This is a genomic window from Streptomyces sp. NBC_01306, assembly GCF_026340465.1.
In the GTDB taxonomy this organism is placed as follows: Bacteria; Actinomycetota; Actinomycetes; order Streptomycetales; family Streptomycetaceae; genus Streptomyces.
In genome coordinates, this window is record NZ_JAPEPC010000001.1 from 5,400,860 (window position 1) to 5,514,656 (window position 113,797).

Below are 113,797 nucleotides of genomic sequence, written 5' to 3' on the forward strand. Positions count from 1 at the left end.
GTGCCGATCAGGCTGGTGACGTTGTGCAGCTGGGAGTTGTCGTCGCGCACCGGGCCCGCGAGGGCCTTCACGCCCAGGGACAGCAGGAACGCCAGGACGAACACGACGCTTGAGTGCCCGAGCGAGAACCAGAAGCCCACCGACAGGGGGCGCTGCTTCTCGTTCATCAGCTTGCGGGTGGTGTTGTCGATCGCCGCGATGTGGTCCGCGTCGAAGGCGTGCCGCATACCCAGGGTGTACGCGGTGACACCGATCCCGATGCCGAACGACTTCGTACCGAGGCTGTAGTGCTCGGGGGCCACGATCGTCACCAGCGTGAGCCACCCGACGACGTGCAGCGCCACGATGAACGCGCCCATGCCACCCAGCCGGGTCCACTCCTGGCGCGTCATCGACATCTGCAGACGTCGGCGTCGCGTCGGAGTCGGGGGTGGAGAGGTGGTCGTGGTGCTCATGGTGCTGCCTTCCGGTTCGATAAGCCGTAGACAGCCAACTGCAAGCACCTCGCAATAGCAATCAAGGTGCAGTAAAGAAAGGCAGGTCAGGGTAGGTTTCGTCGCTCCGGCGCTGCTACCGCGGGGTGTCCCGGGTGCTGCTGACGGCGCCGTCGTCCCGGTACCGGAGCAGCAGCATCGCCGCGTCGTCCTGGAGCGGTCCCGCCGTGTGCTGTACCAGGTCCTTGCGCAGGCACTCCAGCGCACGCTCGGGATCATCGTCTCTCAGGAGCTGATGCCGCTTGCCGAGGGGGTAGAAGGTTCCGTCGCGGTCCCGGGCTTCGGTCACCCCGTCGGTGTAGAGGAGCAGCTGGTCGCCGGGGCCGAAAGCGACCCGGAACGGCTGTGGCCCTTCGGTCCCGTGGACGCCGAGGCCCAGCGGGAGCGCGTACTCCGCAGGTTCGGGGAAGTGCGCCGAGCCGTCCGCCCGTACGAGGAGGGGTGGCGGATGCCCGTAGTTGAGGAACAGCGCGCCCCGGTCCGGGCTGATCTCCGCGATCAGCGCCGTCACGAACTTCTCGCCCTGGAGCGCCCGGTCTACGGACCGTTCGACGCGGGCTCCGACCCCCGCCAGGTCCGGCTCGTCGTGCGCGGCCTCCCGGAAGGCGCCGAGGACCACGGCCGCGGTCTCGACGGCCTCCAGCCCCTTGCCCTGTACGTCCCCGACGATCACCCGCACCCCGTCCGGGGCGGCGACCACCTCGTACAGATCCCCGCCGATGTGCGCCTCCGCCACAGCCGATGTGTACGAGACCGCGGCGCGCAGATGGCCCGCTCGGTGCGGCACCGGGCGCAGCAGCACCCGCTGGGCGACCTCGGCGATGGAGCGCACGCTGGCCAGCTCCGCCTCGCGGCGCTGGCGCATGACCGCGGCCGCCACCCCGGCGATGGTCACGCCGAGCACCGACGACATCGCGGTGTATCCGCGCCTGGCGTGGAACGCCCCGTCGTGCCAGGCGAGCGCGTAGCAGAGCACGAGCGCCAGCACCCCGATGGCGGCCGTGCGCCGCCAGCCGCCGATCAGCCCGGCGAACGCCGGTCCGAGCGAGATCAGCGGCAGGAATCCGACGCTCGAACCCGCTGAGATGTCCACCCCCGCGACCACGGCCATCACCGCGAACGGCAGGACCGACAGCGACTGGACGGACAGCGAGGCGAACGCGGGACTCTTCTCCTCCGGCCTCTTCTCCTCTGGCACAGGGCTCTCCGGTGGTGTGGCGGGCGATTCGCGGGCGGTGGTGTCTGCTCCTCAGCCCTCCATGACTGTCAGACGGACATCTGTGCGGTTCCGTTGCACGTGAGAGCACGTGAGAGCACGCAGACGCGTTCCTGGACGCGTCCCAGGGCGCGTTTCCGGGTGCCACCTTAGATGTTTAGCCTATGCAAAGGTTTCTCTTGCGAAGCATCGGAGTCGCTGCGACGTTATGGAATCGAGGCTTGCTGTACGGACCGGCCGAACGCCGGGGCAACCTCGGGGTCTGGTCCCTTCCCGAACCCGCGTGTGAAACCGAACACCCCCATGGGGCAGTCTCTGTTGACGTGTACTCACTCCCGAATCAGAGCCAACAGAGCTCCCCCGAGGGCCACATGATCGTGTGTGGTGACGACGGTCTGGCCCACCGGCTCGCCGCCGAGCTGCGCGGTGTGTACCGGGAGACGGTGACCCTCGTCGTACCGCCGGCCGGAGCGGCGGGTGTCCCGGCGCACACCCAACTCACCCCGGTCGGCCGGGCCTCTGCGCTCTTCGGGCGGATGTCGCGCGTCGTCGCGGGCCCGCAGCCCGGCGACCGTGACGCGGTGGCCGACCGGCTGCTCGAAGCGCCGGATCTGGACGACGAGGTGCTGCTGCGCGCCGGGGTGGCAGAGGCGTCCGCGCTGGCGCTCGTCCACCAGGACGACGAGGCGAACATCCGGGGCGCGCTCGCCGCCCGGCGGCTCAACCCCCGGCTGCGGCTGGTGATCCGGCTCTACAACCGCAAGCTCGGCCAGCATCTGGAAGAACTGCTCGACCAGGCGGCAGCCGTCAGCGCGCCGGACATGGACCGGGACGAGGTCGACGCGTCCACGACCGTGCTGTCGGACGCCGACACCGCGGCCCCCGCCCTCGCAGCGACCGCCGTGGCCGGTACGAGCAAGGTCGTCCAGGCCGACGGACTGCTGCTGCGTGCCGTGGAGCGGCCGCCGGCCGTCCGGTACGGCCCGGCCACCGACCCCGGCCTGTGCACCCTCGCACTGCTCTCGTCGACCACCGGCGACCCGGGAGGAGCCGACGGTTCGGACAGCAGCGGCGACGCTGGACCCCAGCTCCTCCCCGACGAGGCGTCCGTCCGCGCGGCGTCCGGGCGCGGAACGGTCGTCCTGGAGGCGGTCTCCTATCAGGGCCCCGACCTCTCGCCGAGCAGGCTGGCCGGCCGCGGCGCGCCGCTCGCGCAGGTGTTCTCGCGCCGGCTGCGCTGGTCCCTCTTCGGGATCTTCGCCTCGGTGTTCGGCCTGGCCGTCGCCTCCTGGCTGACCACGAATATGTCGCCGATGCACGCCGCGTACCTGACGATTCTCGACATCTTCGCCATCGACGACCCCGCGATCGGCGAGCCCGCCAGCCGCCAGGTGCTCCAGATGCTGTCCGGGCTGACCGGACTGCTCCTGCTGCCGGTGCTGGTCGCGGCCGTACTGGAAGGGCTCGGGACGTTCCGCACCGCCGCCACGCTGCGCCGCCCGCCGCGCGGGCTCTCCGGGCACGTCGTCCTGCTCGGGCTCGGCAAGGTCGGCTCGCGGGTGCTGGCCCGGCTGCGGGAGCTGGACATCCCCGTCGTGTGCGTGGAGGCCGACCCGGAGGCGCGCGGGGTCGCGCTGGCGCGGCGGCTGCGGGTGCCGATCGTGATCGGCGATGTGACCACGGAGGGCGTGCTGGAGGCCGCCAAGATCGAACGGGCCCGCGCGCTGCTCGCGCTCACCAGCGCCGACATCACCAACCTGGAGGCGGCGCTCTACGCCCGCACGGTGAAGCCCGACCTCCGGGTGGCGATGCGGCTCTTCGACGACGCGTTCGCCTCCGCCGTCTTCCGTACGCTGCGTGCGGCCCACCCGCAAGCCGTCACCCGGAGCCGGAGCGTCTCCACGCTGGCCGCACCCGCCTTCGCCGCGGCGATGATGGGGCGCCAGATCCTCGGTGCCATGCCGGTCGAGCGCCGGGTGCTGCTGTTCGCCGCGGTGGATGTCGCGGGCCACCCCCTGCTGGAGGGCCGTACCCTCGGCGAGGTCTTCCGGGAGGGCGCCTGGCGGATCCTCGCGCTCGATCTCGCGGACCCGGACGAGCGCCGCGCCGATCTGTCCGCGCACCGCTCCTCGTACGGGGAGGACCGCAAGGCCGAGCTGGTCTGGAACCTGCCGCAGAGCTACGTCCTGCGCCCCGAGGACCGGGTCGTCGTCGCCGGGACCCGGCAGGGCCTGGGCGATCTGCTGGGCAGGAGGCAGCCCCGCGTGACGGCGGAGCCGTAGCCGGGCGGGGCCGGTCGGGTCAGGTCTCGTCGGGGCCGGTCGGGGCCGGTCGGGTCCGGTCGGGTCAGGTCTCGTCGGGGCCGGTCGGGTCCGGTCGGGTCAGGTCTCGTCGGGGCCGGTACGGCCCGGAGATCCGGGGGTCCCCGGCCTCAGCCCTCGCCCCCATCCCCGCCCCAGCGGCGTCCCCCAGCCCCCGCCCTCAGCTTCACCCGGATGGCCGCGCTCCGCTGGTTGCGCGTCGGGCGCTCGCGGAGGCTCGGAGCTGTCACCGGGAGGGCAGCGGCATCGGGTCCACCAGGGCCGGAAACACCTCACCGGACTGTGGCGGGCGCGTGAATCCGAGGGTTCCCGCAGCCGCCTCCGCGCTCCCGCGCGCCTGTGCGCGGCCGAGAGGAGTCCGAAGTGACCGACCAAGCCGACCGCTCCGATCAGGCAGACCGCCCCGACCGCCCCGACCGCCCTGATCCCGCAGACCGCCCCGATCACGCGGACCGCTCCGACCGCCCGGATCAGGGGGCCCACCCAGCTCCCGCCGGTCCCGGTGACCCGGCCGAGAACGCCGCACCCTCCGGATCCCCCGGACCCGCCACACCCCCCGCCCCCTCCGATCTCACGGAGCTGGCGACCGAGGCGTACATCTACGGGTATCCGCTGGTCTTCGACCTGTCGATGGTCCAGGCCGCCCTCCACGAGGGGTTCGGTTCGCTGCCGTCCGCATCCTTCAACGAGTTCGCGCACTCCTCGCGGCTCGCCACCCCCGACGCGCACTTCGTGTCCGTGAACAACGACACGGTGTACTCGATCGCGCAGCTCGACCTCTCCGGCGGTCCGCTGCTGCTGCACGTACCCGACACGCTCGGGGCGTACTACGTGCTGCAGTTCATCGACGCGTGGACCAACAACTTCGCCTACGTGGGCCGCCGTGCCACCGGCACGGGCGAGACCAAGTGGCTGATCGTGCCGCCCGGTTGGGCCGGTGAAACCCCCGAGGGGATGACCGGGGTGATCGACGCGCCGACCACGGTCGTCTCGATCGCCGGACGCTTCGCCTGCGAAGGCCCCGCCGACCTGCCGCGTGTGCACGGACTGCAGAAGCGGCTCACGCTCAAGGTCCTCGAAGAGTTCATGCACCACACCTGGCTGCCGGCGACCGACCCCGATGTGCCGGAACCGCTGCACTTCTTCGAGAAGCTGCGGGTCTGGATGGCGGCCTTCCCGCCGTCGGCCGACGACTGCGCCTACCAGGACCGCTTCCAGCCGCTCCAGCTGCTGGAGGAGGGGCCGTCCCCGTACATCCACCCCGCCCCCGAGCTCCTGCACGCGCTCACCGAAGGGCTGAAGCGCGGAGCGGCGCGGGTCGAGAGGGCGAGCCGAACAGGGGCGGACGGCGCCCGGGCCCCCGGTGCCTGGGAGATGAACCCGCACCTCTTCGACTACAACCTCGACTGGTTCGGGGTGGGGACCCACGATTCCCCGGAGTGGCGCATCGAGGACCGGACGTCGTCCTATCTGACCAGGGCGGTCGCCGCGCGGGTCGGTCTGTGGGGCAACCACGGCTACGAAGCGGTGTACGCGCACACCTCCGAGGACGCGGACGGCCACTGGCTCAACGGTTCCAGGAAGTACACCCTGCGCTTCGACAGCCCGCCGCCTGTGCAGTCGTTCTGGTCCGTGACCATGTACGACTCACCGGACTACTACCTGGTGGCCAACCCCGCGGACCGCTACTCCATCGGCGACCGCACGCCGGGTCTGGTGTACGACGACGACGGGTCGCTCACGCTGCGCATCCAGAAGGACCGGCCCACCGATCCGGCGGAGGCGGCCAACTGGCTCCCCGCGCCGGAAGGCGACTTCCGGCCGATGCTCCGCCTCTACACGCCGGAGCAGTCCGTCCTGGACGGCAGCTACGAGATCCCGCGCATCACCCCCGAACGGGAGCCGGAGACCGCCTGACACCCCGGCCCCGGCGCATCCGGCCGGTCCTGGCGTACTCCGGGTCAGGTTCGGTTCAGGTTCGCGCCACGCGAACGTGCGGCAACCGGATCGCCGGATCCGTGCCCGGGACAGCCGGTCCGCGTCAGACTGGAAGTATGTGCCGCAGTATCAAGACTCTCCGTCCGCCCGTCCTCCCCGGGGAAGCGACCGAGGAGGACATCAGGGCCGCAGCGCTTCAGTACGTACGGAAGGTCTCCGGCTTCCGGGCCCCCGCCGCGCACAACCGCGCGGTGTTCGACCGGGCCGTCGACGAGATCGCCCGCGCGACGCAGACACTGCTCGCCGACCTGGAGGTCCGAGGGAGCGGGTCAGGAACACCGAAGGGGGATGCGCAGCCCCAGAGGTGAGGCCGGCGGCGGGCCGGGGTTACGAGACCGGTGCGGCCACCGGCGCGGGACGCCGTATCAGCAGTGCGGCCACCGAGCCCGCGCCGAACAGTGCGAAGAGCGAGACCGCCGTGCCCAGCCAGCTCGTGCCCAGCCACTGGCCGCCGAAGTACCCGAGCCCCACGCTGTAACCCGCCCAGGCCACGCCGGCCAGGGCCGACCAGGGCAGGAACTCCTTCGCCCTGCGGTGCGCGGCGCCCGCGCCCAGCGAGACGATCGAGCGGCCCGCCGGTGCGAAGCGCGCTATCACGACAAGCAGACCGCCGCCCCGCGCCAGCGCCGTGCCGAGCCGTTCCTGCGCACGGGTCAGGCGCCGGGAGCGTGCGATGGCCCGGTCGAGGCGTTCGCCGCCGCGCCAGGCCAGCCGGTACGCGATCAGATCGCCCACGATCGAGGCCGCGGCGGCGCAGGCGGTGAGGACCAGCAAGTCCGGGACGTTGTGCGGGACTTCGCCGGCCACCGTGGTCGAACCGGCTGCGGCGCCGGTGGCTGCCGTGATCACCAGGACTCCGCTGGGGAGCAGCGGTACGAAGACGTCGAGGACGACGGAGAGCGCGACCACGGCATAGATCCATGGACTGTCGGTCAACGACCGCAGACTCTCCAGCACCGGACTCCCCGTTCGTGAAAGCGCCGCGGTGTCGCAGGGGAGCGGCAGGTGCGGCTGTACAGCCATACAGCGTACGCGGGGAGGTTCCGCGCCCATCCGCCGGGGCCGGTGATGTTCGAAAGGTCCCGTTCACCCGTACGGCTGCTCCTGTGCGGGGGTTTGGCCGCGCTGCGACCAGGCTGGGGCCGTACGGCTGCGAAGCAGCGGTGAACAGGCAAGTGAGCAAACGAGTGCAGGGAGCGGACGATGGTCGTGGCAGGTGTACTGGCCGGAGCGGCGGCGCTGGCGATGCTGACGGGCGGCGGGGCGGCTCCCGCGGGGAGCGCAGCGGCGGGGAGCGCTCCGGCGCGTCACGCGCCCGGGGGGAGCGCGCCCGCGGCCGAGACCAGAACGCCCGCGGGCGTGTACTGGCAGCGCGTTCACGCCCGGTTCGCGCCGCCCACCGCGTTCCTCCCGTCGTCCGCCGTGACGTACGACATGAAGCGGGTGCCCGCGGCCTCCCGTATCGAGGTCGAGCAGTACACGGACCCCTCGGGCACCCGAGTGACGGCGCGGCTGGCGGGGCTGAAGCCCGGGCACGCGTTCGGTATGCGGGTGCACACCAGGCCGTGCGGCAGCACCCCCGGCGCGGCGGGCCCGAGCTATCGGCGCGGCACGGGCAGCCGGACGCCGGGCGCCGACGACGAGGTACGGCTGGATTTCACGACGGACGCGCAGGGCGCGGCCACGGTGACCGCGCGGCGCGGCTGGAACTTCCGGCCCGGCGGCGCCGGATCGGTGGTCATCGACGGGGCGCGAGGCGGCGCGGCGGACCCCGTCGCGTGCTTCACGGTGCCGTTCGGGCCGTCGGCCGGCCCCGCCACGTAAGGCCCCGCCACCTGAGAGACGGGGCGGGGCGTGCGCGTCAGGCCGGCACCGGGGCGGCCGGCTCGGTGACGCGCCGACGGGTGATGAGCGCGGAGTCCAGCGCCAGCGCGCCGGGGCCGGTGAACACGAGCAGCAGGAAGGCCCAGCAGAACATCACGGAGGGCTCGCCGCCGTTCTGGATCGGCCACAGGGCGTGGGGCTGGTGCACATGGAAGTACGCGAAGGCCATCGCACCCGACGCGACGAACGCGGCCGGGCGCGTCAGCAGTCCGGCCAGCACCAGTACGCCGCCGACGAGTTCGATGACGGCGGCGTATCCGTCGGGCCAACTGCCCGCCGACACGGTGCCGCCGCCCGGCGCGCCGCCGAGCACACCGAAGAGAGAAGCCGCGCCGTGGCAGGCGAAGAGGAGGCCGACCACGGCGCGGAAGAGAGCCAGGGCGTACGGGCGGGCCAGATCGGCCTGCCGGCCGAGTGAGGACACTGCCGTGGATATCGCTGAAGGCATGACGGTCGAACTCCTTCGGTGGGGGACCGGAGCAGCCCTAGATTAGGTATGCCTGACTAGAACTTGCAAGTTCAACATTTCGTCAGGCGCTCCGGTCCCCACCCGGCCCCTGCCCGGTCCTGAACCCGTCCCGCTTCGTGCCCCGTGCCGTACGGAGCGACGAAGAGTCAGGGACGGGTTCAGGACCGGGCTCCTGCCGGAATCCGCTCAGCAGCCGCTCACCAGGCGTTCAACAGGCATTCAGTGGCTGCCCGGTGGGCGCTCAGCAGCCGTTCAGCACCCCTTGGAGTGCCGTCTTCTCCGCCGAGTCGACCGTGAGCTTGTAGTAGTGCTTCACCTCCACCCAGGCCCGGACATAGGTGCACTTGTAGGCGGCGCGCGGAGGCAGCCACTTGGCCGGGTCCTTGTCGCCCTTGGACTGGTTGACGTTGTCGGTCACCGCGATGAGCTGCGGCCGGGTCAGGTCGTTGGCGTACGCCTGCCGCTGTGCGGTGGTCCAGCTGCTGGCGCCCGAACGCCAGGCCTCGGCGAGCGGGACCATGTGGTCGATGTCCACGTCGGACGACGCGGTCCAGGTCGCGCCGTCGTACTCGGAGTACCAACTGCCGCTGGTGGCGGCGCAGGTGGAGCTCTGGACGACGTTCGTGCCGTCGCGCTTGAGCACGACCTCGCGGGTGTCGCAGGCGCCGGACTGGGTGATCCAGTGCGGGAACTTGTCCCGGCTGTAGCCGTCGGACGACCCTTCAGCCGCGACGGTGAGGGAGCTGAGGTAGGTCCGTGCGGTGGCCGCGCTCACCGGGGTGGGCAGGGCGGCCTGGGCGGAGGGGGCGGTGATGAGACCGGCGAGGGTGATACCGGCGGTCGCGGTGAGTACCGCTATTCGACGCGCGTAGATACTGGAGATACCTGAGACACCTGACATGCGAACTCCCGTGGGGTGGAGGGGCTTTGCCGATCCGGCTCGGCCATCGTGGTGGCGCCGGATTGCCGTGGGGTGGGCGCCGGGTAACAGCCTGGCGACATGAGCACGTCACATCAAGGGGGTTGCCGATGTTTGACGCTCCGGCAGATTTCCCGCACAGCCGTACGGTTGGCCCGCGCCGCCCTCGTCCGCGCCGTCCTCGGGGCCGCGCTCGGGGTACTTCCGCTGGTCGCGGCCTCGCCGGATGCTGATGTCCGGTCCGGCCTCGCCTGTGAAATCCGCGCGGCGAGGCGGCGTGCGGCGGTTCCGGTGCAGGTTGTCGCACTTTTGGCCGCCGTGTCAGCCGTTCGTGGCTTTTGTCCGGGATGTGTGACTGCTGAGGAAGCTGGGGCGGGGGAGCGTGGGGTGTGGTGTCGGGTGCGCCGCTGCGTCCGGTGCGCTGCTCGACATATTCGCGTGGGGTGTGGGGTGTGGTGCGAGTGGCCACGGTCGGCCAGGTGGCAGCTGGGCGGGCGGGCCGCCGGGCCGGTGCCGTATCGTGTACGGAGCAGAAGGGGAGTAGCTCTTCGCCGGAACGTCGACATACTGCCGAACCTCGGTTCGGCCGGCGCCCGGAGGCGGATCTTCTTGGAGACCCGCCAGCGAGACCTTCGGCAGCAGTGTCCTGTTGACGCTGCCGTGCCGAAGCGACCCCTTTTCTCTCCGAGTCAGGTCCTCCCGGTGCGGTCAGCCCGAACCGATTGAGGAAACAAACCGTGATCAGCTTTACGATCCTGGCGATCACTTTCGGCGTGGTCTTTCTCGCCGAACTCCCCGACAAGACCGCTCTCGCCGGTCTGATGCTGGGCACCCGCTACCGGGCCTCGTACGTCTTCGTGGGGGTCGCGGCGGCCTTTGCCGTCCATGTCGCACTCGCCATCGCCGCGGGCAGCGTGCTGACTCTGATTCCGCACCGGCTGCTGCAGGCGATCGTCGGCGCGCTCTTCCTCGCGGGCGCGGCGGTGCTGCTCTTCAAGAAGGACGAGGAGGAGGAAGAGGTGAAGGCCCCCGCCGACCAGTCCTTCTGGAAGGTGGCCGGGGCCGGTTTCATGCTGATTCTCGTCGCCGAGTTCGGTGACCTGACCCAGATCATGACGGCCAACCTGGCGGCCCGCTACGACAGCCCGGTCTCGGTGGGCATCGGCGCGGTGCTGGCGCTCTGGGCGGTGGGCGGTCTGGGGATCCTCGGCGGCCGCAAGCTGATGAAGCACGTACCGCTGAGGCTCATCACGAAGATCGCCGCCGCGCTGATGGTGGCGCTCGCGGGGTTCAGCCTGTACGAGGCCATCGCGGGCTGAGGCCCGGGCGGGCGGGGGCGGCCCGGGAGCGGGTGACGCCCCGCGGGCCTGGTTCCGGGGGCGAGGGTGCGTTTCCGGGCCGGGGGGCGCGGTTCCAGCCCGCGAGCCTGGTTCCGGCCTACCGGGCGGTTCCGGCCCACGGGGTCGTTCCCGCCTGCGAGGTCGCGCCGTCGGTCCAGGCCGTTCCGGCCCGCGGGGGTGCGACGTCAGTCCGTGACGTGGATCTCCCGCGGGGGCGCGAGGTCAGTCCGTGACGTGGACCAGTACGGTGCCGTCGTCCGCCCGCTCGACGCGGATCCGGGTCAGGTCGGGGACCTGTGCGGTGGGCCGGTGAGCGACGGCGCGCGGGCCCACGCCCACGACGCGCATACCTGCCGCCCTGCCCGCGGCGATCCCCGCCTCCGAGTCCTCGAAGACGAGGCACTCGTCGGGGGTGAACCCCAGCTCGGCGGCGCCCTTGAGGAAGCCCTCCGGGTCCGGCTTGCTGGCGCCGACGCTTTCCGCGGTGACCCGGACCTCCGGCATCGGCAGCCCGGCAGCCGTCATCCGGGCCTGGGCGAGCGCCGCGTCGGCCGAGGTGACCAGGGCGTGCGGCAGACCCGCCAGGGACGCCATGAAGGCCGGTGCGCCGGGGACCGGGACGACGCCTTCGGTGTCGGCGGTCTCCTGGGCGAGCATCGTACGGTTGTCTGCGTAGTTCTCCTCGACGGGGCGGTCCGGGAGCAGGATGGCCATCGTCGCGTACCCCTGGCGGCCGTGCACCACCTTGAGCGCCTCGTGCGGGTCCAGGCCATGGGCGACGGCCCAGCGGTGCCAGATGCGCTCGACGACGGCGTCGGAGTTCACCAGCGTCCCGTCCATGTCGAGGAGTACGCCCTTAAACACACCCAGGAGTCGTTCGTTACTCAAGGCATCCATCCTCTTCGTCGTGCTCTGCGGCTTTTCTGCTGCTGCTCTGCGGTCTGTCGTGATTCTTTGTTCCATCACGATACAAAAGATTTGGGTGCTCTTCATCCGCGTCTTCATCCGCGCCTTCAACTGTGTGGGCGCGAGGGCTCCGTCCGTGACCGGCTGCCGTCCGATGTCGCCTCGCCCACGTCCGTCCCGTTCACCTCTTGACATATATCAATTCAGAACTGAGGCTTCATGAAACTATCCATGCAAGCCTGTTGGCGGCCAGCGCTGCCACCGGGCGGGCCGCCCCGAGCAGCCGTGATCGAGGGGACAACCTGAACCCGATGGCAGACGCCGGCACCTCCTCACCGCCCACCGCTTCCGCGATGCCTCCTGCCCCGGCCACGTCGTACTCCTTCGACGACGCGCCTCTCAACCGCTTCCACCTCAAAGTCACCGCGCTGACTTTCGGTGCCAACTTCTCCGACGGGTACCAGCTCGGCGTCATCGGCATCGCCCTCACCCTCATGGCCCCGCAGATGGGTCTGGGCGCCGTCTGGCAGGGAATGCTCGGCGCCTCCGCCCTCATCGGCATCTTCGTCGGCAGCATCGGCCTCGGCTGGCTCGCCGACCGCATGGGCCGGCAGAAGCTCTACACGCTGAACTTCGCCCTCATCACGGTCGCATCGGTGGCCCAGATCTGGGCGAACAGCCCCGAGCTCCTCTTCGCGCTCCGTGTTCTGATCGGCGTGGGCATCGGTGCCGACTACGCCATCGGTCCCACCCTCGTCGCCGAGTTCTGTCCACGACGTCACCGCGGCTTCCTGCTCGCCTCGCTGACCGCGCTGTGGACCATCGGCTACATCTGCTCGTTCTTCCTCGGTCACTACATCACCGGGTTCGGTGGCGACAGCTGGCGCTGGCTGCTGGGTACCGGCGCCATTCCCGCCGCGGTCGTCCTCGTTCTCCGGATCGGCACCCCGGAGTCCCCGCGGTGGCTGGTGAGCAAGGGCCGCATCGAGGAGGCGCGTGCCGTCGTCGCGCGCTACATCGGCCCGAACGTCGACTTCGAATCGGTCCGCAACACCTCGCAGCCCGAGACCTCTTCGTCCGGCTCCTACCGGGACCTGTTCAGCCGCGAGCAGTGGCGTGCCACCACGTTCGGGATCCTGTACTACAACTGCCAGGTCATCCCGTACTTCGCCATCTACACCTTCCTGCCCGTGGTGCTCGCGAAGTTCGCGATCGACGAGAGCGTCACCGTGGACGGCCTGCTCAACGGCTTCCTGTTCCTCGGGAGCGTCATCGGCCTGTGGTGCGTGGCCCGCTTCTCGCGACGCGCCTTCGTCACCGGCTCGTTCATCGTCATGGCCCTCGCGCTCGGCCCGATGGGGCTGTGGCCGGGCGGGCCGAAGCTGCTGCTCTTCGTGCTCTTCCTGGTCTTCACCCTGGTGATGTCGGCGGCCTCCAACCTCGACCAGGTCTATCCGCCCGAGCTGTTCCCGACTCCCCTGCGGGGCTCCGGAGTCGGACTCCTCAACGGGCTCAGCCGGGTGGGCTCCGCCGCCGGTACCTTCCTGCTGCCGCTCTCCATCGACCACCTCGGCTTCGCCACCTCGATGACCATCCTCGCGAGCTTCCTCGTGCTCGGCGCGATCGTCTCGGCGGCCTGGGCGCCGGAGACCGCGGGCGCGGCACTCGACTGATCTGTTCCGGCCGGCGGCGCGGGAGCGGGGGACAAGGTGGCCCCGCCCGCCGGTCAGGGAGACGGGCGGAACCACTTTGTTTCGGTAGAGTACAAAACAAAGCGGGCTGTGCGCCAGCGGTTCCGGCCGTTCCAGCCATTCCGGCCGTCCCAGCCGGCTGTCTCAGCCGTCCTGTTCACTCCCCGGCACAGTCCCGGCCCCGTCACCCGCTCGGCGGCGGGCGGGCCTGTCGGGTACGGCGGCCCCTGCCCACGTCGTCCGGCGGACCGGCGGGGGATCCGGCAGCCGCACAGCCGCACTGCCGCACATACGGGGCCGTACGCGCAGCGGCCCGAAGCCCGCACGAGGCACCGTTGCCACCCCTGATGAACTCGCGGCCTGAACTCGCGGCGTCCATTCCGCAGCACCAGGATGGGAGGCATGGCTCAGGAAACCCCGGCACCCCCGGCGGCGCCGGTGGCGGCCGACGGGCAACCCCAGCGGTCCGTCCTCGTGGCGATCGGCGCCCTGCTGCTCGGAATGCTCCTCGCCGCCCTCGACCAGACGATCGTCTCCACCGCGCTCCCCACGATCGTGAGCGACCTCGGCGGTATGGAGCATCTGTCCTGGGTGGTCACGGCGTACATGCTGGCCTCGACCGCCGTCACGCCGCTCTGGGGCAAACTCGGCGACCAGTACGGCCGCAAGAAGCTCTTCCAGACGGCCATCGTCATCTTCCTCATCGGATCCGCCCTCTGCGGCGTCGCGCAGAACATGCCGCAGCTCATCGGCTTCCGCGCGCTCCAGGGCCTCGGCGGTGGTGGTCTGATGGTGCTGTCGATGGCGATCGTCGGCGACATCGTCCCGCCCCGCGAACGCGGCAAGTACCAGGGACTGTTCGGCGCCGTCTTCGGCGCGACGAGCGTCCTGGGCCCGCTGCTCGGCGGGCTCTTCACCGAACACCTCACCTGGCGCTGGGTGTTCTACATCAATCTCCCCATCGGCGTGATCGCGCTCGTCGTCATCGCCGCCGTGCTGCACATCCCGGTCCGCTCGACGAAGCACACCATCGACTACCTCGGCACGTTCCTCATCGCGTCCGTGGCCACCTGTCTGGTGCTCGTCGCCTCGCTCGGCGGCTCCACCTGGGCCTGGGCGTCGGCGCCCATCATCGGCCTCGCGGTGCTGGCCGTGGTGCTGCTCGTCGCGTTCATCCACGTCGAACGGGGCGCAGCCGAGCCCGTACTGCCCCTGAAGCTCTTCCGTATCAGGACCTTCGTGCTCTGCTCGGTCATCAGCTTCATCGTCGGTTTCTCGATGTTCGGCGCGATGACCTACCTGCCGACCTTCCTCCAGGTCGTCCAGGGCGTCTCACCGACCATGTCCGGCGTGCACATGCTGCCGATGGTCTTCGGCCTGCTCCTGTCCTCGACCGCATCCGGCCAGATCGTCAGCCGCACCGGCCGCTGGAAGGTCTTCCCGATCGCCGGGACGGGCATCACCGCGATCGGGCTCGCGCTGCTGCACCGGCTGACCGAACACAGCTCCACCTGGTCGATGAGCATCAGCTTCTTCGTCTTCGGCCTGGGCCTCGGCCTGGTCATGCAGGTCCTGGTCCTCGTGGTGCAGAACGCCGTGAGCTACCAGGACCTCGGCGTCGCCACCTCGGGCGCGACCTTCTTCCGCTCCATCGGCGCGTCCTTCGGTGTGGCCATCTTCGGCACCATCTTCACCACCCGGCTGCACGGAAAACTCAGCGACGCCCTCGCAGGCCGCCCGGTGCCACCCGGCGTGAGTGCGGGCAGCCTGCAGGCCGACCCGCGCGCCATCGCGGCGCTCCCGCCGCCGCTGCGCCCGCGGGTGCTGCACGCGTACGCCTCGTCCATCACCGACGTGTTCCTGTACGCGGTCCCGGTGGTGCTCCTCGCCTTCGTCGTCTCCTGGTTCCTCAAGGAGGACAAGCTGCGCGGCTCGGTCACCACCCCGGAAGTCACCGAGACGCTCGCCTCCAACCCGGTCCAGCGGTCGTCGTACGACGAGGTGATGCGGGCCCTCTCGGTGCTCGGCAGCCGGGAGGGGCGCCACGAGATCTACGAGACGATCACCGCGAAGGCCGGCTACGACCTGCTCCCCGCCACGAGCTGGCTGCTGCTGCGCATCAAACGCCACGGCCTGGTCGAACCGGCCCAGCTGGCCGAGATGGCCCCGGTCCCGCTGCGGGCCATCACCGAGGCGGCCCGGCAGGCCGAGGAGCGCGGCCTCGCCGTACGCGAAGGGGTGCAGCTCGCGCTGACCGAGCCGGGCGTGAACGTCGCGGCCCGCCTCTCCGAGGCCCGCGAGGAGTCCCTGGCCGAACTGCTCGGCGACTGGTGGGGCCCCGAACGGCCCACCGATCTGGTCGTCCTGGTCGAGGAGCTGAACGCGGAGCTGTGCGGCTCCGACGCCGAATGGCCGCGGGAGCACGAGCAACGGCCGGTGTGACGCTGCCGGTTCGGTGCGCCTACAGGTCCTTCCCGTACCAGATGTCCATGTACGGGCCGGTCGTGTACGCCGGTATCTCCTGGTAGCCCTGGCGTACGTAGAGGCCGCGCGCCTCGACGAGATCGAGGCGGGTGTTCAGCACCATCCTCGTCGCCCCCAGCCGTCGTGCCGCGTCCTCCAGCAGGGCGAGCAGGATCTTGCCGCCCCCGGTGCCGCGCTGTCCGGGGCGGGTGTACACCCGGGTGAGCTCGGCCGTCGCCGGGTCGAGCAACCGCACCCCGCCACAGGAAGCGGGCTTGCCCTCGTGCCGCCCGACAAGGAACTCCCCGGTGGGGAAAGCCAGTTGCTCGACCCCGTCGCCGGCCAGCCCGTCGTCGATCTCCTGCTCGGTGGCGGCCCGCTGCCAGTAACGGCTGGCCACCTCGTCGTAGTAGGAGCGGCGCAGCGCGTACGCGTCGGGGGTGTCGAAGGGCTCGGGGGCCACGATCCAGGTCACCGGAGCCATTGTGGCGGCAGTGCCGCTGTTTGGCACCCGGATTCCGGGACATTCGAACGGCGTACGAATGGCGCCCGCTGCCGGTGCGGCACCGGGTGAAGTGAAGGGAGAGGCTGCGTCATGACGTACGAACAGAGCAGGCAGGACCGGCAGGAGCGGTCGGAAGCGGCGCCGGGGCAGACCGGTACCAGTGGCCCGGATGTACGCGTCCCGGACGTACGCGGCGACGGCTTGGAAGCAGGCACGGCCGACGGGCACGAAGAGGAGCCGGTGCCGGACTCCGTCGCGGAAGCGGGCGCGGACCCCGCCGCGGACGTACGGGGGACCGGCTTCGAGACCGAGGCAGCGGGCCGCGCACACCACCGGCCGCGGTGAGGCGGGGGCGGCAGAACTGCGGCTCGCGCTCCGCACCCGCCGTGAGGTGGCGGAGCGCGGAGCCGAAGCTCTGATCAGCCGTTCTTCGGGGCGGCCTGCTGGACGACCTCGAAGGACCACAGGGACGAGCCGGAGGCGGCGGGCTTGGGCCGCTCGCCACCCTCCGCGCCGCCGGCGTGGGCGCCGCGCATGGAGGTCGCCATCCACTTCTCGAAGTCGGCCTCGCTGGCCCAGCGGGTGTAGACGAGGTACTGGTCGGTCCCCTCGATCGGGCGCAGCAGCTCGAACCACTCGAAGCCGTCGGAGTTCTCCACGGATCCCGCGCGGGAGGCGAACCGCTTCTCCAGCACCTCGCGCTGCTCGTCGGGCACGGTCAGGACGTTGATCTTCACGATGCTCATATCGCCCATCCTGCCGTACCCGCCGCTCACCGGTGCCGGGCGGGTCAGGCGACCACCCGTGCCAGGACGAAGCCGTCGTACCCCTTGCTGCCCACCGTCTGGAGCGCGGTCGCGCTGAGCTTCGGGTGGTCGGCGATCATCTCGATCATCGCCCGCGTGCCCCGGACCCGCGGATCCGTGTTGGCCGGATCGACGACCGCGCCGTCGCGCACCACGTTGTCCCCGATGATCACGCTGCCCGGCCGGGTCAGCTTCAGGACCCACTCCAGGTAGTGCGGGTTGTTCGGCTTGTCGGCGTCGATGAAGACCAGGTCGAAGGGGCCGGCGCCCTCGGCTGCCAGCACCGGCAGGGTGTCGAGGGCCGCTCCCGTCCTGACCTCGGCGACCGAACCGAGCCCGGCACCCGCCAGATTGGCGCGGGCCACATCGGCGGCCGCCGGGTCCGCCTCCAGGGAGACGAGACGGCCGTCGGACGGGAGCGCCCTGGCCAGCCAGATGGTGCTGTAGCCGCCGAGCGTGCCGATTTCGAGGATGGTGCGTGCGCCCTGGATACGGGCCAGCAGATGCAGCAGCTTGCCCTGGTTCGGGGCGACGTTCATCGGGATCAGGCCGGCGGCGTCGCTGGCGGCCAGAGTGGCCTCCAAGGCGTCGTCGGCCGGGACCAGATGGTCGGTGAAGTACCGGTCGACCTCGGTCCACCGGTCCTGATCCTGGTGCTGGATCTCGGGCATGGATTCCTCCCACGGGTCCGCCGAAAAATGAGTTCCCGGTAAGTTCCTTCTGGGAACTCACCCAGGAATCTACCCGTGGCCCGAGCGCGCGCCCCCGGCGGGTCAGGAGAGCGGCGGCGGTACGTGTACCGGCGGCGGAGGTACGACCGGGCGACGGTGGCGGGCCGTCACCAGCAGCAGCGCCGCCACCACGAGCACCAGCAGCACCCCGCCCACGGTCAGCAGCCAGACCGGGACCCCGCCCGCTGTCAGCAGCCTCTCCTCGTAGATCACCCGCTGGTAGGGCCGGTCGGACGAGGTACGGCGCAGCTCGTGGTCCCCGTCGATCCGGGACGGCACGGGGAAGCTCTGCTCCAGCGCGGTCAGATACCGTTCCCCGTCCGCGAAGCGGCCCAGCGCGCCGGTCGACGGGATCCGCCCGGCGTACGTCACCTCGGGCGGCAGTCCGCCGATGGTGCCCCGCGGCTCCATCCGGTGCGCGGCCAGTACGTACAGCCCGAGCGTCTGGGGGTTCCGCGCACGCCGCGACAGCCGCATCGGATAGACCAGCCGGTCGCTGGCGAAGCTCAGCCGGAGCGGGTCGAGCACGCCGGTGAGCGTGCCGCCCTTGCGGTCGGGGGCCAGCCGCACCGCGACGTACTCCCACTTCTGGTCGACGTACGGCTTGAGGTCCTCCGACATCCCGGCGGGCATCCGGAAGCCGTTCAGCCGGAGCCAGCTGTCCAGGGCCGCGGGGTCGGTGGCTGTCAGCCGCGCGACGTCGAAGGGCCCCAGCCGTTCGCGGCCGACCACACCGACAGCGGGAGCGCCCGCGGGGCGCGCGGCGGCGGACGCGCCGTCACCGGAGGACCCGGAGCCGAACGGCCAGTCGTTGCCGTGCGGCCAGAAGTGGTGACGGGTGCGGTGCACCGGCGCGGTGACCGAATCCAGCGCGTCGAAGAGCGCGTTGTCGCCGAGCGTGACCGTGGCCCGGTGCGGTACCGGCATGATCCAGGCGGCCTGCGCCGCGTTCCCCGCGACCGTCAGGCTCATCACGATCTGCTCGCTGTGCCCGTCCCAGCGCACCGCCGACGTCTCCCGGTCGACGTTCAGCCGGGACGCCGGGTCGTGCACCAGCGCACCGCACCCGCAGGCGTACGCCGGTGCCATCAGTGATCCCAACTGCACCGCCAGCAGCGCGAGCACGACAAGGAGCGTTCGGCTCCGCAGCGTCCTCGCGAGCCTCCTCGCACCCAACGGTCGCTGCGCCCGGCCCCCTCCCCGTATCTGCCGAGCCCGGGGCTCCCGTGCCTGTATGCCTCGCAGCCACATCCCCTGCACCAGCCGTACCCGCCGTACCCGCCGTACCTTCCGTACCCGCATCCCCCGTGGCCTCTCCCCGTCGCCGTGCCGTGCCGCGTCCGACACGAGCACAGACGGCGGGCGGAGGGGGTCGGTTCCGGACAACCCTGCCGGTGGTCCGGGGCCCTTCGCGAGGCCGCGGGCTGACGCCGTGCCACAGGGGTCCACGGGCCGAGCGACCTGCGGACCGGCGCGGGCAGTGCTTGAATGGCCCGGTTGGACAGGCCCAGGAGGTCGGTCACCGGCCGGCCGGGGCGGCGATCCCGGCGGTGGTGTCTCCGTACCCCCAACGGTCGTCCTCACCGTGACCCTTGGCCGGAACCGCAGGGGCCGGGTCAGGTGAACAGGGGGTTGCCTGCGTCCTTACTCCGGAGCAGTGCGAGTCTCTATCAGACACAGGTACCGGGCATTTCCGGTGATGAAAACGGGTGGAGGGCCGGCGCGGCGTGGCGAACGACGGGCACAGCGGGGCGCGGACTGCGGTGGGCGCAGGAGCGGGAATCGAGCGGGCACGGGCGGTGCTCTGGCTGGTCGTCGCCGCACTGGCGGTCCGGCAGGTGGCCGCCATACTGCGGTTGCCGCCCAGCAGACGCCTCACCGACCTGGAGACGTGGACGGGCGCCGACGGCGTGCTGCACATCGGCGGGCCGCTCTACGCGACCGGGAAGTTCACCGGGACCCCGTTCTCCGGTCTCGTACTGAAACCGCTGACCCGTTCCGCCGAGCAGAGCCTCGGTGTCGCCTGGACCTTCGGGTCGCTGCTGCTCGTCGTCGTCCTCGGCGTGGTCGTGGCGCGCGCGCTGCCGGGCGAGGTCTCCCGGCGCACGTCGCTGATCGCCGCCCCCGTCGCGATCAGCCTGCTGATGCTCTCGCTGCCGGTGCGCAACGCCTTCCACCTCGGCCAGACCAGTATCATCCCGGTGCTGCTCGTCCTGCTGGGGTGCTTCGCCGTACGGGACGAGCGCGGCTCCGGAGCGCTCATCGGGCTCGGGGCCGCGCTCCAGCCCACCGTGCTTCTCTTCGTGCCGCTGCTCTGGCTGACCGGCCGCAGGCGCGCCGCGCTCTCCGCCACCGCCGCCTTCGCCGTCTGCACGGCGCTCGCCTGGGCCCTGATGGCGCGTGACTCCTGGACGTACTGGATCCACCACGTGGCGGGAGCCGGCCTCGGCTCGCACCCGGACGGGCTCGCCAACCAGTCGATGCACGGCGCGCTGCTGCGCTTCGGTCTGCACGGGCCGCTGGAGATCGTGGTCTTCCTGGTCCTCGCAGTGGCGGTCTCGGTGCTCGCGCTGCGCCGCGCGGCGCGCTACGCGAAGGACGGACAGCTGCTGCTCGCCGTCGCGGTGACGGGCTGCGCCGCGGTCGCCGTCTCGCCGACCGCCTGGCAGCACCAGCTGCTGTGGGTGCTGCTCGCGGTCGTCGGCCGGGTCGGCCGGCGCGCCGCCGACCGGATGGTCTGGCCCGCCGTGGTCGTGCTGGTGAGCACCCTGCCGGGCACGATGCTGCTGCCCAACATGGCGGCGCTGTACCCGGTACGGGACAACGTGGTGCTGCTGACCGCGCTGGCCGCCGCCTGCGCCGTGCCGTTCATGGGCCGCACCGCGCCCGGCTGGGACGCGGCGGAGCCCACCGTCTACGCCACGCCCGTCCCGGCCCGCTGGAGCCGGGTCCCGCTGCTGCCGTTCTGGCGGCGGGTGCTGACCCGCCCCAATCTGCTGCTCGAACTCCTCGCGATCCGCGTCGGCTACTCGGTGTACTCGCACATCCGGGCCGCCGCGACCGGCGGCCGGTCCGCCGCCGAGGCGCACGGTCGTACGGTCGTCTCGATCGAGAAGGCCCTGCACATCAACATCGAGCACTGGGCCAACCACGCGGTGGTGAAGGTCCACTGGCTCGAATCGTTCTTCAACTTCTACTACGAGTCGTTCCACTTCGTGGTGCCGCTGGCGATCCTCGCCGTGCTGTACGTCCGCCGCCCCAGCGACTACCGCTGGGCCCGTACGTCGCTCTCGTTCGCGACCCTCCTCGGGCTGGTCGGGTTCTACTTCTTCCCGCTGGCCCCGCCCCGGCTGATGCCGGGCCTGGGCTTCATCGACTCGGTCCACGGGGTGCAGGACCTGGCGCACCCGGACTACGGCGCGATGACGGCGATGACCAACCAGTACGCGGCGATGCCCTCGCTGCACTTCGGCTGGGCGCTGTGGTGCGGGGTCACCGTCGCCGTCCTGGTCCCGAAGCGCTGGATGAAGGCGCTTGCGCTGCTGCACCCGCTCTTCACGGTCAGCGCGATCATCGCCACCGCCAACCACTGGGTGCTCGACGCGATCGGCGGGGCGACGGTGGTGGCGCTCGGCTTCGGGCTCACCTATCTGCTGGCCGGCCCGCGCACGCTGCTGGCCCCGACGGACGGGGCGGCGGAGGTGCCGAACGCAGCCTCTCCGTCACCGGACCTGTCGTCCGAGCCCCCGTCGTCCGAGCCCCCCTCGTCCGAGCCCGAGCCCCCGTCGTCCGAGCCCAAGCCGTCCGAGCCCGAGCCTCCGTTGTCCAAGCCGTCCGAGCCCGAGCCCCCCTCGTCCGAGCCGGAGCCCGAGGCGGCCGGCACCGGCTGACGGGCCGGGCCGGGTCAGATCCGCAGAGCGGGCGCCGGCCCGGCCGGTCAGCCGCGGTTCACCTGGAGCCCCTTGATCCCGTTCAGCCAGGCCGAGCGCAGCCGCCGCGGGTCACCGGTCAGCTTCAGGTCCGGCAGCACGTCCGCGATGGCGTTGAAGATCAGGTTGATCTCCAGTACGGCGAGGGACTTGCCCAGGCAGAAGTGCGGGCCGCCGCCGCCGAAGCCGAGGTGCGGATTGGGGTCGCGGGTGATGTCGAACTGCTCCGGGTTCTCGAAGACCTCGGGGTCGTTGTTGGCCGACGAGTAGAAGATGCCGACCCGGTCACCCGCCTTGATCTGCTGCCCGCCCAGCTCCAGGTCCTGGGTCGCGGTGCGCTGGAAGGACACCACCGGGGTGGCCCAGCGCACGATCTCCTCGGCCGTCGTATCGGGCCGTTCGGCCTTGTAGCGCTCCCACTGCTCGGGGTGCGTGAGGAAGGCGTGCATACCGTGACTGATCGCGTTGCGGGTGGTCTCGTTGCCCGCGACCGCGAGCAGGATGACGAAGAAACCGAACTCGTCCGACGACAGGTTCCCCTCGCCCTCCGCCGCGACGAGCGTGGACACGATGTCCTTGGCCGGGCACTCCTTGCGGTCCGCCGCGAGGTTCATCGCGTACGAGACGATCTCCATCGCCGCTTCGGCGCCGACCTCCTCCGTGATCGCGTACTCCGGATCGTCGTACGCCGCCATCTTGTTGGACCAGTCGAAGATCTTGGCCCGGTCCTGCTGCGGTACGCCGATGAGCTCCGCGATGGCCTGGAGCGGCAGCTCCACCGCGATGTTGGTCACGAAGTCGAAGGAGCCGTCGTCCGCCGCACCCGCCAGCGCGGTCTCGACGATCGAGCGGGCGCGCCGGCGCAGGGTGTCCTCCAGCGAGCGGATGGCGCGCGGGGTGAAGCCGCGCTGGACGATCTGGCGGACCCTGGTGTGTTCCGGCGGGTCCATGTTGAGCATGATCAGCCGCTGTACGTCGATCTGGTCGCGGCTAATGGACTCGTTGAACCGGATGACGGCGGTGTTGGTGTTGGACGAGAACAGCTCCGGGTGCGTGGAGACGTACTTGACGTCCGCGTGCCGGGTCACGGCCCAGTACCCCTCGTCGCCGAAGCCCGCGATCCCGGCCGGCTGGGTGCACCACCAGACCGGAGCGGTCTGCCGGAGCTGGGCGAACTCCGGGTGCGGGACCCGGGATTGGAGCAGATCAGGATCCGTGAAGTCGAACCCTTCGGGCAGATGGGGGCAGTGCATCGGCTCCTCCAACTCCAGGTCTGGCTGGCTGTGTCCGGCCGCTCAATCGTCTGACGACCCATCAGATGTGCTCCGAAAGATAGTAACGAGTTCTACAAGGAGCAAGGGTTCCGGACGGAGTTGTTGCGTGCGGAATGGGTGCCCGGCACCGCAAGACCCGTGCACAGGCCTTGCGTACCGGGGGTAGCACTCATAAGACTGCACAGAGAACTAGAACGCGTATCAGTTCTTCCGCGCGGGCGCCGGGACGCCTCAGCGGACGTGGAGGAGAGGACGAGCTCATGGCCGCGGAACCCGTCATCGTCGAAGCCGTACGTACCCCCATCGGCAGGCGCGGAGGCGCCCTCGCCAATCTCCATCCCGCCTATCTGCTGGGCGAGACCTACCGTGAACTCCTGGGCCGCACCGCCATCCACGCCGACTGCGTCGAGCAGATCGTCGGCGGTACGGTCACCCACGCGGGCGAGCAGTCCATGAACCCGGCGCGCAGCGCGTGGCTGGCCATGGGGCTGCCGTACGAGACCGCTGCGACCACCGTGGACTGTCAGTGCGGATCCTCGCAGCAGGCCAGCCACATGGTGGCCAACATGATCGCGGGCGGGGTCATGGACATCGGCATCAGCTGCGGTGTCGAGGCGATGTCCCGGGTGCCGCTGGGCAGCGGCTCCAAGCACGGTCCCGGCAAGCCCTTCCCCGACGAGTGGAACGTCGACCTGCCGAACCAGTTCGAGGCCGCCGAGCGGATCGCCCGCCACCGGGGGCTGACCCGCGAGAACGTCGACTCGCTGGGCCTCATCTCGCAGGAGCGGGCCGCCGCCGCCTGGGCCGAGGAGCGCTTCAAACGGGAGACCTTCGCCGTCCAGGTCCCCACCACCGAGGACGAACAGGCCGCGGGGCAGGGCATGTGGCGCCTCGTCGACCGCGACGAGGGGCTGCGTGACACCACGATGGAGGGGCTCGCCCGGCTCAAGCCGGTGATGCCGGTCGCCGTGCACACCGCGGGGAACTCCTCGCAGATATCCGACGGCGCCTGCGCGATCATGTGGGCGTCCAAGCGGATGGCGCGGGCGCTCAAGCTCAGGCCGCGGGCGCGGATCGTCGCCCAGGCGCTGGTGGGTTCGGACCCGCACTTCCATCTGGACGGGCCGGTCGACGCGACGCGTGCGGTGCTCGGCAAGGCGGGGATGTCGCTCAAGGACATCGACATCGTGGAGATCAACGAGGCGTTCGCGTCGGTGGTGCTGAGCTGGGCCCAGGTCTTCGAGCAGGACCTGGAGAAGGTCAACGTGAACGGTGGGGCGATCGCGCTGGGGCATCCGGTGGGGGCGACCGGCGCGCGGCTGATCACCACCGCACTGCACGAGCTGGAGCGCAGGGACAAGGAGTTCGCACTGATCACGATGTGCGCGGGCGGCGCGCTGGCCACCGGCACGATCATTCAGCGGCTGTAGCCGACCCGGTCCCGGGGCGGGCCGGACCGTTACGGTCCGGCTCTGCCCCGGAGACGGCCTGTCCGCCGGGTACAGTCGCCGCTTCGAACGCGGGCTCCGCGTCGAAGGCCGCGCGCCGGGTCGCCCGGCGCAGCGCCTTCAGGACGGTCGAGCCGACGATCAGGGTCAGGACGACGGTGACGGCCGCCCGTCCCAGGTCCCAGCCGAGCGAAGTGGCCGCGCAGTACGCGAAGAAGCGCGTCAGATTCGCCCCGACGGCGTCACCGGGATGGAAGGAGATCCCGGTGGAGAGACCGCCGATGTACGTCCAGCCCTGCAGGTTCATGACCGTGCCGTACGCGAACGCCGCCGCGCACCCGTATCCGGCGAGCATCAGCAACTCGGCCCGCCCGCGCAGCCGCCGGGCGCCCGGCAGCAGTCCGGCGCCCATCGTGAACCAGCCCATCGCCAGCATCTGGAAGGGCATCCACGGCCCGACCCCGCCGGTCAGCAGGGCGGAGGCGAACATGGTGACCGAGCCGAGCACGAAGCCGAATCCGGGCCCCAGCACCCGCCCGCTCAGCACCATCAGGAAGAACATCGGCTCAAGTCCCGCCGTGCCCGCGCCGAGCGGGCGCAGCGCGGCGCCGACCGCCGCCAGCACACCGAGCATCGCCACCGCCTTCGCGTCGAGACCGGCGTCGGCGATGGTCGCCACCACCACGGCCACCAGCAGCGGAAGCAGCGCGGCGAACAGCCACGGGGCGTCCTGCGAGTGCGCGAGCCCGGACGCGGAGTCGGCGAGCAGCGGCCAGCCGAAGGCGAACACCCCGATCACCGTGATCAGGACGAGCGCGGCGACCGAACGGGGCCCGAGCCCGATGGCCCTCACAGCGCCTCCCGCACCTGGGCCACCGTGAGCCAGTCCTGCGGCGCCAGGATCTTCGAGACCTGCGGCGCGAAGGACGGCGACGAGACCACCACCTCCGGCGTCGGCCCGTCCGCGACGATCTCGCCGTCGGCCAGGATGACGACCCGGTGGGCGAGTTCGGCGGCCAGTTCCACGTCATGAGTGGCGAGCACGATGGCGTGCCCGTCCCGGGCCAGCGCGCGCAGCACCCCGACCAGCCGGCCCTTCGCCGCGTAGTCCAGGCCGCGTGTCGGCTCGTCGAGCAGCAGCAGCGGGGGGCGCCCGGTCAGCACGATCGCCAGCGCCAGCGCGAGGCGCTGCCCTTCGGAGAGATCACGCGGATGGACGGAGTCGGGGAGGCCGGGGAGCAGCTCGGAGACGAGAGCGCGGCAGCTGCCGGGGTCGGCGCCCGCGTCCGCGTCGGCCGCCGCGCACTCGGCGGCGACCGTGTCCGCGTACAGCAGATCGCGCGGCTCCTGCGGTACGAGCCCGACCCGGCGGATCATCTCGCGCGGCGGGGTCCGGTGCGGGGTGCTGCCGCCGACCTGTACCGACCCGGACGACGGCTCGTGCATCCCGACGAGCGTGCCGAGCAGTGTGGACTTTCCGGCGCCGTTACGGCCCATCAGAGCGACTGTCTCGCCGGGGTGCACCGAGAGGGAGATCTGCCGCAGCGCCTCGATCCGCCCGCGCCGCAGACCGAGCCGGTCCGCGATGGCGACCGGTCCTGCGGGCGGCGGAGCGGGCGGGTCCGTGCGGACCCGGCCGTCCAGCCGCTCGCGCAGCGCCGCGGCGCGGCGCCTGGCGTCCCGTACGGACAGCGGCAGCGGATCCCAGCCCGCCAGCCTGCCCAGCGCCACGACCGGCGGGAACACCGGGGACACCGCCATCACATCGGCGGGCGCCCCCATGACCGGCGCCTCGCCGGGACCGGGCAGCAGGATCACCTGGTCCGCGTACTGCACCACCCGCTCCAGCCGGTGCTCGGCCATCAGCACGGTCGTGCCCAGGTCGTGCACCAGCCGCTGGAGGACGGCCAGCACCTCTTCGGCGGCTGCCGGGTCCAGTGCGGACGTCGGTTCGTCGAGCACCAGCACCTTGGGGTGCGGGGTGAGCACGGAGCCGATCGCGACCCGCTGCTGCTGACCGCCGGAGAGCGTCGCGATCGGCCGGTCGCGCAGCTCGGTGAGGCCCAGCAGGTCGAGGGTCTCCTCCACCCGCCTGCGCATCACGTCCGGGGCGACCCCCAGCGACTCCATGCCGTACGCGAGTTCGTCCTCGACGGTGTCCGTCACGAAGTGGGCGAGCGGGTCCTGGCCCACCGTGCCCACCAGGTCGGCGAGTTCGCGGGGTTTGTGGGTCCGGGTGTCCCGGCCGTCGACGGTGACCCGGCCGCGCAGCACCCCGCCCGTGAAGTGCGGCACCAGACCGGACACCGCACCGAGCAGTGTCGACTTGCCGACACCGGACGGGCCGACGAGCAGCACCAGCTCGCCTTCGGGCACAGTCAGGTCGACCCCCTGGACGGCGGGCTCCCGGGCATCGGCGTAGGTGACCGACACCTGCTCGAACCGGATCACTTACACCCTCCTCCTTCTCGGTACGGGGGCTGTGGGACGGGGGCCTGCGGTACGGGAATCCGCGGCGCCGGGTCCACCGGCGCGGGGCCCTTCGCCCCGGGCGCTTTCGTCATGGTCGCCTTCCGCACGGGCGCTTCCGGTACGGGTGCCACGAAGGCCGGGACCAGCCCGATCAGCACGGCAGCCGCGGGCCACAGCGGCAGCACCGGTGCGACCAGCGGGACCACACCGGGGTGCAGAGCCGTCGCGTCGCGTCCGCTCGCCCAGATCATCAGCGCCGCCACCGCGATCCCCGACCCCGCGACCAGCCAGGCGCGCGGGCCCCAGCGGTCCGGCCGGTAGCGCGTCCGCACGGAGCGGCGGCCGCCCAGCCTGAGCCCGGCCAGCGCGGCCAGCAGCCCCACGCCGAGCACCGGCAGACCGTACGAGGCGCCCTCGGCGGCGAGCAGGCCGTACGTCCCCGCGCAGACCCCGAGCAGCCCGCCGAGCGTCAGCACGGTCGTGGTGTGCCGGACCGCACGCGGCACCTGCGCCGTTCTGCCGTACCCGCGCGCGTCCATCGAGGCCGCCACGGCGACCGACCGCTCCAGCGCGCCTTCCAGCACCGGCAGTCCGATCTGCAGGACCGCCCTGACCCCACCGGTGGGACGGCCGCGCAGCCGCCGCGCGGTCCGCAGCCGCACCACGTCGGCGACCATGTTCGGTGCGAAGGTCATCGCGACGACGACCGCCACCCCGACCTCGTACAGGGCGCCCGGCAGTGACTTGAGGAGCCGGGCCGGGTTGGCGAGCGCGTTGGCCGCGCCCACACAGATCAGCAGGGTGGCCAGCTTGGCGCCGTCGTACAGCGCGAACACCAGCTGCTCCGCCGTCACCCGGCCGCCGATCCGGACCCCCTGCGCCCAGTGCGGCAGCGGGAGTTCCGGCAGCGTGAACAGTGTGTGCGAGCCGGGGACCGGGGAACCGAGCACGACCGAGAACATCAGCCGGATGCCGATGACGAACAGCCCGAGCCGCACGAACGTGCCGTACGAGCGGGCCCACGGCGCGTCCGTGCGCCGGGCCGCCACCACATAGCCCGCCACGCCCACCAGCAGGCCGAGCAGCAGCGGGTTGGTCGTGCGGGACGCGGCGGTGGCGAGCCCGAGGGCCCACAGCCACCAGGCCCCCGCGTGCAGGGCGTTGCTGCGGCCGACGGCAGGGGCGCGGAGTGACACCGTCATCCGCTGTTGCGCCTGCGGCGCGCCTGCCACACACCGGCCGCGCCGAGTACGACCACCGCGGCGACCCCGCCGACGAGCCCTGCGGACGGCCCGCCGCTGTCGTTCTGCGGGGCGCTGTCGGTCCGCCGCTCGTGGCCGCCGCCCTTCTGGGTCCCCGAGACCTGATCGCCGCAGCCGGTCCGGGGGAAGCCCGCGATCGAGCAGAGCAGCGCGTCGCTGTTGTAGCGCAGCGGCCGGGCGACGGCGGCGAGCGCCTCCGCGCTGGTCGCGTCCCCGCCGACCCGCGCGCACACGGTGCGCTCGGCCGGCGGCTTCTCGCCGTCCGGAGCGTCGGCCGCCGTACCGAAGTCGATGACCAGCGCGATCCGCTTGGAGCCGCCCTTCGCCGGGGTCTTCGCGCAGATGCCGTCGAAGGTGGGGGGACCGCCGTGCGCCGGGACGCGCGGCTTGCTCGCGTCCTGGGAGTCCGCGCTGACGGCGAACCGGAAACCCTGTACGTCCCCGTCGGCGGGCCGGGCCGTCGACGGGCCCTGGGTGGCGTACTGCCAGCCGCTGCCCGAGCGGTCCCAGAACGACCAGTACCGGTAGCCGGCGGCCTGCGCGGGAGCGGCGCCGAACGCGGTGAGTGCGGCGCCCACCGCGACGGCCAGGGCCATCAGCCGGACGGAACCGGTCCGCACGGGGTGCTCACGGGGTATCGGGCGGCGCATCAGCGCTGCCGCTTCCTGCCGCGCATGCTGAGCAGGAAGCCGATGCCGAGTCCGGCGACCAGGCCGATACCGATGATCCACCAGACGCTGAAGCCCGAGCTGTCGCTGTCCTTCTTCGAGTCGGCGGCCTGCACCGAACCGGCGGGGGCGGGGCCGGTCGCGTTGAGCTGCTTGACCAGGTCCGCGCCGCCGAAGTCGTGCGGGTCGATACCGTTCGCACGGGCCGCGAAGATCAGCTGGGCGTACGCGGCGGGGCCGCTCTGCCTGGCCCATCCCGCAGAGTGCTGCTCCAGCCATGCGAGGGGCTGCCTGGCCTGCGCGATGAGGCCGTCGGCGCCGAGCGCGGTCACCGCGTCGGCGGTGTTGCCGTAGTCGGGCTGGTCCTCGGCGCCCGGCATCGCGGACTTCAGATAGGCCTTCCCCGCGGTCGCCCCGGCGAGGTAGGTGGCGCCGTTGTGCGCGGCCTGGGCGGGAGTCGAGGCGTTCAGACAGCCGGTGCCGCCGACGTCCTTGCCGCCGGGGCCCGGTGCCAGACCGGCGCCCAGCGCGCCCAGTACGGCGGCGCCCGTCGCGTCGGCGTTCGCGTACAGCTTCCCGGACTTCTTGTCGGGCTGGTACGCGAATCCGCCGCCGCCCTCCTTGGCGTCGCACGGGATCGAGAGCGAGACCAGCACCTTCTTGGCACCGGCGGTCGGCTCCCCGGCCGCGGCGAGCGCGCCGATCACCACGGATGTGGAGTTCGCGTCGCTCGGGCCGCCCGGGTTGTAGCTCCAGCCGCCGTCCTTGCCCGCCACCGACTTCAGCCAGCCGGCGCCCTTCTTCACAGCGGCGTCGTGCCCGCCGAGCGCCTTGAGCGCCTGCACGGCGGCCGCGGTGGCGTTGGTGTCCAGGAGTTCCTTCTCGCCGCACGGCTTCGTCACGTCGGCGCGGAAGGAGGTGAAGGCGCCGTTGGCGCACTGCTGGCCGGTCAGCCAGTCGACGGCTTTCGCGGCGGGCCGGACCCCGGTGGCGTCCTGCGCGATCAGCGCGAGGGACTGCCGCCAGACTCCGTCGTACTTGGGGTCCGTCCTGCCGTACAGGCCGGAGGGGAGCACCGGGGACGGCGAGGGCGACGGCGAGGCGAAGGCCGTGGGCGCAGCGGCCGCGCAGAGCACGGCGGATACGGCGAGCGCGGTGGCGCTGCGGCGAAGGATCATGGCGGCGGGGCCTCTCCTGCGGGGGGCCGGGACACGGGCCCGCTCAGGCACCGGGGCTCCGGCTCCGTATACCTCGACGGTGCCGGCCACCGGGGGCTTCCGGTGGCACGAGCCGGTCACTTCCGTACAGGGCGGTCCGGCTCACCGCCAGGGCGGCGGTTCACGGACGGGGCCTCCCCCGGTCGAGCGGAGCCGAGAGCTTGGGGAAGGGGTCAGCGCCGGAGTTGCACCGGCTTCCCCCTGTGCGGGTGTGATGACGACCGTCTTACTGTACCGGCCGCCCCCGGGCGCCTTCGGGGGCGGCCAGGGGAAACGGACGGCGGCGCACCCGCTGAACCGGGTGCGCCGCCGTCCGTACTCGTCGTTCTCGTCCCTGAAGCCCGGAGGCTGTGGACGGTCCTACTTGATGTCGATCGGCCCGTTGTCGCCGTTGTCCTTGCCGGACTTCCCGCCGAGGTAGCGCTGGATCTCCGCGCCCCGGCCGCCCTGGTGGGCGTCGTCGTCCTGCGCGCCCAGGTTCTTCCGTACCGAGTCGAGGATCGTCAGGCCCTGGCCCACCAGACCGGCCGCGATCTCGCCGAGGCCGTCCGCGCCGTTGAGCACGTTGACATTGGCGCCCGCGAGGCCGGACGCGGCCTCCTTGACGATCTGCGGGAGCTGGTCGATCAGCATCCGGTCGAGCGCCACCCGGTCGTACGAAGCGGCAGCCGCGGCCTGGATCTTCATCCGTTCGGCCTCGGCCACGGCCAGCACCCTGATGCGCTCCGCGTCGGCCTCGGCGGGCTTCACGATCTCGGCGACCAGCTGCTGCTGGCGCAACTGGGCGGCGCGCTCGGCCAGTTCGGTCTGGGCCGCGAGCACCTCCTGCTGCGCGTGCGCCTGGGCGAGCGGGCCGGCCTGGGCGGCCTGCGCCTGCGCCCGGTCCACCTCCGCCGAGTACTGCGCCTGTACGACGGCGGTCTGCCGCTGGTACTCGGCCTGGTTACGGGTGGCTTCCTGCTGCGCCTCCACGGACTGCTGGGTCGCCTGCGCCTGGGCGATCTGCGCCTGCCGCTGGATGGCCGCCGTGTGCGGGGCGGACATGGCCGCGATATAGCCGGTCTCGCCGTCGTCGATCGACTGGATCTGGAGCGAGTCCACGATCAGACCGATCTTGGCCATCTCCGTCTTGGAGGTCTCCAGCACCTCCGTGGCGAGCTTCTGCCGCTCGGTGACGATCTCCTCGACGGTCATCGAGCCGATGATCGAGCGCAGATGGCCGGAGAAGATCCGGCCGGTCAGCACCGACATCTGGTCCTGGTCGGAGAGGAAGCGCTGGCCGGCGTTGACGATGCTCTCCGTGTCGTTGCCGACCTTGAACGCGATGACGGCCCGCACCGTCAGCACGATGCCCTGCCGGGTCACACAGGTCTCGGCGACCTCCGCCTCGCACATCGCCAGCGTCAGGAAGCGGGTCTTGCGGAAGACCGGAAGTACGAACTTGCCGTGGCCGGTCACGACCCTGAAGGGCGCACCGCCCAGACCACGCCTGCCTCCGGAGATGAGCATGGCCTCGTCCGGCGCTGGAACGCGATAACCCAACATCCTTGGTCTCCTTAGTCGGTGTCGCCGGGGTCGAGGGTCAGCGCATCCAGCGGATCCACGGGATCGGCCCACTCGATGACGTCGACCTGGCGAGTACCGCGGGATTCGATCACGAGCACTGTCGCCCCGTACGACAAGGGCTCCTGGGACCAGGCGAGAAAGGCTTCCCAGCCTCCTCTGACCTGGATCAGGACCTCACCGGGACCGGCGGATCCGCGCGTTGCCAGGATCAGCTTCCCCGTGCAGCCGATCACAGCCTCGTCCGGCGCCATCGGCGGCCGCCCCCCTCGTGATGTGCGGTACTGAATGCATGACCCTAACGCTACTCCGACCAGCGGACTATCCTCCGCTGGTCCCGAGTTCGGCCGCGGGCGGGGAGCGGGTGGCATGCGGGCGGCGGGCCTGATCCGGCGTGGTCGCGGCCGCCTCGCGCGGGTGCCGGGAGGGCCGGGGCGTTGTTTCCCGCTATACCGCCATATAGGTCACGGGGTCACTGCCGGTGAGAGCTTCCGCCTGCCCCAGTTTCACCAGCCGCCGCAGATGGGCCTCGGCCTCCGAGACCGCGATGTTGCGTGAACCGTGCGGAATCTGCTCCCAGGGGCGGTTCCACTCCATCCGCTCGGCGATCTGCCAGAGGGTCTGCGGCTGGGCCAGCAGGGTCAGCAGGTCCCGGAGCCGGTCCTCGTGGTGGGCCAGCAACTCCCGTACCCGGGAGGCGGCGTCGGTGAAGGCGTACTGGTGGGCGGGGAGCACCTCGGCGGGGGCCAGCCGGCCGATCCGCTCCAGGGAGTCGAGGTAGTCGCCAAGGGGGTCCCCCTGCTCGAAGGGGGCCGAGAGGGGGTGGGGATCGGCGGCCGTGGTGTCGTCCCGGTCCTCGTAGAGCCCGATGTGCGGGGTGATGCCGGGCAGCAGGTGGTCGCCGGAGAAGAGCCGCCCGTTGCCCGGCCGGTTCGCCGGGTGCTCCTCGTCCAGATGGAGGCAGACATGGCCGGGGGTGTGGCCGGGCGTCCAGATGGCGCGCAGTCGGCGGCCGGGCAGCGGCAGCAGGTCGCCGGGGACGATCTCACGGTCGGGTATGGCGGCCCGCAGCCCGGGGAGCGTCCGCATCCTGCCGGCGGCGCGGGCCCGGCGCAACGGTGCGAGGTGCTCGTCGGGCGCTCCGGCGGCGGCGAGTTTCCGGGTGAGGTACTCCAGCCAGACGGCCGGTTCGGCGCTGCGGGTGCGCTTGACGATCTCGGTGTCGGCGGCGTGCATGGCGAGCCAGGCCCCGGATGCCTCCCGCACCTGGCCGGAGAGGCCGTGGTGGTCGGGGTGGTGGTGAGTGATGAGGACGCCGTGGATGTCCGCGACGGAGAGGGACAGCGCTGCCAGGCCCCCGGTCAGCGCGTCCCAGGAGGTGGGGTCGTCCCAGCCGGTGTCGATCAGTACGGGGCCGCTGTCCGTCTCGATGACGTGGACCAGGGTGTGGCCCAGAGGGTTGTCCGGAATCGGGACCTCGATGGACCAGACGCCTCCGCCGTGCTCGGTCACCTGCGCCATGGCGTCCTCAACTCTCTTCCGGGGCACTGCCTTTGATCACGACTCACTATAACTAGAACCGGTTCCAATGACCCCGCAGGTTCTGCCGGGGCCGGTTCCGGTCGGTCACGGCGCTCTCCTGGGGGTTCCGGATGCGAAGTAGAACTGGTATCAGTTTCTGATACAGCGTCAGAAAGTGTCCCCCGGGAGGCAGTCAGTCATGACCGAGCTTGTGGAACACCGGCAGCTCTTCATCGGCGGGGAGTGGGCGGAACCACTCGGCACCGACGTCATCGAAGTCGTCTCGCCCCACACCGAGCAGGTCATCGGGCGCGTGCCGCACGCCTCCGAGGCCGATGTGGACCGCGCTGTCGCCGTGGCGCGGCAGGCGTTCGACGAGGGCCCCTGGCCCCGGATGTCACTGGACGAGCGGATCGAGGTGATCACCCGGATCAAGGACGCGTTCGCCGTGCGGTACGAGGAGATCGCCCGGGTCATCAGCGCCCAGAACGGCACCCCGTACACATCGAGCACCATGGTCCAGGCGCTCGCCGCGATGATGGTGTGGGACGCGGCGATCACGACCGCCCGCGCCTTCCCGTACGAGGAGAGCCGGGACGGTGTCCTCGGCAAACTGCTCGTACGGCGTGAGCCGGTCGGGGTGGTGGCCGCGGTGGTCCCGTGGAACGTCCCGCAGTTCACGGCGGCCGCCAAGCTCGCCCCGGCGCTGCTCGCCGGCTGCCCCGCGATCCTGAAGGTCTCGCCGGAGACCCCGCTGGACGCCTATGTGCTCGCCGACATCGTCAGCGAGGCGGGGCTGCCGAAGGGGGTGCTGTCGATCCTCCCGGCCGACCGCGAAGTGAGCGAGTACCTCGTCGGGCACCCCGGCGTCGACAAGGTGTCGTTCACCGGCTCCGTCGCCGCGGGCAAGCGCGTGATGGAGGTCGCGGCGCGCAATCTGACCCGGGTGACCCTGGAGCTCGGCGGCAAGTCGGCGGCGATCATCCTGCCCGACGCGGACCTGGAATCGACGGTCGCGGGGATCGTGCCGTTCGCCTGGATGATCAACGGGCAGGCGTGTGTCGCCCAGACCCGGATCCTGGTCCCGCGCAGCCGGTACGACGAGATCGCCGAGGCGTTCGCCGCCGCGGCGGGTGCGCTCAAGGTCGGCGATCCGCTGGACCCGGCGACCGAGGTCGGCCCGCTGGTGGCGCGCCGTCAGCAGCAGCGGTCACTGGACTACATCCGCATCGGCCAGGAGGAGGGCGCCAAGATCCTCACCGGCGGCGGCCGCCCGGCGGGCGCCCAGGCCGGCTGGTACGTCGAGCCGACCCTCTTCGGGGACGTCGACAACTCGATGCGGATCGCCCGCGAGGAGATCTTCGGCCCGGTGATCTGCCTGCTGCCCTACGGTGACGAGGAGGAGGCGGTGAAGATCGCCAACGACTCCGATTACGGGCTCAGCGGCAGTGTGTGGACGGCGGACGTCGAGCACGGCATCGACATCGCACGCCGGGTCAGGACGGGCACGTACAGCGTGAACACCTTCAGTCTGGACATGCTCGGGCCGTTCGGCGGCTACAAGAACTCCGGCGTGGGAAGGGAGTTCGGGCCCGAGGGGTACGGCGAGTACTTCGAGCACAAGATGATCCATCTCCCCGCCGGGTACGAACCGGCAGCGGGCGAGGCGGAGTAATGGGGGACCGCTGGCACGTGGAGGTCGACCGGTCCGTCTGCATCGGCTCCGGGATGTGTGTGAACCACGCACCGGACGGCTTCGCACTCGACTCCGCGCGCCAGTCCCACCCGCGCTCGCCGGAGACCGACGCGAGCGAGAAGGTACTGGCCGCTGCGGAGGGCTGCCCGGTCGAGGCGATCATGATCACGCTGCGGGAGAGCGGCGAGGCGGTCTTCCCGCCCGACGAGTAGTAACCGACGAGTAGTCACCCGATGAGCAGCCGTCCGACGAGTGGCTGCCCGACGAGCAGGGCGACGGCGCGACCGCGCGACCGCGCGGACACGGCTCAGGCCGTGTCCGGGCCGGTCAGGTCGATCAGCCGGCAGACCGTCTCGATGTCGATCTTCACCTGGGCGATCGACGCCCGCCCGGACAGCCAGGTGATCAGCGCGGAGTGCCAGGTGTGCTCGATGACCCGGACCGCTGAAAGCTGCTCGGGGGTGGGGTGTTCCAGGCCCATCGCGTCCAGGATGATCGCCGTCGTCAGACGGGAGACGGTGTCCACCTCGGGGCTGACGCTCCGGTCGGCGAAGGTCAGTGCCCGCACCATCGCGTCCGCCAGATGCGGCTCGCGCTGGAGCGCGCGGAAGGCACCCATGAGCGTCGACGCGACGCGCTCGGCGGGGGTGTCGCCCGCGGGAGGCCGCTTGCGGAGGGTGGTGTGCAGATGCTGGAGCTGGTCCTGCATGGTGGCGACCAGCAGATGGATCTTGGAGGGGAAGTACCGGTAGAGCGTGCCGAGCGCCACCGACGAGTCCTCGGCGACCTCGCGCATCTGCACCGCGTCGAAGCCGCCGCGGCCGGCCAGCTGGGCGCTCGCGTGCAGAATCCTGCGGCGGCGCGCCTCCTGGCGCTCGGTCAGCGGTGGCGACGCCGGCTTGGCTTCCACAGTCATCTGTCCCATCCGATCCCGCCGTGGCGCGAATCACCTGATCCGGCTGTTACGACGGAGCTACCTGCCGGTAGATTCGAAGCTCATTGAACGATCAAGTCTGGCTGAGTTCTTCCGGGGGCGCCCTCGGGCCCCAGGCTTGCGAGAACTTGTTCTAGATTAGCGTGAGCGACTACGCTCCGCCGGGACTGCTGCGAGAAGGGGGCCGAGTGTGACCGCTGAGGCCATAGAAGCGGGCCCCCTTGCCGGTGGATCCGCCGCCGGTGCCCGGGGCCCGTTGCGTATCGCGTTCCTCACGTACAAGGGCAATCCTTTCTGCGGAGGCCAGGGCGTCTACGTCCGGCACCTCTCACGGGAGCTGGCCCGGCTCGGCCACAGCGTCGAGGTGATCGGCGCCCAGCCCTTCCCGGTGCTGGACGAGGGCGTACCGCTCACCGAGCTGCCCAGCCTCGACCTCTACCGCAGCCCGGACCCCTTCCGTACCCCGGGACGCGACGAGTACCGCGACTGGATCGACGCCGTCGAGGTGGGCACCATGTGGACCGGCGGCTTCCCGGAGCCGCTGACGTTCTCGCTGCGCGCCCGGCGCCATCTCCTCGCCAGGCGCGGGGAGTTCGACGTCATCCACGACAACCAGACCCTCGGCTACGGGCTGCTCGGCGACCTCGGCGCGCCGCTGGTCACCACCGTCCACCACCCCATCACCGTCGACCGGCGGCTCGACCTGGCGGCAGCGGACGGCTGGCGCCGCCGCGCCTCCGTACGCCGCTGGTACGGCTTCACCCGGATGCAGAAGCGGGTCGCCCGCAGGCTCCCGTCCGTCCTCACCGTCTCCGGCTCCTCGCAGCAGGAGATCATCGAGGACCTCGGGGTGCGCGAGGACCGTATCCACGTCGTGCACATCGGCGCCGACACCGAACTCTGGGCGCCCGACCCGGCCGTGGCCGAGGTGCCCGGCCGGATCGTGACGACATCGAGCGCCGACGTACCGCTCAAGGGCCTGATCCATCTGGTCGAGGCGCTCGCCAAGCTCCGTACCGAGCACCCGGCCGCCCACCTCGTCGTCGTCGGCAGGCGCGCCGAGGACGGACCGGTCGCGCAGGCCATCGAGCGGTACGGACTCGACGGCGCGGTCCGGTTCGTCAAGGGCATCAGCGACGAGGAGCTGGTCGACCTGGTGCGCGGCGCGCAGATCGCCTGTGTGCCCTCGCTCTACGAAGGCTTCTCGCTGCCCGCGGCCGAGGCGATGGCCACCGGCACCCCGCTGGTCGCGACGACCGGCGGAGCCATCCCGGAGGTCACGGGCGCCGACGGCGAGACCTGCCTCGCGGTGCCCCCCGGCGACGCGGGCGCACTGGCGGGCGCCCTGTCCCGGCTGCTCGCCGACCCGGTCCTCCGCACCCGCCTCGGCGCGGCAGGGCGCGAACGCGTCCTGGCCCGCTTCACCTGGAAGCAGGCCGCCATCGGCACCGCGGAGCGCTACCGCGAAGCCATCGCTGCCCGCCGCCCTGGCGCTCCGTCCGTGCAGGCGTAGCCCGTACCCCTCCCATCCTCCTAGCGAAGAAGGCAGACCCCCGTGCTGACCGTGGACTTCTCCCGCTTCCCGCTTGCTCCGGGCGACCGTGTGCTCGACCTCGGCTGTGGCGCGGGCCGTCATGCCTTCGAGTGCTACCGGCGCGGTGCGCAGGTGGTGGCACTCGACCAGAACGGCGAGGAGATCCGCGAGGTCGCCAAGTGGTTCGCCGCCATGAAGGAGGAGGGTGAGGCCCCCGCGGGCGCCACCGCCACCGCCATGGAGGGCGACGCGCTCAACCTGCCGTTCCCCGACGCCTCCTTCGACGTCGTGATCATCTCCGAGGTCATGGAGCACATCCCGGACGACAAGGGCGTGCTCGCCGAGATGGTGCGGGTGCTGAAGCCCGGCGGCCGGATCGCGATCACCGTCCCCCGGTACGGACCCGAGAAGGTCTGCTGGGCGCTCTCCGACGCCTACCACGAGGTCGAGGGCGGCCACATCCGGATCTACAAGGCGGACGAACTCCTCGGCAAGATCCGCGAGGCGGGGCTGCGCCCGTACGGCAGCCACCACGCGCACGCGCTGCACGCCCCGTACTGGTGGCTCAAGTGCGCGTTCGGCGTCGACAACGACAAGGCGCTGCCGGTCCGCGCCTACCACCAGCTGCTGGTCTGGGACATCATGAAGAAGCCGCTGGCGACCCGGCTCGCCGAGCGCGCGCTGAACCCGGTCGTCGGCAAGAGCTTCGTGGCGTACGCGACCAAGCCGCACACGCCGCGGGTGGGCGCGTGACCTCACCGGGCCGTACGGAACATCTGGTCCTGCCCGGAGTCCTCACCGCCGAGCAGGCAGCCCGCACGGTCGCCGGGATCCTCGCCGTCCAGCGCGAGGACGGCGCGATCCCGTGGTTCCGCGGGCACCACCTCGACCCGTGGGACCACACCGAGGCGGCCATGGCGCTCGACGCCGCGGGCGAGCACGAGGCCGCGGAGCGCGCGTACGCCTGGCTCGCCCGGCACCAGAACGAGGACGGCTCCTGGTACGCCGCCTACCAGGACGGCGACGCGGCCCGGATCACCGACCGGGGCCGGGAGACCAACTTCTGCGCGTACGTCGCGGTCGGCGTCTGGCACCACTATCTGGCCACCGGCGACGACACGTTCGCCGACCGGATGTGGCCCGTCGTGCGGGCCGCGGTCGAGTTCGTGCTCCAACTCCAGCAGCCGGGCGGCGAGATCGGCTGGAAGAGGGAGCCGGCCGAGGAGGGCGGGGCGGTCGTCGAGGACGCGCTGCTGACCGGTTCCTCGTCCGTCTACCAGGCGCTGCGCTGTGCGCTCGCGCTCGCCGACGAGCGCGAGGAGCCGCAGCCCGACTGGGAGTTGGCGACCGGCGCGCTGGGGCACGCGATCCGCAGCCACCCCGAGCGGTTCCTGGACAAGAGCCGCTACTCGATGGACTGGTACTACCCGGTGCTCGGCGGCGCGATCGGCGGAGCTGCGGCGAAGCAGCGGATCGACGCGGAGTGGGACCGCTTCGTCGTACCGGACCTCGGGGTGCGCTGTGTGCTGCCCAACAACTGGGTGACCGGTGGCGAGAGCTGTGAACTCGCCCTGACGCTCTGGGTGATGGGGGAGTCGGACCGGGCGCTGGAAATCCTCCAGTCGATCCGGCACCTGCGGGCGGACGACGGGATGTACTGGACGGGGTACGTGTTCGACGACCGGGCACTGTGGCCGCCGGAACGCACCAGCTGGACGGCGGGATCGCTGCTGCTCGCGGTGGCCGCGCTCGGTGGGGACGAGGCGACCACCGCGGTCTTCGGCGCGGAGCGGCTGCCGGCCGGGCTCGAACCGGACTGCTGCCGCTGACGGTTGCGGCGCCGGCCGTGCGACCGGCGGCTCAGTGCCGGCGCACCCGGCCCGCGACGAGGTGGCCGATGAAGAGGTACACGACCGCCGCGAGGCCATAGCCTGCGACGACCCGGGCCCATGCCTCGTTGAAGGTGAACAGGTCGCGGGACCAGCCGGCCAGCCAGTCGGCCGCGTGGTGCACGAAGGTCACCAGGTCATTGGCCCGGTTCGCCTCCAGGAGATACATCAGAATCCACAGGCCCAGGATGAAGGCCATGACATCGGCGATCACCATGATGGCTTTCGCCGCCGGGCTGCTTCCGCTCGAATATCTGGACATGGTCGAACGTGTTGCCGCTTGTGCGTGCGTGAAACCCCCTGGCGCGTGAAACCCCCGGCGCGCCCCAGGTACCGCCAGGGCTCCTAGGGTGGGGCCATGACGCTACTGGGGCATGACCGCTACTGCGACGAACTGCTGCGGCAGACCGACCTGTTCGGGGCGGCGCTGGCCGGAGCCGACCTGACGGCGACGGTGTCGACCTGCCCGGAGTGGAGCCTGGGGGAGCTGACCCGTCATGTGGGCCGCGCGCAGCGCTGGGCCGAGACGATCGTACGGACGAAGGCCACCGAGGCGGTTCCGCCCGAACAGGTGCCGGACAGCGCCGGTCCGGGCGACGATGACCCCGATGCCCTGAGCGACTGGCTGGCCGCGGGCGCCGCGCGGCTCGCGGCGACGCTGCGGGCGGCGGGTCCGGACGCCGAGGTCTGGACGTGGGCGGCCGATCAGCGCACCGGGTTCTGGGCGCGCCGGATGGTCCACGAGACGGCGGTCCACCGGGCGGACGCGGCTCTGACGGCCGGTGTGCCGTTCGAGGTGGAGGCGGACGTGGCCGCGGACGCCATCGACGAGTGGCTGGACATCCTCGTCTTCGCCCAGGCGTCCGGCGACAAGAGCGTGGCCGACCTGCGGGGAGCGGGCCGGTCGATCCATCTGCATGCCACGGACGCAGCCGGTGCGGAGTGGCTGATCGAGTTCGGTGACGACGGGTTCACCTGGCGCCGGGCGCACGAGAAGGCGACGGTGGCGCTGCGGGGTCCGCTGACCGACGTGCTCCAGGTCTTCTACCGGCGGCTGCCCGCCGGGAGTGACCGGGTGGAGGTGCTGGGGGACCGGGAGCTGCTGGACTTCTGGCTGGAGCGGGCTTCGTTCTAGGGCCTTTCGTTATGGATCACCTCGCCAGTCCCGGCCGCCCCTGTCCGGCTGTCCCGTCCCCGGCGGGGCAGCCGGTGCGGGACAGCCGGTGCGGCTCAGGTGGTCAGCTCTGCCAGCACCCGTAGCGTCGTCGGGTCCGGAGCCGTCACCAGCAGGTCCGTCACCGGGCCCTTGCGCCACAACTCCAGTCGCTCGGCTATCCGTTGGCGTGGACCCACCAGCGAGATCTCGTCGGCGAACGCGTCCGGAACCGCAAGCACCGCCTCCTCCTTGCGGCCCGCGAGGAACAGCTCCTGGATCCGCTGGGCCTCCGCCTCGAACCCCATCCGCGCCATCAGGTCCGCGTGGAAGTTGCGGGCCGCGTGACCCATGCCGCCGATGTAGAAGCCGAGCATCGCCTTCACCGGGAGCAGGCCGTCGGCCACGCTGTCGCAGACGTGCGCACGGACCATCGGCGCGATCATGAAGTCCTCGGGGAGACCGGAGAGCGACGCCTCGTAGACGTCGACGCGGGTCGGCGACCAGTACAGGGGGAGCCAGCCGTCCGCGATACGGGTGGTCTGGGCGATGTTCTTCGGCCCCTCGGCCCCCAGCAGGATGGGCAGTTCGGCCCGCAGCGGATGGGTGATCGGCTTGAGCGGCTTGCCGATGCCGGTGCCGTCCGCACCCCGGTACGGGTGCGCGTGGAAGCGCCCGTCCAGCTCGACCGGGGCCTCCCGCCTGAGGACCTGGCGGATGACGTCGACGTACTCACGGGTCGCGGTGAGCGGACTGCTGGGGAACGGGCGTCCGTACCAGCCCTCCACCACCTGTGGGCCCGAAAGCCCGAGCCCCAGCATCATCCGGCCGCCGGAGAGGTGGTCCAGGGTGAGTGCGTGCATCGCGGTGGCGGTGGGGGTGCGGGCCGCCATCTGGACGATCGCGGTACCCAGCCGGATACGAGAGGTGTGCGCCGCGATCCAGGTCAGCGGGGTGAAGGCGTCGGAGCCCCAGGCCTCGGAGGTCCAGACGGAGGCGTAGCCCAGGCGCTCGGCCTCCTGGGCCAGTTCGAGATGACCGGGGGTCGGCCCGCGGCCCCAGTAGCCGAGGGCGAGTCCTAGACGCATCGTAAAGCCTCCCGGTCGTACGACAACTGACACATCGTCAGGTGACATCGTCAGGCGACTGTAAACGCAACGGCCCCCGCCCGGAAGGGGCGGGGGCCGTGCGGCATCGGGCCTGAACGTGACGTTGTCGGGCCTGAACGAGAGCTGCTAGTGCCACGGCAGGCAACGTTTGCCCCGTCGCGACGCCCGGCACACACTCTCGCCGCACCGGCCGAAAGCCCAAGTACGTCCAGTACAAGGGCTTCCGGCCGGCACGCCGAGAGCACGCACCGAACGCCGCTCCTTGACGGGCAAACCTTGCCTGCCGCGGCACTAGCCGCGCTGGATACCCGTGGTGTCCTGGAGCACGCCGCGCCGGCCGTCCTGCGTCTGCGCGATCAGACCCGGGCCGCGCTGCTCGACCGCGAGGTACCAGGTGCCCGGGGCCAGTTCGGCGATGGGGGCCGGAGAGCCGTCCTCCCCGTACAGCGGACGGGCCACCGGAACCGCGAACCAGAACGGCGCGAACTCCCCGGCAGGGGCGTCGGACGAAGGCTGCGGCTGGGCCGCCGTGGGCTGGTGGGTGTCCTGCGGCTGACCGGGGTGCCCGGCCTGGGCTCCGAACGCCGCGGGCTGCGGATGGCCCGGCTGCGGCTGGGCGCCGTAAGGCTGTTGGGCCTGCGCGCCCGGGTACCCGTAGCCCTGGCCCGGTGCACCGGCGGCCTGCACGCCGTACGGGGACGGCGTCACGGCGGCCGGCTTCGGGGCGCTCAGCAGCGGGCCCTTGAGCGCGGGGAGGAGCGGGCCGGCGACAGCCGCGCCCGCGAGCACCAGCGCCGCGATGAACCCGAGAATCAGTCCGGCCCCCCGGCTCGACGCGTCCACCAGGGTCCAGAACCCCGTCCACGCGGCGAAGATGGTGAACGCGACACCGAACTGGGCCATGTCGAGACCCACGACCTTGCGCGGCTGCGGCAGGGCGCGGGCCACGGTGATCAGGGCTGCCCCGATGACGCCGGCCAGGTAGATGCCCATCAGCGTGCCCAGTGAGTCCCACGCGCTGGGGTTGTTCAGGTTGGCGCAGTACGAACCGCTGCACTGGTTGCCGTAAGAGGTGAGATCGAGGAACGAGGCGATGAACAGCACCACCGCTGCTCCGATCACCACGCCGTCGCCTCGTGTGAGGGAGCGGATGTTCACGTAAGAATCCTTAGTAGGTCGGCTCGTCGGGGCGGCGTGGAGCTCGGGGGCGGCTCCCCATCGTAGGGGTGAATCTATCGTCTGCCCCGGCGGGTCGTGTGCCGGGTCTCGTCACTCCGCGTGGAGAAAGCTGCTGATGCCGTCCGCGATCCCCTGTGCGGCCTTCTGGCGCCAGCTTCCACTCGTGAGCAGAGCGGCATCTTTAGGATCACGCATATTGCCGCATTCGATGAACACTTTGGGCACAGTTGAGAGATTGAGCCCGCCGAGATCGCCCCGGGTGTCCAACCCCGTACCGCCGCCGATGTAGTTGGAAGGAGCGGTTCCGGTGTCCCGGACGAACTTTCCGGCGATCCGGGTCCCGAGGTCGTGCGACGGGGCCACGATGTCGGCCGTGTCGGCCGCACCCGCTTTCACCAGGGCGGGAAGGATCACGTGGAAGCCCCGGTGGCCGACCGACGAGCCGTCGGCGTGCACGGAGACGGCGGCGTCGGCTTTCGCTTTGTTGCCGAAGGCGGCCCGTTCGGTCACACAGGGACCGAAACTGTGGTCGTCGTTCTGGGTCAGTCTGACCTTCACGCCCTGCTTTTCGAGCAGGGCGCGCAGCCGGTGCGACACATCGAGAGTGAACTGGGCCTCGGCATAACCGTTATTGGTCGAAGTGCCGGTGGTGTCGCATTCTGTTGTGCCGTTGCCGATATTTACCCGGCGGTTGATTTCGGTCGGGTGACGGTAATTGTTCGGGTTGTGCCCCGGGTCGATCACGACGACTTTTCCCGCGAGCGACGCGTGACCGGCGGGTGCGCCGTTGCCGGGTTTGTCGTCGCCCTGCTTGTTGTCGCCGTCCGCCGCGTGCGAGGGCTTCGCCGGGGTGGTGCTCGGGGTGCTGTCCTGGGTCTCTGCCGTGGCCGGGCTCTTCGCCGACGTTCCGTCCGGACCGCCCACGGAATGCCAGATCAGCCAGCCGGCCAGACAGGCGGGCACCAGGGCGGCGACCGTGATCACCCCGGGTGATTTCCGGAGGCGGCGCGAGAGGGAGGGGCGGTTGTCGTCATCGTCGTCGTACAGCACGGCGCGAGCTTAGCCCGGCCTTCCCGTCGCCGCCCGGTCGCGGGCGCGGTGGTCCGGGTGCTCAGATTCCCGGTCCGGTGCGCCGCAGGACGCGGAGCGAGCCGGTCACGGAGATCTCGGTGAAGGCACCGGACGCGAGGGCCCTGAGGTAGACGCGGTACGGGGCCTGGCCGCCGTCCGCCGGGTCGGGGAAGACGTCGTGGACGAGCAGCAGCCCGCCCTCCGCGAGGTGCGGGGCCCAGCCCTCGTAGTCGCCGCTCGCGTGCTCGTCGGTGTGACCGCCGTCGATGAACACCAGGCCGAGCGGGCCGCCCCAGGCCTTGGCGACCTGCGGGGACCGGCCGACCATCGCGATCACATGGTCTTCGAGTCCGGCCTTGTGCAGGGTGCGGCGGAAGGTGGGGAGCGTGTCCATGAGGCCGACCTCGGGGTCCACGACGGAGGGGTCGTGGTACTCCCAGCCGGGCTGCTGCTCCTCGCTGCCGCGGTGGTGGTCGACGGTGATCGCGGGGACGCCGGCCGCGCGCGCGGCGTCGGCGATGAGGAGGGTGGAGCGGCCGCAGTAGGTGCCGACCTCCAGGAGCGGGAGGCCGAGCCCGGCGGCCAGCACGGCCGCCTCGTACAGTGCGAGCCCTTCGTCCGCGGGCATGAATCCCTTGGCGGCCTCGAACGCGGCCAGGGTCGCTGGCGTGGGGGCGGCCATGGGGATCCTCCTGTTACGGGGCGGGCTTGCCGGTGTGTTGTGGCCGGCCGGCCGGGCCATGCTAGTCCGGGGGATCCGGGGGCCTCGCGCGGGCCCCCGGACGCCGTTGCCGTACGTTCCGTGGGCCCGCCCCGGCCCCCGGCAACGGTTACCGGCCCGCGTTCGCCGGCACGGTCGATCCCAGCTTCAGGTCCACCGTCACCAGTTGGTCCACGCTCGTGTACGCGACATGGGTGGCCAGCGGCGGGAGGCCGGGCGCCGTGGCGGCGAGGATGTACGTACCGGCCGACCGGGCAGCGAGCGCGAAGGCTCCCGCGCCGTCCGCGACCACGATTCCCGACTGCCGGCCGCGGTGGTCGATCAGCGTGACCGTGGCACGCGGCACCGGAGTGCCCTCGGCGTCGAGCACCCGGCCCTGGAACCCCCGGAAGTCCTGGAGGTTCCGGTCCTCGGCGTCGAGGATGGCCGCCGCCTCCTCGGCGACGGTGGCCGAGCCGCCCTCATGTGCGGCGACGGGCCGCGACTGGGCGGCCGTGCGCTTGCGCGAGGGGAGGAACGCCGCGAACACCAGGCCGATCACGACCGCGGCCGTGGCGATCATGAACGAGGTGCGGAAGCCGCTCATGCTCGGTACGGACACCGGGCCCAGCGCGGTCGAGGAGTGCGCGAGCACCATGCCGATCACCGCACTCGACACCGAGGTGCCGATGGAACGCATCAGCGTGTTGAGGCCGTTGGCCGCGCCCGTCTCGGAGGGGTCGACCGCGCCGATGATCAGCGCGGGGAGCGAGGAGTAGGCGAGACCGATGCCCGCGCCCACGACGACCGAGATGATGATGGTCTGCCAGGGCGCGCTCATGAGGGCGAGCCCCGCCCCGTACCCGATCGCGATGATCAGCATCCCGATCATCAGCGAGACCTTGGGCCCGTACTTCGCGGCGATCCTGGCGTAGACCGGCGCGGTGAGCATCATCGTGAGGCCGAGGGGCGCCACGCACAGGCCCGCGACCACCATCGACTGGCCGAGGCCGTAACCGGTCGCCTTCGGCAGCTGGAGCAGCTGCGGCAGCACCAGCGAGATGGCGTAGAACGCGACACCGACCATGATCGACGCCAGGTTGGTGAGCAGCACCTCGCGGCGGGCCGTGGTCCGCAGGTCCACCAGCGGGGCCGCGACGCGCAGCTCCATCACGCCCCACAGCAGCAGGATGGCGAGGGCGCCGGCGAAGAGGCCGAGTGTGGTGCCCGACGTCCAGCCCCAGTCGGAGCCCTTGGTGATCGGCAGCAGCAGGCAGACCAGACCGGCCGAGAGGCCGAGCGCGCCAAGGATGTCGAAGCTGCCGCGGGCGCGGGTCGAGGACTCCGGTACGAAGATGAGGGTGAGCGCCATCGAGATGACGCCGAGCCCGGCGGCGCCGAAGAACAGGGCGTGCCAGTCGGCGTGCTGTGCCACCAGGGCGGCGGCCGGCAGGGCGAGCCCGCCGCCGACGCCGATGGAGGAGCTCATCAGCGCCATGGCCGAGCCGAGCTTCTCGCGGGGCAGCTCGTCACGCATGATGCCGATGCCGAGCGGGATGGCGCCCATGGCGAAGCCCTGGAGTGCACGGCCGACGATCATGATCAGCAAGTTGTCGGTGAACCCGCAGATCAGCGAGCCGACCACCATGACGGAGAGGCTGGCGAGCAGCATCCGCCGCTTGCCGTAGAGGTCACCGAGCCGTCCCATGATCGGGGTGGCTATCGCGCCCGCGAGCAGCGTGGCGGTCATGACCCAGGTGGCGTTCGACGGGGCGGTGCTCAGCAGTGTCGGCAGGTCCTTGATGACCGGGACGAGCAGCGTCTGCATGACGGCCACGACGATGCCTGCGAAGGCGAGTACGGGGACGATGCCGCCCCTGCCACGGGTGGTGCGCGGTTCCTCGGCGGTTGTCTCGGGCAGCGAGGGAGCGGCCTGTGTCATGCGTGAAGCCTCCAGGTAAGGCAGACCGGCAGGGGACCGGGCGTCCAAGTGGTTGCATCATGAAGCTTCCGGAGGGGTTCAGGTATTCCGGTAAACGCCATATAAGTGCCGCGTGATCTGTATCACCTGGTCCGGCCTCGGTAGCTGACCTTCCGTCAGAATGTAACGTGTTCTAGTCTCGCTGGGCATGGGCATCGGAATCACGCAGGAGCAGAAGGAGTTGGCCGACGCCGTGCGGGGGCTGCTGGCGCGGGAGGCACCACCCGCGAAGGCCCGCGAACTGCTCGACGCACCACCCGGCGGCGACGGTGACAATGACGGTGGCAGTACCAGTGGCAGAGGCGGGCCGCCGGCTCACTGGGCGGCCCTCGCCGCGCAGGGGCTGCTGGGCGCGCACCTCCCTGAGGAGTACGGGGGAGGGGGCGGCGGCCTCCTGGAGCAGGCCGTCATCCTGGAGGAGGCCGCCGCTGCGGCGCTCCCCGGCCCCTATCTCCCGACCGTGCTGGCCTCCGCCCTGCTGCACCGGGCGGGCCGCCCCGACCTGGCGGCGCCGCTCGCGGACGGGCGGTGGCCCGGCGCGGTGGCCCTGGGCGACGCGGGTGATCCGGTACTCGGCGGCGCGGAGGCGGGTCTGGTTCTGCTGCGGCACGAGGGGCGCTGGGCCGCTGTGGACGCCGCGGATCTTGAGGTGCGTGCCCAGCGGAGCGTGGATCCGACCAGGCCGACCGCCGAGGTGCGGCTGAGGGGGGAGGTGCCCGCCGACCGGCTGCTGACGCTCGACGACGGGCTCGTCACCGATCTGGCGGCCGTCCTGTTCGCCGCCGACGCCTGCGGCACGGCGGCCTGGGCGCTGCACACCGCCACCGAACACGCCAAGGTGCGCGAACAGTTCGGGCGGCCCATCGGCCAGTTCCAGGCCGTCAAGCACCTCTGCGCCGACATGCTCCTGCGGGTCGAGCAGGCCAGGGCGCTGACCTGGGACGCGGCGCGGGCCGCCGGAGCGGGCTGCGACTCCTCCGGGGCGAGTGCCGAGGTGAGCCCCGAGGGCGGTGCCGAAGCGAGTGCCGAGGCGCGCGGGCTCGTCGCCTCGCTCGCGGCCGCCACCGCACTGGACGCCGCCCACAGCTGCGCCAAGGACTGCATCCAGATCCTCGGCGGCACCGGCTTCACCTGGGAACACGACGCCCACCTCCATCTGCGCCGCGCCGTCGTCGCCCGGCAGCTGCTCGGCCCCGGCGACACCCACCGGGCGCGGGCCGTGCGGCTCGCCGCCGCGGGCGCACGCCGGGAACTGCGCCTGGAACTGCCCGCCGAGGCCGCGCCGCACCGGGAGCGGGCCCGCGAGGTGATCGGGGTGGCCCGCGGCCTGGACCCCGCCGAGGCCCGCCGCGTCCTCGCCCCCACCGGATACGCGGCGCCCCACCTGGCGGAGCCGTACGGCCTCGGCGCCGGCCCCGTCCAACAGCTCGCCGTACAACAGGAGTTGGCGGCAGCCGGGGTGCGGATCAGCGATCTGGGGATCGCCACCTGGGTGGTGCCCTCGCTCCTGGCGTACGGGACGGACGAGCAGCGCGCCCGCCATCTGGCCCCGACGCTCCGCGGCGACGTGCACTGGTGCCAGCTCTTCTCGGAGCCCGGGGCCGGGTCCGACCTGGCCTCGCTGCGCACCCGCGCGGACCGTGTCGACGGCGGCTGGCTGGTCAACGGCCAGAAGCTCTGGACCTCGGCCGCGCAGTGGGCCGACTACGGGATCCTGCTCGCCCGCACGAACCAGGAAGCCCCCCGGCACAAGGGGCTCACCTACTTCCTGGTGGACATGAAGCGGGCCGCCGGGATCGACATCAGGCCGCTCAAGGAGATCACCGGCGACTCCCTCTTCAACGAGGTGTACTTCGACGACGTGCTGCTGCCCGACGACGCGGTACTCGGCGCGGTCGACGACGGCTGGCGGGTGGCCCGCAACACCCTCGGCAATGAACGCGTCCACATGGCCGACCAGTTGACCTTCCCCACCGGGCTCGAAGCGCTGATCGCCCGGTCGGACGGGCTCGACGGCGCCCAGCGTGCCCGGATCGGCGCGCTCGCCGCCGAGGCGCACGCCCTCGCCTGCATCGGGCTGCGCACCGCCCTCCAGCAGGTGTCCGGGCTCGAACCGGGCGCCGGCGCCTCGGTGCGGAAGCTGGTGCAGACCCCGCACCAGCAGAAGGTCGCGGAGCTGGCCCTCGAACTGCTCGGCCCGGCCGGGGCGGTCCGTGAAGGGGCCGGTGAGCAGGCCGTCCACGGCTTCCTGATGTCGCGCTGCCTCACCATCGCGGGCGGGACCACTCAGGTGCAGCTCAATGTCGTCGCCGAGCGCCTGCTCGGCCTGCCGCGTGATCCGTGAGCCCCGGCTGACACTCATATCCCGGCACTCACCGGCCACGCGGCCTTCCACTGGCCGCCTTCCGCTGCCACTATCTAGTTATCTGACGGATCGTCAGATATGAAGCGTCCGGCGGTGTGTCCGGACGCGGACAGGGGCAGCGGGCCCGGGAGGCGGGACAGGACCATGAAGGCGTACATCGTCGGCGTCGGGATGACCAAGTTCGAGAAGCCGGAGAGCCGTGACTGGCAGTACTGGGACATGGCGAAGGAGGCAGGCACCCAGGCGCTCGCCGACGCCGGGGTCGGCTATGAGCAGGTGCAGCAACTGCCCGTCGGCTACTGCTTCCAGGCCTCCACGGCCGGGCAGCGTGCCGCGTACGAGCTGGGGCTCACCGGGATACCCGTCTACAACGTCAACAACAACTGCGCCACCGCGTCGACGGCGCTGATGATGGCGCGGCAGTTCGTCGAGGGCGGCATCGCGGACTGTGTGCTGGCGCTCGGCTTCGAGAAGATGCAGCGCGGCGCGCTCGGCGGCGGCGCGGACAGCGGGGACTTCAAGACGTCCCCGGTGGCCAGGCACTACGGGATCATGGCCGCAGGACACGGCTTCGAGATGTCGCCGCCCACCGCCCAGATCTTCGGCAACGCGGCGCGGGAGCACATGGAGCGGTACGGGACGACCGCCGCGCAGCTGGCCGCGGTCGGCGCCAAGAACCACCGGCACTCGGCGGACAACCCGCGCGCCCAGTTCCAGGACGTCTACACGGTGGACGAGATCCTGGCGGCGAAGACCATCCACCGGCCGCTCACGAAACTCCAGTGCTCGCCGACCTCGGACGGTTCCGCAGCGGCGGTCGTCGTCTCGGAACGGTTCGTTGTCGAACACGGCCTGCACGACAAGGCGGTGGAGATCGCGGGCCAGGCGATGACGACGGACACCGAGGAGAGCTTCGCATCGGGTTCGTGCATCGACGCGGTGGGCCGGCCGATGTCGCGCGAGGCGGCGCGGCAGGCGTACGAGCGGTCAGGGCTCGGCATCGAGGACGTGGACGTCGTCGAGCTGCACGACTGCTTCTCGGTCAATGAGCTGCTGACGTACGAGGCACTGGGCATGTGCGCCGACGGGGAGTCCGGCAAGCTCGTGGAGAGCGGGGCGACGACACATGGCGGCCGGTGGGTGGTGAACCCGTCGGGCGGGCTGATCTCCAAGGGCCACCCGCTGGGCGCGACGGGCCTGGCCCAGGCGGCCGAGCTGGTCTGGCAGCTGCGCGGTGAGGCAGAGGGCCGGCAGGTCCCGGGCGCCCGGGTCGGCCTCGCGCACAACATCGGTCTCGGCGGGGCCGCGGTGGTGACAGTGCTGCGGCGGGAGTGAGAGGGGAGCGAGACGGGGGCTAGATGGTGCTGCGGAGGGAGTGAGGCGGGAGTGGGACGGTGCTGCTGCGGGAGTGAGACGGGAGTGCGGCGGGCGTGCGGTGGCATCGAGACGGGAGTGAGGCGCCCCGGTCCGGCCTCCTGACCGGCACGGTCCGCCCTTCCGGTCCTGCGCACGGTCCGCCTTTCCGGCCCTGCCCGGTCCGGAAGGGCAGACCGGGGGGCAACAAGGGCCGTAGGACCTGCGGACCATGGCCACTGCGCCGATATGCGGATGCACCGTGCAACGAACGGATGCCACGATGGCACTCATGCTGCGCACATCTTCGAACGCCCGCACCACCGCGCGACGGTCCGCCCCGACCCGCACCTGGCTGGTGGTGCTCGCCGCGTGCGCCGGGCAGTTCCTCGTGGTTCTCGACGTCTCCGTCGTCAATGTCGCCCTGCCCTCGATGCGCACCAGCCTGGATCTCAGCGCCACCGGACTCCAGTGGGTGGTGAGCGCGTACGCCATCGCCTTCGCCGGGTTCATGCTGCTGGGCGGGCGGGCCGGGGACCTCTTCGGCCGCAAGCGGATGTTCCTCGTCGGCCTCGGGCTCTTCGCCCTCGCCTCGCTCGCCGGGGGACTGGCCCAGGAGGGCTGGCAACTGCTCGCCGCGCGCGCCGTGCAGGGGCTCGGCGCCGCCGTGCTGGCGCCCTCGACGCTCACCATCCTCACCTCGGCCGTCCCGGAGGGCGCGGCCCGTGCGAGGGCCATAGCTACCTGGACGGCCGTCGGCGCTGGCGGCGGCGCGGCGGGGGGCCTGGTCGGCGGAGTCCTGACCGACGCGCTGTCCTGGCGCTGGGTGCTCCTGATCAATGTGCCGGTCGGCGCGCTCGTCCTGCTGGGCGCGGCCCGCTGGATCTCCGAGAGCCGGGCCGACGGCGCGCGCCGGCTCGACCTGCCCGGCGCTGTGCTGGTCACCGCCGGTACGGCCACCCTCGCGTACGGCATCGTGCAGACCGAGGCCGAGGGGTGGACGGCCGCGGCGACGCTGGTACCGCTGTTCGCGGGCCTCGCGCTCATCGGCCTGTTCCTGACCGTCGAGGCGCGCACCCCGCTGCCCCTGATGCCACTGAAGCTGTTCCGGGTGCGCTCGGTCGCCGCCGCCAACGCCGCGATGTTCGTCTGCGGTGCCGGCAGCTTCGGTATGTGGTTCTTCATGACGCTGTACGCCCAGAATGTGCTGGGCTACACGCCGTTCATGGCCGGACTCGGCCTCGTACCCAGCTCGTTGAGCGTCATCGCCGGGTCCAAGTTCGCCCCGCGGCTGATGGCCCGCTTCGGTGCCAAGAACGTGGCGGTGGCCGGGATCCTGATCACCGTGGCCGGATTCGGCTGGCAGTCGACGATGACCGCGCACGGCGCGTACCTCACCTCGATCATGCTGCCCGGCATGCTGATGATGGCCGGCGCCGGTCTCTCCATGACACCGCTCGCCTCGCTCGCCACATCGGGGGCGGCGCCGGGCGACGCGGGCCTGGTCTCCGGTCTGGTCAACACCTCCCGCACGCTGGGCGGTTCGCTGGGCCTCGCGGTCCTCTCCACCGTCGCCGCCTCCCGTACCCGGGGCGGCACCGGGACGGAGGCGCTGACCGAGGGGTACGCGCTGGCGTTCCGGTGCGGCGGGCTCGTCCTGCTCGCCGGTGCGGTGCTGATGCTGGTGTGGATGCCCGGGGTGCGTACGCCGGTGATCGGCCGCCCGGTCTCAGCGTCGGAGCCGTCCGGCGACTGACCGCGACCCGCCTCCGGGGCTACGGCCGGCCCCACTGCGGGGAGCCCCACCCGCAGGGCTACAGCCAGCCCTGCTGGCGGGCCGACCGTACGGCCTCCATGCGGTTGCGGGTGCCGGTCTTGCCGATCGCGGACGAGAGGTAGTTGCGGACCGTCGACTCCGAGAGGTGCAGTTTCCCCGCGATGTCGGAGACGGTCGCGCCGTCCACCGACGCGTTCAGCACATCGCACTCGCGCGCGGTCAACGGGCTGGGCCCCGCGCTCAGCGCAGCCGCGGCCAGGGCGGGGTCGATGACCGTCTCACCGGCCAGCACCCGGCGGATCGCTGCGGCCAGGTCCTCCACCGGACCGTCCTTGACCAGGAAGCCCGTGGCGCCCGCCTCCATCGCGCGGCGCAGATAGCCGGGCCTGCCGAACGTGGTGAGGATCAGCACCCGGCACCCCGGGGCCTGCGTCCGCAGATCGGCGGCGGCGTCGAGCCCGCTGCGGCCGGGGAGTTCGATGTCGAGCAGCGCCACATCGGGGTTCGCGTCCAGGACCGCCGCGACGATCGCGTCGCCGGTGGCCACCTGGGCGACCACCTCGATGTCCTCCTCAAGGCCGAGGAGCAGAGCGAGCGCTCCCCGCATCATGCCCTGGTCTTCGGCGAGGAGGACTCGGATCATTCGCTGCTCTCCCAATCTGGTCACTGCCTGCTGGTCACTCCCGGGTACACACCGCCCCGGGCGCCGTGTCCGGTGCGGCGTTCTCCACCGGCAGTTCGGCCACCAGACGGAAGCCGGACCGGCCGGGGCCCGCGTCCAGTGAGCCGCCCGCCGCCGCGAGGCGTTCGGTCAGGCCCTTCAGCCCGCTGCCGGGTGGCGTCGAGCCTACGCCGCGCCCATTGTCACTGATCACCAGCCGCACACGCTCGGGTTTCTCGCCGTCCACGGCGATCTCGCACCGGGTGGCCCTGCTGTGCCGCACGGTGTTGGTGACGGCCTCCCTGACGACCCAGCCGAGCAGGGACGCGCTCTGCGGCTCCAGCGGCGGCCCCGACTGCCGTACGACGGGTTCGATTCCGGCGGCGGTCAGCATGGAGCGGGCACTGTCCAGTTCGCCGGCGAGGCTGGCGGACCGGTACCCGGTGACCGCCTCGCGGATCTCGGTGAGGGCCTGCCTGCCGACGGTCTCGATGTCGGAGATCTGGCCGAGCGCCGCGTCGATGTCGCGCGGTGCGAGCCGCCGGGCCGCCTCCGACTTCACCACGATCACCGACAGGGTGTGGCCCAGCAGATCGTGCAGGTCGCGCGAGAAGCGCAGCCGTTCCTTCTCGACGGCCGAACGGGCCAGTTCCTGACGGGTGGAGCGCAGTTCCATGACGGTCTCGGAAAGCGCCAGGATCGCGGCGGTCACCGCGCCCGAGATGAACGTGCCGTACCCCAGCGTCCAGGGGTCCCACGGGCTGTGCCCCTCGCTGCCCGAGATGTACCCGGCGGAGCCGGAGATCACCATCAGGGTGAAGCCGAGCCGCCGGTCGCGCAGCGTGGTGCCGACGGCCAGCGAGAGCAGCGGGAAGTACAGCAGCCAGCTGCCCCCGTAGCCGAGAGCCAGACCGTAGGTGATGGCCGCCAGCGCGCCGAGCAGCCAGAGCGTCGTACGGCTCTGGCGCTTCTCCTTGTGGAACGCCCGGAACGCCACGGATACGTAGAGGGAGTTGAAGGCCAGCAGCCCGACCCCGCCGATCCACGGGTTGGGGGTCTCGCCGCCGATCAGATTGGAGAAGCTGCCCAGGCCGAGCAGCAGCCACGGCAGCAGCGTGAAGGCGTTCGGCGGGCCCGGCCGCTTCCGCGCCCTGATGTCCTTCCGCCGCTGCACCCAGGTCCTGTGGTGCCGTCTCAGCAGGTCCAGCTTCGCGTGCATGTTCTCTCCCGTCACACGGTCTTCGCGGACCGACGGTACGAGATCACCGCGTACGTGCCGAACGCCAGCAGCCAGGCGGCGAGCACCGCCACCGTGGAGAGGGCGGGCGCACTGCCCTGGGTGGTGGACCAGCCCAGCTCGGCGAAGCGGTTGGTCGGGGTGTAGCGGGCGACGGACCGCAGCCAGCCGGGGAAGGCGTCGACCGGGAACCACAGACCGCCCACGATGGCGAGCCCCATCAGACAGGCCACGTTCACCACGCCCGTGGTCTGGGCGGTCAGCCGGTATCCGTTCCCGATCCCGAGCAGTGTGAACGGCAGCGCGCCGACCCACAGCAGCAGCGTGAGGACGGCCCACTGCCAGGCGTCGATCCGTACGCCGTTGACGAGCGCACCGGCCAGGAGCACCGCCACGATCCCCGGCAGCACGGTCACCGAACCGGAGACCGCCCGGCCCAGCACCACCTGCGTGGGCGGCAGCGGAGTCACCCGCAACTGGCGCAGCCAGCCGAGGGACTTGTCCGAAGCGACCCCGGTGCCGACTCCCAGGGCGGCGCCCAGCGCGCCGTATGCCGCCATACCGACCATCGAGGTGACCCGCCAGGCCGCCGAGTCCGGGTTGCTCGGGCCGATGTTGGTGAACAGCAGATACATCACCACCGGCATACCGATGCCGAAGATGACGAACCCGGGGTCGCGCAGCGTCCGCCGCACTTCGAGCTTCACGTATTCCAGCATCAGACCGCTGCCTTCTGTCCAGTGCGCGGGGAGGTCCCGGCAGATCCGGGGCCGGGAGGGGTCTCGTCAGGGGCGTCCTGCGCGGTGAGGGCCAGGAAGGCGTCCTCCAGCGTCGCAGGGGCGACCGCGAGGCCGCGGATCGCGCCCTGCTCCGCCAGGGCGACGACGGTGGCGTCCGAGTCGTCCGTACGCAGCGAGGCCCGGTCCCCGCGGATCTCCACGGCGGTGACACCGGGCAGCGTCTGGAGCCCCTCGGAGCCGGCCCCCGCGAGGTCGAAGGAGACCAGGCTGCCGCCTGCCGCCCGCTTGAGCAGCTCGGAGCTGCCGTCGGCGACGATGCGGCCCTGGTGGATGACCACGATGCGGTCGGCGTTGCTGTCGGCCTCCTCCAGATAGTGCGTGGAGAAGAGGACGGTGTTCCCGCGCTGTGCGTACGCCCGCATCGAGTCCCAGAACGCCCGCCTGGCCTCCACGTCGAGCGCGGCCGTCGGCTCGTCGAGCACGATCAGCTCCGGATTCCCGGCGAGCGCGACGGCGAACCTGACCCGCTGCATCTGGCCACCGGAGAGCTTGTCGACCCGGCGTGCCCCGTACTCGCCGAGCCCGGCCATGTCCAGCGCCTCGTCGACCGGGAGCGGGCGCGGATACGTACTGGCCACGAAGGCGACCAGCTCCCGCACCGTCACACGCGGGATGGGCTGACCCGCCTGGAGCATCGCGCCCACGAGCCCGGCCGCGACCGCCTGCTCGGGTGTCCGGCCGAAGACCCGCACCTGCCCGCTGTCGGGCTCGTCGAGGCCGAGCAGCAGACTGATCGTGGTGGACTTTCCGGCCCCGTTGCGCCCCAGCAGGGCGACGGTCTCCCCCCGGCGGATCTCCAGGTCGGCGCCGTCCACGGCCCGCACCGCCCCGAACGTCTTGACCGCTCCCGTGAAGCTCACCGCGGGTCCGGTGTCTGCTGTCTGCGTCATGCCCCACACGCTACGGAGCCGCGGCGTTCCGCGGACAGATGCGGTTGTACGCAGCTGCCCGGGACAAATGTCACGGCCGCGCGCAGTGGCCCGGCGGTGGTGGCCGGATGCCGAGGGCCGGCTGTACGGGCCCCGGCCGCAGTGGCCGGATGTCGCGGGCCGTTCGTCCGACCCGAATCTGACGTGGCGTCAGCAGTCTTCACAACTCATGAGGGGTGCGTTATACATGGGGCCATCGGCCTAGAACGCGTTCTACAAAGGGCGCCGGGGGCCGGTCCCGTACGACCTCGGTGCGCCTGACGGTGCGGACGGTCGCACCGAGGTCTTTCCACCGTCAAGGAGCGCTTGCCCCATGCCCATTGATGCCGCGCAGGCCATCGCCGCCGAGCCCCGCTCCGGCGAGATCGCCTGGGACCACAAGGACATCCAGCTCTACCACCTGGGAATCGGCGCCGGCCGGCCGGCCACCGACGTCGACGAGTTGCGCTACACCCTGGAGTCCAGGCTCCATGTCCTGCCCAGCTTCGCGACCGTCGCGGGCGCCGGCATGGCGCTGATGGGCGGGCTCGCCGCACCGGGCATCGATGTGAACCTGGCGTCCGTCCTGCACGGCGGGCAGACCATCACCCTGCACCGGCCCATCCCCGTCAAGGCGTCGGCGCGGTCCACCGCCCGGGTCCAGGCGGTGTACGACAAGGGGAAGGCCGCCGTCATCGTGCTGCGCTCCGAAGTCTCGGACGAGCAGGGCCCGTTGTGGACCAGCGACTCGCAGATCTTCGTACGCGGCGAGGGCGGCTTCGGCGGCGAGCGCGGCCCCTCCGCGCGGCTCGACGTCCCCGACCGCGCCCCCGACCGCACCGAGGACCGCCTGATCCGTGAGGACCAGGCGCTGCTCTACCGGCTCTCCGGCGACTGGAACCCACTGCACGCCGACCCGGAGTTCGCCAAGCTCGCCGGGTTCGACCGGCCCATCCTGCACGGGCTCTGCTCGTACGGAATGACGCTGAAGGCCGTGGTCGACACGGCCCTGGGCGGCGACGTGGCCCGCGTCGACTCGTACACCACCCGCTTCGCCGGTGTCGTCTTCCCCGGCGAGACGCTCAGGATCCGGATGTGGCAGTCGCCGGGTCAGGTCCAGGTGACGGTCTCGGCCGTCGAGCGGGACGAGGCGCCGGTACTCGCCGACACGGTCGTCACCCACCACTGAGGCCGCCCGGACATCCACTCCTGATCCATCAGAACCAGCCGTATGTGAGGAGCCGCACCATGCGCGCAGCCGTACTGCACGAGATTGGCCAGGACAAGCTCGAAGTCCTCGACGACATCGAGGCGGTGGGCTTCGGCCCCGGCAAGGTCAGGATCAGGGTCCGGGCCACCGGCCTCTGCCACTCGGACGTCTCGGCGATGAACGGGGTGCTGCCGCAGCCCGCGCCGTTCGTGCCCGGCCACGAGGGCGCCGGCGAGATCCTCGACGTCGGCGACGGGGTGACGGGCGTCAAACAGGGCGACCGGGTGGTGATCTGCTGGCTGCCCGCCTGCGGCGTCTGTCCGGCCTGCAAACGCGGCCAGACCGAGCTATGCCTCGCCGGCTTCATGAACGCGGGCACCCCCAACTTCAAGCGCCCCGGCGGCGATGTCTTCGGCTTCGCCGGGACCGGCACCTTCACCGAGGAGGTCGTCGTGGGCGCCGGCTGCGCGGTGCCGATCCCCGACGACGTGCCGTTCGAGATCGCGGCGCTCATCGGCTGCGGAGTGACCACCGGCCTCGGCGCCGCCATCAACACCGCCGATGTGGAGGCCGGTTCGTCGGTCGCGGTGATCGGCTGCGGAGGCGTCGGCATCTCCGCCATCCAGGGCGCACGGCTCAGGGGCGCGTCGCAGATCATCGCCGTAGACCCGGTGGCCTCCCGCCGGGAGGCCGCGCTGACCTTCGGTGCGACGGAGGCCGTCGCGCCGGACGCGCTGAACGACGCCAAGCAGCGCATCACGGCGGGGGAGGGCTTCGACTACGTCTTCGAGGTCGTCGGCAAGTCGGCCACCGCCCGCACGGCGTACGAGACGACCCGGCGCGGCGGCACCCTCTGCATCGTCGGCGCGGGCGCCATGGACGACTTCCTCCAGCTCAACATGTTCGAGCTGTTCTTCGACGAGAAGCGGATCCTGCCCTCCATGTACGGCGGCGGGGACGTGGTCCGTTCGTACGAGCGGGCCATCTCGCTCTGGCGGTCCGGCCGCATCGACCTCGAAGGGCTGATCACCCACCGGGTCAAACTCGCCGGGATCAACGACGCGCTGGACCAGATGCGCTCCGGCGAGGCGCTGCGCACCTGCATCGAGATCTGACCACCGCAGCACCGGCGCCCCTGGCGCCCTGAGTACGAGAGTGCCCGGTGCGCCCGGAGCCGGAGCGCCGGCACCCGCAGACCCGTAAGGAGAGCTCGTCCATGTCCTTGCCACTTGATGGCCTGTCCGCGATCGTCACCGGGGCCGGCCGCGGCCTCGGCCGTGCCGAAGCGCTCGAACTCGCCCGGCTCGGTGCGAGCGTCGTCGTCAACGACTTCGGCCAGCCGGGCCGCGACGGTTCCGGCGAGGCGTCCGCCGCACCCGCCGAAGAAGTCGCCGCCGAGATCCGCGCGTCCGGCGGACAGGCGGTCGCCCACCTCGGCGACGTCGCGGACCACGAACAGGCCCGTGCTCTCGTCCAACTGGCCGTCGACACCTACGGAAAGCTCGACATCCTGGTCAACAACGCGGGCATCCTGCGGGACCGGATGGTCTTCTCGATGACGGAGAACGAGTGGGACTCGGTGATCCGGGTCCACCTCAAGGGCCACTTCAACACCACCCACTTCGCTTCGGTGCACTGGCGCGAGCGGTCCAAGGCGGCGGGCGGCCCGGTCTACGGCCGGATCGTCAACACCTCGTCGGAGGCGTTCCTCGCAGGCTCGGCCGGCCAGCCGAACTACGCGGCGGCCAAGGGCGGCATCGTGGGGCTCACCACGTCGACGGCGCTGGCACTCGCCAAGTACGGCGTCACCGCCAATGTGATCTGCCCGCGCGCCAGGACCCGGATGACCGAGGACGTGTTCGCCGGGTTCGGCGAACCGGACGCTGGCGAACTGGACTCGCTGGCACCCGAACACGTCTCGCCGCTCGTCGGCTATCTCGCCTCCCCGGCGGCCGCGAAGGTCAACGGCCAGCTGCTCGTGGTGCACGGCGGAATGGTCGCCGTGGTGGAACGGCCCAGGGTGGCGGCGAAGTTCGACACCGCGAAGACGGTGTTCTCGTACGAGGAACTGGACGAGGTGATCTCGCCGTACTACGCGGACCGCCCGCCGAACGAGACCTTCGCGGCCGCGGAGGTGCTGGGCCTCAAACACGGCTGACGCCCCGGCGGCACGACGGAAGGGCCGGCCCCCGCCTGAAACGGGGACCGGCCCTTCCGGTGTGCGTGAATCGGTTGTGCGCGAGCGGTTGTGCGTGAATCGGTTGTGCGTGAATTGGTTGTGCCTGAACGGTTGCGCCTGAACGATTCTGCGTGAGCGGATTGTCCGTGCGCGGTGGTGCGTGCGCAGTTGATGCGTACGCGGACCGTCAGGCCGCGTTCGAGTGCTGCTGCTCCGCCGAGCGGCGATGGCGGCCGTTGGTCTCCGCCTCGGACGCCTCGGTGGACGCCGCACCCCCCCGGTGCTTTCCGGAGCCTCCGGCTTCGCCCCGGCCGGCGGCCGCAGGCTGCGGGCGCGACTGGGCGGTGTCGGTCCTGGCTTCAGACATGATGGGAAATCTCCCCCGTCAAATCGCTGTGTTCGCTTCTTTGCCGTGCTGTGCTGCCGTGCTGTGTTGTGCTCTGCCGTGCTCTTCCGTGCCTGAAGTGATCACGCGTACGCGATCACTTCTGCGTGTGCAGGCCCGCGATTCTAACCACGCTGCGGGCGGCTCGTCAGAGGCGCCTGCTGCAACGGTACGGGCTTGCACACAACAGGAGACATCTGGGCCGCACATGGTTCCTGACCAGCGACTTCCGTTTGTGCGGGTTCTGTGCCCCCGTCACCCGGCGACTCCATCCGGGGATCGAGCGGCAGCCCGCCGAGCGGTGCGATGTCCACCACGCCGACCGGCACGGCCCCGGTGGTGCAGGGCAGTCGGAGCACCCCCTCCGTGCTCCACAGCCCCGCGCCCGCCAACCACCCTTCGGGGGATGCCAGTTGCAGCAGCCGGCGCCCCGCAGGGCGCCACACCCCGAGCCGGCTGCCCGTCGCGCTCGCGATCCGCAGCGCGACCCCGCAGCTCTCCGGCATGAGCATCTGCCCCGGCTGCACGGCGAACGGCGTCAGCACCGCGTCGTCGAGCCGCAGGGACTCCGGGAACCGGATCGGCCGTCTGCTCCCCAGCACCCCCCAGCCCAGCCGGTCGTCCCCCGGCGCGTCCGACCGTACGAGCAGCAGACCGCTGTCCGGGTCGGCGAGCAGCAGCCGGTCGTCGCTTCCGTCGGCGATCTGGAGCAGCGGAGTGACCTCGCCGCCCCGCTCCAGGTCGACCGCTACGGCCTTGGTGACCCCGCCCGTCTCGCGGTCCAGCGCCAGCATCCGGCCCGTACGGTCCAGCCACACCCCGCCGGTGCAGCGCCCCGGCACATCGGCGACGTGCTCGGGCCCGAAGGCGCCGCCCGCCACCAGCCAGACGGTGGTCGTGTGCGGGCCGGGCTCCAGTGCGTACGCGCGGCAGCCGCCGGGCACGGGCGGCAGCAGCGTCAGCCGCTCGCACTCGACGGCGCCCAGCGGCAGTTCGCCGGTGCCGGGCCCGGTCGGGTACAGCAGCGAGAAGGCGTGCCGCCCGTCCACGGACCGCCGGATCAGCACCCGCCCGTCGGCCATCGGCAGCACATCGGAACCGGGCTCCTCGGGCTGGTTGCCGGGCAGCTCCACCGCGTACGGCTCCGGTCCTTCCAGGGTCCAGCGCTCGGGGAACCAGGCGTCCCCGGTGCGGCGGGCCAGCCGGGCGGCGTAGGACCCGTCGTCGGTGATGGTGAAGTCCATCTCCGGTGCGGCGCCGCTGTCAGCGCCGCTGTCAGCGCTGCTCTCCGGGCCGCCTTCCGGGTCGCCTTCCGCGCTGCCCTTCGCGCCGCTTTCCGGACCGCTCTCCGCACTGTCCTCTGCGGCGGTCCGTACGGTGATCCGCACGGGGGTCCGTACGGCTGTCGGTGTCGCTGTCGGTGTCGCGGTCTTCGTGGCCGAGGCCGTCATATTTCGGTCACCTCCGGACACCGAAGCTAGTTTTCGCACGTCCTGCCGAGTCGGTCCTGGCCTGCCGCTTCACACATACGGGTGGCTGTCCCGGTGTTCGCCTGAGAGGGAGGGGGCGGGTGTGCTCGCGGACCGGAGGCCGTTTAAGGTAAGGCACACCTAAGTGGTTTCTGTCAGGAGCTTCGCCATGTCCATACGTCGCCGCAGCACCGCTGCCGCCGCCCTCGCGCTCACCGGCGCGCTCGCCCTCACCGCCTGCGGAAGCGGCGACAGCGGTGACGGGGGTTCGAGCAAGGCCGGCGCAGCCGCCAAGAAGGACGTGGCCACCGGAGGCAAGGACTTCGGCGACGCGGCGACGAAGACCGCCGCACTCGGCACCGACGCGAAGCCCGGCCAGTTCCCGCGGACCATCACCCAGGCCATGGGTAAGACCGTGCTCAAGGCGAAGCCCAAGCGGGTCGTCGTGCTCGACGTCGGCGAGCTGGACAACGTCGTCTCCCTCGGCATCAAGCCCGTCGGCTACGCGCCCACCGAGGGCAGCGACGGCATCCCCGGCTACCTGAAGAAGAACGCGGGCAACCCGAAGAACGTCGGCACCATCAACAGCCTCAACCTGGAGGCCATCGCCAACCTCCACCCGGACCTGATCCTCGGCAGCCAGCTGCGCGCCGCGGACAAGTACGACCAGCTCAAGAAGATCGCGCCGACCGTCTTCTCCATCCGCCCCGGCTTCACCTGGAAGCAGAACTACCTGCTGAACGCCGCGGCCCTGGACCGGACCGCCCAGGCCGAGGCCGAGCTCGGCGCGTACGAGAAGCGCGCCAGGAAGCTGGGCGCCGACGTCGGCCCCCACAAGCCCACCATCTCGATGGTCCGCTACATGCCCGACCGGATCCGCCTCTACGCGGAGGACTCCTTCATCGGCACGATCCTCAAGGACGCCGGGCTGCCGCGGCCCAAGAGCCAGCAGGTGAAGGACCTCGCGGTGGAGATCAGCCCCGAGAAGATCGACTCGGCCGACGCGGACTGGATCTTCACCGGCGTGTACGGGGACCCCAAGGCCACCAAGCGCGACACCGTCCAGGCCAACCCGCTCTGGAAGAACCTCAAGGCGGTCAAGGACGGACAGGCGAAGAACGTCCCGGACGAGACCTGGTACCTCGGTCTCGGTGTGACGGCGGCCAACAAGGTCCTCGACGACCTCCAGAGCTACCTGGTCAAGTAGGACCGCGGGCCGGGACCCGGCCGGGCGGGCGGTCCGGCGGGACCGACCGGCAACAGGGGCACGGGGCGCAGGTAACCTGGTAACCGTGCCCCGTCTGTCTGAAGTCCTCTCCGCACTCGACGCCCTGTGGCCGCCCGAGCGGGCCGAATCCTGGGACGCCGTCGGCACGGTCTGCGGCGACCCCGAAGACCCCCGTGACACCGTCGACCGCGTCCTCTTCGCCGTCGACCCCGTCCAGGAGATCGCCGACGAGGCCGTGAAGCTCGGCGCCCAGCTGATCGTCACGCACCACCCGCTCTATCTGCGCGGTACGACCACGGTCGCGGCCGACACCTTCAAGGGCCGGGTCATTCACACCCTGATCAGACACGGCATCGCCCTGCACGTCGCGCACACCAACGCCGACACCGCCGACCCCGGGGTCTCCGACGCCCTCGCGGGCGCGCTGGACCTGCGGGTGGTGGGCCCGCTCGTACCGGACCCCACCGATCCGCTCGGCCGCCGCGGTCTCGGCCGCGTCTGCGAGCTGGACCATCCGCTGCCGCTGCGGGAGTTCGCCGCACTGGCCGCCGCCCGGCTGCCCGCCACCGCGCAGGGTGTCCGCGCAGCGGGCGACCCCGACGCACTCGTCCGTACCGTCGCGGTCAGCGGCGGATCAGGCGACAGCCTCTTCGGCCGGGCACGCGCGGCCGGAGTCGATGCCTTCCTCACCGCTGACCTGCGCCACCACCCGGTGTCGGAGGCCGTGCAGCAGTCACCGCTCGGCCTGCTCGACGCCGCGCACTGGGCCACCGAGTGGCCCTGGTGCACCCAGGCCGCGGCCCAGCTCGACGAGATTTCCGACCGCAACGGATGGGGTCTGCGCACCCATGTGTCCCGTACGGTCACAGACCCCTGGACCGCCCACGCGGCGTCCACCGCAACCGATCATTCTGGAGCCCCCAACTGAACGCCGCGCACGCCGACCAGATCCGACTTCTCGACGTCCAGTCCCTCGACGTACGCCTGTCGCAGCTCGCGCACAAGCGCAAGTCGCTGCCGGAGCACGCCGAGATCGACTCCCTGACCAAGGACCTCACCCAGCTCCGTGACCTGCGCGTCGCCGTGCAGACCGAGGAGAGCGACACCGCCCGCGAGCAGACCAAGGCCGAGCAGGACGTCGACCAGGTCCGCCAGCGCTCGGTCCGCGACCAGCAGCGCCTCGACTCCGGCGCGGTCAGCTCGCCCAAGGACCTGGAGAACCTCCAGCGCGAGATCGCCTCGCTGGCCAAGCGCCAGGGCGACCTGGAGGACGTGGTCCTGGAGGTCATGGAGCGCCGCGAGTCCGCCCAGGAGCGGGCCGCCGAACTGACCGAGCGCGTCTCGTCCGTCGAGGCCAAGGTGGCCGATGCCACCGAGCGCCGGGACGTGGCCGCCGCGGAGATCGACCGGGAGACCGGCACGCTCACCAAGGAGCGCGAGGTCGTGGCCGGTTCGGTCCCCGCCGACCTGATGAAGCTCTACGAGAAGCTGCGGGAGCAGCAGGGCGGCGTGGGCGCGGCCCGGCTCTACCAGCGGCGCTGCGAGGGCTGCCGCCTGGAGCTCAACATCACCGAGGTGAACGAGGTCAAGGCGGCGTCCCCCGACACGGTGCTGCGGTGCGAGAACTGCCGTCGCATCCTGGTGCGCACGGCCGACTCGGGCATCTGATGCGGGAGTTCGTCGTGGAGGCGGACGGCGGTTCCCGGGGCAACCCGGGGCCCGCCGGCTACGGCGCCGTCGTACTCGACCCGGTCAGCGGGGAGACGCTCGCCGAGGCCGCGGAGTACATCGGCATCGCGACGAACAACGTGGCCGAGTACCGGGGCCTGATCGCAGGGCTGCGCGCAGCCGCCGCGCTGGACCCGGCGGCCCGGATCCGGGTCCGGATGGACTCCAAGCTCGTCGTCGAGCAGATGTCGGGTCGCTGGCAGATCAAGCACCCCGACATGAAGCCGCTGGCTGCCGAGGCGGCCGCGGTGCTGCCTCGGCCGCAGGTGACGTACGAGTGGATCCCGCGCGCGCAGAACAAGCACGCGGACCGGCTCGCCAACGAGGCGATGGACGCGGGCCGGGACGGCAGGCAGTGGGAGCCGTCCGCCTCGACAGCGGAATTCACGGCCCGGGGCGCCGCTGTGCACGACGAGGCTGCCCGGGGCGGGTCCGACCGGGACGCCGCTGCTGCGGCGCCGGCCGTCGGCTGGGCGGCCCCGGCCGATCTGGGCACCCCGGCGACCTTCGTCCTGCTGCGCCACGGCGAGACGGCGCTCACTCCGCAGAAGCGGTTCTCCGGCAGCGGGGGCACGGACCCCGAGCTGTCGGCCGTCGGCCGCGGACAGGCGGCCGACGCCGCGACCGCGTTCGCGGCCCGCGGCACGATCCAGGCGGTTGTCTCCTCACCCCTGCGCCGCTGCCGTGAGACGGCCCGGACGGTCGCCGACCGGCTGGGTCTGGAGGTACGGATCGAAGAGGGCCTGCGCGAGGCGGACTTCGGCGCCTGGGAGGGGCTGTCCTTCGGCGAGGTACGCGAACGCTACCCGGCCGACATGGACGCCTGGCTCGCTTCGCCGAAGGCGGCGCCGACGGGTGGCGGCGAGAGCTTCGCGACGGTGGCCCGCAGGGTCGCCGCGGCCCGCGACCGCCTGATCGAACGCCACCGGGGCACGACAGCCCTGCTGGTCACGCACGTCACACCGATCAAGACGCTGGTACGGCTCGCGCTGGGCGCACCGCCGGAGTCCCTGTTCCGGATGGAGCTGTCGGCGGCCTCGGTGTCGACGGTGGCGTACTACGCCGACGGCAACGCGTCCGTACGGGCGCTGAACGACACGTCGCACCTGCGCTGAGCGCTGAAGCTCCGAGCAGCAGGGCGAGTTGGGCCGAGCGGGGGCCGGGGCCGGCCGTGCGGGGCCGGCCCCCGGTGGTTCAGCCGCGCAGCGCCGCGGCGCCCCGGGCCAGCAGCTCCACCCGGTCCCAGTCCCGCGCCGCCACCGCATCGGCCGGCAGCATCCAAGTACCCCCCACGCACGCCACGTTGGGCAGCGCCAGATACGAGGGCGCCGACGCCAGCGAGATACCGCCCGTGGGGCAGAACCTGGCCTGCGGAAGCGGCCCGCCCAGGGACTTGAGATAGGCCGTGCCGCCCGCCGCCTCCGCGGGGAAGAACTTCATGTCGGTGATCCCGCGCTCCAGCAGCTCCACGACCTCGGACGTGGTGGAGACCCCCGGCAGGAACGGCACGCCGGATTCGGTCATCGCGCCGAGCAGCCGGTCCGACCAGCCGGGGCTGACCAGGAACCGGGACCCCGCGGCCACCGCCTGCGCCACCCCGTCGGGGGAGATCACCGTGCCGGCGCCGACCACGGCCTCCGGCACCTCGGCGGCGATGGCACGGATCGCGTCGAGCGCGGCGGGCGTCCGCAGCGTCACCTCGATCGCGGGCAGCCCGCCCGAGACCAGGGCCCGCGCCAGCGGCACGGCATCGGCGGCATCGTCGATGACGACTACAGGGACGACGGGGGCGAGGTCAAGCACGGAAGTCATACAGGCATCCTGCCCCGGCACACACGTCCTGCGCAACGAGCGTTGCGCAGCGTGCAACGGCCGTGGTGGGTCCTGTCCTCTGCGCCCACCGAATCCCGCCCCACCGCCCAGCCCGATCCGGCCCGACCTCGCCCGGCCCCGCCCGCCCGATCCCGCCCGCCCGATCCCGCTCAGTGGATCTCGGTCACCAGGACATCCAGCTCCCGGGGCTTCCCCGGCTTCACCGGGGCCGGGGTCTCCACCTCGTAACCCAGTTCCCGCAGCACCTCCACCAGCTCGTCGGGCCCGGCGGGAGCCGCGTCCGCGAGGAGCAGGTCCCGTACGATCCGCCCCTTCGTCGCCTTGTTGAAGTGGCTGACGACCTTCCGGGTCGGCGCGTGGAGCACCCGCACCGAAGCCGTACGGCCGGCGACCTCGTCCTTCGGCTTCCACGCCGAGGTGTACGCGGCGGACCGGAGATCGAGCACCAGCCCGTCGCCCGCGGCCCCCGGCATGACCTCGGCCATCGGCCCGCGCCAGTACGGGCCCAGCGCCCCGAGCCCCGGCAGCTTCACACCCATCGAGCAGCGGTACGAGGGGATCCGGTCGCCGATCCGTACCGCGCCCCACAGCCCCGAGAAGACCATCAGCGAGTCCTCGGCCCGCTGCCGCGCCGCCGCGTCCAGCGAGGCGAGGTCGAGCGCGTCGTACAGCACCCCGGTGTAGATCTGCCCGGCGGGCCGGGCGCCCGCGGTCCGCAGCCCGGCGTTCTTGGCGACCTCGCCGCGCAGCCCCTCGCTCAGCCCGAGGACCTCGCGTGCCTTCTCCTCGTCGGCCGCGCACAGCTCGACGAGCTCGTCCAGCACGGCGGCCCGCGCACCGGCCAGCCCGGGCAGCGAAAGCGACTCCGGCTTCAGCGGGGCACCGGAGCCGCTCACGGCCTTTCCCTCGGACGGCGGCAAGAGCACGAGCACAGCAGGTCTCCTCACGTACGGACAACAGCGTCTGCCCAGGGTAGAGGGGCCGCCAGGGTCCCCGTCGCCCAGCCGATTCCGGAGCATCCGTCACCGGAACTGCCGACAGTGCTGTTCCGGGGCGCCGAGCCGTGGCGGGCCGCACAGTACGGTCGATTCGACCGGCGAGCGCCGGGACCGCGCGGCTCGCTCTCCCGTCCCGCCCTTCGCCCGGCGGCGCCGCCCGCCGGTGGGTCAGCCGGCGGAGGTGTCGCCGTCCTTCTCGGGCACCATCCCGTGCTGGTCGACGATGCCGCGCTGGAGGATGGCTTCGGAACCGGCCGGGACGTTCGCCTTACCGGGCTTCTTGTCCGCGGTGGTGTAGAAGCGCGAGCCGAGGAGCGTCAGGCTGTGCTTGTCGAAGATCCACTCGTCGCGGCCCGCGGACGAGTTGTCGTCGCGGGTGATGCCGATGCCATGGCGGCCGGCCGTGTCCACCGCGTCGGGAACCTCTCGTACACCAGGAATCTCGGCCATGGCGCGGTAGAAGGCCGCGGCGTTCTCGGCAGGCATGAGGTTGCCGCTCAGCATGTCCCCGATCATCTCGAAGACCGCCTGGTCCTTGGACTCGTGCTCGCCCGCCCCACTGTGCGAGGCCAGCAGCTTCAGAAGCGCTTTTGGGTCGGTCGGCAGGGACGCGAACCACCGGTAGGTGGGCCGGTCGAACCCGGGGGCCTCGGCGCCGCTGCTGTCCGAACCGTCGGGGACGGAGGTCTCGATCGGGATGTCCTCACCGGACATCGAGGCGTCCTTGCCGGTGTCGCGCATCCAGCCGACGACGGTGACGGGGGCCGGGTCCTGCGCCATCCACCGCTCGCTCTTGTGGGGCTTGCCCAGTTTCACGGGGCCGTCGAGGGTCCCCATGTTCTCCTCCACGAGGCTGCGCACGTAGACGAACTGACTGTCCTTGACCGCTGTGACGTCGGTCTTCAGGGAGGCGTCGGCGATCCTGTGGAGCGCGGTGACGGCCTGTGGTGCGCTCTGCGCCGGGGGGGCGGGGGTGCCTCCGGCTCCGCCGCCGGTCAGTGTGAGGGCGAGGGTAGCGGCCAGGGCCAGCGAGGCGGCCGGCACGAGCACGGCGGGCCGCAGCAGCCTGCGCCGGAGCGGTGGGGCGAGCGGCGCGGTGGCCTGCGGGGCGGTGGCGTCGTGGTCGATGCGCTGCATCAGGATGTCCTTGTGGTGGAGGTGACGCCCGGCAGGCAGGTCGAACTCCACGGGCCGCGGCAGCAGTCGGGCAAGTTCCTCCACGTCGTCCGGCTGGGGGCCGGGACGGGACGGTTGGGCGGCGTTCATGAGTTCTCCTCCCGTAGGGGCAGGGCCGCGAAAGCGGCTTCACTTCTTCCCTCTCCGCGGTCCTTCCGCGGTTCCCGCCGTTCCTGATGTTCTTCGCTGAGTCTGCTGAGGCGGGCCCGGGCACGCGAGAGACGCGACCGCACGGTGCCCACCGGCACCCCGAGCGCCTCGGCGGCCTGCGCGTAGTCCAGCCCCGCCCACACGCACAGGGCGAGCACCTCCCGTTCCTGGCGGCGCAGTCCGCTCAGCGCGGCGTGGACCGCCGCCAGCCGGCGGGAGTCGTCGAGGCGGCCGGCCGTCTCCTCCGCGAAGTCGGGGACCGCGGGCGGGGGCGGCCGGTGGGCCAGGAAGGCGAGACGCCGCCGCAGACCGCGGTTGGCGTTGTACGCCTTGTGCGTCGCGATCCCCAGCAGCCAGGGCACGAGCGAACCGCCCTCGGGTTCCAGCCATTCCCGGCGCGACCATGCGGCCAGGAAGGTCTCGGACATTACCTCCTCCGCGGTCGACCAGTTGCCGGTCAGCCGCAGGGCGTGGTTGTAGACCGCCGGCGCGTGTTCCTCGTAGAGATCGGCGAACGCCTGGCGGTCTCCCGCCCGGATACGCGCGCGCCTGCCGTCTCCGTCGTCTGTGTCCCTCATACTCGTTGTCTCTCCGCGAGGCGGCAGGGGTTCCTGTGGCATGTCTCACGTTCCGACGGTGCGGTGAGGCAGTCCGGCCGCGCACGTGAAGGCGGTGTGGAAGGCCCACGGTATTGCGGCCGGAGTCCTCTTCTGTCAGCCATGGGGACGTGAGAGCGTCACCCCGGCAGGTCCAGGCGACGGCCGGCGCGGCGACGAGCCCCGCAGACGAGCGACTGGGACACCGCGGTCGACTCGCCGGCGTGCTGCGCGCTTCCGCCGGAGTGCTGCGCGCTCATCAGCACGCTGCCGGCGCTCGGACCCAGCCGCCGCCGACACCGGCCTCAAGGGGGCCGAAGAGGTGGGACACCAGGGCGGAACACCGTGTCAGAGCCCTGTCGCCGCCGGGTAGCATGGCAGCACGGCAGACGAGTCGGCCGGACGGCCGCGTGGAGATCCTCCGGATCTTCCCGAGGAACGTCCGGGCTCCACAGAGCAAGGTGGTGGCTAACGGCCACCCGGGGTGACCCGCGGGACAGTGCCACAGAAAACAGACCGCCGGGGTCCGCAAGGCCCCCGGTAAGGGTGAAACGGTGGTGTAAGAGACCACCAGCGCCTGAGGTGACTCAGGCGGCTAGGTAAACCCCACCTGGAGCAAGGTCAAGAGAGGCCGTCGCACGACGGCTTTGCGCGGACGTTCGAGGGCTGCTCGCCCGAGTCCGCGGGTAGACCGCAGGAGGCCGGCAGCAATGCCGGTCGTAGATGGATGGCCGTCTCCCCGGCGACCGCGAGGTTTCCGGGCGACAGAACCCGGCGTACAGGCCGGCTCGTCCTGTCGCAAGGGGCCTCTGGCCAGCTTAATTGCTGGTCAGAGGCCCCTTCGCATGTCCCGGACCCCGTACGTACGGGCGGGTCCGTGCGGCCCCGCTCAGGGCTTACGGGCGACGAGCCCCCACTGGTCGACGGCTGTGGGGTTCTCTTCCGTCGGGCGCCAGAACGCGATGGATCCGAAGCCCGGTTCGACCAGTTCCAGGCCATCGGCGCATCGTGTGATCTCTTCCGGTTCCCGTACGAGGTAGGGAGGGTTGTCGCCCGAGTCGTACGCCTTCTGCGCCGCCAGCGTCTGCGGTGTCTTCACCGTGTCGCAGAGCACCAGATAGCTTCCCGACGGCATCCGGGCCATGTATCGCTGAACCACCTTGATCCCGTCGGCCGGGGTCAGATGTCCCAGGGTCGACAGCAGAAGCACGGCCACCGGCTCGGACAGGTCCAGCGTCTTCGCTGCTTCGTCCACCACCGCGTCCGTGTCGGACAGATCCCCCTCCACATAGTCCGTCCGGCCCTCCGGAGCGCTGACCAGCAGCGCCGAGGCATGGACCAGGACGATGGGGTCGTTGTCGACGTAGACGATCCGGGCGTCCGGTGCGACGGACTGCGCGACCTCGTGAGTGCTGTTCTCCACCGGCAGCCCGGTTCCCACGTCCAGGAACTGACGCACGCCCAAGGAGGCCAGGTGGCGGACCGCCCGAGCCTGGAACGCCCGCGAAGCCTGCGCGATATCGGCCATCTGCGGGTACGCGGCGGTCACCGCGGCGGCCAGCTCCCGGTCCACCCGGTAGTTGTCCTTCCCGCCGAGCCACGCATTCCACACCCGCGCGGAGTGCGGTACGTCCGACCGGATCTTCTTCCGGAACTCGCCGTCATCAACAGCCATCACGTTCTCCTACTCGCCTTGCACCGAGTGCAGTTGGCCAGGTGGTACCGGGTCGCGCCCACGGCATGACCGTACCCTTGCCCCGACGAGAAGTTGCTCGTACGGCGTCCCTCAGGGCGCGTGCTTGTCGATGAGCCCGGACAGGTGCTGGTAGCTCTTGGTGGCCGCGTCCAGGGACGCGCACTCCACGGAGAGCACCAACTCGTGATCGGCGCGGGCGAGTGTGGCGACGATGCGGTCCCAGTCGATGACCCCTTCGCCGCAGGCGCAGCCGAGCATGCCGCGTACCTTGCCCCGGTAACGTGCGGCGTCCTCGTGCGATATGTCCTTGGCGTGCAGGTGGGTGACGCGGCCGACGATGTCCTCCAGCCACTGGTGCGGGTCGTTGCCGCTCAGATAGCTGTTGCCGGTGTCGAGATTGATGGTCAGCGCCGGGCTGTCGACGAGCCCCATGAGGCGGTCGAGCCGCTCCGGTGTCGCGGTGTACTCGCCGTGCGTCTCGATCGCGATGGCGATGCCCCGCGCCTCCGCCACCAGGGCCGCCTCCTGGAGCGTGTACCGCATGAGGGTGTAGTTCTCCTCTTCGGTGGTCCAGGACGGCAGCGGCCCGTCGTCAATCATGATCATGGGGGCGCCGCACTCGGCGGCGTAGCGGATGGACTGGCGCAGGTACTCGACGCTGACCTCCGGCTTGGCCAGCGGTGCGTGGCTGGACAGCGAGGAGATGCTCAGCCCCCGGCTCTCCGCGGCGTGCTTCAGACGGAGCGGGTCGTCGAGCATCGAGAGACTGTGGAAGTAGCCTGCCGCGCTGAGCAGTTCACGGCCCCAGTGGACCATCGGCTCGACGTACTTGTAGCCGATCGCCGCGGCCTGGTCCATGGCCCAGTCGAAGGACCCGTTCTCGAAGCGGGCGAACTCCAGGTTGAGGCCGAGTTTGATGTTGCCCATGGTGTGTACCTTCCCTCCGGTCAGAAGCCGCGCTGGACGACGTACTCGTCACGGGTCGGCCCGTGGTACGCGGGGACGGTGATGTCCCACCAGCCGGTCGGGTGCATCTCGGTCCAGGGCAGTTCGTGCGCGCTCATGGCCTCGATGACCACCGGGCCGGGAGTGGCGAAGGCGCGGCGGACCGCGTCCGCGAGTTCGGCCGGGTTCTCGACGCGTTCGGCTGTGCAGCCCAGCGAGCGGGCGAACTCGGTGATGTCGGCGAAGTACGGCTTGCCGTCCTTGGTGGTCCAGCCGCTGACGATCTGGCGTTCCTTGCCGAAGAGATTGATCTGGAGGTCCTTGATCGCCTCCCAGCCGCCGTTGTTCAGCACGACCACGACCAGCGGAAGGCCGAGCATGACCGCGGTGGCCAGTTCGGTGCCGGTCTGCAGGAAGCTGCCGTCACCCACCATCGCCAGGACCGGCCGGTCACCGACGGCGGCCTGGGCGCCGATGGCGGCGGGCAGGCCGAAACCGATCCCCGACATGCCGCCGGCCACGATGTTGGTACGCGGCCCGTAGACGGGGAACTCGTTGAAGGCCTGGTTGGCCGGATTACTGGAGTCGGTGACCAGGATGCCCTCCCGGGGCAGAGCCTCGCGGATCTCCACCATGGCCCGGGAGTTGGTCATCGGCAGGTGGTCGGTGGTCCGCATCGGGCGCAGGTGCTCCTCCCACTGCGCCTTGAGGTCCTGCAACTCGGCGAAGTACTCGGAGGAGCGCCAGTCCGGGGCGTCGCCGAGCGTGTTCAGCTCGCCCAGCAGAGCGCTCAGGCTCGCCCTGGCATCGCCGACGACACCGACCTCGGCGGGGTAGTTCCGCCCGATCTCGAAGCCGTCGATGTCGATCTGGACGAGTTTGGTGCCGGGGATGTCGAAGGTGACGCCCGGCTTGTAGGAGGAGGTGATGCGGTCGCTGAAACGGCAGCCGACCGCGAGGATGACGTCCGCGGTGCGGGTCACGCCGTTGCCGGGGATGGAGCCCATGTCGCCGCAAGGCCAGGCGTACAGGTCGTGGTCGGCGGGGAAGGCGCCCTTGCCCATGAAGGAGTGGGTCACGGGCGCGCCGAGACGTTCGGCGACGGCCACCAGTTCGGCGCCGGCCTCGGATGCGATGACGCCGCCGCCCGCCAGGATGACCGGGCGCCGGGCACCCGCCAGCAGCCGGGCGGCCTCCGCGATGCGCTCGGGGTCGCCGCCGGGGCGGCCGTGCGCGCGCCGGCGGCGGGTCTCCTCCGGCTCGTACGCGCCGTACTCGGCCTGGAGATCCTGCGGGATGTCCAGGAGGACGGGGCCGCGGCGGCCCTCGTACATGGTGTTGAAGGCCTGGGCCAGGACGGTGGGGAGCTGGTCGACCCGGCTCGGCTGCCACCAGCGCTTGACGACGGGCTCGGCCATGCGCGGGAAGTTGTTGCCGTGCGGCCGGTCGATCTCCTGGAGCACCCCGTGGTTCTCCATGTAGGTGTGCACCGCGCCGGTGATCAGCAGGAAGGGCTGGGAGTCGGCGAAGGCCGTGGTCAGACCGGTGAGCGTGTTGGTCGCACCGGGACCGATGGACGTACAGCAGGCGGCGACCTTGCCGGTCGCACGGTAGTAACCGTCGGCCATGTGGGCGGCGCCCTGCTCGTGCATGGCCGGGACGACTTCGATCTCGTCCTTGCGGTCGACGAAGGCGTCGATGAGTGCGGTGTTGCCGTGTCCCGGGACGGCGAAGACTTTCTCCACCCCTTCGCGGATCAGGAAGTCGACGACGATCTGGCCGCCGGTGAGCCTGGGCATATCTACCTCTTGTTCGTGTGCTGGACGTTCGTGTGCTGGGCGGGGGCGGCTGCGGGGGAGGCGCCGGTGAGGTGGTCCGCGACGCGCAGGGCGTTCGCGGCGATGGTCAGCGCCGGGTTCATCACCGGCAGCGACGGGAAGAAGGACGAGTCGACGACGTAGAGGTTGTCGACGCCGTGCGAGCGGCAGTTCGCGTCCAGTGCGGAGGTCGCGGGGTCGGTGCCGGCCCGGACGGTGCCGGCCTGGTGGGAGTTGACCTCGATGCCGGTCCGCTGGCTGAACACCAGGGGGAACCCCATGCGGCGCAGGATCTTCCTGGTCTCCCGGACGAGGACCTCGTGCGCACGTACGTTGTTGGGCTTCCAGTTGATCCGGATGTCCCCGGCGGACGTCAGGGTGACGCGGTTGTCCGAGTCGGGCAGGTCCTCGGTGAACAGCCACCAGTCGATGCTGCGGTGGGCGGCGTAGCGGAGTGCCCAGGTGGGGATGGCGGGGCGCTGGCCGGCCATCATCTCCGCCTGGAGCTTGCCGATGAGCTGGACGTGCCCCAGCGGGTAGGGGTGGTCAGCGGTGCCCTTGGTGTAGAAGTCGTTGAAGTACAGGGTCTTCTGGAACTCCGCGGTGTTCTTCCGGGTCGGGTGGACGCCGACCATCACGGAGTTGTTGTGGACCATGTAGTGGCGGCCGACGGTGCCGGAGGAGTTGCCGAGCCCGTCCGGGTGCTGCGGGTTCGCCGAGCGCAGCAGGAGGGCTGCGGAGTTGACGGCGCCGCAGGAGACGACCACGGTGCCGGCGCCGACAGTGACGGGCGCTCCGTTGCGGAGGAGCTCCACGCCGGTCGCCTTGCTGCCGGAGTCGTTCGTGAGCACCCGGGTGACCCGGGCGTTGGTGACCAGCTCGACCGAACCGGCGGCCAGGGCGGGCCGGACACAGCAGACGTCGGCGTCGGACTTGGCCAGGACCCGGCAGGGGAACCCGTCGCAGAAGGCACAGCGGATACAGGATCCGCCGTCCCGCAGGTCCAGGCCGAGCGGGATGCTCGACGGGGTGAGCCCCATGCGGGTCAGGGCGTCGGCGGCCTCCTGGACCGGCGGCTCGTGTCCGATCGCCGGGTAGGGGAAGGGCTCGGACCGGTCCAGGGTGGGGTCGTCGAACTGGTCCCCGTGCACGCGGAAGAGCGTCTCGGCGCGCAGGTAGTACGGCTGCAGGACTTCGTACGGGAAGGGCCACTCCGGCGAGGTGCTGGCCTCGTGCTCCGTCGCCCGGAAGTCCTCGCGGCGGAACCGTACGAGCGAGGAGCCGTAGAGCTTCGTGTTGCCGCCGACGTAGTAGTAGTTGCCGGGCGTGAAGGCCTTGCCGCTCGCGTCGTACCACTGCTCCGCGTTCTGGTAACGGTGGCGGCGGAAGATGGCTCCGGCGTCCCAGTTCTGCTTCTCCTGCGGCAGGAAGTCACCGCGTTCGACGAGAAGCACGCTGGCGCCGACGTCCTTGAGGGCGTAGGCCATCGTGGCGCCGCCCATGCCGGAGCCGACGATCACGAAGTCGTAGTGCGACCCGGTGGGGCCGTCATTGGGGAGAGCTGGTTTTCCGTTCATGGGGTTCGTCCCTGGCTGGAGCTGGAGAGGGGTGCGTGCGGAAGATCCGCTACGGGGTGGCGGGGGGTGCGGAGACCGCTCGTCCGCCGGCACTGCGGTGTGCGGCACCCCATGGCCCGGAAGGGTGGCGGGACGGGCTGCGAGTCTTCGGTGATCACTTTAGTTATTCGATTAACCGACGCGAGGCTAACATCGCGACCCGGGCTGTCAACAGAGGTGAATGCGGCCCGCAACGCCCGGAAGCGCGCTGGGTAGGGTTGCCGGCGAACCACGCCGACGAGGGGAAGCAGGCGCCAGTGGTCACCATGCGTGATGTAGCACGGGCGGCGGGTGTCTCCCAGGCGGCCGTCTCCTACGCGTTCAGCCGGCCGGAGAAGCTGTCCGCGGCGCAGCGCGAACGCGTCCTGCAGATCGCCGAGGAACTCGGATACACCGGTCCGCACTCGGTCGGCCGTACGCTGCGGACCGGCCAGGTCGGGGCGCTCGGCCTGATGGTCACGGACTCGCTGCCCTACGCCTTCGACGACCCGGCCACCGCCGCGCTGCTGCGGGGAATCGCCGAGGTCGGCGAGGTGTCCGAGACGGCGCTCACCCTGCTGCCGTGTCCGCTGGAGTCGGAACGGCTGACTCAGAACTCCGGTGTGTTGCTGCGGGGGCTCGTCGACGGCTTCCTCGCCTACGCCCTGCCCGAGGGGCATCCCGCGGTGGAGACCGTGCTGCGCAGGCGGTTGCCGGTGGTGGTCATCGACGGTCCCAACCCCGGAGGGCTTCCCTGGGTGGGGATCGAGGACCGTGCAGCCGCCCGGTCGGCCGCCGCTCACCTGCTGGCCCTGGACCACCGTTCGGTCGGCATCCTGGTCGACCGGCTGGTGCCCGACGGCTACCGCGGCCCTGTCACTCCCGCCCGGCAGCGCGCGGCACGCGACCGGGTGATGAAGGAACGGCTGGCGGGCTACGCCGCCGCCTTCCGCGCGGCCGGCCTGCCGTGGGGGGAGGTCACCGTCATCGAGGCGGGAGGCTTCGACGAGACCGCTTCGCTGGCCGCGGCCGGGACCCTGCTGGCGGAAGCCGGCCCCATCACGGCCGTGCTCGCCGGTACCGACGTCCTGGCGCTCGCGGCGATGCGGACCGCCCGCAGTCGCGGCCTGCGCGTTCCCGAGGATCTCTCGGTGATCGGGTTCGACGACCTTCCCGGTGCGGCCGGCGCACAACTGACCACCGTGCGCCAGCCGTTGGTCGAGAAGGGGCGAAGCGCCACCCGGCTGCTGCTGGATGTGATCGCGGGCGCCGAGCCGAAGGAGATCCTCCTGCCGACGGAACTGGTCGTACGGGCGACGACCGCCCGGCCCGGGCACGGCTGACCTCACCTGCCGGATTCGCCGAGGCGTACGTCGTGGTCGCTCCACGACAGGCCCGCCTCGCCGTACCGGGCCGCGCGCAGGTCACCGGAGCGGGCGTGACCCTCGAAGTTCTCCAGGCGGGAGGCCCGACCGCAGATCTCGCCCAGCAGCGCACTGCTGGCCTTGTTCCGGACCTCCTGGTAGGTCACGGTCTTGAGGTACTTGCCCACCCACAGACCGCCGGTGTACCGGGCTGCGCCCATGGTCGGCAGGACGTGGTTGGTGCCGATGACCTTGTCACCGTAGGGAACGCAGGTGTCCTGGCCGAGGAAGAGGGCGCCGTAGTCCCGCATGCCGGTCAGGGCATCCCGCGGTTCGGCGGTGAAGATCTGCACGTGCTCGCTGGCGTAGGTGTCGGCCAGGGCGAAGGCCTCGTCCTGGCCGTCCACCACCACGACCTCGCCGTGGTCGCGCCAGGCCGCACCGGCGACCCTCCCGGTCGGCATGGCGGGCAGCAGTTCGCCGATGAACTCGATCGTGCGCCGGCCGACCTCGCGGGAGGTGGTGATCAGGACCGCCGGGGAGTCCGGGCCGTGCTCGGCCTGGCTGAGCAGGTCCACGGCGACCGTGAACGGGTCGGCGGTGTCGTCGGCGACGATGAGCACCTCGGTGGGCCCGGCGAACAGGTCGATCCCCACCTCGCCGAACAACTGCCGCTTGGCCTCGGCCACATAGGCGTTGCCGGGGCCGGCCAGCATATGGACCGGGTCGACGGTCTCGGTGCCCAGGGCAAGTGCGGCGACCGCCTGCACTCCGCCGAGTACGTAGATCTCCTCCGCGCCCGCCATGTGCATGGCGGCGACGCTGACCGGCGGCGGGGCGCCCTCGTTCGGAGGGGTGGTGGCGGCCACCCGCTCGACGCCCGCCACCTTCGCCGTGACGATGGTCATGTGCGCGGAAGCGGTGAGCGGGTAACGGCCGCCCGGCACATAGGCACCGGCCGCCGAGACCGGGATGTTGCGCTGTCCCAGGAACACGCCCGGCAGGGTCTCGATCTCGAAATCGTGCAGGGAGTCGCGCTGTGCCTGTGCGAAGTTCTGCACCTGCTGCTGCACGAAACGCAGATCTTCGAGGACGCCGGCGGGAACCGACGAGACGATGGATTTGATCTCCTGTGCGCCGAGCCGGTAGGACGGCCGGTCCCAGGAGTCGAACTTCGCCGAGTACCGGCGGACGGCGTCGTCGCCGTTGGCCCGCACGTCGGCGATGACCTCGGCGACGGTGTCGACGACCTCCGGGCGGCTGCTGCGCGCACCGCTCTTGGCGGCGGCGGACTTCAGTACAACGGGCACGGCTGGTCTCCTTGAGGAAAGGGAAAGCGGAGGGGGGAACTGTTCGGCCCGCGGAGAGGGGAACTACTCGGCCCGCGGAGGGGCGGCGGTCAGGTGTTCTCGGGGAATCCGAGGTTGATTCCGCCGTGGCTGGGGTCGAGCCACCGGGTGGTGATGACCTTGCCGCGGGTGAAGAACTGGACGCCCTCGGTGCCGTGGGCGTGGCTGTCACCGAACAGGGAGTGCTTCCAGCCGCCGAAGGAGTAGTACGCCATGGGGACGGGGACCGGGACGTTGACGCCGACCATGCCCACCTTGATCTCGTTGGCGAACTGCCGTGCCGCACCACCGTCGTTGGTGAAGATCGCGGTTCCGTTGCCGTACGCGTTGCGGTTGATCAGCTGGACGGCTTCGTCGTAGGTGTCCACGCGGACGACGGAAAGCACCGGCCCGAAGATCTCGTCGGTGTAGATGCTCATGTCGGTGCCGACGTGGTCGAAGAGGGTGGGGCCGACGAAGAAGCCTGCCCCGTCGGCGTCCGGACGCACCTCGCGCCCGTCGACCACCAGCGTGGCTCCGGCCTTCTCACCGGCGTCCACATAGCCGGACACCCGCTGCTGGGCCTGCGCGGTCACCAGGGGGCCCATGTCGCAGTCGCGGGTGCCGTCGCCGGTGCGCAGCTGGAGCGTGCGCGCCTTTATTCTGGCGACGAGTTCATCGGCGATGTTGCCGACAGCAACCACTGCTGAGATGGCCATGCACCTCTCACCCGCTGAGCCGTACCCGCCGTTGACGGCCTGGTCGGCGGCGAGATCGAGGTCGGCGTCGGGCAGCACGACCATGTGGTTCTTGGCCCCGCCGAGCGCCTGGACGCGCTTCCCGTGGGCGGCGGCCGTCTCGTACACGTACTGCGCGATCGGCGTGGACCCCACGAAGGACACGGACTCCACGTCCGGGTGGGTCAGCAGGCCATCTACGGCGGACTTGTCCCCGTTGAGGACGTTGAAGACACCGTCGGGAAGTCCCGCTTCCTTCCACAGCTCGGCCAGCCACAGCGCGGCGGTGGGAACCTTCTCGCTCGGCTTGAGGATGACGGCGTTGCCCGCCGCGATGGCAATGGGGAAGAACCACAGAGGCACCATGGCCGGGAAGTTGAACGGCGAGACGATGCCGACCACGCCGAGGGGCTGGCGCACGGAGTGCACGTCGACCCTGGTCGACGCGTTCTCGGTGAAGCCGCCCTTGAGCAGGTGGGGGATGCCGCAGGCGAATTCGACCACCTCCTGGCCCCGGCTGACTTCTCCGAGTGCGTCGGAGAGCACCTTGCCGTGCTCGGAGGTGATGATCTCGGCGAGTTCGGGCTTGCGGGCGTTCAGCAGCTCGCGGAAGCGGAACAGGACGCGGGTCCGCGCTGTCAGCGATGTGTCGCGCCAAGCGGGGAAGGCCGCAACTGCCGCCTCCACGACGGCATTCACGTCGCTCTCGGCGGCCAGCGCCAGCTGAGCGGTGACCTCTCCGGTCGCCGGGTTGGTGACGTCGGAGTACCGGTCGCCGATGCCTTCGAAGGCCGTACCGTTGCGCCAGTGGTGCAGCGTGAGTGCCATGGACTGATCCATTCTGCTGTCGTCTCTGCTGTCGTCGGGATCGCTGCTGAGGGAGTCCGCAGCGGGGACAGGCCGCCCGGGCCGGCGGCTGGTGCCGCGTCCATACGGGGCGGGGAGCGCTGTCTGATGAACGCGGGGAGTGCGAGGTGTCAGGCGTCGGGGTCGATCTCGATGAGAGCCCGGCCGACGATCTTTCCTTCGCTGAGAAGCCGGTATGCCTGGTCGGCCTGGTCCAGCGGGAAGCGCCGGCTGATCAGGGCCCCGGGGTCGAGACGCCCGTCGGCCACGAGCCGGCCCAGATGCGCCAGGTCCTGCCGGGGGCGTCCGCCGAAGGACCCGCAGACCTGGATCTTGCGGCGTACGAGCCGGGTGATCTCGATCTCGGCGGTGCGGCCTGCCGGTGCGATGCCGATCATCACGCACCGGCCGCCGTCGGCTGCCATCTCCGTGGCCTGCCGGAAAGTGCCCGGCTGCCCGATCGCTTCCACCACGAGACGGGCCCCTCCTCCGGTGATGTCGCGGACCGCCCGGACCGGGTCGGTGGTGGAGGCATTGACCGTGTCGGTCGCCCCCAGGCGCGACGCGGTTCCCAGCCGGTCGTCGGCGACGTCGACGGCCACGATGCGACCGGCGCCCAGGGCCTTGGCCACGGCTACGGCGCTGAGGCCGACACCGCCGGCGCCCACGATGACCACCGAGTCGCTCTCCCGCAGTTCGCCGACGTGGACCAGCGCGCCGTAGGCGGTCAGGAAGGCGCAGCCCAGGATCGCGGAGTCCTTGAGGTGGCCGCCGGAGGGGATCGGCGCCGCACCGAGCGCGGGCATGACGGCGTACTCGGCCAGGCCCGCCATGGAGTACATCCACACCGGATCGCCGTTGGCGTCGAAGAGCCTGGTCGTCCCGTCGTAGAGCGTTCCGTTCAGCCGGTTGTGTGCGAAGAACGGCTCGCACAGTTCCTCCCGGCCCGACGTACACATCGCGCAGGAGCCGCACGGCATGATGAATGCGCCGACGATGCTCTGGCCGGGGCTGAGGTGGTCCACACCGGCCCCCGTGTCGACAACCGTTCCGGAAATCTCATGCCCCAGAACCGCGGGGAACGGGAAGGCCACCGAGCCGTCATGGACGTGCAGATCGGTGTGGCAGACACCGCAGGCGGCGACGCGCACGAGGATCTCCCCCGGCCCGGGCCGGGGCATCCGCAGGTCTGCGATGCCGAAGGGTCCGGACGGGCGCGGAACGACGGCGGCTCTCATGGTGGTCCTCCAAGTGCAGATGGAACGTCCTGGCGCGGTGGGATCCGGGTCAGCGAGGTCCTGGTGCCTCGCGCTGCGGGGGAGCCGGCACCCGGCCGGCTGCCGACGCGCTCGCGGGGCGGGGCGCCGCTCCGGTCCGGCGGGAGCCCCTGCCCCGTCGCGCTCGCGGCCTGCGCTGCGCGACCAAAGCTGTGGCGTCCACCAGCATGAAGGCGAGGGCCACCCGCAAGGCAGACACAGACTGTGCAAGGATGTCGCCGAACGCTGCATCATTCGTGCAATCCCAGGACCCACCGCGCAGGGCACGATGGGGACCTGCCCCCTGACCGTGGCTCCGGGCGTCCTGCGTCCGGCACCCGTCCCGGCCAGTTGCATCGGCGCACCCCCCGCTGCGCCACCCGTACACCCGGGTGAAGTTCCTACTTGTTCCGAAGAGGTTCCGTCATGGCTCTGTCCGTAGCAGCCGCACTCCAACTGGAGGTCTTCAGCCGGACCGAGGTCCGTGTGTACGCGGGTGAGGAGAATCTGGACCGGACCATCCGCTGGGTCCATCCTGTGGAGATCCCCGACGTCGCCCGTTTCCTGACGGGCGGCGAGTTGCTGCTGACAGCCGGGCTCGGGGTCGGCCGTACGGCAGGTGAGCAGCGCCGTTACGTCCAGGAGGTCAGCGCCGCGAACGCTGCCGCACTCGTCGTGGAACTGGGCGGGAGGGCGTTCACCACGATGCCGTCGGCGCTGGTGGACGAAGCCCGGCAGCTGGGCCTTCCCCTGATCGGTCTGGTGGACGAGCTGCCGTTCGTCGAGGTGTCCGCGCAGGTGCATGAGTTGATCTCCGACGAGAGGAACGCCGACCTCCTCGCCTTCGAGCGGCTCAACGCGGACTTCATCCAGCTGCTTCTGGCCAGTCGCAGCCATGTGTCCTTCGCTGAGACGCTCGCCCACCACGTGGGCTCTCCCGTGGTCCTGGAGGACACCGACCACCAGGTCGTGGCGTACGCCGGGGGCACAGCGGACACCGATCTGCTGATGAAGAACTGGGGGCTGCACGCCAGGATGGCCCACCGGACCGGGGCTCCCAGCGAGCACAGCAGGTCAACGGTGGTTCAGTCGCACGAGGAGCCGGGCTGTACGCGCCGCATGATCGTCCTGCGCGGCGAGGCGTGGGGCTGGATCCACGTCTTCAACGGAAGGGCGGCTCTCTCGGGCGCCCACGCCTACGCCCTCGACCGCGCTGCGGACACGATCGCCATCGCCCTGCTCGGCGACCGGGAGAGCGGTGCACGCGCCTCCCACCGGCAGAGCTCACTGATCAACCGGCTGCTGCTGGGCGACATCACCGGCGAGCAGTTCGTCGACCGGGCGCTCAAGGTGGGCCGTGATCTGCGCGACCGGCCGCTTGCCGTGGCCGTCGTCTGCAAGGAGCCCGGCGACGACCACTCCGCCAGGCTGGCGCTGGAGCCGGTGCTGAAGAGCATGAAACTGCCGGCCGTCCTGGCCGACACCGGCGATCAGGTGCTGGCCGTCGTCGGTCTGACCCACCAGGTGTCCGGGCAGCAGCTCACCGAACAGCTCGACGCCCAGGGCGCCCGAGCAGGGGTGAGCCGCAGCGGCCCCGCCGAGCACCTCGTGGACGCGGCACGGCAGGCCCGTACAGCGGCGTCGGTGGCCGTCACCAGAGAGAAACCCACCACGCTCCACTTCGACCGGCTGGGCGTCCTGCGCCTGCTCGTGGCACTGGCCGACGGGCCCGAGCTGCACCGGTACGTCGATGTCGAGCTCGGGCCGCTCCTGCAGCACGATGCGACCGAGACGAACGCACTGCTGCCGACGCTGCAGGCCTACCTCGCCGCCGACGGCAACAAGACACGGGCCGCGGAGGCCTTGTTCATCCAGCGGCGCACGCTCTACTACCGCATCGAGCGTCTCAACGCGCTACTCGGCAGGTCCGTCGACGACCCCGAGGTGCGGGGCGGTCTCTCCCTGGCACTCCGCGCCCTCGACCTGATGGGCCCGCACCGTTCCGGCACGCCCGACAACCAACGCCGGTAGTCACTCCCCGGGAGAACCGGTGTTGCTACCGGGGGCCGGCCGTGCTGGGGGACGACGGCTTGGCCGCCCTTCTCGCATCGTGGTGCTCCCCGGAGCCACCGCCGATGTTCGCGTAGACGTCGGGGCGGGTCCTGCGCCACCGCAAGGCGACCAGGACACCGGCGACGACAATGGCGACCAGGAGCAACTGCTGTCCGTACGCGAGCCATTGCGGCGCGCCGATCGACATCGAGTAGTAGACCGAAGTCAGCGTGAGAAGGAGTACGAGTCCGGCGAGCGCCAGGATCGGTGCGACCGAGGTGTTCCAGATCCTCTCCCCGTGCTCGATGATCCGGAAGTAGCGCAGGACCGAGACGGTGGTCAGCGTGAACAGGATGAGCAGGGCGAACGTTCCGAGCGCGAACATGGACGAGTACATCGCCACGGCATCGAGCCTGCTGAGAAGGAACGGGAGCATACAGATCACCGCTGCTCCGGTGGCGAAAGCCGATGCGTTCGACGGGGAGCCGTGCCGGCCGTGGGCCTTACCGAGGAAGGAAGGCAGGATACGGTCGCGGCCGAGCGAATAGAGGTACCGCGACAGTGAATTGTGGGTCGACAGCGCACCGGCGAAAACGCTGGTGACGACCATCACGATCATGATCTGGGTGAAGGTGTCACCCATGTAGTGGCGGAAGCCCTCACTGAACAGAGTCGTAGGATTCGTCGAACCGGCCGCGGCCACACGACTCGGCCCCCAGAAGGTCACGATCGCCCATGAAGTGAGGACGTAGAACGCTCCGAGGCCGGAGATCGCGAGATAGGTCGCACGCGGGATGGTCTTTTCGGGCCGTTTGACCTCGTCGCGGTAGATCGCGGAGGACTCGAAGCCGAGAAAGCACGTGATGGCGAAGAGAGTTGCGACGCCGAGGTCCCCCTGGAACACATGCGCCGGCTGGAAGGACTCAACCTGGTAGCCCTGTGGGCCGCCAGTGAAGAGAACGGGCGCATTGAACAGCATGACCAGCACGACTTCCGCGACCATGAAGGCCGAAAGAACCTTGCCGGAAAGCTCCACATTGAAGTGCCCGAGTGCGGTGATGATGACGCAACAGAGCGCAGCCCAAAGCCACCAGGGCGTACTCGGTGCACCGAAGGAACTGAGTACGTTCTCGATGGAAACCCCGAAGAACGCATAGCTGCCGATCATGAAGACCAGGTAAGTGAAGGCGGCGAGGAGTCCTGTGCCGAGGCCGAGTGTTCGGGAGAGCCCCGCGGTGATGTAGGTGTAAAAGGCTCCGGGCTTCGGCAAGTTGCGGGTCATCGTGGTGAATCCGACGGCGAACAGCAGAAAGATCACGCCGACGAACGCGTAGATCACAGGCGTGCCGATCCCGTTACCGCGGGTGATGCCGAGCGGCAGTACGCCGGTTACGTTCCCGATGGGCGCCGACATGGCGAGCACGGTCAGAGCGAGCTGAAGGGTGCCCATGGTGCCGCGCAGGGTTCCAGCGGGTTTTTCGGATGGCACGGAAAGGCTGGCTTTGCCGGCTTCGGCAGGTATCCCGCTTCGAGAGCGGACTCCGGTGCTTTCGGCGCTCATGGTGTCCTTTCTGAGCCGCACTCGGACGAGCCGGGCATGCGCTCGCGCGAGCCACGTAAGGGGGTCGTGCCCCGCCGATACCGGTCGACAGCGAAACGCGGCCGGTCGGGCATGGTATCCGGCGTACCGGCACGGGCGCGGGGGCGTCGCCCTCTGTGAAGAAGGGTGAACTCGGTGAATTCGGTGACTGCTCGTCGGACGTCTTCGAGTGGGCGGCGCGCAAGTATTCGGGGGGCCTGTGGCTGTCCGTCGATCGGTCACTGCAAATTCGCGATGAATAGTAGAATGCGCCAACGTGACCGGGCATTGAAAGACACACTCTGTGCAGCGATGCACTCCGTGCTGCACAGTCCGGGAAGCGCCGTGCTGCACAGTCCGCGGAGCGCCGTGCTCACAGTCCGCGAAGCGCCGGAGAGCGAGTCATCGATTCCGTACGGTGGCTGGAGCCCTCGTTGCGTCGAGAAGCCCCACCATGCGCGGCATGGCGGGGCTTCTCCGAACCGGTGTGCGGTGGCCGGGCCGTCAGACGGCGCCGACCTTCGGTGCCGTATTCGCGGGGGCTTCACTCACCGAGGTGCGGGTGGCCGCCGAGACCGCGAACATCACGAGGGCGTTGGCCACGAGGGCGATGACGCCGACGTTGAGGTCCTTGACGGCCTGCGGCAGCCCCGGCAGCAGACTTCCGACGGTGGCGCCACTGATGGTCACCGCGCCGACGACCAGGACGCCCACGACGATGCCCGCTGCCGCGCCCTGTTTGCTGACCAGCTTGCGCGGGGCCAGGCTGACCAGCAGTGCCGGGAAGAGCTGCGTGACCAGCGAGTAGCCCATGAGCATCAGGTTCACGATGCTGCTGCCGCCGTTGAAGGTGAAGAACAGTGCGATCAGCGCCAGTACGGGCACCAGCAGCTTGGCCAGCCGGCCCACCGACTGTTCCGACGTCGCCGGGCGGGCGAGCTTGTAGACGTTCTTGGCCAGGCAGGTCGCCGAGGTCAGCAGGAGCAGCGAACCGGGGACCAGCGCGGTGAGCACACCGGCGCCGCCGATGACCCCCACGAACCACGGGTCGAAGGACTTGACCGTGATCCGCAGCATCGACAGGTCGGCGTCCGCACCCTTCAGGCCGGGAACGGCGATCAGCGCGGCGAATCCGGCCAGGAAGACGAAGAGCAGGACGAGTTGGTAGAGCGGCATGAAGATGGCGTTCCGGCGGAACACCCGCTCGTTCTGGGCGGTGTAGGAGGCGCTGAACGAGTGCGGCCACATGTAGAAGCCCAGCGTGGACAGCAGGACGGTCGAGACGAACCAGGACGGGCTGAGGCCGCTGTGCTGGAGGGTCAGGAAGCCCGGTTTCGCGGTGTTGATGGTGTGGAACATGTGGCCGACGCCGCCTGCGTAGTGCAACGGCAGGTAGATGCCGAGGAACAGCACCACCGAGAGGATCAGGACGTCCTTGAGGACCGCGGTCCAGGCCGAACCGTGGATGCCGGAGATGGTCACGTACACGGTCAGCGCGACCGTGCCGATGATCACCGCGATGGTCTTGGAGATATGGCCGTACGAGGCCTCGGAGACGATGATCCCCATACCGGTGAGCTGGAGGACCAGGTACGGCACCATCGCCACGACGCCGACCAGGGCGACCAGCGCGCCGAGCAGGGGACTGTCGAACTTCTTGGCGAAGAAGTCGGACTGGGAGACGAGCCGGTGCTCCTTGGCGTAACGCCAGATCGCCGGCAGCAGCCAGTACGACATCACGTACCCCAGTGCGCCATAGCACAGGATGTACAGGGCGGGCCCGCCCTTCCCGTACGCCCAGCCCGAGGCGCCGAGGAAGGTGAAGGTGGTGTAGATCTCGCCGGCGAGCAGCAGGAAGACGAAGGTCGTTCCGAAGCTGCGGCCGCCGACGGACCATTCTTCGAGGTCCATGTCCTTGCCGCGGCGGGCCTGTAGCCCGAGGCAGATGGCGACCAGGAGGAAGCCGAGGATGACGACGAGTGCGGTCATGCCGAGTGCTCCTCCCGGTTGCGGGGATCGAGTTTGTAGATCACGGCCATGACCACCGAGATCAGGGCCACCCACAGGACGATCCAGAACAGGATGAAAGGCATTCCGAGTACGTAGGGCGTCACCCGGTTGGCGAACCAGATTCCGCCGAGGATCCCGATGAACGGGATCGCCCCGATGAGGGGGAGCAGGGCGCCGCCAACCGGACGGGGTTTGGACACAGGGGGCATGGGGACGTCCCGGGGTAGTGGTGAGCGCGTGTTATTCCACTGTGTGATCCGCAGTGCGTATTCCGTCATGCTTGTATTCCGTCATGCGGAATTAACTTTCCGGCATGAGCGTAGCCGCCGGTGCGGGATCTCTGTCAAGGCTCTGGCGGGCACCGCTTTCAATTCAACACTTCGTTGAATTCGCCCTGGTGGGAGGGGTTTTGGCGGCTGCGGACCAGTGTGCGACCGCCCGCCCGGACACCCCGCCCGCGCAACCGCGGTTCTCCTGACCTGGGTGCGGCCGCGGGGGCCGCCCGACCGCGTGACGCGCCCCCTGAAGCATTTCGGGTGATCCGCACCCCCCGGCGCACCCGCGCACAGCTCCGGTTCGTACGATCCCTCAGTGACCAGCGACGCTTCGCCCTCCAGGCGCGCAGTGCTCGGCCTCGCCGCCGCTGCCGTGCCCGCCGCTCTTCTTGCCACCGGGGCCGCACCGGCCTCGGCCGCCACCGCCGTGGGGGGTGAGCGGCTCGGCCTCGACGGGATACAGGTGAGTCCCGGCGGCGCGCCCCGGCTTCCGCACCTTGCCGCCCAGTCGTGGCTCGTCGCGGACTACGAGAACGGGGAGGTGCTGGCCTCCTACCGCGCGCACCACCGGCTGCCGCCCGCCTCCACGCTCAAGATGCTCTTCGCGGACACCGTGCTGCCCAAGTTCGACAAGAAGCTGAAGCACCGGGTCACCGCGGCCGATCTGGCGGGCATACCGGAGGGCAGCAGCCTGGTGGGCGTCGAGGCCGGTACGTCCTACACGGTCGACCAGTTGTGGCACGGGGTCTTCCTGCGCTCCGGCAACGACGCCGTCCATGTGCTCAGCGCCATGAACGGCGGAGTGCCCGCCACCGTGCGCGAGATGGCGGCGAAGGCCGTCGACCTGCAGGCCCTCGACACCCATGTCGTCAGCCCGGACGGATACGACCACCCCGGGCAGGTGTCATCGGCGTACGACCTGTCGCTGTTCGCCCGGCACGGGCTGCGGAACGCCGACTTCCGGGGCTACTGCGGGACCCGGATCGCCGAGTTCCCGGCCCGGGGCGGCAAGAAGTTCCAGATCCAGAACACCGACCGGCTGCTCGGTGTGTACAAGGGCATGATCGGCGTCAAGAACGGCTACACCACACACGCGGGCAACACCTTCACCGGCGCCGCCACCCGCGACGGCCGCACCCTGCTGGTCACCGTCATGCATCCGGTGAACGGCTACGACCAGGTGTACAAGGACACGTCGGCGCTCCTCGACTGGGGCTTCCGGGCCGCGGGCAAGGTCACTCCGGTCGGCACGCTCGTCGCCCCGGTCAGCGAGGGCGGCCGCCCCTCGGCCGCCGCCACCCCGGCGCCGGGCCCGAACGCGGCGCGGGCCGGCTCCGGCGGGTCCGGCGGCTCCTCGTCCTCATGGCCGCTGTTCGGCGCTGGCGGCGGGGCGGCAGCGCTGCTCGCCGCCGGCACGGTGGCCATGCGCAACCGCCGGCCGCGCCGTACCCGCAAGCACTGAACCGCCCGCCGGGGCGGCCGGGCACCCGCCCGGCCGCCCCGGTCAGCCGGTCGCCTGGGGGCCTTGCGCGCCGGTCAGCCGCTCTCCGCGATACGGGTGCCCGTGCCGCTCACCCGTACCCGCGCGTCGCCCGCCCGCAGTGCGACCGTCAGCTCGCCGGGGCGGCCCATGTCCGCGCCCTGGTGGAGCGTGAGCACCGCGTCCTCCGCGACGAGGCCCAGCTCACGCGCGTACGCACCGAACGCCGCGGCGGCGGCCCCGGTCGCCGGGTCCTCGACCACGCCGCCCACCGGGAACGGGTCCCGGACATGGAAGACCGTCTCCGACTCCCGCCACACCAGCTGGAGCGTGGTGAGGTCCAGGGTGTGCATGAACGCGGTCAGCCGGTCGAAGTCGTACGTGAGGTCCGCCAGCCGGGACCGGGTCGCGGCTGCCAGCACCAGATGGCGCGCGCCGGCGTAGGCGATACGGGGCGGGAGGGCCGGGTCGAGGTCGGAGGTCTGCCAGCCCAGTGCGCCCAGTGCTTCGCCGACGTCGTCCCCGGCCACGTCGAGGACGGCCGGCTCGACGCTCGTCAGGGTCGCCCGCAGCGCGCCGCCCTCATCGGCCACCGTGACCGGCACCGTGCCCGCACGGGTGGCGAGGAGGAGATCACCGGGACCGTGCCGTTCGGCGAAGGCGATGGCGGTGGCGACCGTCGCGTGCCCGCAGAACGGGACCTCGGCCTGCGGGCTGAAGTACCGGACGGTGAAGGCCCGCCCCGGTTCCCCGCCCAGCCCGGCCGGCGGCGCGGTGAGAAACGCGGTCTCGCTGTACCCGAGCTCCGCCGCGATCGCGAGCCGCGCCGCGTCGTCGAGCCCGGCGGCGTCCAGCACGACCCCGGCGGGGTTGCCCCCGGCGGGGTCGGTGGAGAACGCGGTGTAGCGGAGTATTTCGGGGCTGCGGTGGGTGGCGGGTGGCGTCATGTCCGTTGCCAACTGCCGATCCCACGTGATCATTCCCCGGCGGGGTCCGGCCGGCTCAGGGAGCGGTCCGCGACCCGCGCCAGATGACCGGCGAAGACCTCGGCCGCGTCCGGGGTCAGCGTGCGCAGCGCCACCATCGCCGTCACGATCACATCGCAGAGCTCGGCCTCCACGTCCTGCCAGCTGTGCGATGTGCCCTTGCGGGGATTCTGGCCGGTGGCGCCGATCACCGCCTGGGCGACCTCGCCGACCTCCTCGGAGAGCTTGAGGATCCGGAGCAGGGTCTCCTCATGAGGGGGCCGGGAGGCGGAATCGGCCAGCCAGGCGTGGAGTTGGGAGACGGTGGTCCAGGCGTGTTCGTCCATGGACGGCACCCTGCCATGCCTGTGCACCGGTTCCCGCGTCAGCGGTTCCCGCGCCGGTGCTGCTGCCGGTGCGCTCAGCGGGTCAGCTGGTGACGTACCCCTTGCCGGGGTGCGACCACGAGACGCTGTCCTTCTTCTTGCCCTTGGAGTCGGTCAGTGTCGCCGTGTCGCGGTCGTTGTTCCACACATACGCGCCGCGCCTCTGGTACTTGGACGCCGTCGTGTTCGTGCCCTTGCCCGTGTACACGGTGACCGACTGGTTCCGCTTGAGGGTGACGCTGCCGAAGGTGTACGTGTGCCGGCTCGCGTCGGTCACCTTCCAGCCCTTGATGCTGACAGTCGACTTGCTCCGGTTCTGGAGCCGTACCCACTCGCCGTTGAGGCTCTTGTTGGTGCGGGTGTCCTTGCCCGGCGAGTCGTACTGGACCTTGCTGATCTGTACGGGCGATGTGGCCGCCGAAGCGCTCGGAGCGGTGGCGAGCAGCGCCCCCGCGAGGGCGGTGGCGAGCAGTGCGGCGGAGGCCGTGGAACGTATGCGCAAGGTGCGCTCCTGGTGTGGAAAGTGTGAAGGAACCTTGAAGTAGTGGAGTGTAGAGGGCAGAAGAGGCCGCCGTGCCCGCTTTCCGCCAAGTCGCCTCTCCCTCAACTCGCTTCTCCACAACTCGCTTCTCCTCAACTCCCCGGCCCGCACGGCCCGGTGCGGTGCGCACGGGCTCGGCCCCACCCACCGCCCGGCCCCCGTCACCCCCCGCCCGGCTCAGCCGCGTCCCACGTACGGCATCGACGTCGCCAGCACCGTCGCGAACTGCACATTCGCCTCCAGTGGCAGGTCCGCCATGTGCAGCACCGTGCGCGCCACGTCCGCCACGTCCATCACCGGCTCGGCCAGCAGCTCGCCGTTGGCCTGCTTGATGCCGCTGCGCATCCGCTCGGTCATCTCGGTCGCCGCGTTGCCGATGTCGATCTGCCCGCAGGCGATGCGGTACGGACGGCCGTCCAGGGAGAGGGACTTGGTGAGGCCCGTCAGGGCGTGCTTCGTCGCGGTGTACGCGATCGAGTCCGGGCGCGGGGCGTGCGCCGAGATGGAGCCGTTGTTGATGATCCGGCCGCCCTGCGGGTCCTGCTCCTTCATGAGCCGGAAGGCGGCCTGCGCGCACAGGAACGAACCCGTCAGATTGGTGTCGACGACCCGCCGCCACGCCTCGTACGGAAGGTCCTCCACCGGCACCCCGCCGGGGCCCGAGATGCCCGCGTTGTTGAAGAGCAGGTCCAGTCGCCCCCAGCGCTCCCGCACCGCGCCGAAGAGCGCGCCCACCTCGTCGGGGGATGTGACGTCCGCCACTACGGGGAAGGTCTCGCCCCCGGTGAGCGCGGCCGTCCCGGCCAGCTTCTCCATGCGGCGCCCGGCCAGCGCCACCGACCAGCCCGCGTCCGCCAGGGTGCGGGCGACACTGCGCCCGATACCGGAACCCGCGCCGGTGACCACTGCTGTCTTCCGAGATGTGTTCATGGGGGCGCAGATTACGACAGGGCAGGTCCCGGGGCGGGCCCCGGTACCGGCGGGGGGCGCGGTCCCGACCGTGCGCCGGGCGTGCATCACCCCGGCTCGCGTGATCCGTCTTTATCACACCCGCTGAGCTGAGAGTATGGGGGCCATGCCGAAGACCTCTGCCCCGGAGCACATACGCACCGGGCTCCCCGCCCCTGCCGTCGCCCGCACCACCGGAATCCTGGTCACCCTCGTCCTCGGCGGGCTCACCGCGCTGCCCGCGCTCTCGATGGACATGTATCTCCCCGCGCTGCCCGAGGTCACGGACGCGCTGCACTCGCCCGCCGCCACCGTTCAGCTCACCCTCACCGCCTGCCTGATCGGTATGGCGCTCGGCCAGCTCGTCGTCGGTCCGATGAGTGACAAGTGGGGAAGGCGGCGGCCGCTCCTCATCGGCATGGCTGTGTACGTCGCCGCCACCGCGGTCTGCGCCTTCGCGCCGAGTGTCGAACTGCTCATCGGCTTCCGGCTGTTGCAGGGTCTCGCGGGCTCCGCGGGCATCGTGATCGCCCGTGCGGTGGTGCGCGATCTCTACGACGGTCTGGAGATGGCGCGGTTCTTCTCCACGCTGATGCTGATCTCCGGCGTCGCCCCGATCGTCGCCCCGCTCATCGGCGGCCAGATCCTCCAGATCACCGACTGGCGCGGAGTCTTCGTCCTGCTCACCGTGGTCGGCTCGCTGCTCACCCTCGTGGTGTGGAAGTGGCTGCACGAAACGCTGCCGCCCGAGCGGCGGCACACCGGCGGTGTGGGCCACGCGCTGCGGACCATGCGCACGCTCATCGCCGACCGGGTCTTCACCGGCTATCTGCTCGCCGGGGGTCTCGCCTTCGGGGCGCTCTTCGCGTACATCTCGGCTTCGCCCTTCGTCGTGCAGGACATCTACGGGGCGTCGCCGCAGATGTTCAGCCTGCTCTTCGGGATCAACTCGGTCGGTCTGGTCGCGGTCGGCCAGATCAACGGCAAGCTGCTCGTCGGCCGGGTCAGCCTGGACAAGGCGCTCGGTTTCGGGCTGACGGTCATCACACTCGCCGCCACGGCGCTGCTGCTGATGACATCCGGGGTCTTCGGCCACGTCGGCCTCTTCCCGATCGCCGCCGGGCTCTTCGTCCTGATGTCGGCGATGGGCCTGGCCATGCCGAACACCAACGCGCAGGCGCTGATGCGCACCCCGCACGCCGCGGGATCGGCCTCGGCGCTGCTCGGCAGCTCCACCTTCCTGCTCGGCGCGGTGGCGTCCCCGCTGGTCGGCATCGCGGGCGAGGCGACGGCCGCCCCGATGGCCGTGGTCCAACTGGTGTGCGGGCTGGGCGCGATGACCTGCTTCCTGGTGCTGTGCCGGCCGTGGCAGCGCAGGGCGCCCGCGGTGGCGGCAACACTGTAGCCACCCGGGTGCGGCGGTGCGCCGCTTCGGCCGCCCGGCCGGTCCGTATCGAAGCGTCGCAGGTCATGGCGGTGTACGGACGCGGTTCGAACGGCTGACCAAGGGCCACCCGTTCGGCCCCGTGCTGCGAAACCCTTCCCCCTCGTAAGCCGTTCTGCTGCCGCAGACAGCGTACGGACGAGGGGGGGACGGGGTGGCTCTGGTCGAGTCGGTGGCCGGGTGGGTGCCGCCGTGGCGCGTGACCAACGACGAATTACCCGCGCACTGGGGTGTGGACGACCACTGGGTGCGCACCCGGACCGGGATCGCGGCCCGTCACCGGAGCGGTCCCGGCGTCTCCACCGGGGACCTGGCGTACGCGGCGGCCCGGCTGCTCCTGGAGCGCGCGGGCCATCCGCGCGTCGACGCGCTCGTCCTGGCCACGGCCACCCCCGACCACCCGTGTCCGGCCACGGCTCCCGCCGTCGCCGCCCGGCTGGGCCTGGGTTCCGTCGCGGCGGTCGACGTGTCGGCGGTGTGCAGCGGCTTCATCTACGGGCTGGCCTGCGCCCAGGGTCTGGTGGCCGCCGGAATCGCCGAGCGTGTCCTGCTGGCCGGCGCCGACACGTACTCCGGCTGGCTCGACCCGGACGACCACAGGTCCGGGGTCGTCTTCGGCGACGGCGCGGGGGCCGCGCTGGTCGCGGCGGGGCCCGCCGGAGCCCCCGGGGAACTGCTCGGCTTCGACCTGGGCAGCGACGGCACCGGACACGACCTGATCACCGTGGCGGGCGGCGGCTCGCGGGCGCGGTCCGCGCGGGGACCCGCAGCGCCGGGCGACGGCTACTTCCGGATGCGCGGCGGAGCCGTCTACCAGCAGGCCGTCGAGCGGATGACGGCCTCCTGCCGGACCCTCCTCGCCAAGCTGGACTGGGACCCCGGGCAGGTCGACCACTTCGTACCGCACCAGGCCAACGGCCGGATCCTCAGCGCGGTCGCCGAGCGGCTGGGCATCGACCCCGCCCGGTGCGTGACCCACCTGGACCGTGTCGGCAACACCGGCGCCGCCTCCATTCCGCTCGCACTCGCCGACGCGGATGCCAGGGGTGCGCTGCGGACCGGCGACCGCGTACTGCTGACCGCCTTCGGCGGCGGCCTGACCTGGGGGTCGGCGGCGCTGCGCTGGGCCGGTCCGGCCGCCGCCGCCGGCGGGTCAGCTGCTTCTGCCGCCTCCGCCCGGTCAGCTGCCTCGGCTGCTGGTTCAGCTGTGTCTGACGGCATCCCCGCTTCCCGTACGACTGCTTCCCGTACGACCGCTTTCCGTACCACCGCTGCGCGGCCCGCCGCGGCCGCACTCTCCGAGGAGCTCTCATGAGGACACCCGAGATCGCTGTGACCGGACTGGGGATGATCACCCCGGGTGGCGTCGGTGCGGCCGAGACCTGGGAAGAGGTCCGCGCCGGGCGGCCCACCGCCCGCCGGCTGCCCGAACTGCGCGGCCTGCCGGTCGACTTCGGCTGTCCCGTGGACGGGGTCGACCTGGACGCCGCGGTCGGCGGACGGAAGACCTGGCGGATGCACCGGTTCGTCAAACTGGCGGTGATCGCGGCCCGGCAGGCCGTCGCCGACGCCGGGCTCGACCCCGCGGGCTGGGACGGCGGCCGGGTGGGGGTCGTCATCGGTGTCGGAGTCGGCGGCGTCTCCGTTCTCACCGACAACGCCCTGCGGCTGAGCGCCGAAGGCCCGGGCGCGGTCTCCCCGCTGCTGGTGCCGATGATGATCCCCAACGCGGCCGCGGGCGAGGTCGCCATCGCGCTGTCGGCGCACGGGCCGAGTCTGGCACCCGCCACCGCCTGCGCGTCCGGCGCCACGGCCATCGCCGTCGCCCGTGACCTGCTGGCGTCCGGGCAGTGCGACGTCGTGGTGGCCGGGGGAGCGGAGTCGGTTCTCCAGCCGCTCGTGGTGTCCGGATTCGCGCAGATGGGCGCCGTGTCGAGGCGCTGCGACGACCCGGCGGGGGCGTCCAGGCCGTTCGCCGGGGACCGGGACGGTTTCGTCATCGCCGAGGGCGCCGGGATGCTGGTTCTGGAGCGGGCCGCCGACGCGGCGGCGCGAGGGGGCCGGGCGCGGGCGCTGCTCGCCGGGGTGGGATCGACCACCGACGCGCACCACCCCACCGCCCCCGACCCGCGCGGCCGCTGTGCGCAGGCCGCCGTCGAGGAGGCGCTGCGGGACGCGGGCTGGAGTCCCTACGACGTCGGGCACGTCAACGCGCACGGCACGTCCACCCCGCTCAACGACGCGATGGAGGCCGACGTGATCGCGCGGGTCTTCCCGCACTGGCCACCGGTGACCTCGGCCAAGGGCGTCCTGGGGCACTCGCTCGCGGCGGCCGGGGCGATCGAGGCCGCGCTGACCGTACTGACCCTGGAGGAGGGCGTCATCCCGCCGATCGCCAATCTGGACGCCCCCGCTGTGGAGTTCGACCTGAACTGTGTGACCAAGCAAGCGCGCCGCGAATCGGTGGAGCGGGCCGTCAGCCACTCCTTCGGCTTCGGCGGGCACAACGTGGTGCTGGCCTTCCAGCGCGGAGCGTGAGACATGACTGCGGAAACCCTGACCACGATTGCCGGCGCCGATGCCACCGACGCCAACGCTGCCGGGGCCGATGCCGATGCCGATGCCGATGCCGGTACCGCGGGCAGCTCCGCCGTGCGCGGTGAGCTCGTCCGGGTGCTCTTCGGTGACGACCACCGGGCCGCCCACGGCCCCTGGCGCACGCTCCTCACCACGGAACCCTTCCGGCGCAGGTCCGATCTGGCACCGGACGCGCAACTGCGACTCGCGTACGGGCGGCTGCGGACCCTCAACTCCACACTGGACAGCGCCTTCCGGCTGGCCGCCGACCCGGTGGCGCTGGCCAACATGCACGAGTGGCTCAGCCCGGTCGACACCACGCTGACCACGGTCGCGGGCATCCACTACAACCTGTTCCTCGGCAGCCTGCTGGACCATGACGGCGACGTACGGCGGGATCTGTCCGCCTTCGCGGATCTGACCCGCATCGGGACCTTCCTCTGTACCGAGCTCGACCACGGCAACGACGCGACGGCGCTGGAGACGACCGCCGACTACGACCGGGCCAGGGACGGGTTCCTGCTGCGTACCCCGCATGCGGGCGCCCAGAAGTTCATGCCCAACACCAGTGCGGCGGGCGGCCCCAAGAGCGGAGTGGTGGCGGCCCGGCTGCTGGTCGACGGCAGGGACCTCGGCGTCTTCCTGTTCCTGACCGCGCTGACCGGGGCGGAGGGACCGCTGCCCGGTGTACGCGTCAGGCTGCTGCCCCGGCGCATGGGCAGCGCGGTCGACCACTGTCTGACCTCCTTCGACGGTGTCTTCGTCCCGCGCGAGGCACTGCTCTCCGGGGCGCAGGGCCGGCTGGACGCCGAGGGCGCCTTCACCAGCGAGGTCGTCAACCGGCGCAGCCGCTTCCTGCTGTCGATCGGCCGGGTCACCGCCGGGAAGCTGAGCATGAGCGCCTCCGCGGTGGGGTCCGTACGGGCGGCCCTGGCGGTGGCGGTGCGCCATGGATCGCACCGGCTGATCGGCGGGGTACGGGCGTCCGAGCGGGTGCCCGTCATGGCGCACCGCAGCCACTACGCCCCCCTCGCGGGCGCGCTGGCCACGGCGTACGCGATGACGCTGCTGCACCGCACGGTCCTGCGCGCCTGGACGGAGTACGACCGGACGGAGCGCGACCGGACGGGCGTGGCCGGCCGGGTGGAGGCCGAGCGGCTGGTCGCCGTCGCCAAGGCGTGGATCACCTGGGAGGCGCGCGTTGTCATCACCCAGTGCCGCGAACGGTGCGGCGCCCAGGGGCTGTTGGAGAACAACGGCCTCGCCGCGCTGGTGACCGGCATCGAGGGAGCGATCACCGCCGAGGGCGACAACATCGCCATCCACGCCAAGGCGGCGGCCGGGATGGTGTCGGGTCACCGCCCGCCGAGGCCACCCGCCGACCCGGCCGGCCGTGAACTGACCGATCCGGTGTTCCTGCGGGAGCTGCTGGCCGCCGTCGAGTGCGTCGAACTCGACCGGGCCCGCGCCGGGATGCGTGCGGCGGCCCCGGGGGACGCGCTCGGCCGGTGGAACGCGGGGGCGAGCGCAGCGCTGCGGGCTGCCACCGCGCACGCCCAGCTCCGGGCCGCCGAGGCCGTCGCGGCGGCCGCGGACGCGCTGCCGCCGGGCGCCGCCGCCGGGGAAGTGCTGCACACCCTGGGCCGGCTGTTCGCCCTGGAGCGCATCGCGCCCCACGGAGGTGATCTGCTGAACGAGGGGTTCATGGCGGGCCGTCACATCAGTGAACTCCCGGCCGAGACCGACCGGCTGGCCGCCCGGATCGCCGGGCAGGCGCAGATGCTGACCGGGGCGTTCGACCTGCCGGACGAGTGGCTGGCGGATGTGCCGGTCACGGACGCCGGGTACGCATCGGCGTACGACGACCCCGAAGGGCCCTGGCACCGTTCGGCAGTGGAGGCGCGGCGGTGAGCCGGCTGCTGCTGCGCGCGGTTCTGGTCGCGTACTGGGGCACGGTCCACGTGCTGTCCCGTTTCTGCCGCTAGGCCGTGTCCGCGGAGTCGCGCCCGGTGGGCCCGGAGAGGCTTCCGGTGCGGCGTCCGGCGGCCGTCCCCGCGGGGTGAAAAAACCTTCCGTCACCGCGTAACCGGAAGATCGTCCAACCGTTGGACCGATATCTATGGGATGCGATTCATCCGTATTCAGTCTGTTTTGTAGGTCCATTTTTGCAGGCCTGTTCTGTGGGTCTGTTCTGTAGGTATGTCCGCTTTGAATGAAGGGGAATGTCATGTCCGAGCTGCACCCGACCCTTGTCGACGTCCTGACCAACACCTTCAAGGTCCCCGCCGTCGAACTCCGCCCCGAGGCCACCATGGACGACCTGGAGATGGACTCCCTCGCCGTCGCGGAGCTCGGGGTCATCGTCAAGGAGACCCTCGGTGTCGACGCCGACGCCGACACCGCCTACAAGGGAGCCACGCTCGGCCGGATCAGCGAGTTCCTGACCGCATCCACCGCATCCACCGCGGCCGGCGCCCGATGACGCTTCCTCCGGTCGCCATCACCGGCCTGGGCATGATCACCCCGGCCGGCAACGACACGGAATCCACCTGGCGGGGTGTGTGTGCGGGCCGCTCCACGGCCCGTACCGTTCCCGAACTGGACGGCTGCGCCATCGACTTCGCCTGTCAGGTCACCGGAATCGACCTGGCGGACGCCGTCGGTGGCCGGACCGTCTACCGCATGGGGCGCTACGTCAGGTTCGCGGTGCTCGCCGCCGAGGAGGCCGTCGCCGACGCCGGTCTCTCCCCGGCCGGCTGGGACGGCACCCGGGTCGCCGTCGTCATCGGGACCAGCAGTGCGGGTTCGACCGGGCTGTACGAGCAGTCGGTCGCCCTGACGAACCGGGGGCCCGAGGCGACCTCGCCCCTGGGCACCCTGCTCACCGTCCCCAACATGGCGGCCGCCGAGGTCGCCATCCGGCTGCGGACCACCGGGCCGAGCCTGGCGCCCTGCACGGCATGTTCGTCCGGCGCCACCGCGCTGTCGGTGGCCCGCGATCTGCTGGTCACCGGGCAGTGCGACATCGCCCTCGCGGGCGCCACCGAATCGATCATCGACCGGCTGGCCCTGACCGGGTTCGCGCGGTCGGGGGCCGGTGCGATGCGGGCCGGGGAGGAACCCCCGGCCATCAGCCGCCCGTTCGCGGCCGACCGGCGCGGTCTCGTGATGGGGGAGGGCGCCGCCGTCATGGTCCTGGAGCGGGAGGCCGACGCGCTGGCCCGGAACGTCGCCCCGCGCGCCCTGCTGGCCGGAACCGGCGCCACCACCGACGCGTACCACCCGACCAGCCCCCGGCCCGACGGCTCCGTCGCCCGGGCCGCGGTGGACGCGGCGCTGCGCGACGCGGGATGGTGCGCGGCGGACGTCGGCCATGTCAACGCCCACGGCACATCGACCCTGCTCAACGACGCCGCCGAGGCGGGGCTGATCGCCCGCGCCTATCCGCACCGGCCCCCGGTGACCGCGCCCAAGGGTGTGCTCGGTCACTGCATGGGCGCGGCGGGCGCCATCGAGGCCGGGCTGACCGTCCTCACCCTCCAGCACGGACTCGTACCGCCGGTCGCCAATCTGACCGCCCCCGCACCGGAGTTCGACATCGACTGTGTGACCAAACAGCCCCGCAGGGTACGGGTGTCGCGCGCGGTCAGCCACTCCTTCGGCTTCGGCGGGCACAACGCCGTGCTCGCCTTCCAGCACGCCTGACGGCCTCCGCAGGCCCCTTCCGTGGTGCCGGTCCGCTCTGACGCGGGCCGGCACTCCCACGCGTTCCGCGCCGCGCACTGGTCGCCCGGCTTCAACCCCGGCGTGCTCGTGCCCACGGGCCGCATCGTCGAGGACGAGAGGGTCTTCGGCTGCGTCGAGCTGGGCATCGGCACCAACGCACTGACCAGGACCGGACACCGCCTAGACTCCTCCGGTGAACGACTCCCTCCCCACCGCCGAAGCCCTGCGCACCGCCCTGGCCGGGCTCCTCGACGGACTGCCGCCCAAACAGGCCGCCCAGGCCGTCGAGCGGCTGATCGCCAACTACCGGGGGACCACCCCCACCGGTACCCCGCTGCTGCGCGACCGCTCGGACGTCGCCGCGTACGCCGCGTACCGGATGCCCGCCACGTTCGAAGCGGTACGGGCGGCGCTCGACGCCTTCTGTGCCGCGGTGCCCGGGTGGGTGCCCGCCCGGCACACCGACATCGGCGGCGGCACCGGCGCGGCGACCTGGGCGGTGGCGGGGGCCTGGGACGGCCCGGACGGACGGGGCGGAGCGGACGGGGCGGACGGGGCGGCGACCCGGCGCACCACGGTGCTGGACTGGGCGGAGCCCGCGCTCGTACTCGGCCGTGAACTTGCCGCGCAGTCCGGCTCGTCCGCGCTGCGCGCGGCCGACTGGCAGCGCTCTCGTATCGGACCGGGGCTCACTCTGGAGAGCACTGATCTGGTCACGGTCTCGTACGTCCTGGGGGAGCTGACCGAGGCCGCCCGCACCGCCGTGGTGGACGCCGCCGCGCAGGCAGCCCAGGCGGTCGTCGTGGTCGAACCCGGCACGCCCGACGGCTATCTGCGGATCATGGCGGCCCGGGACCGGCTGACCGCGGCGGGTCTGCGGACCGCGGCCCCCTGCCCGCACAGCGACGCCTGCCCCATCGAGCGCGGCACCGACTGGTGCCACTTCTCGGCCCGGGTGAGCAGGTCGTCGCTGCACCGGAAGGTCAAGGGCGGCTCCCTGGCGTACGAGGACGAGAAGTTCAGCTATGTCGCCGCGTTCCGGGGCGAGGTGGCGACCGTCCCGGCCCGGGTCGTACGCAAACCCCAGATCCGCAAGGGCCTGGTCCAGCTGGAACTGTGCACGGCCGCGGGCGAACTCACCCGCGAGACCGTCTCCAAGCGCCACGGCGACCTCTACCGAGCGGCCCGGGACACCGCGTGGGGCGACGCATGGCCGCCGCCCCACGCGTAACTGCGTGCGCACCTGGGGGCTGAATCGGACACCTGCCGCCGGGCATCCTGTGGGAGCCGATACATAAGCCCGCAGAGGTGACCAGTGACAGTCAGCCGGTGAACTCCAGAAGGCCGCGACCGCGCAACCGTCCGGTGCTGGACGAGGGCGCCTCGCAAATGGCCCGCCGGGGCCGAAGGACGGCGTCTGGTGGTTCAGTGGCGGGCCGGAGCGGAGATGCCGGTCCCGCCCGGGAGGTCGGCGCCGAATTGCGCGATGACCGCGTCCAGGTCGAGCGGTGAGAATGCCACGGGGTCCACCTCGTTGATCCTGTCGGCGGGCACCAGCCAGCACACTTCGAACTCCAGGCCGTCCGGGTCGCTGGCGTACACCGACTTGGTGGTGCCGTGGTCGGTCTCGTAAGCCAGCGCATCTGCCTTCTGCAGCTTGCCGCGGATCTGCTGGAACTCGGCCAGGGTGTCCACCTCCCACGCCAGGTGCGCGAGCCCGGGGCGTCGGCCCGGACTCTGCGGGGAAGCCGGGCCGTCGATCTGGAGGAAGGCCAAGTCGTGGTCGTTGGTCGACTCCTCGGCCTGCAGGAACGCGCCCTCGGGCACCTTGCCGCCGTCGGCGTGGAGGCGGAAGACGGTGCGGAAGTTCAGCAGGTCGGTGTAGAAGGCGACGCTGCGTTCGACGTCGCGGACGTAGAGCACGGCGTGGTTGAGACGCTGGACCGGCATGTCGCTCCTCGGTTGGTTACGATTAGTGCGTAGCCCCACCATAGGGATGCACCGAGGACCTCACAAAAGGCACATTGATGTACGCAGAGCACACCACTGACCCTGACCGTGCCGCCGCCCCGTACCCGGGCGACGTCCGGCCTGCCGATGTCCCCCACCCGTGCGAGAGCTGGCCGGACAACGGCCGAAGGTTCCGGGAGACCCTCGACCGGATCGGCGACAAGTGGTCGGTCCTGGTCATCGGTGTCCTCAGCCGCGATACCTTGCGGTTCGGCGCCCTGCACCAGCGGGTTCCGGGCGTCTCCCAGCGCATGCTGACCCTCACCCTGCGCCACCTGGAACGCGACGGGGTCGTCTCCCGCACCGTCTACGCCGAGGTGCCCCCACGCGTCGAGTACCAACTGACGCCACTGGGCGAGAGCCTGCGCGCCATCGTCCACGCGCTCGCCCAGTGGGTCACGGACCACCATGAAGAGATCGACAGCGCGCGCCACCGCTACGACGCCGGATGACACTTGTGCCCCAGAGAGGGGAAGCCCCCTTTCTCACAGCACCGGCCGAAAGCCCGCGTACGTCCAGTACGAGGACTTCCGGCCGGTACTCCCCCTGCTGGCGGAGCTCGGGGAACGCACCGTACGCCGCTCCCCGACCAGCACGCGACGGCCTGTCGCGGCACAGGAACCCTGTGATCATGCCGCGGCTACGAACGCAGCTCCTGCGTACAGCACTTGACGCTGCCGCCGCCCTTGAGCAGCTCGCTCAGATCCATGCCGAGCGGTTCGAACCCGCGGGCCCGCAGCGGTGCGTAGAGGCCGACCGCGGCCTGTGGCAGCAGCACATGGCGGCCGTCACTCACCGCGTTGAGCCCGAGCGCCGCGGCGTCCTCCGGGGCCGCGATCAGCGCGTCGGGGAAGAGCCTGGCCAGGACGGAGCGGCTGCCGGGCGAGAAGGCGTCCGGGTAGTACATGATCTCGTCCGCCGCGTCGTCCAGGATGCTCAGCGCCGTATCGAGGTGGTAGTAGCGCGGGTCGACCAGATCGAGGCCGATCACCGGGCGGCCGAAGAACTCCTGCGCCTCGTCGTGCGAGAGCGGGCTGGAGCGGAAACCCCGCCCGGCCAGGATGTACGAGGAAGTGACGGCGAAGTCGCCCTCGCCCTCGTTGACATGGGCGGGCCGGTGGATCCCGGTGAAGCCGTGTGCGCGGAACCACTCCAGGTGCGCTTCGGCCTCCTCGGCCCGCTCCGCGTGGGCGAAGCGGGCGCCGAGCACGCGCCCGTCGATCACCGTCGCACCGTTGGCCGCGAAGACCATGTCGGGCAGGCCGGGCCCGGGGTCCAGGATGTCGACCGTGTGGCCGAGCGTGCGGTAGCGGTCGCGCAGGTCCTCCCACTGGGCGAGGGCCAGGGGCAGTTCGACCGGTTTCGAAGGGTCCATCCACGGGTTGATGGAGTACGTCACCCTGAAGTGTGCCGGTGGGCACATCAGGTAGCGCCGGGGTCTGGCGTCACGAGGCAATGAGGGCTCCTCACGGCGGACATGGGCTGCGGGTGTGCAGCCGGCTGTTTGCCATGGTCCGCCCTGCGGGGCCCGCGCGCTGTGCACCGATCGGGTGGTTCACCCACCGTGGCCGTGGGCGCGTCCGCCGGGCGCGCCCGGTGCCGGTACGGAGCGCCACATCACGCGGATACCGAGACGATACGTATCGGATCCGCCGATGTTAGATTCCCCTCCATGGCCGACTCCCCGTCCCCCGCAGCGAAGCCGCCCGCCGGACACCAGCCCGGAGACCCGCCCGCCGCCGTGCCCACGAGGGCTCCGGACGCCACCCGCCGCAGCGAACGCTCACGCCGGGCGATCCTCGACGCGGCGCTCTCCCTGGTCTCGGAGGCCGGCTACAACAAGCTGACCATCGAGGCCATCGCTGCCCGGGCCGGAGTGGGGAAGCAGACGATCTACCGCTGGTGGCCCTCGAAGGCGGCCGTTCTGCTCGACGCGTCCCTCGCCCTCGCCGGGGACGCCGAGACCGAGGGCGCGTGGAGCGGCTTCCCCGACACCGGGGACATCGCGGCCGACCTCAAGCATGTGCTGCGGCTCACCGTCGACCAGTTCAACGACGAGAAGTACGAGGCGTCCACCCGCGCCCTGACGGCGGCCGGGTGCACCGATCCGGAACTCGGCAGGCGCTTCACCCGCGAGCTGCTCGAACCGGCCCTCGGGCTGTACGAGGAGCGGCTGCGGTCCGCCGTCGCCGCCGGGCAGATCGGCGCGGACGTGGACATCCGGATCGCCGTGGAGATGCTGGTCGGGCCGCTCACCCACCGCTGGCTCCAGCGCACCAATCCGCTCACCCACGCCTTCGCCGATACCTGTGTGGACCAGGTACTCCGCGGCATCGGGGCCCGCCCGGACGGTGGCTGAACCACCCCGGCCGGTAAGTGTGGTCACCCGGGGCGCAGGATGGTGGCAGCATGGAGGGTCCGTGGAGCAGGCAGCGGCAGCGGTGAGGTGAGGGGATAGATGGGAACAGAGTTCGGCCGAGACCGTGGCCCGGCGAGCAGGATGACCCAGTGGCTGCGCCGCCGCCCCAGACAGTCCCCTGACGACAACCTCACCCGCGAGAAGCTCTTCGTCGCCGCCGCCGAAGCCGGGCTGCCCCTCTCGCCTGCCGCGCACCCCGTCGGGTACCGGTGTTCCTGCGACCGGGTGGGCTGTCCCACCCCGGCCAGGCACCCGCTCTCCTTCGCCTGGCAGACGCAGTCCACGACCGACCGCGCCCAGGTCGAGCGCTGGGTCCGCAACCAGCCCGAGGCCAACTTCATCACCGCGACCGGCATGGTCCTCGACGTCCTGGACGTGCCGCTCGACGCGGGGCGCAGCGCGCTGGAGCGGCTGCTCGCCGACGGGATCCAGGTGGGACCCGTCGCCCAGTCGGGCATCGACCGGATGCTCTTCTTCACCGCCACCCGTGGTACGCCCGAGGACGAGGACGAGTGGTGGCCGTGTGAGCTGGACTGCCACCCCGAGACGATGGACGAGCACCCGGGGCTGCGCTGGCACTGCCGCGGCAGCTATGTGCTCGTACCGCCCGCCCGGCTGCCCGGTGAGGCGAGTGTGGACTGGGTACGTGGACTCGAACATCCGCTGCCCGACCCGCTGACCCTCCTGGAGACGCTCACCGACGCCTGCGCGCGCCATGCCGACGGCGACCAGGACGCCCACGCGGTGGCCTGGCCACTCGGCCGCTGATCCGGACGAGAGGCCCTGGCCCGGCCGGACCCGTGAAGCCGTACCGTGCCGCACCCGGACACGCGTACGCGGTGTACGCGTACGCGCCGGACGTTACGACCCCTTCGCCGCCGTCAGTCCGGCCAGCCGGTTGAGGATCGTGACCTGCCCCTTCGCCGGGACCAGCGCCACCTGGCTGGAGACGCGTTCCTTGGTGACGGTGCTCGTCGCGTCACCGGTCATCAGCGCCTTCACATCCGCGGGCACCGTCAGATGCAGACCCTTCGCGGCGGTCTGCTGCTCGTAGTGCCGGGTGGAGAAGAAGACCAGCGCCCCGCCGCCCCGGATGGCAAGACCCAGCGGCCGGTAGTCGCCGTCGGTGAGCGACCGGTCGACGTACTGCGTGGAGAGCCCCGGCAGATTCGCGTTCTTCGCCCGTGTCTCGCGCCAGACGGTGGTGTCGTTGCCGGGGGCGAAGTGGTCCGGGCTCCCGCTCTTGAGATACCCGGCGTACTCGCCGCTGAGCTTCTCCGGAGCCACCGCGAGCGAGGGGTCGGCCGGTTCGGCGGGCTCCGCCCAGCCATCCTTGTCCATGGCGAAGTCGGGGACCGCCGATGAGCGGAGGACCGAGAGATAGGCGGCCTTCCACGGCTGGTCGGCCGCGTCCCGTACGAACACCACGAGCCAGCGGGTGTCCAGCCTGCCGCCGCCGTCCTGGTCCTGGTTGGAGTCCGTGTTCGCGACGAACCACCGCGGCCAGCCGGCCTTCTTCGGGATGACGAACTTTGCGTCGGTGAGCTTCAGGTCCGAGTGGTGCGCGTTGCCGGCCGGAGTGGTGACGTGCCGCGCCTTCAGCCCCGCCTGGTGGATGGCCCCGAGCGGCCCGGTGACCCGGCCCGCGTCGAGAGCCGGGTCGTACGCCTTGTCCGCCTTGTTGTACGCGACGGTGAAGGCGGCGAGTGCCTGCGCCGCCTCAGCCTTCGTCGCTGACGGTACGACCTCCAGCTCGCCGTGCACCGTCATGCACCCGCTCGCCGTCAGCGACATCGCCGCCGTCGTCGCGAGCCCCGCTGCCAGCCGCCCCAGCCTGCCCATGAGTTGCCTTCTGCTCCTGCGATCCCGCTGCCTTCGAGGACGTGGTGAACCCTACCGGGGCGAAGAAGAACACGAGCGTGGGGACCAGATACAGCACCCATACCGTTGCCTGGAGCACCGTCGGGTCGGGCTGGAAGTTGAACACGCCCTTCAGGAGCGTCCCGTACCAGCTGTCCGGCGGCACGGCCGAGCTGATGTCGAACGCCAGGCTCTGCAGACCGGGGACGAAGTCGGCCTCCTGCAAGTCATGGAAGCCGTACGCCAGCACACCCGCGGCCACGACCACCAGCATCCCGCCGGTCCAGGTGAAGAACTTCGACAGGTTGATACGGACCGCGCCCCGGTAGAAGAGCCACCCGAGCACGACGGCGCTCAGGATGCCGAGCAGGGCGCCGATCATCGGCCCCTGGGCGCCGTCGGTCGAGGTGTGCACCGAGGACCAGATGAACAGCGCGGTCTCCAGGCCCTCCCGGCCCACGGCCAGGAACGCCGTCGCGACCAGCGCGCCCGTCCCCATCTGCAGCGCGGTGTCGAGCTTGCCGTGGAGCTCGGTCCTGAGATGCCGGGCGGTGCGCCGCATCCAGAAGACCATCCAGGTCACCAGGCCCACGGCGACGATCGACAGGGAACCGCCAAGTGCCTCCTGGGCCTTGAACGTCAGCTCCTCCGAGCCGAATTCGAGCGCGAAGCCGAAGGCGAGCGCCACCAGGACCGCGGTGGAGATGCCGATCCACACCGGGCGCAGCGCGTCACGCCGCCCGGTCTTGACCAGATAGGCGATGAGGATGCACACGACCAGGCTCGCTTCGAGCCCCTCGCGCAGACCGATCAGATAGTTGCCGAACACGTCGGGTCCTTTCTGGTTGCAGGAACCGGATTACGAGAACGACGGAAGGACGGAAGGACGGAAGGAGGATGAGGGAAAGGGGAGGCGTGGTGCGTCAGGTGAACAGCGCACGGCCCCACCAGTCGCTCTTGTCACGGACACCCGGCGGGACGGCGAAGTGCGCCGAACCCACGTGCTGGATGTACTCGTTGAGCGCGTCATGGCGGGCCAGACCGCGCTGGAGCGGGATGAATCCCTGCCGGGTGTCCTTCTGGTACGCCAGGAAGAACAGCCCCGCGTCCAGCCGCCCCAGACCGTCCGTGCCGTCGGTGAACGAGTAGCCGCGGCGCAGGATCCGGATCCCGTGGTTGCTGTCCGGATGGGCGAGACGTACGTGCGAGGTCGGCAGCATCGCCTTCAGGAACGGCTCGTCGCGCTCCTTGGCCTTGCCGACCGGTGCGCCCTCGCCCTTGTCGCGGCCGAAGACGTCCTCCTGCTCCTGGAGCGAGGCGCGGTCCCAGGTCTCGATGTGCATCCGGATACGGCGGGCCACCAGATAGGAGCCGCCGGTCATCCAGGCCGCCCCGTCCTTCTCCACCGCCCACACATGCTGTTTCAGCGCGGCCGTGTCGGTGCCCGAGATGTTCCGGGTGCCGTCCTTGAAGCCCATCATGTTGCGCGGGGTCTGGGCGTCCGGGGTGGTCGAAGAGGTCTTGCCGAAACCCAGCTGCGACCAGCGGATCGCGATCTTCCCGAAGCCGATCCTGGCCAGGTTGCGGATCGCGTGCACCGCGACCTGCGGGTCGTCCGCGCACGCCTGGATACACAAGTCCCCGCCGCTGCGCGTCGCTTCGAGGTTGTCACCGGGGAACTCCGGCAGATCGACCAGCGCTTCGGGGCGCCGGCCCTCCAGGCCGAACCGCCCCTTCTCGAAGAGCCCGGGGCCGAAGCCCACCGTCAGCGTCAGCCGGGACGGCTTCAGACCGAGGGCCTCGCCGGTGTCGTCCGGAGGGGCCTCGGGGAGACCGCCGTACGCCCCGTCGCCCACGGTGTGCCCCTGCGTCATCAGGGCGGCCGCCGCCGTCCAGTCCTTGAGCAGCTGGATCAGCTCGGCCCGGTCGGTGGTCGTCACGTCGAACGAGGCGAAGTGCAGCCGGTCCTGGACCGCGGTGGCGATACCGGCCTGGTGCGCGCCGTGGAAGGGCACGGCCGCGCCGGACTCCGCCACCGGAGCGCTGTCGTCGCCGGTGCGCAGCGCGGCGACGGCGCCGCCCGCCGCCACCGCCCCGATCGCGAGCCCGGCGCCGCCCCAGCCGATCAGGGAACGCCTGGAAGGGGAAGGGACGGCGGTCTCGTCAGCCGTACGGTGATCCGGCTTCTGCTGTCCGGAACCCTGCTGTCCGGCCGTCTTCTCCGTGTGGGTCATCTACTTGGCGACCACGGCCGCTGCGAGCTTCGACAGCGGCTCGGCCAGGGCGTTGACGGCGTCCGACAGCTTCTTGCGGTCCGCCTCCGAGACCTTGTCGTACGACGTGAAGTCGTACGAGGTCCTGTCCTTGCGGTAGTGGTCGAGCAGCGAGTTCAGCGCGGCGAACTGCTTGTCCAGCTCCTTTGCCAGGGCCGGCTGGTTCTTCGACGCGACCGGCTTCAGCAGCTCGTACGCCTGCTGCGCGCCCTCGACGTTCGCCTTGAAGTCGACCAGGTCGGTGTGGCTGTAGCGGTCCTCCTCACCGGTGATCTTCCCGGTGGCGACCTCGTCGAGCAGCTCCTTGGCGCCGTTGGCCATCGAGGTCGGGGTGATCGCCGCCGTGCCCACCCGCTTCTGCCAGTCGGCCAGGTCGGTGTCCAGCTCGTTCGCGAGGGACTTCTCGGTGGCGCCGGTCTTCCCGTCCTGCCAGAGCGACTTCTCCAGGCGGTGCCAGCCGGTCCACTTCTGGCCCTTCTCCAGGCCGTCCGCGCGGGTGTCGGTCTTCGGATCGATGTCGCCGAACGACTCGGCGACCGGCTCGGTGCGCTCCCAGCCGATGCGCGAGGGGGCGTACGCCTTCTTGGCCGCTGCCAGGTCGCCCCTGCGGATGGCGTCCGTGAAGACCTTCACCTTCGGCAGCGTCTCGTCGGCCTGCTCCTGGGCGTACTTGCGGTACGCGGCGACCGCGGCGTCCAGCTTCGGGTCGCGCTTGACGGCCTTGCCACCGGTGACGGTGACCTTCTGGCGGATGCCGTTGCCCTTCATCCCGGGCTTGCAGGCGATCTCGTACGAACCGGCCTTCACCTCGGCGGTCAGGTTCTGCTTCAGGCCGGGGCCTATGTTCTCGCGCTCCGCGACGATGCGGTCGTCCGGGAAGAGCAGATAGACCTCGGTGACCTTGGAGCCCTTGTTCTCCAGGGCGAACTGCACGTGTCCGGCCGGGAATTCGGTCGTGGACACCTTGCAGGAGGAGTCGCTCGCGGTGACGGAGACGACGCCGCTGCCGCCCGCCTTGGCATCGCTCTTCTCGGCGCAGCCCGTGACGGCGGTCAGAGCGGCCACCGCCGTGGCGGCGGTGACAACAGAGAGTCGGACGGGTCTCATAGGGGCTCCGCGCTGGGTGAATGGTCGAGTGAGGCAGCCCTAACTTAACCGAGGCTTACCTCACCGATACCTGCCCGTGTTGTGATTCAGGTCTCATTTCTCCTGGGTCCGGTCCTGGCCGGTCACCGCCGCGGCTGGGCCGGCTGTTGCCCGATCGAGCCCGCCCCGCGCCGGTGCGGCGCCGCTCACTCCAACGGGCCGACTGGAGTGGCAGGTCCGCCCGGCTCTCGTAGCGTCGGAAGCGCGGCCTTCGCCGTGCCCGACTCCACTTCACTCAGTGATCTGCCCGAATCAGTGATCTGTTCGAACTGCCGAAACGAGGCAACCATGGCCGGCCAGCCGGTGTACCCGTACGGAGATGACCCCCCGGTCGTCCCACGTGCCGACGGTCCGCTCGGAGCCGAATCGGGGCGCCGCGTGCCGTGCTGCCCGCCCTGCCCCCGCGTCCGGTGACGCCCGCAGACCCGGTCGTCCCGGGCCCGTACGCTTCCCTGCTGGTCAGCCTGCAACTGGCGGACCCCGAGTTCCCGGGCGGCGGGTGCAACCCCGCCTACGAGTGGGACTGCCTGGTCCAGCCGCACCGGGTGGACCGGGCCGGCCTGGAGCCCCTGCTCCACGCCCTGCTGCGCCGTGGCGTCGGCCCGTCCGACGCGACGGCCCTCGCCCTCGCCCACGTCGCCGCTTCGGAGGGCTGCTGGGGTGAGGTGGCCGAGATCGACGAACGGCTGCACGCCACCAAGCTCGGCCGGGAGCAGCGGGCGGCAGCGACCCGGACCGGCCGGCGGATGCTCGACCTGGGCCGTGCCGTGTTCCCCAGCGAGGCCGTGGAGGAGTTCGCCGCCCTGGTCGCGCGCAGGGAGGCACCCGGCAGCCGGGCCGTGGTCTCCGCGGTCATCCAGGCCGGTGCGGGCGTACCGCGCCAACAGGCCGTGGCCGCGGACCTGTTCGCGTTCTGCGCCGCCTTCGCCGACGCGGCCCGGCGGACGGGCGCGGCCGACCACGGCGCCGCGCAACTGCTGCTGCGCGCGGCGGTCCCGGTGATCGGGGAAGTGACGGCGGACGCCCTCTGCCGTGAACTCGCCGATCTGGGTGGCTGTGTGCCCGCGGCCGAAGCCCTGTCGGGGCTCCCCGGCCGTGCGCCGGCGCCGGCGTCCGCCGGCTGATCCGGTACGCAGCGCACGACCTGCCGGCCCACCGGCCGCCAGAGACCGGAAGGAATCACCATGAACGACAGGGTGTTGCGTGCGGTCCGCTGCCACGCCGGACTCTCTTTGCCAGGTGTCCTGCACGGGGCGGTGGTCTGACATGGCGCTTGTCACGGACGAGATGCCCGAGACCTCGGGGACGGGACGCGCGAAGGGGGAGTCGCGGCTGTCCGCCGCGCACCACACCCCCGGCCGGATACCGCCCGAGGTGGCCCGGCACCTGCCCGACGCCGGTGAATCCGCCGGCGAATCCATCGCTGGATCCGCGGAACCGTCCACCCGGGTCGGTCTCCTGGAGATGGGATTCGAGCGGCTGAGCGGACGCACCGAACTGGTCCGCCGGTACAGCAGGATGCCGCTGCGGACAGGCCGGCCGCAGTACCCCGACCCACTGCGGCCACAGATGGCGTTCGTCCGGCTGGCGCCGGTCGTGGGCGGCCTGATCCAGGAGGACCGCCAGCGCATCGATGTCTGCTGCGGTGCCGAGACCGAGGTGCATCTCTCGACGGGGGCCGCGACCGAGGTCCGGCCGATGGAGCGGGGCTGTGCCACCCGGCTGGTCAACCTCTCGGCGGGGCCCGACGCGTATCTGGAGTATCTGCCGGATCCGCTGCTCCCCCTCCCCGGCGCCCGGCTCTACCAGCGCACCGTGATCACCGCGGACCCCGCCGCCACCGTCGTCATCGGTGAGACGGTGGCGGCGGGACGGCCGGGCCCCGGTGCACGCCATGGGTATGTGCTCGGCCTCGACCTGGAGGTGCGCCGGCCGCACGGCAGGCTGCTGGCCCTCGACGCGGTACGGCTCTGCCCCGACCGGCACGATGGGGCAGGTCCTGGCGTGCTCTCCGGGCACACCCAGCTGGCTTCGCTCTTCGTCGTGACCGGCCGGACGCCCGCCGCCGAGGTGGCCGACGCCCTGCACGCCGCCCTTGACGGTATGGGGCTGCCGTACGGGGTGAGCGTGCTGCCGCACGACTGCGGCGCGTGGCTGCGGATACTCGGCGACGACGAGGCGGCGGTGGCGTCCGCCCGGTACGCGGGCTGGGACGCCGCCCGCCGGCTCCTCACCGGCTCGCGCGCCCCGGCGCCCGAGGTGAGCAGGCGCCGGGCGGTGTGAACTCCCGCGAGCGGGCTCAGGGCAGCGTCAGGATCTCCGCCCCGGTCTCCGTCACCACGAGCGTGTGCTCGAACTGCGCGGTCCGCTTACGGTCCTTGGTCACCACGGTCCAGCCGTCCTCCCACATGTCGTACTCGTACGAGCCGAGGGTGAGCATCGGCTCGATCGTGAACGTCATCCCGGGCCGGATCAGCTCCGTGGCGTACGGGCTGTCGTAGTGCGGGACGATCAGCCCCGAGTGGAACGACGTGCTGATGCCGTGCCCGGTGAAGTCCTTGACGACGCCGTAGCCGAAGCGCTTGGCGTACGACTCGATGACCCGCCCGATGATGTTGATCTGGCGGCCGGGCCGCACCGCCTTGATGGCACGGGCGAGCGACTCCCGGGTGCGCTCCACCAGGAGCCGGGACTCCTCGTCGACGTCCCCGCAGAGATAGGTGGCGTTGTTGTCCCCGTGCACCCCGTTGATGTACGCGGTGACGTCGAGGTTCACGATGTCGCCGTCCCGGAGCACGGTGGAGTCCGGAATCCCGTGGCAGATGACTTCGTTGACTGAGGTGCAGAGAGACTTCTTGAACCCGCGGTAGCCGAGGGTCGACGGATAGGCGCCGTGGTCGCACATGAAGTCATGGGCGACCCGGTCGAGTTCGTCCGTCGTCACACCGGGCACGATGTGCTTGGCGGCCTCCGCCATCGCCTGCGCGGCGATACGGCCCGCGACGCGCATACGCTCGATGGTGTCGGCATCCTGGACTTCCGGCCCGGTGTACGGCGTCGGCGCGGGCTTGCCCACGTACTCGGGACGCCGGATGTTTCCGGGTACGGAACGGGTGGGAGAAAGCTCCCCTGGTACGAGCAGTGACTGGCCAGACATGCCAGCGAGTGTATGAGAGAGGAACCGGCCATGGCTTTGTTCAAGAGGCGAACGACCGCGCAGCCGGGCGACTGGTACTACTGCCTCCAGCACAAAAAGGTCGAAGACGGTCCCGAGTGCCCGGGTAAGAACCGCTTCGGCCCCTACGCCACCCGCGAGGAGGCGGCGCACGCGATGGACAAGGTGGCCGAGCGCAACCTGGAGTGGGACACCGACCCCAAGTGGAACGACGACAAGAGCGCCCCCACCGACGAGGAGGGCTGACCGCCCCGGCGCCGGCATCCCGGCCGGCCGGACCCGACCGCTCCGCGGGTCCGGCAGGTCCGGCCGCTCCGGCGGGTCCGGTCAGATGGCCGCTGCCGCCGCAGCCGCCGCCTCCTCCTTGCGGGCGCGGCGCAGCTGCGCGTCGGTGTCCGTGTCCGCGTCGTACGTCAGCAGCTTCGGCAGCACCGCGGCGAGCACGCCCACCGACGCGACACACGCGAGACCACCGCTCCAGATCGCGTTCCGGGTCCCGGTCCAGCCCGCCAGGGTGCCCGCCCTGACCTGGCCCAGCTGCGGCCCGACGCTGTAGGAGAGCACCTCGATGCCCGCGAGTCTCCCGCGCAGCTCCTCCGGGATGGTCTGGTTCCAGATGGTGGAGCGGCCGAGTCCGCTGAGCATGTCGCCCGCGCCCGCGAACACCAGGCAGAGCAGCACCAGCCAGACATTGGCGAACCAGCCGGCCGCCGTGATCGCCAGGCCCCAGCCCGCCGCCCCGAAGACCACGAAGAGCCCGTGCCGTCTGACCCGTGACGTCCAGCCGCTGGTCAGGCTGAGCAGCACGGATCCCACCGACCCCGCCGCATACATCAGCCCCAGGGCCCAGGTGGCATGCAGATCGTCTGCGAGGAAGGGGAAGACCGTGTTCGGGTAGGCGAAGAACATCGCGGCCAGGTCGATCGCGTACGTCCCCAGCAGCACCGGGCGGCTCCACGCGTACCGTGCGCCCTGCGCGATCCCGCGCAGCGAAGGCCGCTCGGCGTCGTGGGACGGCGGCGCGGGCGACAGCCGGGTGCACATGGCCACCGAGACGGCGAAGCCCAGCACGGTGACGCTGTATGCGGTGGGGTATCCGGCGTACGCAACGACCACGCCCGCCAGCGCCGGGCCCGCGATCGCACCGGTCTGCCAGCGCAGCGCGTTCAGCGCGGCGGCCGCGGTGAGCTGGTCGTGCGGCACGATCCGCGCCAGCAGCGAGTCGAGCGCGGGCCGCTGCAGCCCGGCGAGGGCCGAGACCCCGGCCGCCACGACGTACAGCGGCCAGAGCATCGGCGCGGGGATCAGCGCGTTCACCAGGAGCAGTACGGCCAGCAACCCGAGCCCCGCCTCGGTGGCCAGGATGACCTTGCGCCGGTCGGCCGCGTCGGCGAGCGCGCCGCCGTACAGCCCGAAGACGACCAGCGGCACCAGCTCCACCGCCCCCATCGCACCCACAGCTGCCGGGGAGTCGGTGAGGTCCTTGATCTGGAGCGGCAGCGCGATCAGCGCCATCGAGCTGCCGAAGAAGGCGATCAGGCCCTGGACCCAGAGCAGCCGGAACTCCCGCGACGAGCGCCAGGGGGTGAGGTCGGGGAGGATCGCGCCGAGCCGCGTGCGAGGAGCCACAAGGGGTCATGCTCGGCCGCTTCGCGCCCCGGCCGCAACCGGTTTACCAGCGGCCCGGCGGGGGAGCCGTCAGCTGGTCGGCGAGGCGCGACAGACGGTCGCGGAAGCGCGGCTTGCCGCGCTGCGCGGGCAGGCTGTTCTCCCCTGCGGCCGCGCTGACCAGGTGCTGCACGGTGTCGAGATCCACCTCGTCGCCGTCCGCCACGGTCAGCGTCTCGTGTGCGAGACCGTGCACCTCCGGATCCCCGCCGTCCAGCGTCAGCACGGTGGCACCCGCCCGCCGCGCCCCGTGCACCCGTTCGAGAAGCCCCGCGCCCGGCAGCCCCGGCGCGACGACGAGCAGCGTCTCGCCGCGCCCCGCCGCCTCGATCCGCCCGAGCCCCACGGAGAGATGCGCGGGCTCACCGCCCCCGACCCGGTGCCGTACCAGCGTGGGCGCCAGCTCGGGCAGCCCCGACCAGGCGGCCTCGTCCACGAGATGGGCCGCCAGATGCCAGGGCTCGTACCGCTCGGTCCCCACCAGGAGCAGCCCCCCGCCGTGCGGGACCACGGACGACCGCAGCGCGGTGGCGAACCGGCGGGCGGCGCGCGGCCACTCGGTCCCGGCGAGTACTTCCCGGAGCAGCGCCACCCGTACGGCATCCATGGCCCGGCATCCTGCCCCACCGTGCCGCCCGGCGCGGGCCGTTGGCCGGTCATCACCCGTACGGGCATCGGGGGCCGGCAAGTATGGTCGGGCCATGACTTCCACCGACAGTGCACAGCAGCCGGCCGCCAAGGACCCCTGGGACCTGCCCGACGTCTCGGACCTGGTCGTCGGCGTCCTCGGCGGGACCGGCGACCAGGGGCGCGGGCTCGCCTACCGGCTGGCCAGGGCGGGCCAGAAGGTGATCATCGGCTCGCGCGCCGCCGAGCGGGCCGAGGCCGCGGCCGGAGAGCTCGGGAACGGTGTCGAGGGCGCGGAGAACGCCGAGTGCGCACGCCGCAGCGATGTGGTGATCGTGGCCGTGCCCTGGGACGGGCACGCCAAGACCCTGGAGTCGCTGCGCGAAGAGCTGACCGGCAAGCTCGTGGTCGACTGCGTCAACCCGCTCGGCTTCGACAAGAAGGGCGCGTACGCCCTGAAGCCCGAGGAGGGCAGCGCCGCCGAGCAGGCCGCCGCCCTGCTGCCGGAATCCCGGGTGGCCGCCGCCTTCCACCATCTCTCGGCCGTACTGCTCCAGGACCCGGCGATCGACGAGATCGACACCGATGTGATGGTGCTGGGCGAGGAGCGCGCCGACGTCGAGATCGTGCAGGCGCTCGCCGGGCGGATCGCCGGG

The 113,797-nt window shown here is 71.2% G+C and carries 102 protein-coding genes and 1 other RNA gene (2 of these 103 cut by a window edge); 44 read left to right on the forward strand and 59 right to left on the reverse strand.

Features of this window, described 5'->3' with window-relative positions:
• Together OG385_RS23825 and OG385_RS23830 are read right to left on the reverse strand one after the other, a co-directional pair.
• A protein-coding gene (locus tag OG385_RS23825) for a HoxN/HupN/NixA family nickel/cobalt transporter (protein ID WP_266857476.1) crosses the window boundary here: on the reverse strand, positions 1–455 show its beginning. 703 nt of this gene lie to the left of the window's left edge; 455 of the gene's 1,158 nt are visible here — the first part of the coding sequence; its start codon is at positions 453–455; its stop codon lies off the left edge, out of view.
• 115 nt (positions 456–570) lie between these two features.
• Entirely contained in the window at positions 571–1,605 is a 1,035-nt protein-coding gene (locus OG385_RS23830; RefSeq protein ID WP_266861108.1) for a PP2C family protein-serine/threonine phosphatase, read from the reverse strand.
• 476 nt (positions 1,606–2,081) lie between these two features.
• On the opposite strand from OG385_RS23830, the gene OG385_RS23835 reads away from it, so the two are divergent.
• From OG385_RS23835 to OG385_RS23845, 3 genes are all read left to right on the forward strand, one after another.
• Positions 2,082–3,992 carry an NAD(P)-binding protein gene (locus OG385_RS23835; RefSeq protein ID WP_266857478.1) on the forward strand — a complete coding sequence of 637 codons (1,911 nt, stop codon included), beginning with the start codon at positions 2,082–2,084 and terminating at the stop codon, positions 3,990–3,992.
• A gap of 402 nt (positions 3,993–4,394) precedes the next feature.
• Positions 4,395–5,948: a DUF1254 domain-containing protein gene (locus OG385_RS23840; protein ID WP_323183837.1), complete on the forward strand. Its 1,554-nt coding sequence runs from the start codon at positions 4,395–4,397 to the stop codon at positions 5,946–5,948.
• Positions 5,949–6,085: 137 nt separating this feature from the next.
• Positions 6,086–6,337, forward strand: coding sequence for a DUF2277 domain-containing protein (locus OG385_RS23845; RefSeq protein ID WP_266857480.1), 252 nt, complete (start codon positions 6,086–6,088; stop codon positions 6,335–6,337).
• 19 nt (positions 6,338–6,356) lie between these two features.
• Here the strand turns inward: OG385_RS23845 and OG385_RS23850 are convergent, their stop codons facing one another.
• A complete protein-coding gene (locus tag OG385_RS23850) occupies positions 6,357–6,986 on the reverse strand; it encodes a DedA family protein (protein WP_266857482.1) in 630 nt (209 codons plus the stop codon).
• A gap of 246 nt (positions 6,987–7,232) precedes the next feature.
• Between OG385_RS23850 and OG385_RS23855 the strand changes: the two genes are divergently transcribed.
• Positions 7,233–7,853, forward strand: a complete 621-nt coding sequence (locus OG385_RS23855; RefSeq protein WP_266857484.1) for a superoxide dismutase family protein — start codon at positions 7,233–7,235, stop codon at positions 7,851–7,853.
• Between the two features lie 37 nt (positions 7,854–7,890).
• Here the strand turns inward: OG385_RS23855 and OG385_RS23860 are convergent, their stop codons facing one another.
• Together OG385_RS23860 and OG385_RS23865 are read right to left on the reverse strand one after the other, a co-directional pair.
• Positions 7,891–8,361 (reverse strand): DoxX family protein, encoded by a 471-nt coding sequence (locus tag OG385_RS23860; RefSeq protein WP_266857485.1) that lies wholly within the window; start codon positions 8,359–8,361, stop codon positions 7,891–7,893.
• A gap of 262 nt (positions 8,362–8,623) precedes the next feature.
• Entirely contained in the window at positions 8,624–9,265 is a 642-nt protein-coding gene (locus tag OG385_RS23865) for an HNH endonuclease family protein (protein ID WP_266861112.1), read from the reverse strand.
• Between the two features lie 773 nt (positions 9,266–10,038).
• On the opposite strand from OG385_RS23865, the gene OG385_RS23870 reads away from it, so the two are divergent.
• Positions 10,039–10,620, forward strand: a complete 582-nt coding sequence (locus OG385_RS23870; protein ID WP_266857486.1) for a TMEM165/GDT1 family protein — start codon at positions 10,039–10,041, stop codon at positions 10,618–10,620.
• 243 nt (positions 10,621–10,863) lie between these two features.
• Here OG385_RS23870 and OG385_RS23875 read toward each other — a convergent pair whose 3' ends face one another.
• Positions 10,864–11,529 carry an HAD-IA family hydrolase gene (locus OG385_RS23875; RefSeq protein ID WP_323183838.1) on the reverse strand — a complete coding sequence of 222 codons (666 nt, stop codon included), beginning with the start codon at positions 11,527–11,529 and terminating at the stop codon, positions 10,864–10,866.
• Between the two features lie 329 nt (positions 11,530–11,858).
• Between OG385_RS23875 and OG385_RS23880 the strand changes: the two genes are divergently transcribed.
• Complete coding sequence (locus OG385_RS23880; protein ID WP_266857488.1) at positions 11,859–13,220, forward strand: MFS transporter; 1,362 nt, start codon at positions 11,859–11,861, stop codon at positions 13,218–13,220.
• Between the two features lie 420 nt (positions 13,221–13,640).
• Positions 13,641–15,680: an MDR family MFS transporter gene (locus OG385_RS23885; RefSeq protein WP_266857490.1), complete on the forward strand. Its 2,040-nt coding sequence runs from the start codon at positions 13,641–13,643 to the stop codon at positions 15,678–15,680.
• Positions 15,681–15,699: 19 nt separating this feature from the next.
• On the opposite strand, the gene OG385_RS23890 is transcribed toward OG385_RS23885, so the two are convergent.
• A complete protein-coding gene (locus OG385_RS23890) occupies positions 15,700–16,185 on the reverse strand; it encodes a GNAT family N-acetyltransferase (RefSeq protein WP_266857492.1) in 486 nt (161 codons plus the stop codon).
• Positions 16,186–16,296: 111 nt separating this feature from the next.
• On the opposite strand from OG385_RS23890, the gene OG385_RS23895 reads away from it, so the two are divergent.
• Positions 16,297–16,551: a hypothetical protein gene (locus OG385_RS23895; protein WP_266857493.1), complete on the forward strand. Its 255-nt coding sequence runs from the start codon at positions 16,297–16,299 to the stop codon at positions 16,549–16,551.
• Positions 16,552–16,625: 74 nt separating this feature from the next.
• Here the strand turns inward: OG385_RS23895 and OG385_RS23900 are convergent, their stop codons facing one another.
• The 3 genes from OG385_RS23900 to OG385_RS23910 form a co-directional block, all read right to left on the reverse strand.
• Complete coding sequence (locus OG385_RS23900) at positions 16,626–16,952, reverse strand: antibiotic biosynthesis monooxygenase (protein WP_266857495.1); 327 nt, start codon at positions 16,950–16,952, stop codon at positions 16,626–16,628.
• Positions 16,953–16,996: 44 nt separating this feature from the next.
• Entirely contained in the window at positions 16,997–17,683 is a 687-nt protein-coding gene (locus tag OG385_RS23905) for an O-methyltransferase (protein WP_266857497.1), read from the reverse strand.
• 102 nt (positions 17,684–17,785) lie between these two features.
• Positions 17,786–18,832, reverse strand: a complete 1,047-nt coding sequence (locus OG385_RS23910; protein ID WP_266861116.1) for a DUF2330 domain-containing protein — start codon at positions 18,830–18,832, stop codon at positions 17,786–17,788.
• Positions 18,833–19,542: 710 nt separating this feature from the next.
• On the opposite strand from OG385_RS23910, the gene OG385_RS23915 reads away from it, so the two are divergent.
• Positions 19,543–21,633 (forward strand): bifunctional glycosyltransferase 87/phosphatase PAP2 family protein, encoded by a 2,091-nt coding sequence (locus OG385_RS23915; RefSeq protein ID WP_266861118.1) that lies wholly within the window; start codon positions 19,543–19,545, stop codon positions 21,631–21,633.
• Between the two features lie 47 nt (positions 21,634–21,680).
• Here OG385_RS23915 and OG385_RS23920 read toward each other — a convergent pair whose 3' ends face one another.
• Entirely contained in the window at positions 21,681–22,925 is a 1,245-nt protein-coding gene (locus tag OG385_RS23920) for a cytochrome P450 (protein ID WP_266857499.1), read from the reverse strand.
• A 281-nt stretch (positions 22,926–23,206) separates the two neighbouring features.
• Here OG385_RS23920 and OG385_RS23925 point away from each other — a divergent pair, with 281 nt between their 5' ends.
• A complete protein-coding gene (locus OG385_RS23925; RefSeq protein WP_266857501.1) occupies positions 23,207–24,376 on the forward strand; it encodes a steroid 3-ketoacyl-CoA thiolase in 1,170 nt (389 codons plus the stop codon).
• Here OG385_RS23925 and OG385_RS23930 read toward each other — a convergent pair.
• The 8 genes from OG385_RS23930 to OG385_RS23965 form a co-directional block, all read right to left on the reverse strand.
• Positions 24,360–25,280, reverse strand: a complete 921-nt coding sequence (locus OG385_RS23930) for an ECF transporter S component (RefSeq protein WP_266861120.1) — start codon at positions 25,278–25,280, stop codon at positions 24,360–24,362. The genes OG385_RS23925 and OG385_RS23930 overlap by 17 nt on opposite strands.
• Entirely contained in the window at positions 25,244–26,845 is a 1,602-nt protein-coding gene (locus OG385_RS23935; protein ID WP_266857503.1) for an ABC transporter ATP-binding protein, read from the reverse strand. Before OG385_RS23935 ends, OG385_RS23930 begins: the two co-directional genes overlap by 37 nt.
• Positions 26,842–28,068 (reverse strand): energy-coupling factor transporter transmembrane component T, encoded by a 1,227-nt coding sequence (locus OG385_RS23940; RefSeq protein WP_323183946.1) that lies wholly within the window; start codon positions 28,066–28,068, stop codon positions 26,842–26,844. Before OG385_RS23940 ends, OG385_RS23935 begins: the two co-directional genes overlap by 4 nt.
• The gene (locus OG385_RS23945) at positions 28,065–28,724 is read right to left on the reverse strand and encodes an SCO2322 family protein (RefSeq protein WP_266861122.1); all 660 of its coding nucleotides are present in this window, start codon (positions 28,722–28,724) and stop codon (positions 28,065–28,067) included. Before OG385_RS23945 ends, OG385_RS23940 begins: the two co-directional genes overlap by 4 nt.
• 53 nt (positions 28,725–28,777) lie before the next feature.
• Positions 28,778–29,974, reverse strand: coding sequence for a prenyltransferase/squalene oxidase repeat-containing protein (locus OG385_RS23950; RefSeq protein WP_266857505.1), 1,197 nt, complete (start codon positions 29,972–29,974; stop codon positions 28,778–28,780).
• 399 nt (positions 29,975–30,373) lie between these two features.
• Positions 30,374–31,558, reverse strand: coding sequence for a flotillin family protein (locus OG385_RS23955; protein ID WP_266857507.1), 1,185 nt, complete (start codon positions 31,556–31,558; stop codon positions 30,374–30,376).
• 11 nt (positions 31,559–31,569) lie between these two features.
• Positions 31,570–31,830 carry a hypothetical protein gene (locus OG385_RS23960; protein WP_266857509.1) on the reverse strand — a complete coding sequence of 87 codons (261 nt, stop codon included), beginning with the start codon at positions 31,828–31,830 and terminating at the stop codon, positions 31,570–31,572.
• Positions 31,831–32,023: 193 nt separating this feature from the next.
• Complete coding sequence (locus OG385_RS23965; protein ID WP_266857511.1) at positions 32,024–33,097, reverse strand: MBL fold metallo-hydrolase; 1,074 nt, start codon at positions 33,095–33,097, stop codon at positions 32,024–32,026.
• Positions 33,098–33,296: 199 nt separating this feature from the next.
• On the opposite strand from OG385_RS23965, the gene OG385_RS23970 reads away from it, so the two are divergent.
• Entirely contained in the window at positions 33,297–34,772 is a 1,476-nt protein-coding gene (locus OG385_RS23970; protein ID WP_266857513.1) for an aldehyde dehydrogenase, read from the forward strand.
• The gene (locus OG385_RS23975) at positions 34,772–35,005 is read left to right on the forward strand and encodes a ferredoxin (RefSeq protein WP_266857515.1); all 234 of its coding nucleotides are present in this window, start codon (positions 34,772–34,774) and stop codon (positions 35,003–35,005) included. Before OG385_RS23970 ends, OG385_RS23975 begins: the two co-directional genes overlap by 1 nt.
• 95 nt (positions 35,006–35,100) lie before the next feature.
• On the opposite strand, the gene OG385_RS23980 is transcribed toward OG385_RS23975, so the two are convergent.
• Complete coding sequence (locus OG385_RS23980) at positions 35,101–35,709, reverse strand: TetR family transcriptional regulator (protein WP_266857517.1); 609 nt, start codon at positions 35,707–35,709, stop codon at positions 35,101–35,103.
• 208 nt (positions 35,710–35,917) lie between these two features.
• Between OG385_RS23980 and OG385_RS23985 the strand changes: the two genes are divergently transcribed.
• Genes OG385_RS23985 through OG385_RS23995 form a run of 3 tightly spaced genes read left to right on the forward strand, consistent with a single transcriptional unit; the run spans position 35,918 to position 39,090 of the window.
• The gene (locus OG385_RS23985; RefSeq protein WP_266857519.1) at positions 35,918–37,240 is read left to right on the forward strand and encodes a glycosyltransferase family 4 protein; all 1,323 of its coding nucleotides are present in this window, start codon (positions 35,918–35,920) and stop codon (positions 37,238–37,240) included.
• A gap of 42 nt (positions 37,241–37,282) precedes the next feature.
• Complete coding sequence (locus tag OG385_RS23990; RefSeq protein WP_164265932.1) at positions 37,283–38,014, forward strand: class I SAM-dependent methyltransferase; 732 nt, start codon at positions 37,283–37,285, stop codon at positions 38,012–38,014.
• Entirely contained in the window at positions 38,011–39,090 is a 1,080-nt protein-coding gene (locus OG385_RS23995; protein ID WP_266857522.1) for a prenyltransferase/squalene oxidase repeat-containing protein, read from the forward strand. The genes OG385_RS23990 and OG385_RS23995 overlap by 4 nt, the downstream gene beginning before the upstream one ends.
• 31 nt (positions 39,091–39,121) lie before the next feature.
• Here the strand turns inward: OG385_RS23995 and OG385_RS24000 are convergent, their stop codons facing one another.
• On the reverse strand, positions 39,122–39,412 hold the full coding sequence (locus OG385_RS24000; protein ID WP_266857524.1) for a hypothetical protein: 291 nt from the start codon (positions 39,410–39,412) through the stop codon (positions 39,122–39,124).
• A 96-nt stretch (positions 39,413–39,508) separates the two neighbouring features.
• On the opposite strand from OG385_RS24000, the gene OG385_RS24005 reads away from it, so the two are divergent.
• Positions 39,509–40,285: a maleylpyruvate isomerase family mycothiol-dependent enzyme gene (locus tag OG385_RS24005; protein ID WP_266857526.1), complete on the forward strand. Its 777-nt coding sequence runs from the start codon at positions 39,509–39,511 to the stop codon at positions 40,283–40,285.
• A gap of 95 nt (positions 40,286–40,380) precedes the next feature.
• Here the strand turns inward: OG385_RS24005 and OG385_RS24010 are convergent, their stop codons facing one another.
• From OG385_RS24010 to OG385_RS24030, 5 genes are all read right to left on the reverse strand, one after another.
• On the reverse strand, positions 40,381–41,391 hold the full coding sequence (locus OG385_RS24010; RefSeq protein WP_266857528.1) for an LLM class F420-dependent oxidoreductase: 1,011 nt from the start codon (positions 41,389–41,391) through the stop codon (positions 40,381–40,383).
• 312 nt (positions 41,392–41,703) lie between these two features.
• Complete coding sequence (locus OG385_RS24015; protein ID WP_266857530.1) at positions 41,704–42,570, reverse strand: DUF5336 domain-containing protein; 867 nt, start codon at positions 42,568–42,570, stop codon at positions 41,704–41,706.
• Positions 42,571–42,681: 111 nt separating this feature from the next.
• Entirely contained in the window at positions 42,682–43,641 is a 960-nt protein-coding gene (locus OG385_RS24020; RefSeq protein ID WP_266857532.1) for an N-acetylmuramoyl-L-alanine amidase, read from the reverse strand.
• 61 nt (positions 43,642–43,702) lie between these two features.
• Positions 43,703–44,344: a class I SAM-dependent methyltransferase gene (locus OG385_RS24025; RefSeq protein WP_266857533.1), complete on the reverse strand. Its 642-nt coding sequence runs from the start codon at positions 44,342–44,344 to the stop codon at positions 43,703–43,705.
• Between the two features lie 148 nt (positions 44,345–44,492).
• Positions 44,493–46,304: an MFS transporter gene (locus tag OG385_RS24030; protein WP_266857534.1), complete on the reverse strand. Its 1,812-nt coding sequence runs from the start codon at positions 46,302–46,304 to the stop codon at positions 44,493–44,495.
• Positions 46,305–46,491: 187 nt separating this feature from the next.
• On the opposite strand from OG385_RS24030, the gene OG385_RS24035 reads away from it, so the two are divergent.
• The 3 genes from OG385_RS24035 to OG385_RS24045 all read left to right on the forward strand — a co-directional run bounded on the left by OG385_RS24035 (position 46,492) and on the right by OG385_RS24045 (position 51,817).
• A complete protein-coding gene (locus OG385_RS24035; protein ID WP_266857536.1) occupies positions 46,492–48,687 on the forward strand; it encodes an acyl-CoA dehydrogenase in 2,196 nt (731 codons plus the stop codon).
• 165 nt (positions 48,688–48,852) lie between these two features.
• Entirely contained in the window at positions 48,853–50,043 is a 1,191-nt protein-coding gene (locus OG385_RS24040) for a lipid-transfer protein (RefSeq protein ID WP_266857537.1), read from the forward strand.
• 310 nt (positions 50,044–50,353) lie between these two features.
• Positions 50,354–51,817 carry an MFS transporter gene (locus OG385_RS24045; RefSeq protein ID WP_266857538.1) on the forward strand — a complete coding sequence of 488 codons (1,464 nt, stop codon included), beginning with the start codon at positions 50,354–50,356 and terminating at the stop codon, positions 51,815–51,817.
• A gap of 58 nt (positions 51,818–51,875) precedes the next feature.
• Here the strand turns inward: OG385_RS24045 and OG385_RS24050 are convergent, their stop codons facing one another.
• The 4 genes from OG385_RS24050 to OG385_RS24065 are packed head-to-tail and all read right to left on the reverse strand — an operon-like array spanning position 51,876 to position 55,426.
• The gene (locus OG385_RS24050; RefSeq protein WP_266857540.1) at positions 51,876–52,481 is read right to left on the reverse strand and encodes a response regulator transcription factor; all 606 of its coding nucleotides are present in this window, start codon (positions 52,479–52,481) and stop codon (positions 51,876–51,878) included.
• Between the two features lie 34 nt (positions 52,482–52,515).
• Positions 52,516–53,718 (reverse strand): sensor histidine kinase, encoded by a 1,203-nt coding sequence (locus OG385_RS24055; protein WP_266857541.1) that lies wholly within the window; start codon positions 53,716–53,718, stop codon positions 52,516–52,518.
• An 11-nt stretch (positions 53,719–53,729) separates the two neighbouring features.
• Positions 53,730–54,455 (reverse strand): ABC transporter permease, encoded by a 726-nt coding sequence (locus tag OG385_RS24060; RefSeq protein ID WP_266857543.1) that lies wholly within the window; start codon positions 54,453–54,455, stop codon positions 53,730–53,732.
• On the reverse strand, positions 54,455–55,426 hold the full coding sequence (locus tag OG385_RS24065) for an ABC transporter ATP-binding protein (RefSeq protein ID WP_266857545.1): 972 nt from the start codon (positions 55,424–55,426) through the stop codon (positions 54,455–54,457). The genes OG385_RS24060 and OG385_RS24065 overlap by 1 nt, the downstream gene beginning before the upstream one ends.
• A gap of 352 nt (positions 55,427–55,778) precedes the next feature.
• Between OG385_RS24065 and OG385_RS24070 the strand changes: the two genes are divergently transcribed.
• From OG385_RS24070 to OG385_RS24080, 3 genes are all read left to right on the forward strand, one after another.
• A complete protein-coding gene (locus OG385_RS24070) occupies positions 55,779–56,633 on the forward strand; it encodes a MaoC/PaaZ C-terminal domain-containing protein (RefSeq protein ID WP_266857547.1) in 855 nt (284 codons plus the stop codon).
• A 59-nt stretch (positions 56,634–56,692) separates the two neighbouring features.
• Positions 56,693–57,769: a Zn-dependent alcohol dehydrogenase gene (locus OG385_RS24075; RefSeq protein WP_266857549.1), complete on the forward strand. Its 1,077-nt coding sequence runs from the start codon at positions 56,693–56,695 to the stop codon at positions 57,767–57,769.
• 101 nt (positions 57,770–57,870) lie between these two features.
• Complete coding sequence (locus OG385_RS24080; RefSeq protein WP_266857551.1) at positions 57,871–58,812, forward strand: 3-oxoacyl-ACP reductase; 942 nt, start codon at positions 57,871–57,873, stop codon at positions 58,810–58,812.
• A 208-nt stretch (positions 58,813–59,020) separates the two neighbouring features.
• On the opposite strand, the gene OG385_RS24085 is transcribed toward OG385_RS24080, so the two are convergent.
• Positions 59,021–59,200 (reverse strand): hypothetical protein, encoded by a 180-nt coding sequence (locus OG385_RS24085; protein ID WP_266857553.1) that lies wholly within the window; start codon positions 59,198–59,200, stop codon positions 59,021–59,023.
• 143 nt (positions 59,201–59,343) lie between these two features.
• Positions 59,344–60,462 (reverse strand): hypothetical protein, encoded by a 1,119-nt coding sequence (locus OG385_RS24090; protein ID WP_266861124.1) that lies wholly within the window; start codon positions 60,460–60,462, stop codon positions 59,344–59,346.
• A 394-nt stretch (positions 60,463–60,856) separates the two neighbouring features.
• Between OG385_RS24090 and OG385_RS24095 the strand changes: the two genes are divergently transcribed.
• The 4 genes from OG385_RS24095 (at position 60,857) to OG385_RS24110 (ending at position 64,758) form a co-directional block, all read left to right on the forward strand.
• Complete coding sequence (locus OG385_RS24095; protein ID WP_266857555.1) at positions 60,857–61,894, forward strand: ABC transporter substrate-binding protein; 1,038 nt, start codon at positions 60,857–60,859, stop codon at positions 61,892–61,894.
• Between the two features lie 85 nt (positions 61,895–61,979).
• Entirely contained in the window at positions 61,980–62,843 is an 864-nt protein-coding gene (locus tag OG385_RS24100; protein WP_266857557.1) for a Nif3-like dinuclear metal center hexameric protein, read from the forward strand.
• Positions 62,840–63,583, forward strand: a complete 744-nt coding sequence (locus OG385_RS24105) for a zinc ribbon domain-containing protein (RefSeq protein WP_266861126.1) — start codon at positions 62,840–62,842, stop codon at positions 63,581–63,583. Before OG385_RS24100 ends, OG385_RS24105 begins: the two co-directional genes overlap by 4 nt.
• Positions 63,583–64,758 (forward strand): bifunctional RNase H/acid phosphatase, encoded by a 1,176-nt coding sequence (locus OG385_RS24110; RefSeq protein ID WP_266861128.1) that lies wholly within the window; start codon positions 63,583–63,585, stop codon positions 64,756–64,758. The genes OG385_RS24105 and OG385_RS24110 overlap by 1 nt, the downstream gene beginning before the upstream one ends.
• 79 nt (positions 64,759–64,837) lie before the next feature.
• Here OG385_RS24110 and eda read toward each other — a convergent pair whose 3' ends face one another.
• The 4 genes from eda to OG385_RS24130 form a co-directional block, all read right to left on the reverse strand.
• Complete coding sequence (gene eda, locus OG385_RS24115) at positions 64,838–65,455, reverse strand: bifunctional 4-hydroxy-2-oxoglutarate aldolase/2-dehydro-3-deoxy-phosphogluconate aldolase (RefSeq protein ID WP_266857559.1); 618 nt, start codon at positions 65,453–65,455, stop codon at positions 64,838–64,840.
• Between the two features lie 170 nt (positions 65,456–65,625).
• Positions 65,626–66,408: a peroxide stress protein YaaA gene (yaaA, locus tag OG385_RS24120; RefSeq protein WP_266857561.1), complete on the reverse strand. Its 783-nt coding sequence runs from the start codon at positions 66,406–66,408 to the stop codon at positions 65,626–65,628.
• Positions 66,409–66,642: 234 nt separating this feature from the next.
• A complete protein-coding gene (locus tag OG385_RS24125) occupies positions 66,643–67,740 on the reverse strand; it encodes a CU044_5270 family protein (RefSeq protein WP_266857563.1) in 1,098 nt (365 codons plus the stop codon).
• Positions 67,737–68,378, reverse strand: coding sequence for an RNA polymerase sigma factor (locus tag OG385_RS24130; protein WP_266857565.1), 642 nt, complete (start codon positions 68,376–68,378; stop codon positions 67,737–67,739). Before OG385_RS24130 ends, OG385_RS24125 begins: the two co-directional genes overlap by 4 nt.
• Positions 68,379–68,786: 408 nt before the next feature.
• Here OG385_RS24130 and rnpB point away from each other — a divergent pair.
• An RNA gene (gene rnpB / locus OG385_RS24135) (RNase P RNA component class A) lies at positions 68,787–69,191 on the forward strand.
• 94 nt (positions 69,192–69,285) lie between these two features.
• Here rnpB and OG385_RS24140 read toward each other — a convergent pair.
• The 4 genes from OG385_RS24140 to OG385_RS24155 form a co-directional block, all read right to left on the reverse strand.
• Positions 69,286–70,071 carry an SAM-dependent methyltransferase gene (locus tag OG385_RS24140; RefSeq protein WP_266857567.1) on the reverse strand — a complete coding sequence of 262 codons (786 nt, stop codon included), beginning with the start codon at positions 70,069–70,071 and terminating at the stop codon, positions 69,286–69,288.
• A gap of 111 nt (positions 70,072–70,182) precedes the next feature.
• On the reverse strand, positions 70,183–71,019 hold the full coding sequence (locus OG385_RS24145; protein WP_266857569.1) for a sugar phosphate isomerase/epimerase: 837 nt from the start codon (positions 71,017–71,019) through the stop codon (positions 70,183–70,185).
• A 20-nt stretch (positions 71,020–71,039) separates the two neighbouring features.
• The gene (locus OG385_RS24150; RefSeq protein WP_266857571.1) at positions 71,040–72,836 is read right to left on the reverse strand and encodes a thiamine pyrophosphate-binding protein; all 1,797 of its coding nucleotides are present in this window, start codon (positions 72,834–72,836) and stop codon (positions 71,040–71,042) included.
• A gap of 2 nt (positions 72,837–72,838) precedes the next feature.
• Positions 72,839–74,431, reverse strand: a complete 1,593-nt coding sequence (locus tag OG385_RS24155; protein WP_266857573.1) for a GMC family oxidoreductase — start codon at positions 74,429–74,431, stop codon at positions 72,839–72,841.
• 305 nt (positions 74,432–74,736) lie between these two features.
• Here OG385_RS24155 and OG385_RS24160 point away from each other — a divergent pair, with 305 nt between their 5' ends.
• Positions 74,737–75,792 carry a LacI family DNA-binding transcriptional regulator gene (locus OG385_RS24160; RefSeq protein ID WP_266857575.1) on the forward strand — a complete coding sequence of 352 codons (1,056 nt, stop codon included), beginning with the start codon at positions 74,737–74,739 and terminating at the stop codon, positions 75,790–75,792.
• Positions 75,793–75,794: 2 nt separating this feature from the next.
• Here the strand turns inward: OG385_RS24160 and hisD are convergent, their stop codons facing one another.
• The 3 genes from hisD to OG385_RS24175 form a co-directional block, all read right to left on the reverse strand.
• A complete protein-coding gene (gene hisD, locus OG385_RS24165; protein WP_266857576.1) occupies positions 75,795–77,123 on the reverse strand; it encodes a histidinol dehydrogenase in 1,329 nt (442 codons plus the stop codon).
• An 89-nt stretch (positions 77,124–77,212) separates the two neighbouring features.
• Positions 77,213–78,706, reverse strand: coding sequence for a CoA-acylating methylmalonate-semialdehyde dehydrogenase (locus tag OG385_RS24170; RefSeq protein WP_266857578.1), 1,494 nt, complete (start codon positions 78,704–78,706; stop codon positions 77,213–77,215).
• A 149-nt stretch (positions 78,707–78,855) separates the two neighbouring features.
• Positions 78,856–79,962, reverse strand: a complete 1,107-nt coding sequence (locus tag OG385_RS24175; protein ID WP_266857580.1) for a zinc-binding dehydrogenase — start codon at positions 79,960–79,962, stop codon at positions 78,856–78,858.
• Positions 79,963–80,406: 444 nt separating this feature from the next.
• On the opposite strand from OG385_RS24175, the gene OG385_RS24180 reads away from it, so the two are divergent.
• Complete coding sequence (locus tag OG385_RS24180; RefSeq protein ID WP_266857582.1) at positions 80,407–82,011, forward strand: PucR family transcriptional regulator ligand-binding domain-containing protein; 1,605 nt, start codon at positions 80,407–80,409, stop codon at positions 82,009–82,011.
• A gap of 25 nt (positions 82,012–82,036) precedes the next feature.
• On the opposite strand, the gene OG385_RS24185 is transcribed toward OG385_RS24180, so the two are convergent.
• From OG385_RS24185 to OG385_RS24195, 3 genes are all read right to left on the reverse strand, one after another.
• Complete coding sequence (locus OG385_RS24185) at positions 82,037–83,593, reverse strand: APC family permease (protein WP_266857584.1); 1,557 nt, start codon at positions 83,591–83,593, stop codon at positions 82,037–82,039.
• Between the two features lie 522 nt (positions 83,594–84,115).
• The gene (locus tag OG385_RS24190; RefSeq protein ID WP_266857586.1) at positions 84,116–85,600 is read right to left on the reverse strand and encodes a sodium:solute symporter; all 1,485 of its coding nucleotides are present in this window, start codon (positions 85,598–85,600) and stop codon (positions 84,116–84,118) included.
• Positions 85,597–85,821, reverse strand: coding sequence for a DUF3311 domain-containing protein (locus OG385_RS24195; protein ID WP_266857587.1), 225 nt, complete (start codon positions 85,819–85,821; stop codon positions 85,597–85,599). Before OG385_RS24195 ends, OG385_RS24190 begins: the two co-directional genes overlap by 4 nt.
• Before the next feature lie 391 nt (positions 85,822–86,212).
• Here OG385_RS24195 and OG385_RS24200 point away from each other — a divergent pair, with 391 nt between their 5' ends.
• Complete coding sequence (locus OG385_RS24200) at positions 86,213–87,358, forward strand: serine hydrolase (RefSeq protein WP_323183840.1); 1,146 nt, start codon at positions 86,213–86,215, stop codon at positions 87,356–87,358.
• Between the two features lie 74 nt (positions 87,359–87,432).
• Here the strand turns inward: OG385_RS24200 and OG385_RS24205 are convergent, their stop codons facing one another.
• From OG385_RS24205 to OG385_RS24220, 4 genes are all read right to left on the reverse strand, one after another.
• Positions 87,433–88,323: a PhzF family phenazine biosynthesis protein gene (locus tag OG385_RS24205; RefSeq protein ID WP_266857588.1), complete on the reverse strand. Its 891-nt coding sequence runs from the start codon at positions 88,321–88,323 to the stop codon at positions 87,433–87,435.
• 29 nt (positions 88,324–88,352) lie between these two features.
• Positions 88,353–88,688 (reverse strand): MazG-like family protein, encoded by a 336-nt coding sequence (locus OG385_RS24210; RefSeq protein WP_266857590.1) that lies wholly within the window; start codon positions 88,686–88,688, stop codon positions 88,353–88,355.
• Positions 88,689–88,770: 82 nt separating this feature from the next.
• On the reverse strand, positions 88,771–89,229 hold the full coding sequence (locus OG385_RS24215; RefSeq protein WP_266857592.1) for a lamin tail domain-containing protein: 459 nt from the start codon (positions 89,227–89,229) through the stop codon (positions 88,771–88,773).
• A 216-nt stretch (positions 89,230–89,445) separates the two neighbouring features.
• Complete coding sequence (locus OG385_RS24220) at positions 89,446–90,198, reverse strand: SDR family oxidoreductase (RefSeq protein ID WP_266857594.1); 753 nt, start codon at positions 90,196–90,198, stop codon at positions 89,446–89,448.
• A 145-nt stretch (positions 90,199–90,343) separates the two neighbouring features.
• On the opposite strand from OG385_RS24220, the gene OG385_RS24225 reads away from it, so the two are divergent.
• From OG385_RS24225 to OG385_RS24255, 7 genes are all read left to right on the forward strand, one after another.
• Positions 90,344–91,621 carry a multidrug effflux MFS transporter gene (locus OG385_RS24225; protein ID WP_266857596.1) on the forward strand — a complete coding sequence of 426 codons (1,278 nt, stop codon included), beginning with the start codon at positions 90,344–90,346 and terminating at the stop codon, positions 91,619–91,621.
• Positions 91,622–91,814: 193 nt separating this feature from the next.
• Positions 91,815–92,975 carry a beta-ketoacyl-ACP synthase 3 gene (locus OG385_RS24230; protein WP_266857598.1) on the forward strand — a complete coding sequence of 387 codons (1,161 nt, stop codon included), beginning with the start codon at positions 91,815–91,817 and terminating at the stop codon, positions 92,973–92,975.
• Complete coding sequence (locus tag OG385_RS24235; RefSeq protein ID WP_266857600.1) at positions 92,972–94,198, forward strand: beta-ketoacyl synthase; 1,227 nt, start codon at positions 92,972–92,974, stop codon at positions 94,196–94,198. Before OG385_RS24230 ends, OG385_RS24235 begins: the two co-directional genes overlap by 4 nt.
• 3 nt (positions 94,199–94,201) lie before the next feature.
• Complete coding sequence (locus OG385_RS24240; RefSeq protein ID WP_323183841.1) at positions 94,202–96,148, forward strand: acyl-CoA dehydrogenase; 1,947 nt, start codon at positions 94,202–94,204, stop codon at positions 96,146–96,148.
• Between the two features lie 316 nt (positions 96,149–96,464).
• Positions 96,465–96,719 (forward strand): acyl carrier protein, encoded by a 255-nt coding sequence (locus OG385_RS24245; protein WP_266857601.1) that lies wholly within the window; start codon positions 96,465–96,467, stop codon positions 96,717–96,719.
• Positions 96,716–97,942 carry a beta-ketoacyl synthase gene (locus OG385_RS24250; protein WP_266857602.1) on the forward strand — a complete coding sequence of 409 codons (1,227 nt, stop codon included), beginning with the start codon at positions 96,716–96,718 and terminating at the stop codon, positions 97,940–97,942. The genes OG385_RS24245 and OG385_RS24250 overlap by 4 nt, the downstream gene beginning before the upstream one ends.
• Before the next feature lie 214 nt (positions 97,943–98,156).
• A complete protein-coding gene (locus tag OG385_RS24255; protein ID WP_266857604.1) occupies positions 98,157–99,194 on the forward strand; it encodes a small ribosomal subunit Rsm22 family protein in 1,038 nt (345 codons plus the stop codon).
• 194 nt (positions 99,195–99,388) lie between these two features.
• Here the strand turns inward: OG385_RS24255 and OG385_RS24260 are convergent, their stop codons facing one another.
• Positions 99,389–99,913, reverse strand: a complete 525-nt coding sequence (locus tag OG385_RS24260; RefSeq protein WP_266857606.1) for a VOC family protein — start codon at positions 99,911–99,913, stop codon at positions 99,389–99,391.
• A gap of 77 nt (positions 99,914–99,990) precedes the next feature.
• Here OG385_RS24260 and OG385_RS24265 point away from each other — a divergent pair, with 77 nt between their 5' ends.
• A complete protein-coding gene (locus OG385_RS24265) occupies positions 99,991–100,425 on the forward strand; it encodes a helix-turn-helix domain-containing protein (RefSeq protein WP_266857608.1) in 435 nt (144 codons plus the stop codon).
• Positions 100,426–100,613: 188 nt separating this feature from the next.
• Here the strand turns inward: OG385_RS24265 and ddaH are convergent, their stop codons facing one another.
• The gene (gene ddaH / locus OG385_RS24270; RefSeq protein ID WP_353963170.1) at positions 100,614–101,516 is read right to left on the reverse strand and encodes a dimethylargininase; all 903 of its coding nucleotides are present in this window, start codon (positions 101,514–101,516) and stop codon (positions 100,614–100,616) included.
• 129 nt (positions 101,517–101,645) lie between these two features.
• Between ddaH and OG385_RS24275 the strand changes: the two genes are divergently transcribed.
• Together OG385_RS24275 and OG385_RS24280 are read left to right on the forward strand one after the other, a co-directional pair.
• Positions 101,646–102,332, forward strand: a complete 687-nt coding sequence (locus tag OG385_RS24275) for a TetR/AcrR family transcriptional regulator (protein ID WP_266857611.1) — start codon at positions 101,646–101,648, stop codon at positions 102,330–102,332.
• Between the two features lie 99 nt (positions 102,333–102,431).
• Positions 102,432–103,160 (forward strand): bifunctional DNA primase/polymerase, encoded by a 729-nt coding sequence (locus OG385_RS24280; RefSeq protein WP_266857613.1) that lies wholly within the window; start codon positions 102,432–102,434, stop codon positions 103,158–103,160.
• Positions 103,161–103,253: 93 nt separating this feature from the next.
• Here the strand turns inward: OG385_RS24280 and OG385_RS24285 are convergent, their stop codons facing one another.
• The 4 genes from OG385_RS24285 to efeO all read right to left on the reverse strand — a co-directional run bounded on the left by OG385_RS24285 (position 103,254) and on the right by efeO (position 107,632).
• Entirely contained in the window at positions 103,254–104,186 is a 933-nt protein-coding gene (locus OG385_RS24285) for a hypothetical protein (protein ID WP_266861132.1), read from the reverse strand.
• On the reverse strand, positions 104,113–105,081 hold the full coding sequence (gene efeU, locus OG385_RS24290; RefSeq protein WP_266857615.1) for an iron uptake transporter permease EfeU: 969 nt from the start codon (positions 105,079–105,081) through the stop codon (positions 104,113–104,115). Before efeU ends, OG385_RS24285 begins: the two co-directional genes overlap by 74 nt.
• Before the next feature lie 94 nt (positions 105,082–105,175).
• Positions 105,176–106,486 carry an iron uptake transporter deferrochelatase/peroxidase subunit gene (gene efeB / locus OG385_RS24295; RefSeq protein ID WP_266857616.1) on the reverse strand — a complete coding sequence of 437 codons (1,311 nt, stop codon included), beginning with the start codon at positions 106,484–106,486 and terminating at the stop codon, positions 105,176–105,178.
• Positions 106,487–107,632, reverse strand: coding sequence for an iron uptake system protein EfeO (efeO, locus tag OG385_RS24300; RefSeq protein ID WP_266857618.1), 1,146 nt, complete (start codon positions 107,630–107,632; stop codon positions 106,487–106,489). It abuts the gene before it with no gap.
• A gap of 449 nt (positions 107,633–108,081) precedes the next feature.
• Between efeO and OG385_RS24305 the strand changes: the two genes are divergently transcribed.
• Together OG385_RS24305 and OG385_RS24310 are read left to right on the forward strand one after the other, a co-directional pair.
• Positions 108,082–108,795: an urease accessory protein UreF gene (locus OG385_RS24305; RefSeq protein ID WP_266857620.1), complete on the forward strand. Its 714-nt coding sequence runs from the start codon at positions 108,082–108,084 to the stop codon at positions 108,793–108,795.
• Positions 108,796–108,937: 142 nt separating this feature from the next.
• Entirely contained in the window at positions 108,938–109,954 is a 1,017-nt protein-coding gene (locus OG385_RS24310; RefSeq protein ID WP_266857621.1) for an urease accessory protein UreD, read from the forward strand.
• 16 nt (positions 109,955–109,970) lie between these two features.
• Here OG385_RS24310 and map read toward each other — a convergent pair whose 3' ends face one another.
• Positions 109,971–110,828 carry a type I methionyl aminopeptidase gene (gene map, locus OG385_RS24315; protein ID WP_266857623.1) on the reverse strand — a complete coding sequence of 286 codons (858 nt, stop codon included), beginning with the start codon at positions 110,826–110,828 and terminating at the stop codon, positions 109,971–109,973.
• Positions 110,829–110,858: 30 nt separating this feature from the next.
• Between map and OG385_RS24320 the strand changes: the two genes are divergently transcribed.
• On the forward strand, positions 110,859–111,092 hold the full coding sequence (locus tag OG385_RS24320) for a hypothetical protein (protein WP_266857625.1): 234 nt from the start codon (positions 110,859–110,861) through the stop codon (positions 111,090–111,092).
• A gap of 81 nt (positions 111,093–111,173) precedes the next feature.
• On the opposite strand, the gene OG385_RS24325 is transcribed toward OG385_RS24320, so the two are convergent.
• Positions 111,174–112,475, reverse strand: a complete 1,302-nt coding sequence (locus OG385_RS24325; RefSeq protein WP_266857627.1) for an MFS transporter — start codon at positions 112,473–112,475, stop codon at positions 111,174–111,176.
• 43 nt (positions 112,476–112,518) lie between these two features.
• Positions 112,519–113,121, reverse strand: a complete 603-nt coding sequence (locus OG385_RS24330; RefSeq protein ID WP_266857629.1) for a hypothetical protein — start codon at positions 113,119–113,121, stop codon at positions 112,519–112,521.
• 94 nt (positions 113,122–113,215) lie between these two features.
• Here OG385_RS24330 and npdG point away from each other — a divergent pair, with 94 nt between their 5' ends.
• Positions 113,216–113,797, forward strand: partial view of an NADPH-dependent F420 reductase gene (npdG, locus tag OG385_RS24335; protein WP_266857630.1) — the 5' portion only. It continues 123 nt past the right edge of the window; the window shows 582 of its 705 coding nt (coding positions 1–582); it begins with the start codon at positions 113,216–113,218; its stop codon lies off the right edge, out of view.

Coding starts and splice junctions, on each gene's coding strand:
- OG385_RS23855 (WP_266857484.1), top strand. CDS start 7,233: ATGGTCGTGGCAGGTGTACTGGCCGGAGCGGCGGCGCTGGCGATGCTG.
- OG385_RS23920 (WP_266857499.1), bottom strand. CDS start 22,925: ATGCACTGCCCCCATCTGCCCGAAGGGTTCGACTTCACGGATCCTGAT.
- OG385_RS24235 (WP_266857600.1), top strand. CDS start 92,972: ATGAGGACACCCGAGATCGCTGTGACCGGACTGGGGATGATCACCCCG.
- map (WP_266857623.1), bottom strand. CDS start 110,828: ATGTCTGGCCAGTCACTGCTCGTACCAGGGGAGCTTTCTCCCACCCGT.
- OG385_RS24220 (WP_266857594.1), bottom strand. CDS start 90,198: ATGAACACATCTCGGAAGACAGCAGTGGTCACCGGCGCGGGTTCCGGT.
- OG385_RS24190 (WP_266857586.1), bottom strand. CDS start 85,600: ATGACCGCACTCGTCGTCATCCTCGGCTTCCTCCTGGTCGCCATCTGC.
- OG385_RS24080 (WP_266857551.1), top strand. CDS start 57,871: ATGTCCTTGCCACTTGATGGCCTGTCCGCGATCGTCACCGGGGCCGGC.
- OG385_RS24185 (WP_266857584.1), bottom strand. CDS start 83,593: ATGAGCGCCGAAAGCACCGGAGTCCGCTCTCGAAGCGGGATACCTGCC.
- OG385_RS23900 (WP_266857495.1), bottom strand. CDS start 16,952: ATGAGCATCGTGAAGATCAACGTCCTGACCGTGCCCGACGAGCAGCGC.
- OG385_RS23975 (WP_266857515.1), top strand. CDS start 34,772: ATGGGGGACCGCTGGCACGTGGAGGTCGACCGGTCCGTCTGCATCGGC.
- OG385_RS24175 (WP_266857580.1), bottom strand. CDS start 79,962: ATGAGAGCCGCCGTCGTTCCGCGCCCGTCCGGACCCTTCGGCATCGCA.
- OG385_RS24030 (WP_266857534.1), bottom strand. CDS start 46,304: ATGACACAGGCCGCTCCCTCGCTGCCCGAGACAACCGCCGAGGAACCG.
- OG385_RS23885 (WP_266857490.1), top strand. CDS start 13,641: ATGGCTCAGGAAACCCCGGCACCCCCGGCGGCGCCGGTGGCGGCCGAC.
- OG385_RS24155 (WP_266857573.1), bottom strand. CDS start 74,431: ATGAACGGAAAACCAGCTCTCCCCAATGACGGCCCCACCGGGTCGCAC.
- OG385_RS23835 (WP_266857478.1), top strand. CDS start 2,082: ATGATCGTGTGTGGTGACGACGGTCTGGCCCACCGGCTCGCCGCCGAG.
- OG385_RS24245 (WP_266857601.1), top strand. CDS start 96,465: ATGTCCGAGCTGCACCCGACCCTTGTCGACGTCCTGACCAACACCTTC.
- OG385_RS24275 (WP_266857611.1), top strand. CDS start 101,646: ATGGCCGACTCCCCGTCCCCCGCAGCGAAGCCGCCCGCCGGACACCAG.
- OG385_RS24060 (WP_266857543.1), bottom strand. CDS start 54,455: ATGCTGGAATACGTGAAGCTCGAAGTGCGGCGGACGCTGCGCGACCCC.
- OG385_RS24000 (WP_266857524.1), bottom strand. CDS start 39,412: ATGTCCAGATATTCGAGCGGAAGCAGCCCGGCGGCGAAAGCCATCATG.
- OG385_RS23950 (WP_266857505.1), bottom strand. CDS start 29,974: ATGATCCTTCGCCGCAGCGCCACCGCGCTCGCCGTATCCGCCGTGCTC.
- OG385_RS23830 (WP_266861108.1), bottom strand. CDS start 1,605: ATGGCCGTGGTCGCGGGGGTGGACATCTCAGCGGGTTCGAGCGTCGGA.
- OG385_RS23965 (WP_266857511.1), bottom strand. CDS start 33,097: ATGGCGCAGGTGACCGAGCACGGCGGAGGCGTCTGGTCCATCGAGGTC.
- OG385_RS24125 (WP_266857563.1), bottom strand. CDS start 67,740: ATGAACGCCGCCCAACCGTCCCGTCCCGGCCCCCAGCCGGACGACGTG.
- OG385_RS24005 (WP_266857526.1), top strand. CDS start 39,509: ATGACGCTACTGGGGCATGACCGCTACTGCGACGAACTGCTGCGGCAG.
- OG385_RS24055 (WP_266857541.1), bottom strand. CDS start 53,718: ATGCACGCGAAGCTGGACCTGCTGAGACGGCACCACAGGACCTGGGTG.
- OG385_RS23890 (WP_266857492.1), bottom strand. CDS start 16,185: ATGGCTCCGGTGACCTGGATCGTGGCCCCCGAGCCCTTCGACACCCCC.
- OG385_RS24070 (WP_266857547.1), top strand. CDS start 55,779: ATGCCCATTGATGCCGCGCAGGCCATCGCCGCCGAGCCCCGCTCCGGC.
- OG385_RS23895 (WP_266857493.1), top strand. CDS start 16,297: ATGACGTACGAACAGAGCAGGCAGGACCGGCAGGAGCGGTCGGAAGCG.
- OG385_RS24170 (WP_266857578.1), bottom strand. CDS start 78,706: ATGGCACTCACGCTGCACCACTGGCGCAACGGTACGGCCTTCGAAGGC.
- OG385_RS24035 (WP_266857536.1), top strand. CDS start 46,492: ATGGGCATCGGAATCACGCAGGAGCAGAAGGAGTTGGCCGACGCCGTG.
- OG385_RS23970 (WP_266857513.1), top strand. CDS start 33,297: ATGACCGAGCTTGTGGAACACCGGCAGCTCTTCATCGGCGGGGAGTGG.
- OG385_RS24095 (WP_266857555.1), top strand. CDS start 60,857: ATGTCCATACGTCGCCGCAGCACCGCTGCCGCCGCCCTCGCGCTCACC.
- efeO (WP_266857618.1), bottom strand. CDS start 107,632: ATGAGACCCGTCCGACTCTCTGTTGTCACCGCCGCCACGGCGGTGGCC.
- OG385_RS24280 (WP_266857613.1), top strand. CDS start 102,432: ATGGGAACAGAGTTCGGCCGAGACCGTGGCCCGGCGAGCAGGATGACC.
- OG385_RS24145 (WP_266857569.1), bottom strand. CDS start 71,019: ATGGGCAACATCAAACTCGGCCTCAACCTGGAGTTCGCCCGCTTCGAG.
- OG385_RS24045 (WP_266857538.1), top strand. CDS start 50,354: ATGCTGCGCACATCTTCGAACGCCCGCACCACCGCGCGACGGTCCGCC.
- OG385_RS24140 (WP_266857567.1), bottom strand. CDS start 70,071: ATGGCTGTTGATGACGGCGAGTTCCGGAAGAAGATCCGGTCGGACGTA.
- OG385_RS24240 (WP_323183841.1), top strand. CDS start 94,202: ATGACTGCGGAAACCCTGACCACGATTGCCGGCGCCGATGCCACCGAC.
- OG385_RS23905 (WP_266857497.1), bottom strand. CDS start 17,683: ATGCCCGAGATCCAGCACCAGGATCAGGACCGGTGGACCGAGGTCGAC.
- OG385_RS23940 (WP_323183946.1), bottom strand. CDS start 28,068: ATGACGGTGTCACTCCGCGCCCCTGCCGTCGGCCGCAGCAACGCCCTG.
- OG385_RS23910 (WP_266861116.1), bottom strand. CDS start 18,832: ATGGCACCGGCGTACGCCTGCGGGTGCGGTGCGCTGGTGCACGACCCG.
- OG385_RS24285 (WP_266861132.1), bottom strand. CDS start 104,186: ATGTCGCTGACGGCGAGCGGGTGCATGACGGTGCACGGCGAGCTGGAG.
- OG385_RS23880 (WP_266857488.1), top strand. CDS start 11,859: ATGGCAGACGCCGGCACCTCCTCACCGCCCACCGCTTCCGCGATGCCT.
- eda (WP_266857559.1), bottom strand. CDS start 65,455: ATGACTTCCGTGCTTGACCTCGCCCCCGTCGTCCCTGTAGTCGTCATC.
- OG385_RS24210 (WP_266857590.1), bottom strand. CDS start 88,688: ATGGACGAACACGCCTGGACCACCGTCTCCCAACTCCACGCCTGGCTG.
- OG385_RS24075 (WP_266857549.1), top strand. CDS start 56,693: ATGCGCGCAGCCGTACTGCACGAGATTGGCCAGGACAAGCTCGAAGTC.
- OG385_RS23925 (WP_266857501.1), top strand. CDS start 23,207: ATGGCCGCGGAACCCGTCATCGTCGAAGCCGTACGTACCCCCATCGGC.
- OG385_RS24260 (WP_266857606.1), bottom strand. CDS start 99,913: ATGCCGGTCCAGCGTCTCAACCACGCCGTGCTCTACGTCCGCGACGTC.
- OG385_RS24010 (WP_266857528.1), bottom strand. CDS start 41,391: ATGCGTCTAGGACTCGCCCTCGGCTACTGGGGCCGCGGGCCGACCCCC.
- OG385_RS24130 (WP_266857565.1), bottom strand. CDS start 68,378: ATGAGGGACACAGACGACGGAGACGGCAGGCGCGCGCGTATCCGGGCG.
- OG385_RS23945 (WP_266861122.1), bottom strand. CDS start 28,724: ATGGCCCTGGCCGTCGCGGTGGGCGCCGCACTCACCGCGTTCGGCGCC.
- OG385_RS24150 (WP_266857571.1), bottom strand. CDS start 72,836: ATGCCCAGGCTCACCGGCGGCCAGATCGTCGTCGACTTCCTGATCCGC.
- OG385_RS24160 (WP_266857575.1), top strand. CDS start 74,737: ATGCGTGATGTAGCACGGGCGGCGGGTGTCTCCCAGGCGGCCGTCTCC.
- OG385_RS24205 (WP_266857588.1), bottom strand. CDS start 88,323: ATGACGCCACCCGCCACCCACCGCAGCCCCGAAATACTCCGCTACACC.
- OG385_RS24090 (WP_266861124.1), bottom strand. CDS start 60,462: ATGGACTTCACCATCACCGACGACGGGTCCTACGCCGCCCGGCTGGCC.
- OG385_RS24025 (WP_266857533.1), bottom strand. CDS start 44,344: ATGGCCGCCCCCACGCCAGCGACCCTGGCCGCGTTCGAGGCCGCCAAG.
- OG385_RS24065 (WP_266857545.1), bottom strand. CDS start 55,426: ATGACGCAGACAGCAGACACCGGACCCGCGGTGAGCTTCACGGGAGCG.
- OG385_RS24310 (WP_266857621.1), top strand. CDS start 108,938: ATGGCGCTTGTCACGGACGAGATGCCCGAGACCTCGGGGACGGGACGC.
- OG385_RS24320 (WP_266857625.1), top strand. CDS start 110,859: ATGGCTTTGTTCAAGAGGCGAACGACCGCGCAGCCGGGCGACTGGTAC.
- OG385_RS24265 (WP_266857608.1), top strand. CDS start 99,991: ATGTACGCAGAGCACACCACTGACCCTGACCGTGCCGCCGCCCCGTAC.
- OG385_RS24050 (WP_266857540.1), bottom strand. CDS start 52,481: ATGATCCGAGTCCTCCTCGCCGAAGACCAGGGCATGATGCGGGGAGCG.
- OG385_RS24085 (WP_266857553.1), bottom strand. CDS start 59,200: ATGTCTGAAGCCAGGACCGACACCGCCCAGTCGCGCCCGCAGCCTGCG.
- OG385_RS24330 (WP_266857629.1), bottom strand. CDS start 113,121: ATGGATGCCGTACGGGTGGCGCTGCTCCGGGAAGTACTCGCCGGGACC.
- OG385_RS23845 (WP_266857480.1), top strand. CDS start 6,086: ATGTGCCGCAGTATCAAGACTCTCCGTCCGCCCGTCCTCCCCGGGGAA.
- OG385_RS24180 (WP_266857582.1), top strand. CDS start 80,407: ATGGCTCTGTCCGTAGCAGCCGCACTCCAACTGGAGGTCTTCAGCCGG.
- OG385_RS23860 (WP_266857485.1), bottom strand. CDS start 8,361: ATGCCTTCAGCGATATCCACGGCAGTGTCCTCACTCGGCCGGCAGGCC.
- OG385_RS24040 (WP_266857537.1), top strand. CDS start 48,853: ATGAAGGCGTACATCGTCGGCGTCGGGATGACCAAGTTCGAGAAGCCG.
- OG385_RS23960 (WP_266857509.1), bottom strand. CDS start 31,830: ATGGCGCCGGACGAGGCTGTGATCGGCTGCACGGGGAAGCTGATCCTG.
- OG385_RS23955 (WP_266857507.1), bottom strand. CDS start 31,558: ATGTTGGGTTATCGCGTTCCAGCGCCGGACGAGGCCATGCTCATCTCC.
- OG385_RS23980 (WP_266857517.1), bottom strand. CDS start 35,709: ATGACTGTGGAAGCCAAGCCGGCGTCGCCACCGCTGACCGAGCGCCAG.
- efeB (WP_266857616.1), bottom strand. CDS start 106,486: ATGACCCACACGGAGAAGACGGCCGGACAGCAGGGTTCCGGACAGCAG.
- OG385_RS24225 (WP_266857596.1), top strand. CDS start 90,344: ATGCCGAAGACCTCTGCCCCGGAGCACATACGCACCGGGCTCCCCGCC.
- OG385_RS24110 (WP_266861128.1), top strand. CDS start 63,583: ATGCGGGAGTTCGTCGTGGAGGCGGACGGCGGTTCCCGGGGCAACCCG.
- OG385_RS24250 (WP_266857602.1), top strand. CDS start 96,716: ATGACGCTTCCTCCGGTCGCCATCACCGGCCTGGGCATGATCACCCCG.